113 protein-coding genes, 2 tRNA genes and 1 pseudogene (2 of these 116 running past the window's edge) are annotated in these 112,002 nt (G+C 70.4%); 65 read left to right on the top strand and 51 right to left on the bottom strand.

What is annotated here, in order from left to right; genetic code table 11:
• Positions 1–1,209: the 5' portion of a sensor histidine kinase gene (locus tag ACQPZQ_RS04890; RefSeq protein WP_433292453.1), read on the bottom strand. Its footprint begins 417 nt before the window's first position; 1,209 of the gene's 1,626 nt are visible here — the first part of the coding sequence; the start codon lies at positions 1,207–1,209; the stop codon falls past the left edge of the window.
• On the bottom strand, positions 1,196–1,528 hold the full coding sequence (locus ACQPZQ_RS04885; RefSeq protein WP_433292451.1) for a hypothetical protein: 333 nt from the start codon (positions 1,526–1,528) through the stop codon (positions 1,196–1,198). Before ACQPZQ_RS04885 ends, ACQPZQ_RS04890 begins: the two co-directional genes overlap by 14 nt.
• A gap of 112 nt (positions 1,529–1,640) precedes the next feature.
• On the opposite strand from ACQPZQ_RS04885, the gene ACQPZQ_RS04880 reads away from it, so the two are divergent.
• The 4 genes from ACQPZQ_RS04880 to ACQPZQ_RS04865 all read left to right on the top strand — a co-directional run bounded on the left by ACQPZQ_RS04880 (position 1,641) and on the right by ACQPZQ_RS04865 (position 6,001).
• Positions 1,641–3,200 carry a DNA-3-methyladenine glycosylase 2 family protein gene (locus tag ACQPZQ_RS04880; RefSeq protein WP_433292449.1) on the top strand — a complete coding sequence of 520 codons (1,560 nt, stop codon included), beginning with the start codon at positions 1,641–1,643 and terminating at the stop codon, positions 3,198–3,200.
• Positions 3,197–3,694, top strand: coding sequence for a methylated-DNA--[protein]-cysteine S-methyltransferase (locus ACQPZQ_RS04875; RefSeq protein WP_433292447.1), 498 nt, complete (start codon positions 3,197–3,199; stop codon positions 3,692–3,694). Before ACQPZQ_RS04880 ends, ACQPZQ_RS04875 begins: the two co-directional genes overlap by 4 nt.
• 214 nt (positions 3,695–3,908) lie before the next feature.
• Complete coding sequence (rmuC, locus tag ACQPZQ_RS04870) at positions 3,909–5,435, top strand: DNA recombination protein RmuC (protein WP_433292445.1); 1,527 nt, start codon at positions 3,909–3,911, stop codon at positions 5,433–5,435.
• Between the two features lie 38 nt (positions 5,436–5,473).
• Positions 5,474–6,001: a DUF6542 domain-containing protein gene (locus ACQPZQ_RS04865; protein ID WP_433292443.1), complete on the top strand. Its 528-nt coding sequence runs from the start codon at positions 5,474–5,476 to the stop codon at positions 5,999–6,001.
• Here the strand turns inward: ACQPZQ_RS04865 and ACQPZQ_RS04860 are convergent.
• The gene (locus tag ACQPZQ_RS04860; RefSeq protein WP_433292441.1) at positions 5,913–6,887 is read right to left on the bottom strand and encodes a 4-hydroxy-3-methylbut-2-enyl diphosphate reductase; all 975 of its coding nucleotides are present in this window, start codon (positions 6,885–6,887) and stop codon (positions 5,913–5,915) included. The genes ACQPZQ_RS04865 and ACQPZQ_RS04860 overlap by 89 nt on opposite strands.
• A 100-nt stretch (positions 6,888–6,987) precedes the next feature.
• Here ACQPZQ_RS04860 and ACQPZQ_RS04855 point away from each other — a divergent pair, with 100 nt between their 5' ends.
• From ACQPZQ_RS04855 to ACQPZQ_RS04845, 3 genes are read left to right on the top strand one after another with little or no spacing between them, the layout of a single operon-like run.
• Positions 6,988–7,608 carry a lipid droplet-associated protein gene (locus ACQPZQ_RS04855; RefSeq protein ID WP_433292439.1) on the top strand — a complete coding sequence of 207 codons (621 nt, stop codon included), beginning with the start codon at positions 6,988–6,990 and terminating at the stop codon, positions 7,606–7,608.
• Entirely contained in the window at positions 7,605–8,933 is a 1,329-nt protein-coding gene (gene xseA, locus ACQPZQ_RS04850; RefSeq protein ID WP_433292437.1) for an exodeoxyribonuclease VII large subunit, read from the top strand. Before ACQPZQ_RS04855 ends, xseA begins: the two co-directional genes overlap by 4 nt.
• Positions 8,930–9,145, top strand: a complete 216-nt coding sequence (locus ACQPZQ_RS04845; protein ID WP_241038761.1) for an exodeoxyribonuclease VII small subunit — start codon at positions 8,930–8,932, stop codon at positions 9,143–9,145. Before xseA ends, ACQPZQ_RS04845 begins: the two co-directional genes overlap by 4 nt.
• Before the next feature lie 12 nt (positions 9,146–9,157).
• Here ACQPZQ_RS04845 and ACQPZQ_RS04840 read toward each other — a convergent pair whose 3' ends face one another.
• Complete coding sequence (locus ACQPZQ_RS04840; protein WP_433292435.1) at positions 9,158–9,814, bottom strand: DUF4245 domain-containing protein; 657 nt, start codon at positions 9,812–9,814, stop codon at positions 9,158–9,160.
• A 171-nt stretch (positions 9,815–9,985) separates the two neighbouring features.
• Between ACQPZQ_RS04840 and glpX the strand changes: the two genes are divergently transcribed.
• The 8 genes from glpX (at position 9,986) to ACQPZQ_RS04800 (ending at position 18,616) form a co-directional block, all read left to right on the top strand.
• Positions 9,986–11,062, top strand: coding sequence for a class II fructose-bisphosphatase (gene glpX / locus ACQPZQ_RS04835; protein ID WP_241038759.1), 1,077 nt, complete (start codon positions 9,986–9,988; stop codon positions 11,060–11,062).
• A gap of 154 nt (positions 11,063–11,216) precedes the next feature.
• Entirely contained in the window at positions 11,217–11,774 is a 558-nt protein-coding gene (locus ACQPZQ_RS04830) for a L,D-transpeptidase (protein WP_433292433.1), read from the top strand.
• Positions 11,775–11,855: 81 nt separating this feature from the next.
• Positions 11,856–13,268 carry a class II fumarate hydratase gene (locus ACQPZQ_RS04825; RefSeq protein WP_433292431.1) on the top strand — a complete coding sequence of 471 codons (1,413 nt, stop codon included), beginning with the start codon at positions 11,856–11,858 and terminating at the stop codon, positions 13,266–13,268.
• A gap of 128 nt (positions 13,269–13,396) precedes the next feature.
• Entirely contained in the window at positions 13,397–14,599 is a 1,203-nt protein-coding gene (locus ACQPZQ_RS04820; protein WP_433292429.1) for an EAL domain-containing protein, read from the top strand.
• A 182-nt stretch (positions 14,600–14,781) separates the two neighbouring features.
• Positions 14,782–15,918: an ABC transporter substrate-binding protein gene (locus ACQPZQ_RS04815; RefSeq protein WP_433292427.1), complete on the top strand. Its 1,137-nt coding sequence runs from the start codon at positions 14,782–14,784 to the stop codon at positions 15,916–15,918.
• A gap of 9 nt (positions 15,919–15,927) precedes the next feature.
• Entirely contained in the window at positions 15,928–16,830 is a 903-nt protein-coding gene (locus tag ACQPZQ_RS04810; RefSeq protein WP_433292425.1) for an ABC transporter permease, read from the top strand.
• Positions 16,827–17,618 (top strand): ABC transporter permease, encoded by a 792-nt coding sequence (locus ACQPZQ_RS04805; protein ID WP_433292423.1) that lies wholly within the window; start codon positions 16,827–16,829, stop codon positions 17,616–17,618. Before ACQPZQ_RS04810 ends, ACQPZQ_RS04805 begins: the two co-directional genes overlap by 4 nt.
• Positions 17,615–18,616, top strand: coding sequence for an ABC transporter ATP-binding protein (locus ACQPZQ_RS04800; protein ID WP_433292421.1), 1,002 nt, complete (start codon positions 17,615–17,617; stop codon positions 18,614–18,616). The genes ACQPZQ_RS04805 and ACQPZQ_RS04800 overlap by 4 nt, the downstream gene beginning before the upstream one ends.
• A 54-nt stretch (positions 18,617–18,670) precedes the next feature.
• Here ACQPZQ_RS04800 and ACQPZQ_RS04795 read toward each other — a convergent pair whose 3' ends face one another.
• Positions 18,671–19,618, bottom strand: a complete 948-nt coding sequence (locus ACQPZQ_RS04795; protein ID WP_433292419.1) for a phosphate/phosphite/phosphonate ABC transporter substrate-binding protein — start codon at positions 19,616–19,618, stop codon at positions 18,671–18,673.
• 238 nt (positions 19,619–19,856) lie between these two features.
• Here ACQPZQ_RS04795 and ACQPZQ_RS04790 point away from each other — a divergent pair, with 238 nt between their 5' ends.
• From ACQPZQ_RS04790 to ACQPZQ_RS04770, 5 genes are all read left to right on the top strand, one after another.
• On the top strand, positions 19,857–20,063 hold the full coding sequence (locus tag ACQPZQ_RS04790) for a ribbon-helix-helix protein, CopG family (RefSeq protein WP_433292417.1): 207 nt from the start codon (positions 19,857–19,859) through the stop codon (positions 20,061–20,063).
• Positions 20,060–20,455 (top strand): type II toxin-antitoxin system death-on-curing family toxin, encoded by a 396-nt coding sequence (locus ACQPZQ_RS04785; RefSeq protein WP_433292415.1) that lies wholly within the window; start codon positions 20,060–20,062, stop codon positions 20,453–20,455. The genes ACQPZQ_RS04790 and ACQPZQ_RS04785 overlap by 4 nt, the downstream gene beginning before the upstream one ends.
• A 49-nt stretch (positions 20,456–20,504) precedes the next feature.
• Positions 20,505–22,013, top strand: a complete 1,509-nt coding sequence (locus ACQPZQ_RS04780; RefSeq protein WP_433299024.1) for an ATP-dependent DNA ligase — start codon at positions 20,505–20,507, stop codon at positions 22,011–22,013.
• A gap of 146 nt (positions 22,014–22,159) precedes the next feature.
• Positions 22,160–22,999, top strand: a complete 840-nt coding sequence (locus tag ACQPZQ_RS04775) for an SAM-dependent methyltransferase (protein WP_433292413.1) — start codon at positions 22,160–22,162, stop codon at positions 22,997–22,999.
• 109 nt (positions 23,000–23,108) lie between these two features.
• Entirely contained in the window at positions 23,109–24,548 is a 1,440-nt protein-coding gene (locus tag ACQPZQ_RS04770; protein WP_433292411.1) for a GuaB1 family IMP dehydrogenase-related protein, read from the top strand.
• Positions 24,549–24,585: 37 nt separating this feature from the next.
• On the opposite strand, the gene ACQPZQ_RS04765 is transcribed toward ACQPZQ_RS04770, so the two are convergent.
• Positions 24,586–25,179, bottom strand: coding sequence for a TetR/AcrR family transcriptional regulator (locus ACQPZQ_RS04765; protein ID WP_433292409.1), 594 nt, complete (start codon positions 25,177–25,179; stop codon positions 24,586–24,588).
• An 85-nt stretch (positions 25,180–25,264) separates the two neighbouring features.
• Between ACQPZQ_RS04765 and ACQPZQ_RS04760 the strand changes: the two genes are divergently transcribed.
• Positions 25,265–26,230 carry a quinone oxidoreductase family protein gene (locus ACQPZQ_RS04760; RefSeq protein WP_433292407.1) on the top strand — a complete coding sequence of 322 codons (966 nt, stop codon included), beginning with the start codon at positions 25,265–25,267 and terminating at the stop codon, positions 26,228–26,230.
• A gap of 59 nt (positions 26,231–26,289) precedes the next feature.
• On the opposite strand, the gene ACQPZQ_RS04755 is transcribed toward ACQPZQ_RS04760, so the two are convergent.
• A complete protein-coding gene (locus ACQPZQ_RS04755; RefSeq protein ID WP_433299022.1) occupies positions 26,290–27,540 on the bottom strand; it encodes a PhoH family protein in 1,251 nt (416 codons plus the stop codon).
• 1,281 nt (positions 27,541–28,821) lie between these two features.
• On the opposite strand from ACQPZQ_RS04755, the gene ACQPZQ_RS04750 reads away from it, so the two are divergent.
• From ACQPZQ_RS04750 to ACQPZQ_RS04740, 3 genes are all read left to right on the top strand, one after another.
• Positions 28,822–29,211, top strand: a complete 390-nt coding sequence (locus ACQPZQ_RS04750) for a hypothetical protein (protein WP_433292405.1) — start codon at positions 28,822–28,824, stop codon at positions 29,209–29,211.
• A 583-nt stretch (positions 29,212–29,794) separates the two neighbouring features.
• Positions 29,795–30,184, top strand: a complete 390-nt coding sequence (locus ACQPZQ_RS04745) for a hypothetical protein (protein WP_433292403.1) — start codon at positions 29,795–29,797, stop codon at positions 30,182–30,184.
• Between the two features lie 489 nt (positions 30,185–30,673).
• On the top strand, positions 30,674–31,099 hold the full coding sequence (locus tag ACQPZQ_RS04740) for a hypothetical protein (RefSeq protein WP_433292401.1): 426 nt from the start codon (positions 30,674–30,676) through the stop codon (positions 31,097–31,099).
• A gap of 171 nt (positions 31,100–31,270) precedes the next feature.
• Here the strand turns inward: ACQPZQ_RS04740 and ACQPZQ_RS04735 are convergent, their stop codons facing one another.
• Positions 31,271–32,026: an isoprenyl transferase gene (locus tag ACQPZQ_RS04735; RefSeq protein WP_433299020.1), complete on the bottom strand. Its 756-nt coding sequence runs from the start codon at positions 32,024–32,026 to the stop codon at positions 31,271–31,273.
• A gap of 140 nt (positions 32,027–32,166) precedes the next feature.
• On the opposite strand from ACQPZQ_RS04735, the gene trhA reads away from it, so the two are divergent.
• Positions 32,167–32,838, top strand: coding sequence for a PAQR family membrane homeostasis protein TrhA (gene trhA, locus ACQPZQ_RS04730; RefSeq protein ID WP_433299018.1), 672 nt, complete (start codon positions 32,167–32,169; stop codon positions 32,836–32,838).
• A 67-nt stretch (positions 32,839–32,905) separates the two neighbouring features.
• On the opposite strand, the gene ACQPZQ_RS04725 is transcribed toward trhA, so the two are convergent.
• The 4 genes from ACQPZQ_RS04725 to mca all read right to left on the bottom strand — a co-directional run bounded on the left by ACQPZQ_RS04725 (position 32,906) and on the right by mca (position 37,112).
• A complete protein-coding gene (locus ACQPZQ_RS04725; RefSeq protein ID WP_433299016.1) occupies positions 32,906–33,514 on the bottom strand; it encodes a hypothetical protein in 609 nt (202 codons plus the stop codon).
• Between the two features lie 207 nt (positions 33,515–33,721).
• A complete protein-coding gene (locus ACQPZQ_RS04720; RefSeq protein WP_433292399.1) occupies positions 33,722–35,740 on the bottom strand; it encodes a thioredoxin domain-containing protein in 2,019 nt (672 codons plus the stop codon).
• 13 nt (positions 35,741–35,753) lie between these two features.
• Positions 35,754–36,179 (bottom strand): hypothetical protein, encoded by a 426-nt coding sequence (locus tag ACQPZQ_RS04715; RefSeq protein ID WP_433292397.1) that lies wholly within the window; start codon positions 36,177–36,179, stop codon positions 35,754–35,756.
• Between the two features lie 21 nt (positions 36,180–36,200).
• A complete protein-coding gene (gene mca, locus ACQPZQ_RS04710; protein ID WP_433292395.1) occupies positions 36,201–37,112 on the bottom strand; it encodes a mycothiol conjugate amidase Mca in 912 nt (303 codons plus the stop codon).
• 590 nt (positions 37,113–37,702) lie between these two features.
• Here mca and greA point away from each other — a divergent pair.
• Positions 37,703–38,188, top strand: a complete 486-nt coding sequence (gene greA / locus ACQPZQ_RS04705) for a transcription elongation factor GreA (protein WP_241038737.1) — start codon at positions 37,703–37,705, stop codon at positions 38,186–38,188.
• A gap of 42 nt (positions 38,189–38,230) precedes the next feature.
• On the opposite strand, the gene ilvA is transcribed toward greA, so the two are convergent.
• Complete coding sequence (gene ilvA, locus ACQPZQ_RS04700; protein ID WP_433292393.1) at positions 38,231–39,481, bottom strand: threonine ammonia-lyase; 1,251 nt, start codon at positions 39,479–39,481, stop codon at positions 38,231–38,233.
• A 92-nt stretch (positions 39,482–39,573) separates the two neighbouring features.
• On the opposite strand from ilvA, the gene ACQPZQ_RS04695 reads away from it, so the two are divergent.
• A complete protein-coding gene (locus ACQPZQ_RS04695) occupies positions 39,574–39,801 on the top strand; it encodes a hypothetical protein (RefSeq protein WP_433292391.1) in 228 nt (75 codons plus the stop codon).
• Between the two features lie 26 nt (positions 39,802–39,827).
• Here ACQPZQ_RS04695 and ACQPZQ_RS04690 read toward each other — a convergent pair whose 3' ends face one another.
• Positions 39,828–40,976, bottom strand: coding sequence for a cystathionine gamma-synthase (locus ACQPZQ_RS04690; RefSeq protein ID WP_433292389.1), 1,149 nt, complete (start codon positions 40,974–40,976; stop codon positions 39,828–39,830).
• Between the two features lie 108 nt (positions 40,977–41,084).
• Positions 41,085–42,449, bottom strand: a complete 1,365-nt coding sequence (locus tag ACQPZQ_RS04685) for a cystathionine beta-synthase (protein ID WP_433292387.1) — start codon at positions 42,447–42,449, stop codon at positions 41,085–41,087.
• 281 nt (positions 42,450–42,730) lie between these two features.
• Between ACQPZQ_RS04685 and shbA the strand changes: the two genes are divergently transcribed.
• The gene (shbA, locus tag ACQPZQ_RS04680; RefSeq protein ID WP_433292385.1) at positions 42,731–43,357 is read left to right on the top strand and encodes an RNA polymerase sigma factor ShbA; all 627 of its coding nucleotides are present in this window, start codon (positions 42,731–42,733) and stop codon (positions 43,355–43,357) included.
• Here the strand turns inward: shbA and ACQPZQ_RS04675 are convergent.
• The 4 genes from ACQPZQ_RS04675 to ACQPZQ_RS04660 form a co-directional block, all read right to left on the bottom strand.
• Positions 43,354–44,571, bottom strand: a complete 1,218-nt coding sequence (locus tag ACQPZQ_RS04675; RefSeq protein WP_433292383.1) for an RNA polymerase sigma factor — start codon at positions 44,569–44,571, stop codon at positions 43,354–43,356. The genes shbA and ACQPZQ_RS04675 overlap by 4 nt on opposite strands.
• A 41-nt stretch (positions 44,572–44,612) precedes the next feature.
• On the bottom strand, positions 44,613–44,963 hold the full coding sequence (locus ACQPZQ_RS04670) for a YciI family protein (protein WP_433299014.1): 351 nt from the start codon (positions 44,961–44,963) through the stop codon (positions 44,613–44,615).
• 147 nt (positions 44,964–45,110) lie between these two features.
• Positions 45,111–45,566 (bottom strand): pyridoxamine 5'-phosphate oxidase family protein, encoded by a 456-nt coding sequence (locus ACQPZQ_RS04665; protein ID WP_433292381.1) that lies wholly within the window; start codon positions 45,564–45,566, stop codon positions 45,111–45,113.
• A gap of 46 nt (positions 45,567–45,612) precedes the next feature.
• Complete coding sequence (locus ACQPZQ_RS04660) at positions 45,613–46,512, bottom strand: hypothetical protein (RefSeq protein ID WP_433292379.1); 900 nt, start codon at positions 46,510–46,512, stop codon at positions 45,613–45,615.
• Positions 46,513–46,870: 358 nt separating this feature from the next.
• Here ACQPZQ_RS04660 and ACQPZQ_RS04655 point away from each other — a divergent pair, with 358 nt between their 5' ends.
• The gene (locus ACQPZQ_RS04655; protein WP_433292377.1) at positions 46,871–48,091 is read left to right on the top strand and encodes an acetyl-CoA C-acetyltransferase; all 1,221 of its coding nucleotides are present in this window, start codon (positions 46,871–46,873) and stop codon (positions 48,089–48,091) included.
• A gap of 84 nt (positions 48,092–48,175) precedes the next feature.
• Here the strand turns inward: ACQPZQ_RS04655 and ACQPZQ_RS04650 are convergent, their stop codons facing one another.
• Positions 48,176–48,994: a Bax inhibitor-1/YccA family protein gene (locus ACQPZQ_RS04650; protein WP_433292375.1), complete on the bottom strand. Its 819-nt coding sequence runs from the start codon at positions 48,992–48,994 to the stop codon at positions 48,176–48,178.
• Positions 48,995–49,093: 99 nt separating this feature from the next.
• Positions 49,094–49,516: a hypothetical protein gene (locus ACQPZQ_RS04645; RefSeq protein WP_433292373.1), complete on the bottom strand. Its 423-nt coding sequence runs from the start codon at positions 49,514–49,516 to the stop codon at positions 49,094–49,096.
• 277 nt (positions 49,517–49,793) lie between these two features.
• Here ACQPZQ_RS04645 and ACQPZQ_RS04640 point away from each other — a divergent pair, with 277 nt between their 5' ends.
• From ACQPZQ_RS04640 to ACQPZQ_RS04585, 12 genes are all read left to right on the top strand, one after another.
• The gene (locus tag ACQPZQ_RS04640) at positions 49,794–52,067 is read left to right on the top strand and encodes a molybdopterin cofactor-binding domain-containing protein (RefSeq protein WP_433292371.1); all 2,274 of its coding nucleotides are present in this window, start codon (positions 49,794–49,796) and stop codon (positions 52,065–52,067) included.
• Positions 52,068–52,078: 11 nt separating this feature from the next.
• Entirely contained in the window at positions 52,079–52,534 is a 456-nt protein-coding gene (locus ACQPZQ_RS04635) for a (2Fe-2S)-binding protein (RefSeq protein ID WP_241038725.1), read from the top strand.
• A gap of 91 nt (positions 52,535–52,625) precedes the next feature.
• On the top strand, positions 52,626–52,868 hold the full coding sequence (locus ACQPZQ_RS04630) for a hypothetical protein (protein WP_433292369.1): 243 nt from the start codon (positions 52,626–52,628) through the stop codon (positions 52,866–52,868).
• Positions 52,869–52,872: 4 nt separating this feature from the next.
• Positions 52,873–53,565 (top strand): alpha/beta fold hydrolase, encoded by a 693-nt coding sequence (locus ACQPZQ_RS04625; RefSeq protein ID WP_433292367.1) that lies wholly within the window; start codon positions 52,873–52,875, stop codon positions 53,563–53,565.
• Between the two features lie 18 nt (positions 53,566–53,583).
• On the top strand, positions 53,584–54,060 hold the full coding sequence (locus ACQPZQ_RS04620) for an OsmC family protein (protein ID WP_433292365.1): 477 nt from the start codon (positions 53,584–53,586) through the stop codon (positions 54,058–54,060).
• Positions 54,060–54,461, top strand: a complete 402-nt coding sequence (locus ACQPZQ_RS04615; protein WP_433292363.1) for a hypothetical protein — start codon at positions 54,060–54,062, stop codon at positions 54,459–54,461. Before ACQPZQ_RS04620 ends, ACQPZQ_RS04615 begins: the two co-directional genes overlap by 1 nt.
• 55 nt (positions 54,462–54,516) lie before the next feature.
• Positions 54,517–54,918: a DUF4180 domain-containing protein gene (locus ACQPZQ_RS04610; RefSeq protein WP_433292361.1), complete on the top strand. Its 402-nt coding sequence runs from the start codon at positions 54,517–54,519 to the stop codon at positions 54,916–54,918.
• A 554-nt stretch (positions 54,919–55,472) separates the two neighbouring features.
• On the top strand, positions 55,473–56,516 hold the full coding sequence (locus tag ACQPZQ_RS04605; RefSeq protein ID WP_433292359.1) for an ABC transporter substrate-binding protein: 1,044 nt from the start codon (positions 55,473–55,475) through the stop codon (positions 56,514–56,516).
• 8 nt (positions 56,517–56,524) lie between these two features.
• A complete protein-coding gene (locus ACQPZQ_RS04600; RefSeq protein WP_433292357.1) occupies positions 56,525–57,265 on the top strand; it encodes an ABC transporter ATP-binding protein in 741 nt (246 codons plus the stop codon).
• 73 nt (positions 57,266–57,338) lie between these two features.
• Positions 57,339–58,205 carry an ABC transporter permease gene (locus tag ACQPZQ_RS04595; RefSeq protein WP_433292355.1) on the top strand — a complete coding sequence of 289 codons (867 nt, stop codon included), beginning with the start codon at positions 57,339–57,341 and terminating at the stop codon, positions 58,203–58,205.
• A gap of 14 nt (positions 58,206–58,219) precedes the next feature.
• Positions 58,220–59,425 (top strand): amidase, encoded by a 1,206-nt coding sequence (locus tag ACQPZQ_RS04590; RefSeq protein WP_433292353.1) that lies wholly within the window; start codon positions 58,220–58,222, stop codon positions 59,423–59,425.
• 31 nt (positions 59,426–59,456) lie between these two features.
• Positions 59,457–60,455: an acetamidase/formamidase family protein gene (locus ACQPZQ_RS04585; RefSeq protein ID WP_433292351.1), complete on the top strand. Its 999-nt coding sequence runs from the start codon at positions 59,457–59,459 to the stop codon at positions 60,453–60,455.
• A 9-nt stretch (positions 60,456–60,464) separates the two neighbouring features.
• Here ACQPZQ_RS04585 and ACQPZQ_RS04580 read toward each other — a convergent pair whose 3' ends face one another.
• Complete coding sequence (locus ACQPZQ_RS04580; protein WP_433292349.1) at positions 60,465–61,262, bottom strand: putative protein N(5)-glutamine methyltransferase; 798 nt, start codon at positions 61,260–61,262, stop codon at positions 60,465–60,467.
• 220 nt (positions 61,263–61,482) lie between these two features.
• Between ACQPZQ_RS04580 and ACQPZQ_RS04575 the strand changes: the two genes are divergently transcribed.
• The gene (locus ACQPZQ_RS04575) at positions 61,483–61,965 is read left to right on the top strand and encodes a nuclear transport factor 2 family protein (RefSeq protein WP_433299012.1); all 483 of its coding nucleotides are present in this window, start codon (positions 61,483–61,485) and stop codon (positions 61,963–61,965) included.
• Positions 61,966–61,985: 20 nt separating this feature from the next.
• Here ACQPZQ_RS04575 and ACQPZQ_RS04570 read toward each other — a convergent pair whose 3' ends face one another.
• Entirely contained in the window at positions 61,986–62,687 is a 702-nt protein-coding gene (locus ACQPZQ_RS04570) for an alpha/beta hydrolase (protein ID WP_433292347.1), read from the bottom strand.
• A gap of 78 nt (positions 62,688–62,765) precedes the next feature.
• Here ACQPZQ_RS04570 and ACQPZQ_RS04565 point away from each other — a divergent pair, with 78 nt between their 5' ends.
• The gene (locus tag ACQPZQ_RS04565) at positions 62,766–63,404 is read left to right on the top strand and encodes a TetR/AcrR family transcriptional regulator (protein WP_433292345.1); all 639 of its coding nucleotides are present in this window, start codon (positions 62,766–62,768) and stop codon (positions 63,402–63,404) included.
• Here the strand turns inward: ACQPZQ_RS04565 and ACQPZQ_RS04560 are convergent, their stop codons facing one another.
• Positions 63,405–64,919 (bottom strand): FAD-binding protein, encoded by a 1,515-nt coding sequence (locus tag ACQPZQ_RS04560; protein WP_433292343.1) that lies wholly within the window; start codon positions 64,917–64,919, stop codon positions 63,405–63,407.
• Between the two features lie 100 nt (positions 64,920–65,019).
• On the opposite strand from ACQPZQ_RS04560, the gene ACQPZQ_RS04555 reads away from it, so the two are divergent.
• Both ACQPZQ_RS04555 and ACQPZQ_RS04550 read left to right on the top strand, forming a co-directional pair.
• Positions 65,020–66,981, top strand: a complete 1,962-nt coding sequence (locus tag ACQPZQ_RS04555; RefSeq protein WP_433292341.1) for a S9 family peptidase — start codon at positions 65,020–65,022, stop codon at positions 66,979–66,981.
• A 108-nt stretch (positions 66,982–67,089) separates the two neighbouring features.
• On the top strand, positions 67,090–68,598 hold the full coding sequence (locus ACQPZQ_RS04550) for a GMC family oxidoreductase (RefSeq protein ID WP_433292339.1): 1,509 nt from the start codon (positions 67,090–67,092) through the stop codon (positions 68,596–68,598).
• 90 nt (positions 68,599–68,688) lie between these two features.
• Here the strand turns inward: ACQPZQ_RS04550 and ACQPZQ_RS04545 are convergent, their stop codons facing one another.
• The 6 genes from ACQPZQ_RS04545 to ACQPZQ_RS04520 all read right to left on the bottom strand — a co-directional run bounded on the left by ACQPZQ_RS04545 (position 68,689) and on the right by ACQPZQ_RS04520 (position 72,922).
• Positions 68,689–69,471 (bottom strand): MerR family transcriptional regulator, encoded by a 783-nt coding sequence (locus tag ACQPZQ_RS04545; protein WP_433292337.1) that lies wholly within the window; start codon positions 69,469–69,471, stop codon positions 68,689–68,691.
• Between the two features lie 48 nt (positions 69,472–69,519).
• Positions 69,520–69,762, bottom strand: a complete 243-nt coding sequence (locus ACQPZQ_RS04540) for a helix-turn-helix domain-containing protein (RefSeq protein WP_433292335.1) — start codon at positions 69,760–69,762, stop codon at positions 69,520–69,522.
• Positions 69,707–70,297: a class I SAM-dependent methyltransferase gene (locus ACQPZQ_RS04535; protein ID WP_433292333.1), complete on the bottom strand. Its 591-nt coding sequence runs from the start codon at positions 70,295–70,297 to the stop codon at positions 69,707–69,709. The genes ACQPZQ_RS04540 and ACQPZQ_RS04535 overlap by 56 nt, the downstream gene beginning before the upstream one ends.
• A 62-nt stretch (positions 70,298–70,359) precedes the next feature.
• The gene (locus ACQPZQ_RS04530) at positions 70,360–70,995 is read right to left on the bottom strand and encodes an SAM-dependent methyltransferase (RefSeq protein ID WP_433292331.1); all 636 of its coding nucleotides are present in this window, start codon (positions 70,993–70,995) and stop codon (positions 70,360–70,362) included.
• Positions 70,996–71,123: 128 nt separating this feature from the next.
• Entirely contained in the window at positions 71,124–71,639 is a 516-nt protein-coding gene (locus ACQPZQ_RS04525; protein ID WP_433299010.1) for a GNAT family N-acetyltransferase, read from the bottom strand.
• A gap of 41 nt (positions 71,640–71,680) precedes the next feature.
• Positions 71,681–72,922, bottom strand: coding sequence for an MFS transporter (locus ACQPZQ_RS04520; protein WP_433292329.1), 1,242 nt, complete (start codon positions 72,920–72,922; stop codon positions 71,681–71,683).
• Between the two features lie 131 nt (positions 72,923–73,053).
• Here ACQPZQ_RS04520 and ACQPZQ_RS04515 point away from each other — a divergent pair, with 131 nt between their 5' ends.
• The 4 genes from ACQPZQ_RS04515 (at position 73,054) to ACQPZQ_RS04500 (ending at position 77,030) form a co-directional block, all read left to right on the top strand.
• A complete protein-coding gene (locus ACQPZQ_RS04515; protein WP_433292327.1) occupies positions 73,054–73,458 on the top strand; it encodes a GNAT family N-acetyltransferase in 405 nt (134 codons plus the stop codon).
• Between the two features lie 87 nt (positions 73,459–73,545).
• Positions 73,546–74,331 (top strand): GNAT family N-acetyltransferase, encoded by a 786-nt coding sequence (locus ACQPZQ_RS04510; protein ID WP_433292325.1) that lies wholly within the window; start codon positions 73,546–73,548, stop codon positions 74,329–74,331.
• Positions 74,332–74,628: 297 nt separating this feature from the next.
• Positions 74,629–75,498, top strand: coding sequence for an MIP/aquaporin family protein (locus tag ACQPZQ_RS04505; protein WP_433292323.1), 870 nt, complete (start codon positions 74,629–74,631; stop codon positions 75,496–75,498).
• Positions 75,499–75,578: 80 nt separating this feature from the next.
• Positions 75,579–77,030, top strand: a complete 1,452-nt coding sequence (locus tag ACQPZQ_RS04500; protein ID WP_433299008.1) for a DUF2252 domain-containing protein — start codon at positions 75,579–75,581, stop codon at positions 77,028–77,030.
• Positions 77,031–77,102: 72 nt separating this feature from the next.
• Here ACQPZQ_RS04500 and ACQPZQ_RS04495 read toward each other — a convergent pair whose 3' ends face one another.
• On the bottom strand, positions 77,103–77,462 hold the full coding sequence (locus ACQPZQ_RS04495; protein ID WP_433292321.1) for an MmcQ/YjbR family DNA-binding protein: 360 nt from the start codon (positions 77,460–77,462) through the stop codon (positions 77,103–77,105).
• A gap of 312 nt (positions 77,463–77,774) precedes the next feature.
• Here ACQPZQ_RS04495 and ACQPZQ_RS04490 point away from each other — a divergent pair, with 312 nt between their 5' ends.
• Positions 77,775–78,245, top strand: coding sequence for a VOC family protein (locus ACQPZQ_RS04490; protein WP_433292319.1), 471 nt, complete (start codon positions 77,775–77,777; stop codon positions 78,243–78,245).
• A 17-nt stretch (positions 78,246–78,262) separates the two neighbouring features.
• On the opposite strand, the gene ACQPZQ_RS04485 is transcribed toward ACQPZQ_RS04490, so the two are convergent.
• On the bottom strand, positions 78,263–78,694 hold the full coding sequence (locus ACQPZQ_RS04485) for a GNAT family N-acetyltransferase (RefSeq protein ID WP_433292317.1): 432 nt from the start codon (positions 78,692–78,694) through the stop codon (positions 78,263–78,265).
• Between the two features lie 461 nt (positions 78,695–79,155).
• Between ACQPZQ_RS04485 and ACQPZQ_RS04480 the strand changes: the two genes are divergently transcribed.
• From ACQPZQ_RS04480 to ACQPZQ_RS04465, 4 genes and pseudogenes are all read left to right on the top strand, one after another.
• Entirely contained in the window at positions 79,156–79,749 is a 594-nt protein-coding gene (locus ACQPZQ_RS04480) for a nucleotidyltransferase family protein (RefSeq protein WP_433292315.1), read from the top strand.
• A gap of 103 nt (positions 79,750–79,852) precedes the next feature.
• Entirely contained in the window at positions 79,853–80,791 is a 939-nt protein-coding gene (locus ACQPZQ_RS04475) for an alpha/beta fold hydrolase (RefSeq protein ID WP_433292313.1), read from the top strand.
• 89 nt (positions 80,792–80,880) lie between these two features.
• A pseudogene (locus tag ACQPZQ_RS04470) lies at positions 80,881–81,108 on the top strand (undecaprenyl diphosphate synthase family protein); the annotation flags it as partial.
• A 24-nt stretch (positions 81,109–81,132) separates the two neighbouring features.
• Complete coding sequence (locus tag ACQPZQ_RS04465; protein ID WP_433292311.1) at positions 81,133–81,711, top strand: hypothetical protein; 579 nt, start codon at positions 81,133–81,135, stop codon at positions 81,709–81,711.
• Positions 81,712–81,784: 73 nt separating this feature from the next.
• On the opposite strand, the gene ACQPZQ_RS04460 is transcribed toward ACQPZQ_RS04465, so the two are convergent.
• Both ACQPZQ_RS04460 and ACQPZQ_RS04455 read right to left on the bottom strand, forming a co-directional pair.
• Positions 81,785–81,846 (bottom strand) — tRNA-Leu (locus ACQPZQ_RS04460).
• A gap of 81 nt (positions 81,847–81,927) precedes the next feature.
• Complete coding sequence (locus tag ACQPZQ_RS04455) at positions 81,928–82,710, bottom strand: methylenetetrahydrofolate reductase (RefSeq protein WP_433292309.1); 783 nt, start codon at positions 82,708–82,710, stop codon at positions 81,928–81,930.
• A gap of 292 nt (positions 82,711–83,002) precedes the next feature.
• Between ACQPZQ_RS04455 and ACQPZQ_RS04450 the strand changes: the two genes are divergently transcribed.
• From ACQPZQ_RS04450 to ACQPZQ_RS04435, 4 genes are all read left to right on the top strand, one after another.
• Positions 83,003–83,356 carry a VOC family protein gene (locus ACQPZQ_RS04450; RefSeq protein ID WP_433292307.1) on the top strand — a complete coding sequence of 118 codons (354 nt, stop codon included), beginning with the start codon at positions 83,003–83,005 and terminating at the stop codon, positions 83,354–83,356.
• Between the two features lie 453 nt (positions 83,357–83,809).
• Complete coding sequence (locus ACQPZQ_RS04445; RefSeq protein ID WP_433292305.1) at positions 83,810–84,373, top strand: GNAT family N-acetyltransferase; 564 nt, start codon at positions 83,810–83,812, stop codon at positions 84,371–84,373.
• 170 nt (positions 84,374–84,543) lie between these two features.
• Complete coding sequence (locus tag ACQPZQ_RS04440; protein ID WP_433292303.1) at positions 84,544–84,885, top strand: hypothetical protein; 342 nt, start codon at positions 84,544–84,546, stop codon at positions 84,883–84,885.
• An 85-nt stretch (positions 84,886–84,970) separates the two neighbouring features.
• Positions 84,971–85,420 (top strand): hypothetical protein, encoded by a 450-nt coding sequence (locus ACQPZQ_RS04435; RefSeq protein ID WP_433292301.1) that lies wholly within the window; start codon positions 84,971–84,973, stop codon positions 85,418–85,420.
• Positions 85,421–85,550: 130 nt separating this feature from the next.
• Here the strand turns inward: ACQPZQ_RS04435 and ACQPZQ_RS04430 are convergent.
• The 5 genes from ACQPZQ_RS04430 to ACQPZQ_RS04410 form a co-directional block, all read right to left on the bottom strand.
• Positions 85,551–85,624: transfer RNA gene (locus ACQPZQ_RS04430), tRNA-Leu, on the bottom strand.
• A gap of 11 nt (positions 85,625–85,635) precedes the next feature.
• Positions 85,636–86,943, bottom strand: a complete 1,308-nt coding sequence (locus ACQPZQ_RS04425) for an FAD-dependent oxidoreductase (RefSeq protein WP_433292299.1) — start codon at positions 86,941–86,943, stop codon at positions 85,636–85,638.
• Positions 86,944–87,013: 70 nt separating this feature from the next.
• Positions 87,014–87,598: a TetR/AcrR family transcriptional regulator gene (locus ACQPZQ_RS04420; protein ID WP_433292297.1), complete on the bottom strand. Its 585-nt coding sequence runs from the start codon at positions 87,596–87,598 to the stop codon at positions 87,014–87,016.
• A gap of 100 nt (positions 87,599–87,698) precedes the next feature.
• The gene (locus tag ACQPZQ_RS04415) at positions 87,699–89,120 is read right to left on the bottom strand and encodes an NAD(P)/FAD-dependent oxidoreductase (protein ID WP_433292295.1); all 1,422 of its coding nucleotides are present in this window, start codon (positions 89,118–89,120) and stop codon (positions 87,699–87,701) included.
• A gap of 56 nt (positions 89,121–89,176) precedes the next feature.
• Positions 89,177–89,848, bottom strand: coding sequence for a uracil-DNA glycosylase (locus ACQPZQ_RS04410; protein WP_433299006.1), 672 nt, complete (start codon positions 89,846–89,848; stop codon positions 89,177–89,179).
• Between the two features lie 31 nt (positions 89,849–89,879).
• Here ACQPZQ_RS04410 and ACQPZQ_RS04405 point away from each other — a divergent pair, with 31 nt between their 5' ends.
• Positions 89,880–91,337 (top strand): S10 family peptidase, encoded by a 1,458-nt coding sequence (locus ACQPZQ_RS04405; RefSeq protein WP_433292293.1) that lies wholly within the window; start codon positions 89,880–89,882, stop codon positions 91,335–91,337.
• A 45-nt stretch (positions 91,338–91,382) separates the two neighbouring features.
• Here ACQPZQ_RS04405 and ACQPZQ_RS04400 read toward each other — a convergent pair whose 3' ends face one another.
• The gene (locus ACQPZQ_RS04400) at positions 91,383–92,336 is read right to left on the bottom strand and encodes an exopolyphosphatase (RefSeq protein ID WP_433292291.1); all 954 of its coding nucleotides are present in this window, start codon (positions 92,334–92,336) and stop codon (positions 91,383–91,385) included.
• Between the two features lie 150 nt (positions 92,337–92,486).
• Between ACQPZQ_RS04400 and ACQPZQ_RS04395 the strand changes: the two genes are divergently transcribed.
• Positions 92,487–94,127, top strand: coding sequence for an acyl-CoA dehydrogenase family protein (locus tag ACQPZQ_RS04395; protein WP_433299004.1), 1,641 nt, complete (start codon positions 92,487–92,489; stop codon positions 94,125–94,127).
• A 52-nt stretch (positions 94,128–94,179) separates the two neighbouring features.
• Here ACQPZQ_RS04395 and ACQPZQ_RS04390 read toward each other — a convergent pair whose 3' ends face one another.
• From ACQPZQ_RS04390 to eno, 3 genes are all read right to left on the bottom strand, one after another.
• Entirely contained in the window at positions 94,180–94,704 is a 525-nt protein-coding gene (locus ACQPZQ_RS04390) for a DUF501 domain-containing protein (RefSeq protein ID WP_433292289.1), read from the bottom strand.
• Positions 94,701–95,105 carry a septum formation initiator family protein gene (locus ACQPZQ_RS04385; protein WP_433292287.1) on the bottom strand — a complete coding sequence of 135 codons (405 nt, stop codon included), beginning with the start codon at positions 95,103–95,105 and terminating at the stop codon, positions 94,701–94,703. Before ACQPZQ_RS04385 ends, ACQPZQ_RS04390 begins: the two co-directional genes overlap by 4 nt.
• A 178-nt stretch (positions 95,106–95,283) precedes the next feature.
• The gene (eno, locus tag ACQPZQ_RS04380; RefSeq protein ID WP_433292285.1) at positions 95,284–96,579 is read right to left on the bottom strand and encodes a phosphopyruvate hydratase; all 1,296 of its coding nucleotides are present in this window, start codon (positions 96,577–96,579) and stop codon (positions 95,284–95,286) included.
• 204 nt (positions 96,580–96,783) lie between these two features.
• On the opposite strand from eno, the gene ACQPZQ_RS04375 reads away from it, so the two are divergent.
• Positions 96,784–97,182 carry a tetratricopeptide repeat protein gene (locus ACQPZQ_RS04375; RefSeq protein WP_241038686.1) on the top strand — a complete coding sequence of 133 codons (399 nt, stop codon included), beginning with the start codon at positions 96,784–96,786 and terminating at the stop codon, positions 97,180–97,182.
• 10 nt (positions 97,183–97,192) lie between these two features.
• Here the strand turns inward: ACQPZQ_RS04375 and efeB (ACQPZQ_RS04370) are convergent, their stop codons facing one another.
• The 3 genes from efeB (ACQPZQ_RS04370) to efeU (ACQPZQ_RS04360) all read right to left on the bottom strand — a co-directional run bounded on the left by efeB (ACQPZQ_RS04370) (position 97,193) and on the right by efeU (ACQPZQ_RS04360) (position 100,496).
• Entirely contained in the window at positions 97,193–98,428 is a 1,236-nt protein-coding gene (gene efeB / locus ACQPZQ_RS04370; RefSeq protein ID WP_433292282.1) for an iron uptake transporter deferrochelatase/peroxidase subunit, read from the bottom strand.
• A 7-nt stretch (positions 98,429–98,435) separates the two neighbouring features.
• A complete protein-coding gene (efeO, locus tag ACQPZQ_RS04365; RefSeq protein WP_433292280.1) occupies positions 98,436–99,578 on the bottom strand; it encodes an iron uptake system protein EfeO in 1,143 nt (380 codons plus the stop codon).
• 66 nt (positions 99,579–99,644) lie between these two features.
• Entirely contained in the window at positions 99,645–100,496 is an 852-nt protein-coding gene (gene efeU / locus ACQPZQ_RS04360; RefSeq protein ID WP_433292278.1) for an iron uptake transporter permease EfeU, read from the bottom strand.
• 446 nt (positions 100,497–100,942) lie between these two features.
• On the opposite strand from efeU (ACQPZQ_RS04360), the gene efeU (ACQPZQ_RS04355) reads away from it, so the two are divergent.
• From efeU (ACQPZQ_RS04355) to ACQPZQ_RS04340, 4 genes are all read left to right on the top strand, one after another.
• Positions 100,943–101,794, top strand: coding sequence for an iron uptake transporter permease EfeU (gene efeU, locus ACQPZQ_RS04355; RefSeq protein ID WP_433292276.1), 852 nt, complete (start codon positions 100,943–100,945; stop codon positions 101,792–101,794).
• A 43-nt stretch (positions 101,795–101,837) separates the two neighbouring features.
• Positions 101,838–102,986, top strand: a complete 1,149-nt coding sequence (efeO, locus tag ACQPZQ_RS04350) for an iron uptake system protein EfeO (RefSeq protein ID WP_433299002.1) — start codon at positions 101,838–101,840, stop codon at positions 102,984–102,986.
• On the top strand, positions 102,983–104,245 hold the full coding sequence (gene efeB / locus ACQPZQ_RS04345) for an iron uptake transporter deferrochelatase/peroxidase subunit (RefSeq protein ID WP_433292274.1): 1,263 nt from the start codon (positions 102,983–102,985) through the stop codon (positions 104,243–104,245). Before efeO (ACQPZQ_RS04350) ends, efeB (ACQPZQ_RS04345) begins: the two co-directional genes overlap by 4 nt.
• Positions 104,246–104,393: 148 nt before the next feature.
• Positions 104,394–105,887 (top strand): alkaline phosphatase family protein, encoded by a 1,494-nt coding sequence (locus ACQPZQ_RS04340; RefSeq protein ID WP_433292272.1) that lies wholly within the window; start codon positions 104,394–104,396, stop codon positions 105,885–105,887.
• 84 nt (positions 105,888–105,971) lie between these two features.
• On the opposite strand, the gene ACQPZQ_RS04335 is transcribed toward ACQPZQ_RS04340, so the two are convergent.
• From ACQPZQ_RS04335 to mfd, 5 genes are all read right to left on the bottom strand, one after another.
• Complete coding sequence (locus ACQPZQ_RS04335) at positions 105,972–106,751, bottom strand: lytic murein transglycosylase (RefSeq protein ID WP_433292270.1); 780 nt, start codon at positions 106,749–106,751, stop codon at positions 105,972–105,974.
• 60 nt (positions 106,752–106,811) lie between these two features.
• Positions 106,812–107,765 (bottom strand): MazG family protein, encoded by a 954-nt coding sequence (locus ACQPZQ_RS04330; RefSeq protein ID WP_433292268.1) that lies wholly within the window; start codon positions 107,763–107,765, stop codon positions 106,812–106,814.
• A gap of 3 nt (positions 107,766–107,768) precedes the next feature.
• On the bottom strand, positions 107,769–108,704 hold the full coding sequence (locus ACQPZQ_RS04325) for a hypothetical protein (RefSeq protein ID WP_433292266.1): 936 nt from the start codon (positions 108,702–108,704) through the stop codon (positions 107,769–107,771).
• Positions 108,705–108,787: 83 nt separating this feature from the next.
• Positions 108,788–109,252, bottom strand: a complete 465-nt coding sequence (locus ACQPZQ_RS04320; RefSeq protein WP_433292264.1) for an RDD family protein — start codon at positions 109,250–109,252, stop codon at positions 108,788–108,790.
• 143 nt (positions 109,253–109,395) lie between these two features.
• Positions 109,396–112,002, bottom strand: partial view of a transcription-repair coupling factor gene (gene mfd, locus ACQPZQ_RS04315; RefSeq protein ID WP_433299000.1) — the 3' portion only. The gene runs 966 nt beyond the window's last position; 2,607 of the gene's 3,573 nt are visible here — the last part of the coding sequence; its start codon lies beyond the right edge, outside the window; the stop codon is at positions 109,396–109,398.

Raw genomic sequence — 112,002 nt, 5'->3', positions numbered from 1 at the left:
CTCGAATGCGTCCTCGGTGAGCTCCCCGACGGCCACCCGTTCGAGCTGCAGGAACGCCGGCTGCTCCGAGCGCGCGAGCAGCAACAGGTCCGACACCATCCGGTTCATCCGGCCCAGCTCGTCGTCGACCAGCGCGATCGTCGAGGCGACGTCGGAAGGATCGGCGGGATCCAGCACCTCGAGGTGACCGCGCACGATCGTGATCGGCGTGCGCAGCTCGTGCCCGGCGTCGTCGACGAACCGGCGTTGCGCCGCCACTCCCATCTCGACGCGGTCGAGCATGGCGTTGACCGTGCGCACCAGGTCACCGAGCTCGTCACGCTCGCCGGCGTCGGGGATGCGCCCGGACAGGTCGGTGTCGGTGATCGTGCGAGCGGTCGCGGCGACGTCACGCAGCGGGCGAAGGATGCGTCCGGCGACCAGCCAGGCTCCTGCCGCCGCGCCGAGGAGCGTGATGCTTCCGACCAGCAGCATGAGCCGGGCGGCGCTGTCGGCACCCGCGCGTTCGGCGTCGGCGAGGTAGGCGGCCACGATCACCCCGCGCGACGGGTCGCCCTCGAGCGAGACCGGGATCGCGAGGTAGCGCACCTCCCCCGCCACCGGGCTCTCGTAGCGCCCGTCCCGCGGCTCCGGCACGGCGGCCACCAGGCTCGCGAACTCCGGGTCCCGCGCGAGCACCTCCGGTGTGCCCGGCTCCTGGCGGCTCTGCGAGCGGTACACGCCGTCGACGTAACCGAGGAACTTCTCGTTGGGCCGCGCGATGTTGTACGCGATCGCCTCCCCGATCACGTCGCCGACGGTCGCGAACGGCAAGCCGGTGCGCGGGTTGATCCCGGTGGCCGTCAGCTCGGCGAACTCGTCCACTTCGGACCGCAGCGCGTCCTCCATCCGCTCGTCGGTCGCCTGGATCAGCAGCCGCCACGTCACGAACGTGACGACGGCCAGTGCGCCGAGCACGAGCAGCAGAACCCAGCCGATGATCCGGGTCCGCGCGGTCCACAGCACCGCGCGCAACCGCGGGGGAACGACTTTGCGCACCGCGACGGTGTCCCCGTCGGCCCGCGGGTCGGAGCGGTCGAGCATCGCGGGCATCGGCGTCCTCGTCGTGGCCTCCGGGGCGCCGGCCCGATCGGTGGGGCGCCGGTGCGGTCCATCGTCGCCGAGATCGGGTCGGGGGCCCAGCTCGGCGGGACGATCAGTCGTCGTCATCGCGCCCGTCGTCGCCGGGCCCGTCGTCGCGCCCATCGTCATCGCCCGGTCCGTCGTCGCCAGGCCCGTCGTCACCGCGGCCGTCGTCGTCCCCGGCGCGTACGGGGGGCGGCGGGGCGACGTAGCCCTGAGGGTCCGCGGGTGGCTGCCCGGGTGGGCGCACGCCCGGATCGGGGGCGGCGGGGGCCTGGACGGTGATTGGGTCCAGGGGCTCGCCATCACCCGTCCGTGCCGAACCCAGCGCTGCCATGCCGACCACGACACCGACGACGAGCAGCACGGTGGTCACGATCGTCAGGGGGAGGCGCACAACGACCATGCTGGGCAGCACAGGTGACCACGACGTGAGACGGAGATGAGAGGACTCTCATCTGCTGTTCGCGTCCGATTCCCGCCAGTGCGAGGACGTTTGCGGTGGCAGAGTCGTCGCCGTGCTACTCGATGAGGAACGTTGCTACCGCGCCGTCGCCGCTCGCGACGCCCGCTTCGACGGGCAGTTCATCACCGCGGTACGCACGACCCGTATCTACTGCCGGCCGTCGTGCCCGGCGATGACGCCGAAGCGGGCCAACGTCGAGTTCCTGCCCACCGCGGGCGCCGCGCAGCAACGCGGATACCGCGCCTGCCGCCGCTGCCAGCCCGACGCCGTGCCCGGCTCGCCGGACTGGAACATCCGCGCCGACCTCGCCGCGAGGGCCATGCGGCTGATCGCCGACGGCGTGGTCGAGCGCGAGGGGGTCGTGGGGCTCGCCACCCGGCTCGGCTACTCCGAGCGTCATCTCAACCGGGTTCTCACGGCCGAGTTGGGAGCCGGGCCGCTCGCGCTGGCCAGGGCGCACCGGGCGCACACCGCACGGCTGCTGATCGAGACCACGCCGCTCGCGATGGCCGACATCGCGTTCGCGGCAGGCTTCGCCAGCGTCCGGCAGTTCAACGACACCGTGCGCGAGGTCTACGGGGTTCCGCCGACCACATTGCGCACGGAGGCCGGCCGCCGCCGGGGAGCGATACCTGCCGCGGCCGGGACGCTCGTGCTGCGGCTGCCGTACCGCCCGCCGTTCGACGGCAACGGCCTGCTGTCGTTCTTCTCCGCGCGCGCCCTGACCGGCGTCGAGTCCGTCGTGGACGGGACGTACCGGCGGACGCTGCGACTGCCGCACGCTGCCGCGACCGTGGCGCTGGACCTGCGACCCACCGCGCCCGGCAACGGCAGTCGACGTGCCGCCGGTGCCGAGCACGTCGTCGCGACCGTTCGCCTGGGCGATCCGCGTGACCTCGGCCCCGCGGTGGCCCGGCTCCGCCGCCTGCTCGATCTCGACGCCGACCCGCTCGCCGTCGACGCCCTGCTCGGCGCCGACCCCGCGCTCGCGCCGTCCGTGGCCACCACGCCCGGGATCCGGCTCCCGGGCAGCGTCGACAACGTGGAGACGGCCCTCCGCGCGGTGCTCGGACAGCAGGTGTCGGTGGCGGCAGCCCGGACTGCTGCGGTCCGGTTGGCCGCGGCGCTGGGCGAGCGGCTGCCCGCCCAGCTCATCGGCGCGACCGACGATCCGTCCGCCGGCACCGCGGACCTGCTGTTCCCGACGGCCGCCACGATCGCCGAACGCGGCGCCGAAGTGCTAACCGGGCCGGCCACGCGCATCGCGACCGTGCTCGGGCTGGCCGAGGCGATGGCGGACGGGTCCCTCGTACTCGACGCCGGGCGCGACCCGGCCGAACTGCGGGCGGCGCTCGTCGCCCTGCCCGGCATCGGGCCGTGGACCGCGGGCTACCTCGCGATCCGCGTGCTCGGCGATCCCGACGAACTTCTCGCCACCGACCTCGCGGTGCGCCGCGGCGCCGGTGCGCTCGGTCTGCCGTCCGACGCCGGACGGCTCGTGGCCCACGGCGAGAACTGGAAGCCGTGGCGGTCCTACGCCGCGATGCACCTGACGCGCGCCTCGGCCCTCACCCCCACAGCCACCACTCGGAAACTCCGGAGGACTTCATGAACGCCACCTGGTCCACCTTGGACACCCCCATCGGACCCTTCACGGCCATCGTCGACGAGGACGGGGCCGTCATCGCGTCCGGCTGGACGGCATCGCTGGACGAGCTGGTCCCGCAGATCCACCCGACACTGCGGCCCACCGAGCTGACAGAAGGCGATCTGGGCGCCGTCGGCGACGCCATCGTCCGCTACCACGACGGCGATGTGTCCGCTGTGGACGACGTGCCGGTGAAGCAGCGGTCGGGCGAGTTCCTCGAGCACGCCTGGGACGTACTGCGCAAGATCCCGGCAGGCGCCCCCGTCACGTACACGGAGTACGCGGCGAAGTCCGGCCGCCCCGCCGCCGTGCGGGCCGCGGCGTCGGCGTGCGCGCGCAACGCAGCGGCGCTGTTCGTGCCGTGCCACCGCGTGCTGCGCACCGACGGCACCCTCGGCGGCTTCCGCTGGGGCCTGGAGGCAAAGCGCTGGCTTCTGAACCACGAGAGCCCCCGCTGACCCTGCACGAGGAGAGCGTTGTGGAGCCGTAGTGCTGTTGGGGCGCGGGGCCTGACGGCACTACGGCTCCATACTGCCCCTGTCGTTCGCTTGATTGGGTGAGCCCTAGCTCGACCATCTGTTCGACCGTTCACCGATTCGTGTCGCCCGCTGGACCCGAGGGTTCGGCGAGTCTGCCCGGTTTCCGTCGGACGCCCGGTGCACGCTGATCGCCGTGGACACCGCCGCCGTCTCCGTGCTGCTCATCGGCCTGATCGTCGGCGCCGTGCTCGGCGCGGGCGTCGTCTGGTTCCTCGTCACGTCCCGGTCCCGGGTCGCGACGGCCGAGGCCGGGCGGGCGGCGGCTGACGCCTCCGCGATGGCGCGGGCGGATGCGGCCGGGCTACGCGCCGAACGCGCCGGGCTGCTGGAGCGGCTCGACGACCTCATCGAGCAGCACGAACGCGCCACCGAGCGGCTGCGCCGTGCGGAGTCCGAGGCGGCGGCGGCCCTGGCGGCGTTGCAGAGCGAGCGCGAGGCGGGGGCGCAGCGCGAGCAACTGCTCACCAGGCGCGACGCCGAGCTCCGGCAGGCCTTCCAGGCGCTCTCGGCCGACGCGCTCGCCCGCAACAACGAGCAGTTCGTGGCCCTCGCCGAAGGGCGGATCAAGGAGGCCACGGCTGCTCTGGCCGCCAAGGCCGAGGGCGACGCCACGACCCGCGCCCAGGCCATCGCGCAGCTGCTCGACCCTGTGGCGTCCACGCTGCAACGCGTCGAGGGCCAGCTGCGCACGGTCGAGAAGGAGCGCGAGTCGGCGTACGCGGGGCTCCGCGAGCAGGTCAGCGCCATGCGCCTCAGCTCGGAGCAGCTGCAGCACGAGACGAAAGCGCTGGTCAACGCTTTGCGCGCGCCCCAGGTGCGCGGCCGCTGGGGTGAGCTGCAGCTGGAGCGGATCGTGCAGCTGGCCGGCATGGTCGAGCACTGCGACTTCTCCACCCAGGTCACGGGGCAGGGCGAGGAGGGCGGCGTCCGGCCGGACATGGTCGTGCACCTGGCCGGTGGCAAGCAGATCGTGGTCGACGCGAAGGTGCCGTTCGCGGCCTACCTCGAGGCCGTCGAGAGCCGCGATCCCGACGTGCACCGCGAGCGTCTCGCCGCCCATGCCCGGCAGCTACGCCAGCACGTCGACGCGCTGTCGGCCAAGAGCTACTGGGCGGCGTTCGAGCCGTCGCCGGAGTTCGTCGTGCTGTTCGTGCCGGGCGATCCGTTTCTCGAGGCCGCGCTGCAGTCCGATCCGGCGCTGCTCGAGCACGCCTTCTCGCACAACGTCGTGGTCGCCACACCCACCACCCTCATCGCCCTGCTGCGCACCGTCGCCTACAGCTGGCGGCAGGAGGCGCTGGCGCGCAACGCCGCGCAGGTCCACCAGCTCGGTAAGGAGCTCCACAGCCGACTCGCCACGATGGGCACCCACGTTGCCAAGCTCGGCCGCAGCCTCGACTCGGCCGTCGCCAGCTACAACCAGACGGTGTCCTCGCTCGAGGCGCGCGTGCTGGTCACCGCGCGCAGGTTCACCGACCTCGAGGTCAGTGACGACGAGATCGCGGCACCGGCCCAGGTCGAGCGGGCTCCGCGCACCGTGGCCGCGCCGGAGCTGGTGGCCTCGGCCGACGACTCGCTGGTCGCCCTGCACGAGCTCGCCCGCGGAGAACGACCCGCAGGCGACGGCCGTCCGGAGGGCAGAGCTACCGTGACGAGGTGACCAATCGCGGTGAACGGGGCGCGGGCGGCAGGTGGCCGATGAGTGACCGGTCGGTGGTCCCCACTGTGCTCGGGATCCCACCCGTCGCGGCGGTCGGCGTCGGCGCTGCGCTCACCGCCATCGGCGTGATCGGCGACCTCGTCCGCATCGGAAGCCTCGGCATGGTCTTCGCCGTCTGCTACATCGCCGGGTGCGTCCTCGCGATCGCGTGGGTGCGTCGCGACGGGATGTTCGGGCCGATGGTCCAGCCGCCGCTCCTGGTGGCCGTGGCCGTGCCGGTCGTCGTGCTGCTCGCGGGCTCGCCCAAGCCGGGCGCCGGGGTGGCCGAGCGGCTGCTCGTCGTGGGCGCGCCGCTGGTCAACGCATTCCCGACCATGGCGTCGACCACCGGCATCGTGCTGGTCATCGGCGTGGTCCGGCTCATCGTGCAACGCCCGCTCGACGCCCCGGCCGCCACCGCGCCCGAGGAACCGCCCGTCAGCCCGCGGCGGAGTTCTGCTGCGGGCCGCGGGCGGGGCGCAGCTCGCGGGGCAGCGAGAACGTCAGGGTCTCCTCGGCGGTCGTGACCTCGTCCACGGAGGTCCAGCCGCGCTCGGCGAGGTGGTCGAGCACGCCCCGCACCAGCACCTCGGGCACCGAGGCGCCGCTGGTGAGCCCGATCGTCCCCACGCCCTCGAGCCAGCGCTCGTCGATCTCCCGGGCGTAGTCGACGAGGTAGGCGGCGCCTGCGCCTGCCTGCAGCGCCACCTCCACCAGCCGCACCGAGTTGGACGAGTTGCGCGACCCGACCACCAGCATGAGGTCGCACTGGGGGGCCATCGCCTTCACGGCGACCTGGCGGTTCTGCGTGGCGTAGCAGATGTCGTCGCTCGGCGGGTTCTGCAACGAGGGGAAGCGCTCGCGCAGCGCGCGCACCGTGTCCATCGTCTCGTCGACCGACAGCGTGGTCTGCGACAGCCACACCACCCGCTCCGGATCCCGCACGGTGACGCCCGCCACGTCAGCTGCCGTCTCGACGAGCTGGATGTTCGCCGGCGCCTCACCCGAGGTGCCCTCGACCTCCTCGTGGCCGTGGTGGCCGACGAGCAGGATGTCGAAGTCCTCGCGGGCGAAGCGCTTGGCTTCCTGGTGGACCTTGGTGACCAGCGGACAGGTGGCGTCGATCGTGCGCAGTTGCCGCTCGCGTGCCTGGTCGCGGACCGCGGGCGACACACCGTGGGCCGAGAACACCACGAGCGCACCTTCGGGCACCTCGTCGGCGTCATCCACGAAGATCGCGCCACGCTCGGTGAGCGTCTCGACGACGTGCACGTTGTGGACGATCTGCTTCCGTACGTAGACCGGCGGGCCGTACTGTTCGAGCGCCTGCTCCACGGCCTCGACGGCCCGGTCGACGCCTGCGCAGTATCCGCGCGGCTTGGCCAGCAGGACGCGCTTGTTCGCTCCGGACATGGGCCCCAGCCTACGGGCCCCTCTTGTTCTCGCAGACGTCACACATCCGCCCGAAACCCCCAGCCTGCTCCCTGCGGCCGGGCAGAGGAGACTGGGGGTCATGAGCCCGCTGCCGCTGCCGGTGCGGCTTGCCGCCGGCCTTGTCGCCACAGCCGTCGAACAGGCCCGTGACCTGCCCCGCCTTGTTGTCGAGTTCCCCGTCACCGCCGTGAGCCAGGCCCTGCAGGCGTCGATGCGCGTGCAGCAGAAAGTCACCGAGCTGGCCATCAAGGGCGATCGCGCTCTGGGGACGCTACGTCCCGTCGAGGAGCGGCCGGCATGGGCCGTCTTCGACGACGAGGAGCCGATGGAGCGCAACGGCGCGAGCACGGTGAGCAAGCTGCACCACCGGTCCGTGCGCGACGCCGTCGTCACGCTCGCAGCCGAGCCGGCCCAGCCCGAGGCACCCGTGCAGACGGCCTCCGAGGTCGCAGCGGAGACCACCGCAGACGCGGCGGCACACGCGGCGCCGGAGCAGCGCACACCGGCGGACGACACCGCGACGGGCCCGAACGTCCTGCCCGGCTACCGGGACCTGACGATCCCGCAGCTGCGCGGCCGGTTGCGCCACCTCACAGTGGAGGACCTGCAGGCGCTCCTGGACTGGGAGACGGCCCACGACAACCGGCCGCCGTTCGTCACGATGCTCTCCAACCGGATCACCACGGTCAAAGAGGGGTGACCCACCCGAACTCGGCCGACCAGCCGTGGCCGGTCCGCACGGTCGCCAGGAAGATCGCCGAGTGGGTCGACCGGCTCGGAGCGGTGTGGGTGGAGGGCCAGCTCGCCCAGGTCACCGCACGTGCCGGCACCGGCACCGCCTTCCTGGTGCTGCGCGATCCCGCCGCTGACGTGTCGCTCCAGCTCACGGCACCGATCGGGCTCGTCCGGGACGGCGGGCCCGCGGTGGCCGAGGGCAACCGGGTCGTCGTCCACGGGAAGCCGTCGTTCTTCCTGGGCCGCGGCACGCTCAACCTGCGAGTCGACGAGATCCGCGCCGTCGGCATCGGGGAGCTGCTCGCCCGGATCGAGCGGTTGCGCAAGCTGCTCGCCGCCGAGGGCCTCTTCGACCCTGCACGTAAGCGGCGACCACCGTTCCTGCCCGGCTGCATCGGCCTCGTCACGGGCCGGGCGTCGGCGGCGGAGCACGACGTCGTGTCGAACGCGACGGCGCGTTGGCCGTCCGTCCGGTTCCGGATCGAGCACACGGCCACGCAGGGCGCGCTGGCGGTCCCGCAGATCGTCGACGCGCTCGGTGCGCTGGACCGCGACCCCGAGGTCGACGTCATCGTGCTGGCCAGGGGCGGCGGCAGCGTGGAGGACCTGCTCCCGTTCTCCGACGAGACGCTGTGCCGCGCGGTGGCGGCCTGCCGCACGCCCGTCGTGTCGGCGATCGGGCACGAGCCCGACACCCCCCTCGTCGACCACGTCGCCGACGTCCGCTGCTCCACGCCCACCGAGGCCGGGCGGCGGCTCGTGCCGGACCTGGCGGAGGAGACGACCCGCATCGCGGGGCTGCGCGACCGGGCGCGGCGCGCGCTGGCGGGATGGGTGGATCGCGAGGAACGGCTGCTCACAGCCCTGCGCGGACGACCCGTGCTGGCCGACCCACTGCAGGCCATCGACGCGCGTGCCGCCGAGGTGGAGCGGCTGCGCGAGGCCGCCCGGGCATGCCTGCTGCGCGGCCTGGACCGCAGGAGCGCCGATCTGGAGCACGTCCGGGCGCGGTTGACCACACTCGGGCCGGCCGCCACGCTGGCGCGCGGTTACGCGGTGGTGCAGCGGTTGTCCGACGGCGCCGATCCGGGGACGGTGCTGCCCGTGCTGCGGTCGGTCACCGAGGTCGGTCCCGGCGACCGGCTGCGGATCCGGGTGGCCGACGGGGCGGTCACCGCCGCCGTCGGGGACGACACGCACGCAGGGGGCGCTGAGATCGAGGCCGTGGACGGTGGCACGGCGAAGCCGCCGAGCGCCCGCCCACGCAGGAGGAAGGCGAGCACGACATGACCGAACAGCCTGGCGTCGACGGGCTGGGCTACGAGCAGGCCCGCGACGAGCTCGCCGAGGTGGTGCGCACGCTGGAGACCGGCGGTCTCGGCCTGGACGAGTCGGTGGCGTTGTGGGAGCGCGGCGAGGCGCTCGCCCGGCGCTGTGAGCAGCAGCTGGCCGGAGCGCGCGAACGCGTCCAGAAGGTGCTGGACCCACCCGCTTCCGACTGACGCAGCCGCAGGTCAGCGCGGGAGCGGGGTCGCACCGGCGGCCGCGGCGGCCAGGGCGCGGAACTCCTCCTCGTTGCCGCTGCCCGTGAGCAGCATGCGCACCGGGTTGCCGCCCGGCGCGGTGACCTCCGTGATCCAGACGGGCTCGGCACGTGCCGCCGCGCTGCCCTGCCCGCCGTAGACGACCCATTGCTGCCCGTCGACGTCGACGGGGCCGCGTCCCGGGACCGGCGCCTGCCCCGCCGCAGTGGTGAGCAATGCCGCCTCCGAAGCGTCGCTCTGCAGTAGCTGCAGGTAGCGGCCGCCTTGCGTGACGTACCCGGAGCGGACGGCCTGGCCACCCCCGGTGACGGGGTCCTGGTCCACCGAGTTCATCCGCCAGCCCGCCGGCACCGCAGGGTCCCGGACGGGGAACGGCATGAGCGGCGCGAGCCTGCCCAGCTCGGCCGGCGCGTCGACGACCGGGACGGCGCCGGGGTCGATGGACGGCCCGGTGGGCGCGAACGACCACGACCCGGACAGGGCACCGAACCCGATCACGATGAGCACGAGAACGCCCAGCGCCACGAGCATGTCCCGCATGGTCATCGCCGACCGCGGCGGCTTGGACGGCGGACCCGCGGCGGGGCGGGCGGACGGCCGCGGCGTCGGATCCGGCTGGGAGGTCACGCGTCCCATCCTCCCAGCACGTGCGCATCGTCTCAGCCGCAATGGTTTCGGACTGTTGGACAACCGTTGATGCGACCGATCTGCCAGGATCAGAAGCAACCCCGAACGGCCCCCCGCGAGCACCGCGCGTGCTCGCCACGGGGGGAAGCCACGGGGAGAAGGAGGCCGTAGATGAGTTCGGCGGAGGACGCCAGCACCCCCCGCGAGCGGCGCCGCGAAGCGCCCGACCGCAACCTGGCCATGGAGCTCGTACGCGTCACGGAAGCCGGCGCGATGGCCGCCGGGCGCTGGGTCGGGCGCGGCGACAAGAACGGCGGTGACGGCGCGGCCGTCGACGCCATGCGCCAGCTCATCGGCACTGTGTCGATGCGCGGGGTCGTCGTGATCGGTGAGGGCGAGAAGGACGAGGCGCCCATGCTCTACAACGGCGAGGAGGTGGGCAACGGCGAAGGCCCGTGGTGCGACGTGGCGGTCGACCCGATCGACGGCACCACCCTGATGGCCAAGGGCATGCCCAACTCGGTGGCCGTCCTCGCTGTGGCCGAGCGTGGAGCGATGTTCGATCCGTCCGCGGTCTTCTACATGGAGAAGCTCGCCGTGGGGCCGGAGGCGGCCGATGTCATCGACATCACGATGCCGGTGGCGGAGAACATCCGCAGGGTGGCGGCGGCGAAGCAGACCGACATCACGGACGTCACGGTGTGCGTACTCGACCGGCCGCGCCACGAGTCGCTGGTGAAGGAGATCCGCCGCACGGGCGCGCGCATCCACTTCATCTCCGACGGCGACGTGGCCGGAGCGATCTCGGCGGCCCGCCCCAACACGGGTGTCGACCTGCTCTACGGGATCGGCGGCACGCCCGAGGGGATCATCACCGCGGCGGCGATGAAGTGCATGGGCGGCGCGATGCAGGGCAGGCTCTGGCCCAAGGACGACGAGGAGCGCGCCAAGGCCGTCGACGCAGGTCACGACTTGGATCGGGTGCTCACCACCGACGACCTCGTCCGCGGCGACAACGTGTTCTTCTGCGCCACCGGCATCACCGACGGCGACCTGTTGCGCGGTGTGCACTACCGGGCGGGCGGGTGCACAACGCAGTCCATCGTCATGCGTTCGAAGTCGGGTACCGTCCGGATGATCGACGGCTACCACCGGTTGACCAAGCTGCGCGAGTACTCCTCAGTGGACTTCGATCTGTCCGATGAGCAGCTGGCCGCAGTGGAGCACTCCGCCCCACCACTCCCGTAGCCTAATTTCGAAACGCACCATTCCGTAATGGAATCGTCAGGGCGTGGGACCGCCATCACGGTTGATCCGCGCGAAGCCGACACGGAATGCTTCGTATAGCTACAGAAGCGGGGGTTGAGCGACCCGCCCGAGGGTCGTCGATTGGGGTTCGTCCATGCGTGCACTGAAGCTCCTCGGTCTCGCCGGGGCCACGGCCGCTGCAGTTTTCCTGGGGAGCGCTGCGGTCGGAGCGGTTCCCGCCGAGGCCTCGATCAACCCGCCCAGCCCGGCGGTACCCGCTCCTGTGCACGCACCGCCGCCGGGCGCTCCGGGAGGGAACGCACCCGACCCGGGCAGCGGCAACCTGGCGCCGACCGCGGCCGGCACGCCCTGCTCGTCGAGCGCCAGGGCATGCATCGACCTGTCCGCCAACCGCGCCTGGCTGCTGCAGGGCGGCAAGGTCCAGTACGGACCGGTGCCGATCACCCACGGACGCAAGGGCTTCCTCACCCCGCCCGGCACCTTCCGGGTGTCGTTCAAGGACATGAACCACAAGAGCTCGCTGTACAACAGCGCGCCGATGCCGTACTCGGTGTTCTTCAACGGCGGGGTCGCCTTCCACCAGGGCAGCCTCCGGCAGCTCTCCCACGGGTGCGTCCACCTCTCCCGCCCCGCCGCCCAGAACTTCTTCAACACGCTCCAGACTGGCGACGTCGTGCAGGTCGTCCCGTAGCTGCCCCACCGCGGACGGTCGCACCGTGCCGTCGAGCACTCCTCGATGCGCGCGGCCCGACCGGCGAGAACACTGGGCCACATGAGCGACGACGCCGAGGCCGGGTTCCGCATCGAGCACGACACGATGGGCGAGGTGAGGGTGCCCGTCGACGCCCTGTGGCGGGCTCAGACGCAACGTGCCGTGGAGAACTTCCCGATCTCCGGCCGAGGTCTCGAGCGGGCTCAGATCCGCGCGCTGGGGCTGGTCAAGGGCGCTGCTGCCCGCGTCAACGGCCGGATCGGGGTGCTCTCTCCCGAGCTCGCCGAGGCGATCTCCGCGGCCGCTGACGAGGTGGCCGCCGGCAAGCACGACGCCCATTTCCCCGTCGACGTGTTCCAGACCGGGTCGGGCACGAGCTCCAACATGAACGCGAACGAGGTGATCGCCTCCGTCGCCGCCCGTGCCGGCGTCGACGTGCACCCGAACGATCACGTGAACGCGTCGCAGTCGTCGAACGACGTGTTCCCCACCACGATCCATCTCGCCGCCACCGAGGCGATCGGCGCGGACGTGATCCCCGCGCTGGAGCACCTGGCAGCCACCTTGCGCAGGCGTTCCGCCGAGTGGGCCGACGTCGTCAAGGCCGGGCGCACCCACCTGATGGACGCCGTGCCGATCACGCTGGGCCAGGAGGCGGGCGGCTGGGCGACGCAGGCCGAGTACGGGGCCGCCCGGCTGCACGACACGCTCACCAGGCTCGGGCAGCTCCCGATCGGCGGCACCGCGGTGGGCACCGGCCTCAACGCACCGGACGGGTTCGGCGCGGCCGTCGTCGAGGAGCTCCGGTCGGCCACCGGGCTGGAGGTGCTGTCCGAGGCGCCCGACCACATCGAGGCCCAGGGCGCGCGCGACGGTCTGGTGGAGGCCTCCGGAGCGCTCCGCACCGTGGCCGTTTCTCTGTTCAAGATCGCCAACGACATCCGCTGGCTCGGCTCGGGCCCCCGCACCGGGCTCGCCGAGCTGCACCTGCCGGACCTGCAGCCGGGCAGCTCGATCATGCCGGGCAAGGTCAACCCGGTGATCTGTGAGGCCACGATGATGGTGGCCGCCCAGGTGATCGGCAACGACGCCACGGTCGCGTTCTCCGGCAGCCAGGGCAACCTCGAGCTGAACGTCATGATGCCGGTGATGGCACGCAACGTGCTGGAGTCCGCGCGGCTGCTCGCCGCCGTGGCCCGCCTGCTGGCGGACAAGGTGGTGGCCCGGGCCGAGGCGGACGTCGAGCGGGCGCGGGAGTTCGCGGAGTCCTCGCCATCCGTGGTCACGCCGCTCAACCGGTACCTCGGCTACGAGGAGGCGGCGTCGATCGCGAAGCAGTCGCTGAAGGAGCGCAAGACGATCCGCGAGGTCGTGCTCGAGCGCGGGCACGTTGACGCAGGCAAGCTCACGGCCGACCAGCTCGACGCCGCACTGGACGTCCTGACGATGGCGCGCGGAAGCAAGACATCTTGACCGATCGGGCGCGAAATATCACCCGAAGGGTTCGAAGCCTGTAGCCCTCGGTGATGATTCATCCGATGTTCACCCTTCGCGCTACGCCACGTGATTGAGTTCCCTCACGCGCAGCGGAAGGGGGCCTGATGAGCGATCACGGCAGGTTCACGTTCGAGCCGCTGCTCAATCTCGTGAACGGCCGGCCCGTTGGCATGGAGGTGCGTCGCGCCCAGGCGCGCGACCAGGTCCAGGTCGTCGCGCGCCAGTCGGTGTGGGGCACCCGGCAGCTCGCCGAGTTCGACTCCGGCATCGCGATCGCGTCGGTGCTGGCAGGCACCGGCTACGACGCCACGGTGCCGCTGCACGTGGACGTACTGGCGGACACGGTGGTGACGGCCCGCCGCCGCGTCACCCAGGTGCGCTCGTCACTGCAGAAGCGCGAGCCCAGTGGGTTCACGCCGCCGATCCTGCTGGAGATCAACCCGGCGCTCTCGGCGGCACCGCCGGACGCGCTCGCCGAGGGAGTGGCGGAGCTGCGGGCCGACGGTTTCGGCATCGGCTTCGACGCGGTGAGCCGGGGCTTCGGGCTCGACCTCGTCGCCGAACTCGAACCCGATCTCGTCAAGATCGACCCCGGGCTGGTGGCACGGCTGCCGCACACGCCTCGGGCGCGCACCGTCGTGCAGGCGCTGGTCGAGGTCTGTCACGCCGTCGGCGTACGCGTGTGCGCCACCGGCATCAGCACCCCGGACCAGCTCGCCGCGGTGCGCGACCACGGCGTGCCCTGGGCGCAGGGCCCGCTGCTCGCCGAACCCCGCAGGCGCCCGTCGACGAGCGGGATCCTGCTGCCGGTGGAGCTGATGCCGCAGGCCCACGCGGCACGGCAGCCGTCGCAGCACGCCCCCGTCACCGTCGGACAGCAGCAACCCCAGCAGGTCCGCCACACCCTGGCCGACCTCGCACAGGCCGCGGTGGCCCTGCCCGAGACGGCCACCGCCGAGAAGGTCCGCCAGGCGCTGGCCGACCATCCGCAGGCCGGCAGTGTGGTCCTGCTCGACGCGAACGGGCGCCCCAGCGGCTTTCTCGACCGCAACCGCTTCATGCTGGCGATCTCGGGTCCGTTCGGCCGCGCGCTGTACGCGAACAGGCCTGCGATGGCGCTCGCCGAGCAGCCGCGCACCATTCCGACCACCGTGGACGCCCGCGGCGCTCTCCAGTTCTGCCTTTCCGGTGACCGCAGTCGCAGCTACGACGACCTGGTGCTGCTCGACGGCAACCGCGTCTGCATCGGCATCGTGCGGGTGACCGACCTCGTGCAGGAAGCAGCGGGGAGCCCGTCGGCCGCCTGAGCCGCTCTTCGTCCCAGCCCTCGTGGCAGCGCTGCCGGCAGGCCGCGACCTTTCCGTGACGGTCTCGCAATGCGTCGGTATCCGCTGATACATGCCCCGGATGGATGATCTCCACAAACCGGAAACGTCAACAGCGCAGGCTGCGGCGTCCCCATCGGGTGATCAGGGAAAAGGAGCTCCCCATGACCGCACGCCGCGTACTGGTGGCCGCGATCGGCGCCGCGCTGGCATTGAGCGCGGCCGGATGCGTGAGCTCAGGTGGCTCGGACAGTCCGGCTGCCGCAGGCGGCACCGGCTGGGCCACTGCCGCCTCGGCGCAGGCAGGCGGAGGGTTCGACGCCCTCGTCGCCGCCGCCAAGGCCGAGGGCCAGCTCAACGTCATCGCGCTGCCGCCCGACTGGGCCAACTACGGCGCGATCATCAAGACCTTCGGCGACAAGTACGGCATCAAGGTCAACTCGGCGAACCCCGAGGGAAGCAGCCAGGACGAGATCAACGCCGTCCAGCAGCTCGGCACGCAGGACCGGGCCCCCGACGTGCTCGACCTCGGGCAGTCCTTCGCCACCGGCAACACTCCCCTGTTCGCGCCGTACCAGGTGCAGACGTGGGACTCGATCCCGGACGGCAACAAGGACGCCGGTGGCGCCTGGGTCAACGACTACGGCGGCTTCATGTCCATCGGCTGCAACGCGAAGCTGGTGCCGACGTGCCCCACCACCTTCGCCGACCTGGCCAAGCCGGAGTACGCGGGCAAGGTGGCGCTCAACGGCGACCCCACGCAGGCAGCCGCCGCGTTCGCGGGCGTCTGGGCGGGAGCGCTCGCCAACGGTGGGTCGCTCGACGACATCGCCCCCGGCGTCGAGTTCTGGGGCAAGCTCGCGAAGAACGGCAACCTCCTCAAGGTCGACCCGACTCCTGCCACCATCGAGAGCGGCCAGACGCCGATCGTGCTCGACTGGGACTACCTGAACGTCGCACAGGCCGACAAGGTGAAGGCGTCGTTCGAGTGGAAGGTCGCCGTGCCGTCCGACGGCCTGTTCGCGCAGTACTACACGCAGGCGATCAACAAGAACGCCCCGCACCCGGCCGCTGCGCGCCTCTGGCAGGAGTTCCTCTACTCCGACGAGGGCCAGAACCTCTGGCTGGCGGGTAAGGCCCGCCCGGTGCGTCTCGACGCGATGACCCAGGCCGGCACCGTCGACAAGGGTCTCGCCGCGGCGCTTCCCCCGGTGAGCGGCCAGCCGGAGTTCCCGACCCAGGCCCAGACCGACGCGGCTCAGAAGGTTGTCGCCGAGGGCTGGTCCGGTGCAACCGCGTAAGGAGCAGTGATGACAGCACTGCTCGAGGCCCCCGCCGCGCCCCCGGAACGGGTGCGCGCCACCCGGTCCTGGGCCGCGGCGCTGGGGCTGGTGCCGTTCCTGGGCTACATGCTGGTGTTCCTCGGCGGCCCACTGTTCTTCGTCATCAACGGCGCATTCGCCGACGCGGACGGGCGGCCCACGCTGGCCAACCTGGTGGCGTCGGTGAGCGAGCCGCAGTACCGCGCGGCGTTCCTGTCGAGCCTGCTCATCTCGGCCGTCACGGCCGTGATCGGCGCGGTGTTCGGCTCGTTCCTCGCCCAGGCCGTGCTCACCGGGCGCCCCGACAGCCCGTTGCGCCGGATCGTGGCCACCGCGTCCGGTGTGCTCGCCTACTTCGGCGGCGTGCCGCTCGCCTTCGCCTTCATCGCCGCACTCGGCCAGACGGGGCTCGCCACCGTCTTCCTCCGCGGCATCGGCATCGACCTGTACGCGGGTGGGTTCCGGATCGACTCTCTCACCGGTCTGGGCCTCACCTACGTCTACTTCCAGGTGCCGCTGATGGTCATCCTGATCACCCCGGCCCTGGAGGGGCTGCTGCCGCAGTGGCGTGAGGCGGCGGAGAACCTCGGCGCGTCCGCGTGGACGTACTGGCGGTACGTCGCGCTGCCGGTGCTCGCGCCCGCGCTGGGCGGTGCCACGCTCGTGCTGTTCGGCAACGCCTTCGCGGCCTACGCCACGGCGCTTGCCCTTACCAGCGGCTCGATCCCGTTGCTGCCCACGGCGATCGCGTCGGCCCTCTCGGGCAACGTGCTCGCCAACCAGCAGAACGTCGGGCTCGCGCTCGGCGTCGACATGGTGGTCGTGATCGCGCTCGTGATGGTCGGGTACCTGCTGCTGCAGCGCCGGGCCGCCCGTTGGAGCGCGCGATGAGGCGGCGGCGCTGGCGCGTCGTCGTCCTCACGATCGCGGCGATCTACTTCCTGGTGCCGCTGCTGTCCGCAGCCGAGTTCAGCCTGCGGATTCCCGGCGGTGGCTACGGCGTGGGCAACTACCTGGCGATCGCCAGTGACGACGTGCTGCTCACCGCGCTGTTCACGTCGTTGCAGATCGCGGTGCTCACCGCGGTGGTCGTGCTCGTGCTCGTCGTACCCACAGCGGTGTGGGTGCGGCTGCGCTTCCCCTCGGTGGCAGGGCTGCTGGAGAGCGCCACGATCCTGCCGATCGTCGTGCCGCCCGTCGTGATGGCGGCCGGCATCGCGTTCGTCCAGGCCAATCTCGGCGGCCCGGTGTTCCGCACTCTGTTCGCCTCCTCCACCACCGCGCTCACCCCGTTCTACGTGGTGCTCGCACTTCCGTTCGCCTACCGGGCGGTCGACAACGGGCTCGCGGCGATCCCGCTGCGCACGCTCGTGGAGGCAGCTCGCAACCTGGGCGCCGGGATGACGTCGGCGCTGGTGCGCGTGGTCCTGCCGGCGATCCGCACCGCCGTGCTCGGCGCCGCGTTCCTGACGCTGGCGCTCGTGCTCGGCGAGATCGTCATCGCCCGCATCCTGCTCTACACCGACACCTTCCCCATCGCTGTCGTCGAGGTGGGGCGCAGCGCCGCAGGCGTTTCGGTGGCGTTGTCGCTGGCCAGCCTGCTGCTCACGTGGCTGCTGCTGCTGGCGGTGTCGTTCGCCGGTGGCGGCCGCACCCGTTCGAGGAGGACCTCCGCATGACCGACGTCATCACTGCTCCGACGGCGACGGATCGCGGCACCGCCGTGGAGTTCCGCGCCCTGCGGCGCAGCTACGGCACCACCCACGCCCTCGACGGGCTCGACCTGGCGTTGAAGCCCGGCGAGCTGCTCGCCCTGCTGGGCCCGTCGGGGTGCGGGAAGACCACCGCGCTGCGGCTGCTGGCCGGCTTCGACACCCCGACGTCCGGTCAGGTGCTGATCGGCGGCAAGGACGTCACCGGCATGCCGGCGTCGAAGCGCGACACCGGCATGGTGTTCCAGGCCTACAGCCTCTTCCCCACGATGACGGCCGCCGAGAACGTCGGGTTCGGGTTGCGCATGCGGCGCGTGGGCGCGGCGGAGCGGGCTCGGCGCGCTGCCGAGCTGCTCGAGGTCGTCGGGCTGGGTGACCGGGGCGGCTCGTATCCGCACGAGATGTCCGGTGGCCAGCAGCAGCGCGTTGCGCTGGCCCGTGCGCTCGCGGTCTCCCCGTCGGTGCTGCTGCTCGACGAGCCGCTCTCGGCGCTCGACGCGCGGGTGCGCGTGCAGTTGCGCGACGAGATCCGCCGCGTGCAGCTCGCGGAGGGCATCACCACGCTGTTCGTCACCCACGACCAGGCAGAGGCCCTGGCCGTGGCCGACCGGGTGGCGGTGCTCAACAAGGGCAGGCTCGAGCAGGTGGACACCCCGCAGGAGGTGTACACCCGGCCGGCCACGGAGTTCGTCGCCGAGTTCGTCGGGGTCACCAACCACGTCCCCGTCGAGGACGGCGACCGGGCGCTGATCCGGCCCGGTGCGCCGACGCGTCAGGTGCGGCCGGAAGGGCTCGCCGTCGGAGATCCCGACGGTTTCCCGGGCACCGTGCTGACGAGCACGTTCCTCGGTGCGGTCACGCGGCTGGTGGTCACCAGTGAGGTCGGCGAGCTGATCGTCGACGTCACGAGCCGACCGGGCCTCCCCGGCGTCGGTGAGCCGACCACGGTGACGCTCGCCCCCTGACCCACGCGGCCGCCGCCACCCGATCTGCATCCGGGTGGCGGCGGCCGTCCGGGGTCAGGATCCGGTTGTGCAGTTCTTGTTCTTGGTGATCGCGCAGACCTGGCGGATCGGGTTGTAGAACGCGTCGTTCACCGGCGCGTACCCCCAGGTGCCGCTGGCCCCGAACGCGCAGTCCTGCCCGCAGAAGCCGTTGGCCTTCAGGTAGTCGATGTTCGCCTTGTTCTGGAAGGCGTCGGTCAGCTCGGTCTTGAGCTGAGGTGAGAGCGAGTTGCTGATCGCCACCGGCGAGCCCGGGATGATGTCGGAGCGCCAGAGGATGGTCAGCTGCCCGGGCTTGAGCTGACCCGACTGCGGTAGGACCGTGTCGACCATCGAGTCGTCGGCGAACCCGGCGTCGCACCGTCCGGACAGCACCTCGAGCGCGGACGCGTCGTGGCCGCCGGCGAAGATCGGCTGCACACCCGTCATCGGGTTGATCCCGTTCCGTAGCAGCTCCGCGGACGGGTAGAGGAAGCCGGACGTGGAGTCCGGGTCGACGTAACAGACCTTCTTCCCGGCGTAGTCCTTGATCGACGTGATCGGGGAACCCGCCTTCGTGATCCCGTAGGAGTGGTAGCCGGGCGCCTCGCCCTTGTGGTCGATCGAGGCGCCGACAGCCGTGATGTCGGCGCCCTGCTCCTTGGCGAGCACGTACGACAGCGGGCCGTACTCGGCGATTTGGACCTGCCCGGCGAGCTGCGCCTCGATCACGGCGGCGTAGTTCGTGGCCTGGTGGAACTCGATCTTCTTCCCGGTGACCTTCGAGAGCATGTCGAGGACGGGCGCGTACCGCTGCTGGATCCGCGTCGTCTGCTCACCGGGGACCGCGGAGAACACGAGGGTGTCCGGGTCGGAACCTCCCGCTCCACTCTGGGCGGTGGAGGCGCTCGCGCCACAGCCGGCCAGGAGTGCGAGGAGCACAGCGGCCACGGCCGGCAACGCACGGCGGAGGGTGCGGTTCATCGCGGCGGGTGACCTCCCTGCTCGCAGGGAGTCGAGGTGGGCGGAGGAAGGACATTCTGATCAGGGGTCGCCTGGACTTCCGGCATGGGCCGAGCGTCCGAGCCGGTGATGCTGGCGCGCGGTCCGGTGGGTTGCGCGGAGCGGAACGAGGACCGACGCTTCCGAACCCATGCCCGCTCAATTTCGGCGTACCCGCAGAGCGTTCTGCTCGTCGGTATCATAGTGGTATCATCCGTCCATGGCCATGACACTTCGGCTCACGGAGGACGAGTCCGAGGCCCTGCGCATGCAGGCCGAGATCGAGCACCGCTCCATGCAGGACGTCGCCCGCGAAGCCGTGCGGGAGTACATAGCCCGCCATGCGCACCTCTCCCGGGTCCACGGCGCGCTCGAAGTTCTCACGCCGCGCTACGAGGAGCTGCTCGACCGGCTCGGCAAGGCGTGACGGAATTCCTCACGCTCGAGTCGCTGATGCAGATCGCGCGGCACGCTGTCCCGGGAAGACCCGAGGTGAGTGACTACGGGCTGCTGGAGTCCGTGCTGGCACGCCCTCAGGCGACCGTCTTCGGGAAGGACGCCTATCCGAGCCTGCACGGCAAGGCGGCCGCGCTGCTCCAGTCGCTGGTGAGCAATCACGGCTTGGTCGACGGGAACAAGCGGTTGGGGTGGCTTGCCACCGCCACCTTCTTGTGGATCAACGGCTATGACGTGGTGGCGACCGACGACGAGATCTTCCGGCTGGTCGTCGGGATCGCCGCGAGGGATGCGCCGCTCGACGACGTCGACCACATCAGGCACGAGCTCGTCCGCTCCACCCAGCTCAGGCCGTCCTCGTAGCGGGCGCAACCTGCACGGAATGTCGGTGTGCGCTGTCAGGATGGGCCACGTGTTGCTCGCCGACGTCGTCGCCGCATCAGCGGAGGTGGGGGCCACGCGCTCCCGCACCGCGAAGGCGGCCACCCTCGCCGCCCTCCTGCGCCGGGCCGAGGGCCACGAGGTCGAGCCGGCCACGGCATGGCTGGCGGGTGAGCCACGGCAGAACCGTCTCGGCACCGGCTGGCGCACCCTCGTCGCGATCGATGCAGCGCCCGCGGCCGAGCCTCGGCTGGAGGTCGCCGGAGTCGACGCCACCCTCGACGCGCTGGCAGCCACCACCGGCGCCGGCTCCACGGCCCGCCGAGCCGCGCTGCTCGCCGAGCTGTTCGGCGCCGCCACCGCCGACGAGCAGTCGTTCCTGCGCCGGCTGCTCACCGGCGAGCTGCGCCAGGGCGCCCTGGAGGGCGTGATGCTGGAGGCCATTGCCGCGGCGGCCGAGGTGCCCGCCGCCGCGGTCCGTCGAGCGTTCATGCTCTCCGGTCAGCTCCCCGCCACCGCGCGGCTGGCGCTCACCGAAGGTGTCGCGGGTCTCGACGCCGTCGCGCTGCAGGTCGGGCGGCCGGTGCGGCCCATGCTCGCCTCGCCCGCCGACACTCTCGATGCCGCACTCGCCGAGATCGGCCCGCGAGCGAGCGTCGAGTACAAGCTCGACGGCGCTCGCATCCAGGTGCACCGCGAGGGCGACGACGTACGGGTCTGGACTCGTACGCTGCGCGAGATCACCTCCAGCGTCCCGGAGCTCGTCGAGCTGGTGCGATCGCTGCCGTGCCGTTCGGTCGTGCTCGACGGGGAGACCCTCGCGTTGCGCGACGACGGCCGCCCCCGCCCGTTCCAGGAGACGATGAGCCGGTTCGGTGCGGCTGCGGGCGAACAGCTGCTCCAACCGTTCTTCTTCGACTGCCTGCACCTCGACGGCACCGACCTGCTCGACGCACCGCTCGCGCAGCGGCTCGACGCCCTCGACACCGCCGTCGGCAGCCACCGCATGCCCGGTGTGATCGCCCCCACCGGGGAGGAGGCCGCCGCGCTCCTCGACCAGGCCATAGCGGCAGGCCACGAAGGTGTGATGGTCAAGTCGCTCGACGCGCCCTACGCCGCCGGGCGCCGCGGCCGGGCGTGGCAGAAGGTCAAGCCGGTCCACACGCTCGACCTCGTCGTGCTCGGTGCGGAGTGGGGCCATGGCCGTCGCTCCAACCAGCTCTCGAACATCCACCTGGGTGCCCGTGATCCCGATGGCGGCGAACCGATCATGGTCGGCAAGACGTTCAAGGGCATGACCGACGAGCTGCTGGCCTGGCAGACCAGCACGTTCCCGGACCTCGCCCGGGAGCAGTCCGCCCACGTGGTGCTGCTGAGGCCCGAGCTCGTCGTCGAGATCGAGCTCGACGGCGCCCAGCGCAGCCCTCGCTATCCGGGTGGTGTGGCGCTGCGGTTCGCCAGGGTGCTGCGTTACCGCCCGGACAAGACACCCGCGGAGGCCGACACGATCGACACGGTGCGCGCGCTCCTGCGCGACTGACGCTCGGCGGCGGCGACGTTCTACTGAACATATCCGCTCCAGCGCGTGCGCCGAGGTATGTCGGCAGTGCATGATCGGCATCGAGCGGGCATCCGCTTCGGCGCCGGGGCTGGGCGCCGGCTCGATCTGTCAGCCGGAGGAGAAGCATGAAGTACGACCGGGCATCCGGTACCGAGAACCGCGGGCTGGACGGCACGGTGCCACCCCCGGAGATCGACCTGAACATTCCCTCCGTCGCCCGCGCATACGACTTCATCCTCGGCGGCAAGGACCACTTCGAGGTCGACCGACGCGCTTCCGACGCGCTCTACGCCGCAGTCCCCGAGACAGGCGATCTCGCGAGGTCCGGCCGGGATCTCATCCGCCGCACGGTGACCCACCTCGTCGCCGATGTCGGCATCCGCCAGATCATCGACATCGGCTCGGGGCTGCCCACCGTGGGCAACGTGCACGAGATCGCCCATCGCGTCGACCCCAGCGTCCACGTGGTCTACGTCGACAAGGACCCGATCGTGCTCGCGCACGGCCGCGCGCTGCTCGCCGACGAGGAGCGCACCACCGTGATCACCGCCGACATCCGTGACCCTGACGCCATCTTCGACAACCCCACCACCCGGGATTTCATCGACTACGACAAGCCGTACGCGGTGCTGGCCGTGAGCATCCTGCATCACCTGCACGACGAGGACGCCCTGGTCACGGCGGAGGCGCTCAAGGCGCGCCTGGATCCCGGCGCCTACCTGCTGCTCGCCAACTTCGTCGACGACGACGAGCCGCGAGCCAAGGAGCTCGAGAGGGCGTTCCTCGAGGGCGGACTCGGCACGGGTCGCTTCCGCACCTGGGCAGAGCTACGCCGGTTCAACGAGGGGCTCGATCTGGTCGAGCCCGGCCTGGTCTACGCCAACGACTGGCACCCTGACGACGAGACGCCCGTCGACAGCGCGGTGCACACGCTCTTCGCCGCTGCGATGGGCCGCAAGCGCTGAGATCAGGCGCCGTCGCCACCACTGTGACATGCGGCGACGGCACCGCAGCGGTCGATACGGCGCACGACGGGAAGCGCAATGCGCCGTACACGCGTAGCCTTGCCGTTTCGTGCGATTCCTCGAGGGCAAAGAGCCCCACCACGACCTGACCTACGACGACGTGTTCCTCGTTCCTGGCAGGTCATCCGTGGCGTCGCGGTTCGACGTCGACCTCACCACCGCCGACCGCTCGGGCGCCACGGTTCCGGTCATCGCGGCCAACATGACGTCTGTCGCCGGCAGGCGGATGGCCGAGACGCTCGCCCGCCGGGGCGCACTCACCGTGCTGCCGCAGGACGTGGCGTCCGACGCGGTCGCCGAGATCGTCGCCTGGATCAAGGCCCGGCACCCGGTCTGGGACACGCCGCTCGTGCTCACGCCCGCCGACGCCGTGGCCGACGCGCTCAACCTGCTGTCCAAGCGGGCTCACGGCGCGATCGTCGTGGTCGACGAGGACGGGCGTCCGGTCGGCACGGTCGACGAGGCCGCGTGCACCGGGGTCGACCGCTTCACGCGGCTCGGAGACGTGCTGGACGCCTCGCCGCTGACGCTGCCGCTCGACACTGCGCCCCGTGATGTGTTCGACGCCCTCGGCACGCGGCGGGTGGCCCTCGGCCTCGACGCCGACGGCCGCCTCGCCGGCTTGCTGACCGGGCTCGGGGCGCTGCGCGCGGCGATCTACTCCCCCACGCTCGACGCGCGGGGGCGGCTGCGCACCGCGGCGGCGGTCGGCATCAACGGTGACGTCGCCATCAAGACGGAGGCGCTGCTGGAGGCGGGGGTGGACGTGGTCGTCGTCGACACCGCCCACGGCCACCAGGACAAGATGCTCGACGCTCTGCGGGCCGTCCGGAAGGTCGTCGCAGGCGCCGGGTCGGCGGTCCCGATCGCGGCGGGCAACGTCGTCACGGCTGCGGGCGTGCGCGACCTCGCGGAGGCGGGCGCCGACATCATCAAGGTCGGCGTCGGCCCGGGTGCGATGTGCACCACGCGGATGATGACGGGCGTCGGGCGGCCGCAGTTCTCCGCGGTGCTCGAATGCGCCGAGGCCGGGCGCGACCACGGCGTACGGGTGTGGGCCGACGGCGGAGTGCGCCATCCTCGTGACGTCGCCCTCGCCCTCGCCGCCGGCGCGTCCGCTGTGATGATCGGCTCCTGGCTGGCGGGCACCTACGAGTCACCGGGCGACCTGCTGCGCGACGAGAACGGGCAGCCCTACAAGGAGTCGTTCGGGATGGCGTCCAAGCGCGCGGTCGGCGCTCGCACCCGCGACGAGGGCAGCTTCGAGCGGGCCCGCAAGGCCCTGTTCGAAGAGGGCATCTCGAGCTCGAAGCAGCTCCTCGACCCGGTCCGTCCCGGCGTGGAGGACGTTCTCGACGGCATCTGCTCCGGCGTCCGCTCGGCGTGCACCTATGCGGGCGCCCGCACTCTCGACGACTTCCACGAGCGAGCGGTGGTGGGCGTGCAGACGATGGCGGGCTTCATCGAAGGCACACCGCACGGGTTGTGACGGGCGGCGGCTGAGGCACCCGTAGCCGCTCCGAGGGTCACGCGCCGTCGGCCGGGGCGTCCAGCAGCGCTGTTGCCGTGGTGCGCAGCGCCGCGGCAAGGCGTGCGGTCTCGCCCGACGTCACGAGCTGCACCACGACATCGCTGCGCAGCCCGCCCAGCAGGATGTGGGCGAGCAGCTCGGAGTCGAGGTCGGGGCGAGACTCCGCGAACAGCCCGGCGATGTGCCCGTGCCAGAAGACGTGCAGTGGATGCGGACCGTCCTGCTCATCCTCCGTCCGGTGCGTGACGGTCGCGTGGTCGAGCGCCGCCATCAGACCGATGTTGCGCGAGACCAGCTCGACGAGCGCGTCGAGGAAGGCCAGTAGCCGCTCGCGGGTCGGGGCGCCCGGCCCGAGCGGCGGTGGCCCGGAGAGCACCGCCTCGTGCATCGCGAACGCCCGCTGCTCGGCGAGCGCGAGCATCAGCCCCCTGCGGCTGCCGAACCGGTGGAAGACAGTGCCCTTCCCGACGCCGGCGGCGGCGGCGACCTGCTCCACCGAGACCTGATCCGGACGGTGGACGGCGAGCAGCTCCTCGGCCGCCGCGAGGATCAGGCGCCGGTTCCGGGCAGCATCGGCACGTTCGCGCACGTAGGACCTCCTAGAAAAGTGGACCGCGGGTCCAGTACGCTCGATCTTGACCGCCGGTCCAGTTAGTCCACGAGCAGGGGAACAGATGCGCGCCATTGTCATGCACGAGCACGGAGGGCCTGAGGTCCTGAGGCTGGAAGACGTCCCCGAGCCCGTCCCGGGGGCCGGCCAGGTGCTCCTCCGCGTCGAGGCCGCCGGAGTCAGCTACCACGAGACAGCCATGCGTGCGGGAGTCCTACCGATGATCGTGCCACTCCCCGCGGTCTTCGGCTTCGAGGCGGCGGGCACGGTCATGGCGGTGGGCGAGGGCACCGACCCCGGACTGATCGGGCAGCGCGTCGTCGCCCTCGACACCTCTCACGGCGGCATGTACGCCGAGCGGGTCGCCGTGCCGGCCTCGGCGATCACGACGATCCCCGAGGCGCTGAGCAGCGCCGACGCTGTCGCATTCGCAGTGCAGGGATCAGTGGCACTGGCACTGTGTGTGGTGGGGCAGGGCCAGCACGAGGAGACCGTGCTCGTGGAGGTCGCGAGCGGGCTCATCGGCGGATACGTCACCCAGCTCATGCGGGCACACGGCGTGCGGCGGATCGTCGCGACCGCGGGCGGCGCCGCCAAACGCGACCTCGCACTGAAGGCGGGCGCGGACGTCGTGCTCGACCACACCGATCCGGACTGGCCCGACCAGGTCGCCGAGGCAGCGGGCGGGACGGTCGACCTGGCCTTCACCTCGATCGGGGGCGCGACGACAGCGCGCTACCTCGACGCGATGACACCCGGCACCGGCCGGATCCTGCTCTACGGGTTGCTCGCGGGCCTACCGGACATCGCGCCGATCGACCTGATGACCCGCGGGCTGACCCTGACGGGTTGCGCCGGCACAGGCTGGATGGAGCGTGTGACGACCGGACGCAGCCGGGCGCTCGCGCTGGCGGTCGACGGGATGCTCACGCCCTCGCTCGACCGCACGTTCGCCCTCGAGGACGCCGCAGAAGCCCATCGGCACATCGAGTCCCGAGCGGGGCGCGGCAAGCTCGTTCTCGTCCCCTGAACACCAGCGCCCTCCCACCGCCGGCAACGGCGGGAGGGCGCTTCTCCGTCAGGACCGCATCAGGCGGCCGGACCCTCCAGCATCTCGGTCACGAGCGCGGCGATCGGGCTGCGCTCGCTGCGGGTGAGCGTCACGTGCGCGAAGAGCGGGTGGCCCTTCAGCTTCTCGATCACCGCCGCCACGCCGTCGTGCCGCCCGACACGGAGGTTGTCGCGCTGCGCGACGTCGTGGGTCAGCACCACGCGGGACGCCGTGCCCAGCCGCGACAACACCGTGAGCAGCACGTTGCGCTCCAGCGACTGCGCCTCGTCGACGATCACGAAGCTGTCGTGCAGCGAGCGACCGCGGATGTGCGTGAGCGGCAGCACCTCCAACATGCCGCGGGCGATGACCTCCTCCAGCACGTTCTGGCTGACCAGCGCACCGAGCGTGTCGAAGACGGCCTGCGCCCAGGGCGCCATCTTCTCGCTCTCGCTGCCCGGCAGGTAGCCGAGCTCCTGCCCACCCACGGCGTAGAGCGGACGGAAGACCACCACCTTGCGGTGCTGCTGGCGCTCCATCACGGCTTCCAGGCCGGCACAGAGCGCAAGCGCCGACTTTCCGGTACCGGCCCGGCCGCCCAGGGAGACGATCCCGACCTCGGGGTCGAGGAGCAGGTCCAGGGCGACCCGCTGCTCGGCCGAGCGTCCGTGGAGCCCGAACGCCTCGCGATCGCCGCGGATCAGTCGCACCCGCTTGTCCGCTGTGACGCGGCCGAGCGCCGCCGAACCGCCACCCGTGAGCCGCAGACCGGTGTTGCACGGCAGGTCGCGAGCAACGTCGTGGTCGATGACCCCATCCCGGAACAGGGCATCCACGTCAGCAGACGTCACGTCGAGGTCCGTCATGCCGGTCCACCCGGACGGCACCACGTCGAGGGCGTGGTACTCGTCGGCCTGGAGCCCGACGGCAGCGGCCTTCACCCGCAGCGGCATGTCCTTGCTGACCAGCACCACCTCTCCCCGGCCTTCGAGCTTGCGCTCAGCGGCCAGGTTCAGCGCGCAGGCGAGGATGCGGCTGTCGTTCGAGTCGGTGCGGAATCCGGCCGGCAACACCTCCGGGTCGGTGTGGTTCAGCTCGACGTGCAGCGTGCCCCCTCCGGCGCCGATCGGCACCGGTGCGTCCAGACGGCCGTGCTCGATACGCAGCTCGTCGAGCATGCGCAGTGCCGTGCGGGCGAACCATCCGAGCTCTGGGTGGTGCCTTTTCCCCTCCAGTTCGGAGATGACCACGAGTGGCAGCACCACCTCGTGCTCATCGAACCGGGTCATCGACCACGGGTCGGCGAGCAGCACAGAGGTGTCAAGGACGTAGCAGCGGGTGGTGTGCGAAGCGGGGGCAGTACGACGGTCTGTCACGAAGGCTCCTCGCTAGCGCTCGTCGCAGCCGAACCCCGAGTCGTCTGAGGCGACTCGGGATGAGCGGCCGACGATTGCTCCCTGGTGGGCGCGGCACCGCGCCCACGTCACCGGTGGGCCGGCCGGCCCTGGCCCGGGCATTTCCGGCGGCCTGACGTTCGCCGCCGTCCACGCCCGCGAGGGCCGGGTGCCGGCCCCCTCGGGTGCAAGTGACACCACGACCAGGGCCTCCCGAGCGGTCCGCATGGGGTACGGCCCGCTGATGAGAACGCTACCGGCGGTCACCCCGGTCCGGTCAACAGCAAGACCGTGTCGAGTCGTCCGCTAACGGCAAGATCTCCCGTAACGGCCTACCGTTTACCGATGGGGGACCACCGCCTGTCGTGATCTTAGGCACTTTAATCCGATTGGCGAAGTTCCCGTGCTAGATGGCTGGTCGAGCCGCGCGACGCCGGCCCAGGGCCGGGCCAGCCGAATGGAGCAACTGGCGCAGACCTCACCCGCCGAGTGGGGATCACAGGCCCGGAGGTTGCCGGGACCGGATGAGCGGGGCCGTGCCTAGTGGACGAGGGGCCTGATCGTTCGGCCGCCTGGCGCGGCGGGATCCGCGAGGGCTGCGCACTCCAGGCGCCCGAGCGCATGCCGAGTTGACCCTTCGCCTCTCCGAGACACGAGCCGTCGGGGCGCGCCCGGTTCGGCCTGCGCTCCCGCCGAAGGCCAGGACGACGACGTGGATGCATCCGGGGCCACCGGTGCGCCGGGACCGGGCCCTGCGGGTCCAGGACTGGCGCCCTGTCCAGCAGCCGGCGATCCTCTCGGTTCGCGCCGGCCGTGGTCGGTCGGCGCAGCGCGAGCAATCGATGGCTACAACAGCGTCCCGGGGCGCCCAGCGGCGCGGCCGACCACATAGCAAACGCTTCCGACGCTCGAAGGATACGGACATTTCAGGCGATCTTTGATCACACATTGTGGCCCGGACCGCCACTTCGGCCGGGAAACGCACTTCTGCTACACCCCGAAAGAAGGCGTAACGAAACTCAACGTCACCGATTCACACGATAGTCGTAACGAAATTGTTGCGGTCCTGGTGCAGCCGCTAGTTTTCCGCTCGATCGGCGATGGCTCCCCGTCATGTCGCTGATTCTGAATGGGATCGGCTCCGGTCGGCTCCGATGACACAACAGGAGATGAACTGTGCTGAAGAAGGCTGGAATCGTCGTGGCTGCCGCCACAGCCGGTCTGCTCGCCGTGGCCCCCTTGGCCTTCGCGGCGGACAGGGGAGACTCCAACGACCGCGGTGACCGCGGGAGCTCCAGCGAGTCGGTCGGATACGTCGGCATCGACTCCGAGTACGACGGCGCCACGTGTGACTACGGGAACTACGCGGAGGCCGCCAACCAGAACGCTGGCACCTCGAACGTCCTCGCGCTGCTCGGCGCGGCGACGGGCGCCCTGACTCAGACGTTCACCCCGGCCTTTGCGCCGGTTGAGACGCTGGCCCCGGTCGGGGCCTGCAACAACCTCACCTTCGAGGACAACCGCACGGACAACGACACCGCCGTCGAGGGATCGTTCAACGAGTGACCCTCGCCTGAAGGTAACTCGCTGAAGGGGCCCGGACCGTGTCGGTCCGGGCCCCTTTCATGCCTGACGCTTGCCCTACGAGAAGACCGCTCGTGACAGGACGGGGCAGCCGTGCGGCCGACACGGCGCCGGCCGGCCAGATCGATCGGGCGCACCACGATCATCAGCCGGATGCCATCGGCCCGACTCAGCACCCCAGCGCTCGGCCGGCCGCGAACCACCGCCCGAGCGCCTCGCGACGGCACGGGTAGCACGAACTCTGGGACTCATTTGCCGCGGCATGCCCTGGGGGACGAACACGCTGCGTGTGCAGGCAAAAGGATACGCGCCCATGCGGGTGATGAGCGATCACACATCGTGCAGCGGAACAGTCGGTCCACAGAGCCGGCGACCGCGGAACACCCCTGAAAGAAGGCGTATCCAAAACGCAGGGTAATTGACTCACACGATCGTGTCAGGAATTTGTTCCACCCCGCCCAGGCCGCTACATTTTCGGCGGTCAGCGAGGGCTCCCCCCATCACACCGCTGGCTCTGAATGGGATCGGCTCCGGTCGGCTCCGATGACTCAACAGGAGATGAACTGTGCTGAAGAAGGCTGGAATTGTCGTGGCTACGGCCACTGCTGGTCTGCTCGCCGTGGCCCCACTGGCCTTCGCGGGAGACAAGGGAGATTCCGACCGCGGCTCGGACCGCGGGAACGACAACGCGTCGGTCCGGGTCGTCGACGTCGACTCCGAGTACGACGGGGCCGCGTGCTACATGGGTAACGACGCGGCGGTCGCCAACGACAATGCGGGCACCTCGAACTCCTTCGCACTGCTCGGTGCGGCGACGAACGTCCTGTCTCAGGTGGTCGCCCCGGTCACCGCGCCGATTCAGGCCATCGCCCCGATCGCAAGCTGCAACAACATCACCTTCGAGGACAACCGCACGGACAACGACAGCTCTATTCAGGACTCGCTCAACGGGTGATCCTCGCCTGATCTCGAGCCGCAGAAGCGGGCCCGGACCGTGTCGGTCCGGGCCCGCTTCTTGCACGCCGCCATCTGCAACGACACTGGGGCCCGACTGCTTTTCGATGGCCGATCGGCCAGGCCGGCACGCCGGAACATCTGCGCCGCTCAGACCGACCCGCAACGTCTCCCCGACGGGTGTGGCCCCGCGGGCGCAGTCATCCTGCGCGCGCTGCGAAAAAGGATACGGGCTCTGGCGAGTGAATCTTGGTGACACACCGTGAATCAATGCCGCTCTCCGCTCGATAAACCGCCGCGGAAACGTGTCCCAAAGAAGGCGTAACCAAACACAGAGTGATCGCATCACACGATCGAAGTACGAGATTTGTTCCAACCACGCCCAAATTGCTACATTTTCCTTGGTCAGCGAGGGCTCCCCCAGTCATGCCGCTGACTCTGATGAGGATCGACCCCTGGTCGGCTCCGATGAATCAACAGGAGATGAACTGTGCTGAAGAAGGCTGGAATTGTCGTGGCTGCGGCCACCGCCGGTCTGCTCGCCGTGGCTCCGCTGGCTTTCGCGGCGGACAGGGGCGACTCGGACAACGGTCCCCGCGGGGGCGACAGCTCGACGAGCTCGACGGTTGGGTTCTTCGACATCGACTCCGAGTACGACGGAGCCGACTGTGCCTACGACAACACCGCGGAGACCGCCAACACGAACGACGGCACCGGGACCGTCCTCGCGATCCTCGGTGTGGCGACGAACGCGCTGACCCAGGGATTCGCCCCGGTCACGGCGCCGGTTCAGGCGGGGGCCCCGGTCGGGAGCTGCAACAACCTCACCTTCGAGGACAACCGCCAGGACGACGACTCCACCGTCACCGACTCCTTCAACCAGTCGGCCCCTGTGACGGCCCCCCTCGGCGGCTGATCGAGGCCTGACGCCGGCTGGAGATAGACCGGCGACATCGGGTCGCACCACGTGAATGCCCTTCTGACTCGGTGACGGACTTGCCAAGGGTCCGTCACCGGTCGGAAGGGCATTCGCCTTGTGCGGAACTACAACGCGCCGACCGTTCTCGCGATGGGGATGGCTGCCGGATCAGGAACCGAAACGACGGTGGCGTGCTGCGTAGTCACGCAAGGCACGCAGGAAGTCCACCCGCCGGAAGGCGGGCCAGTAGGCCTCGCAGAAGTAGAACTCCGAGTGCACGGACTGCCACATCAGGAAGCCCGAGAGCCGTTGCTCGCCGGAGGTGCGGATCACCAGGTCGGGATCCGGCTGGCCCGACGTGTACAGGTGGGCCGCGATGTGGTCGACGTCGAGCACCTCGGCGAGCTCCTCGATGGAGGTGCCCGACTCGGCGTGCTGGAGCAGGAGCTTGCGCACAGCGTCGGCGATCTCCTGGCGTCCGCCGTAGCCGACGGCGATGTTCAGCTCGAGCCCCGTACGTCCGACGGTGCGGGCCGCCGCGGCGGAGAGCTGGTGCGCCATCTCCGACGGCAGCAGCTCGAGCGCTCCCACGATCCGCAGGCGCCAGCGGGTGGCCGGCCCGGTCAGGTCGTCAACGACGCCGGTGATGATCTCGAGGAGCGGTTCGAGCTCCTCCGCCGGGCGGTTGAGGTTGTCGGTCGAGAGCAGCCAGAGCGTCACGACCTCGACGCCGGCCTCTTCGCACCACTCCAGCAGATCGGCGATCTTGGCGGCACCGGCACGGTGGCCGTCGTTGACGTCGGCGTATCCCTCGCCGCGCGCCCATCGGCGGTTGCCGTCGAGCATCAGGGCGACGTGCCGCGGTCGTTCTGCCGACCCTCTGCCCAGCTCGAGGCGGAGCTTGCGTTCGTACAGCGAGTACAGCACGTCACGGACGCCCACGGGCGGTCAGCGTACGCCCGCGACCGTCACCCCCTTCGACGCGCGGTCCACCTGGCATCCTGCGGTTCACCGCCGGTACACGAAGGCGTCGACGGAAGTGCCGTAGCCTCGATCAGGTGAGCATGCGGACCGTCCCCGTGCCACCCGGCGCGCCGCTGGTCAAGCCACGTATGCGCGGGTGGCTCCACTTCTGGTCGTTCACCGTGTCGATCGCGGCCTGCGCCACGCTGATCGCCGTCTCGGCCGCGCTGGTGGGGTCGTGGGCCGCCCTCGCCACCTCGGTCTACAGCGTCACGATCCTCGGCCTGTTCGGCACGAGCGCTCTCTACCACCGCCGCACCTGGCGCACATCGCGCAGCCGGGCCGTGATGCGCAGGCTCGACCACTCGATGATCTTCCTGTTCATCGCGGGCACGTACACGCCGGTGGCGGCGCTCGCGATGGACCCAGGCACCGCACGATGGGTGCTCATCCTGGTCTGGGCGGGCGCGTTCGCCGGCGTCGTGCTGAAGACGGTGTGGCCGCACGCCCCGGCATGGGTCGGCGTGCCTATCTACGTCGCGCTCGGATGGGTGGCCGTCTTCGTGCTGCCGGCGATTCTCACCGGCGGTGGCGTCGCGGCGCTCGTGCTCATCCTCACCGGTGGCCTGCTCTACACCGTGGGTGCGGTGATGTACGCGACCCGCAAGCCGAACCCGTGGCCCGCCACGTTCGGCTACCATGAGTTCTTCCACGCGGCCACCGTGCTCGCCGCGATCTGCCACTACATTGCGATCTGGCTGATCCTCTTCTGAACCCGGCCACGGCCCGCGAACCGCGAGCCGCCTCGTCCGGTCGTCCGGCCGCCCGTCGAGGCGTCGGTCATGCGCCGTCGTTGCCGGTCGGGCCCTTCGCACGCAGCTCGTCGACCTTCGCCATCGCCTCGCGCAGCTCGTTCAGCCACTCGTCGGCGTGCTGCCCGACCAGCCGCACCGCCCAGGCCAGGGCGTCCGAACGAGAGCGGGCCACGCCCGAGTCGACCAGCGTGTCGAGCACGATGCGCTCCGGCTGGCGCAGCCTCGTCATCACCGGCACCGAGGCGACGGTGAACAGCTCGACGGTGCTTCCGAGGCGGGCGCCCCATGCCACCTTGCGCTGATAGCGGTGCTCCGCCTGGCGAGCGATCTCGATGCGCTCCTCGCGCGTGGACTCGCGGAAGCGTGAAATGCGCCCCGCGACCGCCGCGGCCCGATCCGCCCGGCCCGCCTCCGTGTCGGGGAACTCGGTGTCGATCGCGGGAAGCTCCCCCACGATCAGGATCTCCTCACGGTCCACCGTCACGTCCGGGGCGTCGACGAACCACGCGTCGGGCAACCGCCCCTGCAACCACGCCGCGGCGTCGTCCGCACCAGGAAGGTCCGCCTGCTGCCAGCCACCCCGGCCAGGCCCGCGACCGCCTCGGCCACCGGGCCCGTGCCACCCGCGATGCATCCGTCCGGACATCTGCTCCACCTCCACTGCCGTGTTCGATTACGAGATTACACAGCAACACGAGGGGGTCGCAGAGTTTCACGGTGGGCGAACCGAACCGCCCACCCGATCGGGGGAATCAGAGGAGAAACAGACAAACAGCCCGCAGCTCACGGGGTCCGCTGGAATCGGGCGGCTCGCCTGTGGCTGGACTCGCGAGGAGTGGGGTCAGGGGCGTAGGCCGAGGCTCGCTGTGAGCTCCTCTGTCGCCGTCACGGGGCGGTCGCAGACGAAGCCCCGGCAGACGTACGCGGCGGCCGCGCCGTCGACGAGGGGACGGTCGGCGAGCAGCGGGACCCCGGCCGCACCCGGCTCACCGGGCACGATGACGGTGCCGCCTGCGGCGATGTGCCGGGCGTGGGCGAGAAGTGCGTCCCGGCTCGCGTCACCGTCGGGTCCGACGACCGCCACCTGCAGCGGCCCGCGCACCATCGCCTCGGCGGCGGTGAGCCAGTGGCCGGCGAACCGCGGGTGGTGCTCGGCCAGCGTGCCCGCCCCGCGTAGGCCCTCCTCGGCGGCGTCCCGGTATCGGGTCGGGTCGGCCACCAGCACCGATGCCGTCAGCAGGGCCGACACCGTGGCCGAGCTCCCGCAGGGCGTGGCGTTGTCGGTGAACTCGCGCGGCCGGTGCAGGAGCGTCTCGGCGTCGTCAGCCGTGTCGTAGAAGGAGCCGGGGCGCTCAGGGTCGGCGAAGTGCCCGAGCGCGACGTCGAGCAGTTCGGTGGCCGCGGCGAGCCAGCGGGGCGAGCCGGTGGCCTGGTGCAGCGCGAGCAGCCCCTCGGCGAACGAGCCGTAGTCCTCCAGAACCCCGGCAGCGCTGCCGACCGCCCCGTCCCGCGACGAGCGGCGCAGCCGCCCGTCCACCACGTGCAGCCGCAGCAGCAGATCAGCGGCCTCGGCCGCGGCGTCCACCCAGTCGGGACGGTCGAGCGCCGCGCCGCCCTCGGCGAGCGCGAGGATCGCCATCCCGTTCCACGCTGTGATCACCTTGTCGTCCCTGGCCGGCTGCGGGCGCGTCTTGCGTGACGCGAGCAGTGCGGCGCGGACGCGTTCCCAGCGCTCGGGGTCGTCGGGGTCGGCCAGCAGTTGCAGCGTGGAGGAGCCGTGCTCGAACGTGCCGCGCTCGGTGACGGTGAGCAGGGTCGCGGCCCAGTCCCCGTCGTCGTCGCCGAGCACGTCGCGCAGTTGCTGTGGCGTCCACGAGTAGGTCAGTCCCTCGACGCCGTCGGTGTCGGCATCGAGCGCGGAGGCGAAGCCGCCCTCCGCGGTGCGCAGGTCGCCGAGCAGGAACGCCGCCGTCTCCTCGGCGATCCGGCGCGGGAACGGCTCGCCCGTGATCCGCGCGAGGTGCGCGTAGACCCGGAGCAGCAGCGCGTTGTCGTAGAGCATCTTCTCGAAGTGCGGCACGATCCACTGGGCGTCGACGCTGTAGCGGGCGAAGCCGCCTGCGAGCTGGTCGTACATGCCACCGCGGGCCATCCGCTCGCAGGTGAGCGCGGCGGGGCGCAGCACGTGCTCGGCTCCGGTGCGCTCGTAGTGGCGCAGCAGGAACTCCAGTGCCATCGACGGCGGGAACTTCGGTGCCCCGCCGAATCCGCCGAACCGCCCGTCGAACATCTCGATGAGGGTGTCGGCGGCCCGCTCCAGGGAATCCGCACCGACCGGCGACGGAGGCAGCGCCGCAGCCGCGTTGTCGGCCAGCCGGGCGGCGATCTCCCCTGCCGAGCGACGCACACGCTCGCCGTCGTCGCGCCACGCCCTGGTGACGGCGTCGAGGAGCTGGCGGAACCCCGGCATGCCGGCGCGGGAGGTGGGCGGGTAGTAGGTGCCGCAGTGGAACGGCTCACCGGCAGGGGTGAGGAAGCACGTCATCGGCCATCCGCCCTGGCCGGTCATGGCCTGGGTGGCCGCCATGTAGACGGCGTCGATGTCCGGGCGCTCCTCCCGGTCGACCTTCACCGCGACGAAATCGGCGTTGAGCTGCTTGGCGGTGGCCTCGTCCTCGAACGACTCGTGAGCCATGACGTGGCACCAGTGGCAGGCCGCGTACCCCACGGACAGCACCACGGGGACGTCCCGGCGGGCCGCCTCGGCGAAGGCCTCGTCGGACCACTCCCACCAGTCGACGGGGTTGTCGGCGTGCTGGAGCAGATACGGACTGGTGGCTGTGGCGAGCCGGTTCGGCATGCCGTCAACCCTGTCAGGCCCGGCTGCCCCCGGCATCCTCTGGGCGGCGTTCGGCCTCGCCAGCCCCGCGCTCGGTCCCGCTCTTCTCGCCGTTGGCCGCGAGCGTGGCCTTGTCGTCGTCCTTGCCGGCCTCGGCCTCGTCGTCCGCCGGCGCTCCGGGCTCGTCGCCTGCCTTGTCCGGCTCGTCCTCGGCGGGCCCGAAGCTGGGCGGCAGGCGCTTGAGCCGCTTGGTCATCGACCGGATCAGGAAGATCGTGACGATCGCCAGCAACACGATGACGACGAGCGCGACGGGCGAGGCCTCGCCGAACTCCGGGCCCTTCCCCGGCGGGGGCGCAGGGTCCTGCGCCGGCACCGCCATCACCACGGGCACGACCGGAGCCGAGCCACTCCCCTGGATCAGGAAGGGCTCAGCCACAAGCGGCTCGACGGGACTCACCCGAAGAACGGTACGCGCCGGTCAGACGGCCGGGCGCACCGCCACCCCGGCGTCGACACCGGCGAACAGATCATCCTCCGGAGTGGGTGAATCGACGAAGCTGCGGACGAGTTCGTAATCCTCCGTGGGCCAGACCTCCCGCTGGATCTCCAGCGGTACGAAGAACCAGCGGCTCGTGGGGTCGATCTGCGTCTCGTGGGCGAGCAGAGCCCTGTCGCGCACGTCGAACCAGTCGCCGCACTGCACCCGGGTGGTGACGCGCTCCAACGCGTCGGGGCGGTCGGCCCAGTTCTGCAGCCACTCGTGGTACGGCGACTCGAGACCGCGGGCGAGCAGCGCCTCGTGGAACAGCACCATGCGCTTCTTGGAGAAGCCGTGGGAGTAGTAGAGCTTGAGCGGCTGCCACGGCTCGCCGGTGCCGGGGTACAGGTCGGGGTCGCCTGCAGCGTCGAATGCCGCCACCGAGATCTCGTGGCAGCGGATGTGGTCGGGGTGCGGGTAGCCGCCGGTCTCGTCGTAGGTGATCACGACGTGCGGGCGGAACTCGCGCATCAGGGCCACCAGCGGCCTCGTGGCGACCTCGAGGTCCTGCACCGCGAAGCAGCCCTCCGGCAGCGGCGGTTTCGGGTCGCCCTCGGGGAGCCCGGAGTCGACGAAGCCGAGCCAGCGATGCTGCACGCCGAGGATCTCGGCGGCGCGGGCCATCTCGGCACGCCGGACCGCCGGGAGGTCGTCGAGCACGCCGGGCCGGTCCATCGCCGGGTTGAGGATGCTTCCGGCCTCGCCACCCGTGCAGGTGACGACCATGACCTCGTGGCCTTCCTCGACGTAACGCGCCATGGTGGCGGCGCCCTTGCTGGACTCGTCGTCGGGGTGCGCGTGCACAGCCATGAGCCGCAGAGGTCCCGAGTTGTGCAGTGCTAGTGAGGACATGGCGGTCGCTGCGGTCCTTCCGGTCGAACGTGCATCGGATAGATCATTGGGACAGATCATCTACCGGAACGATGGTGTCAGATCAGCCCGACAACCTGTTCCTTCCTGGTCAACACCGATGGCCCCCACGTGCTTCCCCTCCGGTTCGCGATCCCCTCGTGGTGGCTCCCTGTGACCACCTCCGCGCCCGCTTCGTGACGCTGTGCAACCGAGCGAACGGGCGTCATGAGCTCGGCGCGCCCGGGATGCCGAACTGCGGCGAAGAGACGCCCGGCACCGCTACCCTGAGCGGTCACCCCGACCCCCATCCGGCCGCAGCCATCGGTCGGCCTCGATGTCGCAGGGTCACTGACCTGCGGCGATGACGTCGCCGGGAACTTCCCGAACGCCCCAACCGTTCGTCGAATAGCTGCGACGAGCGGCTGCCACCGTGTTACCGTGAGCCGACACGGCCCGCAGGCGGGTCGTGTTTTTCCTTACTCGGGGCTAGTGCCGCCTTCGAGAACGGGGCCGCGCACCGGCGGTGCCCGACCCCGCGGGCGAACGGTCCGTGGCTGCATGGACCGCGACAGGCTGGAGGAGTGATGACCGTGACGGAAACCCAGGTGACCTGGCTGACCCAGGATGCCTACGATCGGCTCAAGCAGGAACTCGATGAGCTGATCGCGAACCGCCCCGTCATCGCTGCTGAGATCAACGCCCGCCGAGAAGAGGGCGACCTCAAGGAGAACGGCGGCTACCACGCCGCGCGCGAGGAGCAGGGCCAGCAGGAAGCGCGCATCCGCCAGCTTCAGGAGCTGCTCCGCACCGCGCACGTCGGCACGCCGCCCACGTCGTCCGATGTCGCCGCTCCCGGCATGGTGCTGAAGATCCGCTACGACGACGAGGACACCGAGACCGTGCTGCTGGGCTCCCGTGAGGAGGGCAGCCACGGTGACCTGCAGGTGATCTCCCCGAACTCGCCGCTCGGAGCCGCGCTGCTCGGTGCGCGGGTCGGCGAGTCGCGCGAGTACCAGCTGCCCGACGGCGGCAACATGAAGGTTGCGCTCGTGTCAGCGGAGCCGTTCCGAGGCTGATCCAGCACTCGACACCCCCGACCACATCGCACGGCTCGCGGTTCAACGCGGCCCGGCCACCTCGACCACGTTCTGGCCGGTGCCGCGCAGCGCTTCCACCAGCTCCGCGCAATGGTCGGGGCCACGAGTTTCGAGCGCCAACGCCACTTCCACCTCTCCCAGTGGGAGCGTGCCCGAGATACGTGAATGCTCGACGTCCAGCACGTTGGCGCCGAGTGAACCCACGTGTGCCAAAAGCTCGGCCAGCGCGCCGGGCCGGTCTCCGACGCGTACCCGCAACGACAGGTAGCGGGCGGCGGAGGCCATGCCGTGCTGGATCACGTGCAGCAGCACGAGGGGATCCACGTTCCCGCCGGACAGCACGGCCACGGCAGGTGTGGCGAACCGGCGCGGGTGCTGCAACAGTGCGGCCACCGCTGCCGCTCCGGCCGGCTCCACCAGCAGCTTCGCGCGCTCCAAGCAGTGCAACAGGGCTTGGGAGAGGGCGTCGTCGTCGACCGTCATGATCTCGTCGACGAGGCTCGCCACCTGCGGGAACGTCACCTTCCCCGGCTGCCCGACGGCGATGCCGTCGGCGATCGTGCGCATGGACTCCAACGCCAAGGGCTCGCCTGCGGCGAGGGACGGAGGCCAGGCGGCGGCGCCGGCGGCCTGCACCCCCACCACCGCGACGTCGGGGCGCTGCTCCTTGACCGCGGCTGCGATGCCGCCGAGCAGGCCGCCTCCACCGGTGCAGACGAGCACGGTGCGCACGTCCGGCACCTGTTCGAGCAGCTCCAGCCCGACCGTCCCCTGGCCGGCGATGATGTCGCGGTGGTCGAACGGGTGCACGAACACGGCCCCGGTGCGCTCGGCGAACTCGGTGGCCGCGGCGATGCTGCCGTCGATCGTCTGGCCGACGAGATGCACTTGTGCGCCGTAGCCACGAGTGGCGCCGACCTTCGGGATAGCCGCCTGTTCGGGCATGAAAACCGTGGCCTCGATCCCGAGCATCTGGGCGGCGAGGGCCACGCCCTGTGCATGGTTGCCCGCGCTGGCCGCCACCACCCCATGGGATCGCTGCTCGTCATCCAGACGGGCGAGCCGCGTGTACGCGCCACGGATCTTGAACGACCCGGTGCGCTGCAGGTTCTCGCACTTCAGCCACACCGGACCACCGCACATCTCCGACAGCGCACGGGACCCGGCCATCGGCGTGGGAGAGACCACCCCCCGCAGCAGCTCAGCGGCGCTACGAACGTCCGCGAGCCCGACGGGCGGCGCTACGGATCCGACGGTGACCATGTCACCCATCCTCGCACCGTGGAGGCGAGGGCCCACGCCCCCCGGTAATCTGTGAACCAGTGGGTAGCGGCATCCGACGGAGCCGCTGGCGGGGAGGTCGGATGACTCGGCTGCGGGCGATGGCACCGTTGTTCGTGGCCGCCGTGCTGGCGGCGGTGGCCGTTGCCACCGTTGAAGGTGCCGGTTGCGACGATCCGGGCCGCTACGAGCTGAACGCCGACGGTTACGAGCTGGTGGGCGGCTGCATCGCTCCCGGCGACCTCGTGGTGCCCGAGCCCGCCCAGCAGCCACCTACCCCCGCCGACCTGGACACCCCGGCGAAGAGCTGATCCGCCGGGGCGCCGCCGCCCACGGCTCAGCGGGTGGCGGTGTCCAGCGCTTCCCGGAGGTCCTCCGCGAGGTCCTCGACGTCCTCGATGCCCACCGAGAGCCGCACCAGGTTGGCCGGTACCTCCAGCGCCGAACCCGCGACTGAAGCGTGGGTCATGGCGCTGGGGTGCTCGATGAGCGACTCGACGCCACCCAGCGACTCGGCCAGCGTGAAGAGGGTGGTGGCGCCGCACACCCGCAGCGCCGCCTCCCGGCCACCCGCCACGGTGAAGGACACCATTCCGCCGAACCGGCGCATCTGCTTCGCCGCGACCTCGTGGCCGGGGTGCTCGGGCAGGCCGGGGTAGAGCACGCGCTCGACGCCGCGGTGCCCGGCGAGCAGCTCGGCGATGCGCTCCGCGTTGTCGCTGTGGCGCTCCATACGCACCGCGAGGGTCTTCACCCCGCGCAGGGTGAGCCACGCGTCGAACGGGCCGGGGACCGACCCCACCGAGTTCTGGGTGAAACGCAGCCGCTCAGCGAGTTCGTCGTCACTCGTGACGAGCGCGCCGCCCACCACGTCGGAATGGCCGCCGACGTACTTGGTGGTGGAGTGCAGCACGACGTCGGCGCCGAGACCGAGTGGGTTCTGGAGGTAGGGCGACGCGAACGTGTTGTCGACGACGAGCCGCGCGTCGGCCGATCGGGCGATGTCGGCGAGGGCTGCGATGTCGGCGATCCCGAGCAGCGGGTTGGTGGGGGTCTCGCACCAGATGGCACGGGTGGTCGGCCGCAGCGCCGCACGCAGCGCGTCGATGTCCGAGAGGTCGGCAGGCGTGTACTCGATCCCCCAGGGCACCAGCACCTTGTCGACGAGCCGGAACGTGCCGCCGTACGCATCGTGCGGGATGACGATGTGGTCACCCGGGCGCAGCAGCACACGCAGCAGGACGTCGGAGGCGCCCATTCCGGAGCCGAACGCGAGCGCGTGACGCCCGCCTTCGAGTGCCGCGAGGCACTCCTGTAGCGCGGTGCGGGTGGGGTTGGCGCTGCGCGAGTACTCGTAACCGCCGCGGAGCCCGCCCACCCCGTCCTGGGCGAAGGTGGACGACTGGTGGATCGGTGTGATCACCGCACCGGTCGTCGGGTCCGGCTCCTGGCCGGCGTGGATGGCGTTGGTGGAGAAGCCGCGCATGTGAGCACGCTACGCGGACCGCGGCCTGCCCTGCCGCGCGGTGGCCCCCGTCGCCGGAAAGCCACGTCCACGCCATCCGATGGCGTGAACGTGGCTGGTGGGCCGGGGTCAGCTGCCGAGGAAGGCCAGCACGTCGGAACGGGTCACGACGCCCGCAGGCTTGCCGTCCATGAGCACGAGCGCGGCGTCGGCGGTGGCGAACGCGCTCATGGCCGTGGCCAGCGCCTCACCGGCACCGATGGTGGGCAGCGACGGCGACATGTGCTTCTCCAGCCGGTCCGACAGCTGCGCCCGGCCGGTGAACAGCGCGTCGAGCAGGTCGCGCTCGACCACGGCGCCCGCCACCTCCGCGGCCATCACGGGCGGCTCCGCCCGGACCACGGGCATCTGCGAGACCCCGAACTCGCGCAGGTACTGCACGGCGTCGGCCACGGTCTCGTTCGGATGGACGTGCACGAGTGCGGGAATCGCACCGTCCTTGCGACGCAGCACGTCGCCGACGGTGGCGCCCTGCGCCGGGGGCAGGAACCCGTAGCTCGCCATCCAGGAGTCGTTGAAGACCTTGCCGAGGTAGCCGCGGCCACCGTCGGGCAGGAGCACGACGACCACCGCGTCGGCCGGGAGGTCGCGCGCGACGACCAGCGACGCCGCCACCGCCATTCCGCAGGACCCGCCGACCAGCAGGGCCTCCTCGCGGGCGAGCCGACGGGTCATGTGGAACGAGTCGGCGTCGGAGACCGCGACGATCCGGTCGCAGATGTCCTTGTCGTACGTCGTCGGCCAGAAGTCCTCGCCGACGCCCTCCACGAGGTACGGACGGCCACCGCCGCCGCTGTACACCGATCCCTCGGGGTCGGCGCCGATCACCTGGACGCGGCCGCCGGACGCCTCCTTCAGGTAGCGGCCCGTGCCGCTGATGGTGCCGCCGGTGCCGATCCCCGCCACGAAATGGGTGATCCGGCCCTCGGTCTGCTCCCAGATCTCCGGGCCGGTGCCGAAGTAGTGGGACTCGGGGTTGTGCTTGTTGGCGTACTGGTTCGGCTTCCAGGCGCCCTCGTTCTCGGCGACCAGCCGGTCGGAGACGCGGTAGTAGGAGTCGGGGTGGTCCGGCTCGACGGCGGTGGGGCACACGACGACCTCCGCGCCGTAGGCGCGCAGCACGTTGCGCTTGTCCTCGCTCACCTTGTCCGGGCACACGAAAACGCACTTGTAACCGCGACGCTGGGCGATCATGGCGAGGCCGACGCCGGTGTTGCCCGACGTGGGCTCGACGATCGTGCCGCCGGGACGCAACTCCCCCGATGCTTCGGCGGCGTCGATCATCCGCAGCGCGATCCGGTCCTTCACGCTGCCGCCCGGGTTGAAGTACTCCACCTTGGCGAGCACGGGCGCGGCGACCCCTTCCGCGACCGTGCCGAGCCGGACGAGCGGGGTGTTCCCGACCAGGTCGGTGACGTGCTCGACGTAGCGCATAACTCAATGGTCGCACCCTGGGCGCCGGGCGCCCCGCCGGTGCCACACGACCTGCGACGTGGGAAGTTGCGCAGAGCCGAATGGTTGCACGTTCAGTCGTCCGGCCGATCGGGAGCACAAAACGTGGCGAACGGACTAGTCTTCCCCAACACGGGACGAACCTCACCGACCGAGCGGGCCGCGGCAGGTTGATCCGACGACTCCCGAGAGTGGCCGGGGCCGTGCGGTCCCGCCGACCCGGCCGTTCCCGGCCAGGACCGATGAGCAGGAGGGGCGCACCGGTGCCATCGGTCGGCGACGACGTCTACGGGGTCGAGGATCGCGACCGGGCCGAGGCCCAGCGCCTTGCCATCCGTGACGCCGAGCTGGACGAGCTCGCGAGGCGCGCCGCCACCGGCCACAAGCGCTCGCTGGAGCAGCTGTTGGACCAGGTCCGCCCGTTGGTCGTGCGGTACTGCCGCGCGCGGATCGGCGTGACGGTCGGCATGGCCACGCCCGACGACGTGGCCCAGGACGTCCTGATCGCGCTCTACAACGCGCTCGAGCGCTGGCGTCCCGGCGAGACGCGGGTGATGGCCTTCGTCTACGGGATCGCGAGCAACAAGGTGGTGGACGCGTTCCGCGCGGCCGGGCGTAACCGTTCCATCCCCACCGACACGCTTCCCGACTCTGCCGACGCCGCTGCCGGCCCCGAGACGATCGCCGTGCTCGGCACCCAGATCGCCGAGCTGCGCCACCTTCTCGACCAGCTCCCTGAGCACCACCGCGAGGTGCTCGTGCTGCGGATCGCGCTGGGCCTGAGCGCCGAGGAGACCGCCCGCACCGTCGACTCCACGGCGGGCGCCGTGCGCGTCACCCAGCACCGGGCGCTCACCAAGCTGCGCCAGCTCGCCGCCGAGCGGCCCTAAGAGCCCGTCACCTCGCGCAACCTGCGTTCCAAGTAGGCCCGCTCCGGTTCGTTGCCCACGAGCTGGAGCGCCCGCCGGTAGTCGAGCGCGGCCTCGCGGTGGCGGCCGAGCCTGCGCAGGAGGTCGGCACGTGCGGCGGGCAGCAGGTGGTAGCCGCGCAGCCGCTCGTCGTCGGCCAGGGCGTCGACGAGCTCGAGCCCGGCTGCCGGACCGTCCCGCATCGCCACTGCCACCGCCCGGTTGAGCCGCACCAGCGGTGACGGCGCAACGTCGCCGAGCACGTCGTAGAGCGCCACGATCTGCGACCAGTCGGCGGTGGCGACGTCCGCTGCCTCGCTGTGCAGCGCCGCGATGGCCGCCTGCAGCGCGTACTGCCCGGGTGCGCGGTGGCGCAACGCCTCGACGACGAGCCTGCGTCCCTCGGTGATGCGGTCCCGGTCCCAGAGCGACCGGTCCTGCTCGTCGAGCAGCACCAGGTCGCCGTCCGGGGTGGTGCGGGCGGCTCGCCGGGCGTCGACCAGCAGGATCAGCGCCAGCAGCCCCGACACCTCCGGCTCGCCGGGGAGCAGGCCGTGCAGGATCCGCGCCAGCCGGATCGACTCGTCGGCGAGATCGGCCCGTAGGAGCTCGGGCCCAGCGCTCGCCGCGTAGGACTCGGTGAAGATCAGGTAGATGACACGCAGCACGCCCGGGAGCCGGCCGGGCAGCTCGCGCGCGTCCGGCACACGGAACGGGATGCGCGCCGCCTGGATCTTGCGCTTGGCGCGCACGATGCGTTGCGCCATCGTGGCGGTCGGCACGAGGAACGCGCGGGCCACCTCGGGCGTACCCAGTCCGGCGAGGCACCGCAGCGTCAGCGCAGTCTGCGCCTCGAGCGGCAGGGCCGGATGGCAACAGGTGAAGAACAGCCGGAGCCGTTCGTCGGGGACGTCGTCGTCGCCCGCTACGTGGACGGCGGCCCCCTCACGCTCGGCTTCTGCCTGCATCACGGCCAGCCGGGCGGCGTAGACCTTGTCCCGGCGCAGCCTGTCGACGGCCTTGCGGCGCGCGGTGGTGAGCAACCATGCGGCGGGCTTCCCGGGAACCCCATCGACCGGCCAGTGTTCGAGCGCGGCGGCAACAGCCTCGGAGACGACCTCCTCGGCCAGGTCGAGATCGCCGAACTGGCGTACGAGAGTGGCGAGCAGTCGGCCCCGCTCCTCACGGCTTGCCACCTTCTCTATGGCGGCTTCGACGGAGCCGGCTGCTCCCGGGGTCACGGTGCGTCGAACTCCAGGATCGGCCGAACCTCCACCTTCCCGCCACGGCGCGAGGCGGGGCAGCGAGCCGCCCACTCGAGCGCCGCGTCGAGATCGGGCGCGTCGATCAGGTAGAACCCCCCGAGGATCTCGCGGGTCTCGGCGAACGGCCCGTCGGTGACCACGCGCTCGCCGTTGTCGCGGACCTGGACGGTGGTGGCGGCCTCCACGCCCTGCAGCGCTTCGCTCACCACCTTCACACCCGCGTCGGTGATGGCCTTCTCGTAGGGCCAGTACTCGTCCATCTCCTGCTGAATGGCCTCCTCGGTGGGGGGTTCGGTGGGGTGGGCACCGTAGAGCAGCAGCATGTACTTCACGGGAAGCTCCCTGTCGTCGTCACGGGGTCGACATGGGTGGCCGGGGTGCCACCACAGCATGACGACGAACGACCCCGGGCGATATCGACACGACCGATACATCTGGTCCTGTGTCGGTCATCGGCCCTGTTCCGGCCGCTATTCCCGTTCGATCCGGCGAAGTCCGCGCGCGGGTGTCCAGGTCTCGATCACCAACATGCTCGCGGCGTCGTTCAGGCCGGTGAGGACGACCTCGTCGATCTCGGCACGGAACAGGTCGCCGGACATGTCGCCGTCCACGTCACCGGCGTGGAACGCCCGGCCGGCGATCTTCGCGTCACCGGACCAGGCCGCCTCATTGCCCTCCACCGGGTCCTCCGAGGCGCTGTGGAGCGCGAACCGCGGATCGCGGCGCAGGTCGGCGCCCTTGCGCGCCCCCGGCATCGACCCGAATGTCAGCTCGCCGTCGGCGAACTGCGCCTCGATCCCGGAGATTCGCGGCGAGCCGTCCGTGCGAAGCGTGGCGATGGTCTTGTGCTTGTGCGCGTCGAAGAGCTTCCGCACCCTGGCGGCGAACTCGGGCTCGGTGTTCTCGAAGTGGTTCCACGTGGCCATGCCCGCAGGATGGCCCGAGAACCTGACGGGTTTCGTCAGGTTCTCGTCAACGCTTCACCTCTTCACCCGGAGTGGTGCGCTGACAACGGCATGGCGGCCTCGTCAAGCGGTGGTAGGAGGCCGAGGCGATCAGCAGTCCGATGCCCCACGCGCTGTAGCCGCCGATCATGAGGACGGCGCCCGGATCGGAGGGAGCCCGGCCGATGATCATCGCGCTGATCCCGCCGGTACCGAAATACGCAACGAGCCCGGTGCCCATGAACACGCCAGGACCGAGAACGACCCAGCGCGGGACACTGCGGCTGGCCCACGGTCTCACCCAGCCCGGCCAGGTCCGTCCCCACCGTTGGACCAGTGCCAGCGGCAGCACGGTCCCGGCAATGATCATGAGGGCAACGAAGAGCTGGAAGCCCACCCCACCCGGACCTGTCACGCCTCGGACGATCATGCGGGGGGCGTCGGGAACCAGGCGGACCAGTAGCCCGGTGATGGCGAGGTATGCCCCTGCGAACCCCCACCACCGCGACGGCGCGGTGCGCCCTGCCGAGGACATCGCGTACACCCGACCGCAGGTATCGCACCCCGGACCGTCCTCCAGGAACGCCGCTCGGGCGGTCCAGAGTGCCAGGCCGCCACCGACGACGCCGCCGGCTCGCAGCACGAGCAGCCCGACGTCGGACGAGGTCATCGGTGACCCGAACGGCACCATCAGGAGCATCGCCAATCCCGTCCACGCCAGCATGCAGTAGGCGATCATGGCGCCGCCGCCGAGCGCGGCGAGGCCGCTGAGCAGCCACCGTGCAGATGGCGACCGTGTTCGGCGTCTCACCACGGCGATACCGTCGAGCAGGCTCGCTGACGCCGCGACCGACGCAGGAACGACCGGCACCCAGCCGCCGGGGAAGAACGACTCACCCCGACCGAGGAAGGTGGGAGCTCCAGCCACCGCCCACCAGACATGGACCACGGCGTAGGCCCCACACCATCCCGCTGCCAGAAACGGGATGCGGCTACGAGACGGGCGCCGCACCCGCGCAGAGGCGGCGGTCCGGCTCGGGGAACCACGGTCCAGCATTGTGTCTCCTCACACTCACCCCGTACCGCACATCGCCGTCCGGTGATCGCAGGGTCGGGCACAGCCACCCTCACCGCGCCGGGACCGTCCGGCCTCCCCGCGGAGGGGGATTGCTGTGCCTCTCCTCCCTCGCGCGAGGGAGGAGAGGTCTGAGGTTCACGTACCTCCCGCCGTGGTTACCCGCGGGTAGTCTGGGTTCGATAGCCACGCCCAGCACGAGGAGAAGACGATGCCCGAAGCCGTGATCGTCGCGGCGGCCCGATCTCCGATCGGCCGCGCCCACAAGGGATCGCTGACCACCATCAGACCCGACGACCTGACCGTCCAGCTCGTGCGCGCCGCGCTCGCCCAGGTGCCACAGCTCGACCCGGCCGAGATCGACGATCTCATCCTCGGCTGCGGCCTGCCCGGTGGTGAGCAGGGCTACAACATGGCACGGGTCGTCGCGGTGCTGCTGGGCTACGACAGCCTGCCGGGCACCACGATCACCCGCTACTGCTCGTCGTCGCTGCAGACCACCCGGATGGCCCTGCACGCGATCCGGGCGGGCGAGGGCGACGTCTTCATCTCCGCCGGCGTGGAGACGGTGTCCCGCTTCGCCAAGGGCAGCTCCGACTCGTGGCCCGACACGCGCAACCCGATCTTCGATGACGCCGCGGACCGCACGAAGCACATCGCCGAGAACGGGGCCGACTCCTGGAGCGACCCGCGGCCCGACGAGCACCTGCCCGACGTCTACATCGCGATGGGCCAGACGGCGGAGAACGTCGCGCTCCTCAAGGGCATCAGCCGCGAGGAGATGGACCACTTCGGCGTCCGCTCGCAGAACCTTGCCGAGAAGGCCATCGCCGACGGGTTCTTCGCCCGGGAGATCACCCCGGTCACCCTGCCCGACGGCACCGTGATCTCCGCCGACGACGGCCCGCGCTCCGGCGTCACCTACGAGGCGGTCAGCCAGCTCAAGCCGGTGTTCCGGCCCGACGGCCGCGTCACCGCCGGCAACTGCTGCCCGCTCAACGACGGCGCGGCGGCGCTCGTGATCATGTCCGACACGAAGGCGGCCGAGCTGGGTGTCACGCCGCTGGCGCGGATCATCTCCACCGGCGTCTCCGCGCTGTCGCCGGAGATCATGGGTCTCGGGCCGATCGAGGCGTCGAAGCAGGCGCTGGGCCGGGCAGGTATGACGATCGACGACGTCGACCTCGTGGAGATCAACGAGGCCTTCGCGGCGCAGGTCATCCCCTCGGCCCGCGAGCTGGGCATCGACGAGGACAAGCTCAACGTCAACGGCGGCGCGATCGCACTGGGCCACCCGTTCGGCATGACCGGCGCACGCATCACCACCACGCTGATCAACAGCCTGCGCACCCACGACAAGCAGATCGGTCTGGAGACGATGTGCGTCGGCGGCGGGCAGGGCATGGCGATGGTGCTGGAGCGCCTCAGCTGACCCGCGAGACGCACAGCGGCCCGGCAACCCTCTCGGGGTGCCGGGCCGCTGTCGTGACGGGGCGGTCCGGGACGGACCCGGACGTCACTCCTGGCGCAGGTAGCTCAGCAGGCGCAGGATCTCGATGTACAGCCAGACCAGCGTGGTCATCAGGCCGAACGCGATGTACCAGGCGAACTTGGCCGGGGCGCCGTCGCGAACGGCGCGGTCGGCCATGTCGAAGTCGAGCAGCAGGCTGAACGCGGCGACACCGATGCAGACGATGCTGAACAGGTAGCCGATCATCGTGGGCTCCCGCACCCCGAGACCGCCGGGGATGAAGAAGCTGAAGATGAGGTTGAACAGCGCCAGCACCGTGACGCCGATCAGGGCGCCCATCAGCCACTTGGTGAACTTCGGCGTGACCCGCACCGCGCCCGTCTTGTAGACGACGAGCATGCCGACGAACACGCCGGCGGTGCCGATCACGGCCTGCAGGCCGATGCCCTGGAACTGCGTGCCTGACAGCTCGAGCGCACCGGTGATGCCACCGAGCGCCACGCCCATGGCGGCCGAGTAGATGAGGACGAGCGCCGGGTTGGTGCTCTGCTTGAAGATGACGATCAGTGAGACGACGAGCCCGATGATGAACGCCGGGAGCACGAGCCCGTAGAGCCCGCTGATCGCAGTGAGCACACCGGCGACGAGTGCGATGCCGGCGTTGAGTGCGGTCTTCGTGACGACGTCATCCATCGTGAGCGGACGCTCACTGACACCGGCACGCCCGTATCCGACCTGCGCGGCCTGGGCGTCGCCATAGGCGGCCGCGCCACCCATCGCGCCGCCCTGGCGGTCGAACGTGGCGTATCCGCCGCCCTGCCCGGTGGGCAGGTTGCGGAACGCCGGGTTGCTACTGGTGCGCACCTGTTCCTCCTCGGAAGCGTCTCGGGCATCCATGCTGTTCAACGCCGAAGCGGGCCACGGCGTTCCCCGTACGTAAAGGCGACTTTACTGTGTTTCGGGTCAAGCTGCGGCAGCCCCGTCCGGCGGTGGGTCGAGAGCGATGCCCGCGTCTTCCAGCGCGGCTTCGGTGAGCAGTCGCGCGAACGCGCGATCAGGACCGGCGGCCGACGCGAGCGGGGCGTCGACGTCCACCAGCCCGCAGGCCTGCAGGAGCGTGTCGTCGTAGGCGGCGAGCACCGCCACCCGACGGACCTGGGTGTTCTGCGTGCGATCGCGCACCTCGCGGCGCAGCCGGCGAAGGTTGGCAACGACGCGCTCGAGGGACGGACCCACGGGGGCGGCAGTGCGGCGGCGGCGAAGCTCGGCCATCCACTCGACCACGGCAGGCACCAGCCTCGCGGCCACCCAGAACAAGATTGTCGGCGCGGCAGCCACGAGCAGGTAGAGAAGCAGTCCCACCAGGACCGGACGGTCGCCCGTCACCTGCCCGAGATTACCTGCCGGGCAGCGGTACCGGATCGTCCGGACGAGCCTGACCTGCAGGGCAATCCCGAAGTTCAGGTTCCTCGCACATTCGACGTTTCCGATCTTCGTCGCCCTCGTTTGGTAGCACGAGGCCTTGATCATCGTGATCCCCGCCACTGTCCGACCGTGCCGCCACCGAGCCCGACCGGTGGCCCTTCAGGCGCCCGACCCCGCACGACCACCGAACTCGACCCCCGACGAGGGGCACACCGTTGTGCCCTCAGGAGGAGCCCGGATGGCCAGTCCCACCACCGACGACCCGATGCGCGGCCGCCACCGCACCGTGCAGCCCAGCCTGCGCGACACCGTCTTCGGACGGCGAAAGTTCCTCGTCTACCTGGCAGCGGGATCGACGCTCACCGTCGCCGCGAAGCTCGGCATCGACACTTTCGCCCCGGGGTCGGCGTCCGCCGTACCGACGCCCAGCCTTCCGCAGCCTGCCGATCTGCAGGACCTCGGTGACGTCCTGATCCTCTCCGGCAAGCCCACCGAGGCGCTGCTGTTCACCGTCGAGATCACCGAGGACGGCCGGGTGCGCGCCGAGCTGCCCCGCATGGAGGTCGGCCAGGGCCTGACGACGGCCGTTGCGATGTTGGTGGCCGAGGAGCTCGACATCCCGTTGGACCAGGTGGACATGCCGCTGGCGCCTGCCCGGCCCGAGCTGTTGTTCAACCAGCTCACCGGGGGATCGAACTCGATCCGGTCGGTCTACGGCCCCGTGCGCGCGGCCGCTGCAGGGGCACGTGCCCGGCTGCAGGCGGCCGCCGCCGACCGGTGGGGCGTGCCCGCGGACGGCCTCCGCACCGAGAACGGCCGGGTCGTCGCCGCCGACGGCCGCAGCGCAGGCTATGGCGAGCTCACCCGCCTCGCCGCGACGCTCCCGATCGGCGAGTTGGTGGCCCGGCCCAAGCCTCCGTCGAAGTTCAAGCTCGTCGGCACGCCGCAGCCGCGGGTGGACGCCCGTGCCATGGTCACCGGCGCCTTCACGTACACGCTCGACCTGGACATCCCGGGTGCCACTCCCGCGATGGTCCGCCGGCCGCCGACGATCAACGGCACGGTCGACGAGGTGCACAACGAGGACGACGTGCGGGCGATGCCCGGCGTCCTCGACATCGCGGTGATCGAGACCGGCGTCGCGGTCGTCGCCGAGACGTTCGGGCAGGCCCTCGACGCGGTGACGGCGCTGGACGTCAGCTGGGGCTCCGGCACGGTCGACGACCTGTCGGACGAGGGCATCAGAGACGCGCTGCGCAAGACGACGCTGCCGCTGATCCCCCCGATCTCGCTGCCGAACCAGATGGACTTCGAGTTCGACTGGGCCCCGATCAGCCACGCACCGATGGAGACCAACTCTGCGGTTGCCGACGTCCGGGGCGGAAAGGCCGAGATCTGGGGCGGCATGAAGTCGCCGATCGTCGCCCAGCAACAGATCGCCAAGGAGCTCGGTCTCCTGCCCGGCAACGTCACCTGCCATGTGGTGCAGTCCGGCGGGTCGTTCGGGCGCAGGCTGTTCTGGGACGGCCCGCTGGAGGCGGCGCGGATCTCGAAGGCCACCGGCCGGGTCATCAAGCTCATGTGGTCGCGCACCGACGACATGCGCCACGGCCGCGCCAGACCGGCCGCCCACCACCGCTTCCGGGCCACCCTCGGACCCGACACGGTGTTGCGGCTCGAACACCACACCGCGTTCGTCGAGACCGACTGGACGCACGGCCTCGGCGAGATCCTCTCCGCGACAGCGGCGGAGCTTCCGGGCGGCAACTTCGGCTTCGCGCAGTCCGTCTTCCTGCTCACCGTGAAGAGCCCCTACAACTTCGGGGCCGTGGAGCAGGTGCTCACCGAGGCACCCATCAAGATGCACACCGGCGCGTGGCGCTCGGTGTACTCGGTGAGCTCGCGGTGCGGCGAGGAGATCGTCGTGGACGCCGTAGCGGAGAGGCTCGGCAAGGACCCTTACGAGTTCCGTCGCGCGTTCCTCAAGAGCGACGCACAGCGGGCGGTGCTCGACAAGGTCGCCGAGGAGGGCGACTGGGGCCGCTCCATGGACGACGGCTTCGCCCAGGGCATCGCGTTCCACGAGGAGTACCGCTCGCGCACCGCGTGCCTGGTGGAGATCGACGGTCGCGACCCGCACGCCCCGCGCGTGACGAAGGCAGTGATCGCAGGCGACTACGGGCTCCCGATCAACCCGCGAGGGCTCAAGGCGCAACTGCTGAGCGGCCTCACGGACGCGATCTCGGTGACGTTGCAGGCAGGCCTGCACATCGACAAGGGACTGCCGCTGGAGGGGAGCTACTCGCAGTTCCACTACGCGCGCCAGGCGAACTCCCCCACCGACGTGCAGATCTTCATCCTGCCCGGCGAGGGCGAACCGGGCGGGGCGGGTGAGCTGGGCGTCCCCGCCGCGGCCGGCGCGATCGCCAACGCCTACGCCCGCGCCACGGGCATCGCCCCGCGCAGCTTTCCGATCAACTTCCCGGTCGACTTCGAGCCGTTCCCCCGCTAGGAGGCCCCGCCATGCCGAGCTACAGCTTCACGGTCAACGGTCGCGAGGTGACCGTCGACGCCCCCGCCGACCTGCCCGCACTCTGGGCCCTGCGTGACAAGCTGGGGATCACCGGGCCGAAGTACGGGTGCGGGATCGACGTCTGCAAGGCCTGCACCTCCCATTTGGACGGGGAGGCGTTCAACCCGTGCGTCACCCCGGTGTCGGACGTCGAGGGCCGCGAGATCACCACGATCGAAGGGCTCGCCGACGGCGATCAGCTGCATCCGGTGCAGGAGGCCTGGCTCGAGCAGGACGTCGCCCAGTGCGGCTACTGCCAGCCGGGGCAGATCATGGCCGCGGTGGCCCTGCTCAACCGCACCAGCGACCCGACGGACGAGGAGATCGACGAGATCGAGAACGTCTGCCGGTGCGGCACCTACTTCCGCATCCGCGAGGCGATCAAGAGCGCCGCAGCGAAGATGTGACCGGCCCGCCCGGCGAATTGATCGTGCGGGATGGAGCGCGCCCGCATAGGCTCCCGGCCGGACAGACCGGCTCAGATCGGAGGTGAGCCCGATGTGGGCGTTCTTCTCGGCGCGATTGCGGATGTGGCTGATCCTGGCGGTCGCGGCACCGCTGCTGGGCTGGCTGCTCGGGCGTATCGGCGACCTCATCGAGGCGCGGCGCGGCCCGAACACCGTGAGCCGGGTGCTGAAGACCGGCCGGGAGTTCCTGGGCCGCCGTTCCCGCGGCCCGCTCGCTCCGCGGCGGGCGGCCGACCCGATCGGCGTTCGTGACGCCGGCGTCCCGAAGCGCTGATCACGTGACCCGATACGTACTGGTACACGGCGCGTGGGGTGGCTCGTACGGCTTCCGGTTCGTCCGGCGGCTGCTCCACGCCGACGGCCACGAGGTCTTCACGCCCTCTCTCACCGGCATCGGCGAGCGGTCGCACCTGACCGGACCGCACGTCGATCTGTCGACGCACGTGCTCGACCTCGTCAACGTGGTGCGCTACGAGGACCTCGACGACATCGTGCTGCTCGGCTACTCCTACGGCGGCATGGTCGTCACGGGGGCGCTCGACCACATCGGCACCAGGGTGCGCGAGCTCGTCTACCTCGACGCGTTCGTGCCCGCCGACGGCGACAGCCTGGCCACGCTGACCGGTGGGGGCTTCGGCAATCCCGCGTCGGACATCGGGGCTCCCTGGCTCGTGCCGCCGCCGAAGCGGGAGTACGACGACCCGGTGGCTGCGGAGTGGTCGAACCTGCGCCGCACCCCACAGCCGGTGGGCACGCTCACCGAACCGGTCCGGCTCTCGACCCCGCTGGAGGACCAGCCGTTCGGCCGCACGTACATCCGGGCGACCGTGGATCCCGGGGCCGTCTTCGAGACGCCGGCACGGCGCGCGAAGGAGAGCCCGGCCTGGCGCTACCACGAGATCGCGACAAACCACATGATCCCCGAGAACCGCCCCGCCGAGCTCGCCGCGCTGCTGCGGGAGCTCGCGTGAGCCGACTACGGTCGGATCATGGCTGAGGACTCCGTGCACCGGTACCAGGCAACGTGCTCGTGGTCCGGCTCCACCGCCGACGGTTACGAGCACTACGGGCGGGCGCATCAGGGCACGGCCCCGCCTGCCGCCCCCGAGCTCACGCTGTCGTCCGACCCGGCGTTCCGCGGCGACCCCACGCACCTCAACCCGGAGCAGCTCGTGGTGCTGGCCGCCGCATCCTGCCAGCTGCTGTCCTTCCTCGCGGTGGCCGCGCGGGCACGGCTGGACGTGCGTGACTACCACGACGAGGCCACGGCCACGATGCCCGAGGCCGACCGCCCGATCCGGCTCGCCGAGATCGTGCTGCGGCCGCGGATCCAGCTCGCCGCGGGTCCGACCGAGGACCGCGTCCGGCACCTCGTGGACGTCGCGCATCGCGAGTGCTTCATCGCCAACAGCCTCGCCACCCCCGTGCGCGTGGAGCCGGTGATCGAGTTCGTGGACGTCGGTTGATGCGCGCTGCAGGGATCACCGTCCTGCTCGCCGCCGCCACGTTCGGGCTGTGGTGGGCGGTGTTCCCGGCCGACTGGAGCGTGGTGCCCACCCGCGACCCGAACACCCTCGCCTCACCGGTGCGCACGGGGCACTGGGTCGCGGCAGGAGCCGGGCTCGCTGTCCTGGCAGGCGCCGCCGGATACGTGCGCGGGGTGCTGGTGGCGCTGGCGGGCATCGCCGTGCCGGCGTTCGTGCTGTTCTGCGTCTACAGCGCGAGCGCCGAGGTCGTCGGCGCCAACCTCTGGGCCGTCGGCGCCCTGTTCCTCGCCCCTCCCCTCGTCGCGGGTGTGGCGGCCGCGGCCGCGCTCGGCGCACTGGTTCGCCGGCGTCGGATCCGCCCGCCTACCACGACGGTCTGACCGAGGCACCGGAAATTCACGAGCCACGGTCCCTCGCATCGCCGAGACTGTGCGCATGAGCGCTGGGCATGTGGCCGACACCGTGACGAACATCCGCGGCACGCACGTACTCGCCTGCGCTCCCGGCGGACCCAAGCTCCGCACCAGCGGCGACGCCGTCGAGGTGATCGGCGAGGCGCTGTACCAGCGGGCCGACCTCGTCGTCGTCCCGGTCGAACGGCTCGACCCCGGGTTCTTCATGCTCTCCACCGGCATCGCGGGCGAGATCGTCCAGAAGTTCGTCAACTACCGGCTGCGCCTCGCGGTGCTCGGAGACCTGTCCGGGTACCTGGCCGGGAGCGCGTCGCTGCGTGCGTTCGTGGTGGAGTGCAACCGCGGGCGTCACCTGTGGTTCGTGGCCGACGACGCCGAGCTGGGCGATCGGCTCACCAGGAAGAGCCCTGCCAAGGCGGAGTGAACGGCGAAAGGCTCCCCGCTGACACAGCTCCCGCGGCGATGACGGAATCGCCCGCGCCGATCACAGCCGACATTCCACCCGGGTTTCGAGAGTTGCGATGGTCACACCGGCCATAGCCGGCCCAGATCCGGCGGCTCGCGCCGGACCGGACCGGAGCGGTGTGGCGCCGGGCCCATATGAAGGCTCGGGGCAAGGCAAAGCGAGAGCGGCAGAGAAATCCCCGGCCGAATCCCCGATGCTCCCGCCGTTCGACCTCCATCGCCCCATGACCGCTGATCCTGAGCGCGATCCGAGCCTCTACCCGTCCGATGAACCGCAGGGACGGGCGATACGAAAAAGATCCGGACCGTCGCGATGGCCACCCTCTCAGCGATTCTCGATTCAATTCTTGGACAAGCCAGAAGTGTCACCATAAGACATCCCCTGAAACTCGGCAGTCACATGAGTTTAACTCGACTTCCGTTGCCGCGTATCAAAGGATCGGATCCGGCGGGCCGTCCGCCGGATCTGGTTCTCGTTTTCTGGCTGGGGGATTCGTGTCCGTTAGGTGGAGAATGCTCGACCATGCGCCCCGCAGCGCTCTCCGCCGACCGTGGCCGGTGGCGCTCGCGCTCGTCTCGGCGCTGGCGCTGGCCGCGTGCGGTTCAGGCGGGACGCCGGCCGCCACCTCGTCGAACGGCACCACCACCGTGAACCTGTCCGAAGCGGTGCACAACCTCGGGTACATCGACCTCTACGTCGCCCAGCACGAGGGCTACTTCACGCAGCAGGGCATCACCCTGAACCTCTCGGCGGCGGGCGGCGACTCACAGGCGTTCGCGGCGGTGCTGGGTGGCTCGGCGCAGTTCGCGCTCGGCGACGCGACGCTCGCGGAGATCTCCCGTGAGAAGGGAGGAGACGGGCTCGTACTCGCCGAACTGGTGTCGCGTGCCCAGTACTTCGCGGTCTCGAAGAAGATCAGCACACCGTTCACGGATCCCAAACAGTTCGCAGGGCTGACCTTCGTGACGTCACCGCCGCCGAACACCAACCACAGCGTGCTCACCAACAGCATCGTGCAGGCGGGGCTGGACCCCACCAAGGACGTGCACATCACCACGGTGTCGCCCGGCACCGAGATCGGACCGGTGCTGGCCGGCCAGGCGGACGTGGCGGTCGCCTACGAGCCCAACGTCGACATGGCCGTCGTGCAGGACGGCGCCCACGTCCTCTACAGCTGGGCCGACGCGATCGGCGAGTTCACCAACACGGGCCTGCAGGCCAGGGAGAGCTACGTGCGGGCCCACCCCGACGTCGCCCAGAAGATCGTCACCGCGCTGGAGATGGGCGCGCAGCACGTCTACCAGGACCCGGACGACGCCAAGGCGGTTGCGCGCACGGAGTTCCCGAACCTGCCGCCCCAGGTGGTGGACGCGGCCATCCAGCGGCAGATCGACAACCACATCCCGGCCGAGAGCACCGTGGTCTCCCAGCAGGGCTGGTCCACGCTGATGAACCTGGGCCGCCAGCTCGGCAACTGCAGCTGCAACGTGCCGTTCGACCAGATCATCGACAACACCTTCGCCCAGCACGCCAGTGCCACCGTGCAGGGGCAGTGAGCGCCACCATGACCACCACCGTGGCGCTGAACGACGTGACCGTCCGGTTCGGTGACTACACCGCGGTCGAGGGCGTCTCCTTCGAGGTGCCCGCGGGCACGTTCGTATCGATCGTCGGGCCGAGCGGGTGCGGAAAATCCACGCTCCTCAACCTGGTCGCGGGCCTGGGCGAGCCCGCGAGCGGCTCCGTCCACAACGCAGTGCTCGCCGAGGGCCGGCGCATCGGATACATGTTCCAACGCGACCTGCTGCTGGACTGGCGCACGGTCACCCAGAACGTGGCACTCGGCCTGGAGGCGCAGGGCGCACCACGGCGTGAGGCCCGCGCGAGGGCAGGCGAGCTGCTGCCGACCTACGGCCTCGCGGGCTTCGAAGCCTTCTACCCGTGTCAGCTCTCCGGCGGGATGCGGCAGCGCGCGGCGTTCGCCCGGACGATGAGCATCGAGCCCGCCCTGCTTCTGCTCGACGAGCCGTTCTCGGCGCTGGACTACCAGACGAAGCTGAAGCTCGAGGCCGAGCTCCTCCTCGGGTTCCGGCGGTCCGGAGGCACGGCGGTCCTCGTCACCCACGACATCGACGAAGCCGTCGCGGTGTCGGACGTCGTGCTCGTCATGTCCGGGCGTCCCGGCCGGGTCGCCGCGGTCCACGAGGTCCCGTTCGCGGCCACGGGTCTCGCACCGGTCGAGGTGCGGGAGATCGACGGGTTCGGCCACCACGTGCGTGCGATCTGGCAGGAGATCGAGTCGTGATGTGCGAACTTACGCGCGAACCGATGTCACAGCGCCTGCGTGACGCGCCGGCCGAGCCCAGCGAGAGCCTGCGATGACCGCTGATCAGGAACTGTCCCGGGCGGCGGCACCCGAGCTCCCGGCGGCGCCGCGGCCGGCGGCCAGGCAGGATGCGGCCGGGCGGCGGCATCGATCGCTCTGGGTGGCGATCGTGCTCGACGTCGTGTTGCTGACGATCGGGTTGGTGTCCTGGCAGTTCGCGGTCGATGCCGGCTCGGTCAGCTCATTGCTGTACGGGAGCCCCGAGCTCATCTGGCAGACCGTCGTGCGCGGCCTCGGGTCGGGGGCGATGCTCCACGACGCCGCCACCACCGCGGTAGAGGCGTTGTGCGGGTTCGTGATCGGCAACGTGATCGGAGCGGCCGTGGGCGTGGGGCTGTGGTGCTCGCGGCTGGTGGAGCAGATGCTGCGGCCCGCCATCGCCCTGCTCGGGGCCACCCCGATCGCTGCGCTGGCGCCGATCGTCATCGTCTGGGCCGGCACCGGCGTGTCGTCGAAGGTGGTGATGTCGGCCGCGTCGGTCGTGGTGACGGCGCTCGTACTCGCCTTCGACGGGGCACGCGGCACCGACCCGCTGCAGATCAGGATGCTGCGGTCGATGCGGGCGCCCACCCGGCGGGTGTTCCGGCTACTGGTTCTGCCCTCGTCGCTCACGAACATCTGTGGCGGCCTGCGGCTGACGGCCGGACTCGCGTTGATCGGGGCGATCATCGGGGAGTTCATCTCCTCCGACTCCGGGCTGGGCCACGCGATCCTCATCGCCGGGAGCCTCTATGACGTGCCCACCGTGCTGGCGAACCTGATCGTCGTGGGGCTTCTCTCACTGGTGCTCCTGGCCGCGGTCGGGAGACTCGAGCGCGTGATCCTGCGCTGGCGCTTCCTCGCGATGGCAGGACGGTGAGGAGAGAGATGACGGTGAGCGATCAGCTCGAGCGGGTGCGCGACCTGGACCGGACGCTGCGCGCCTTCACGTGTGTCGGCACGTCCGCGGGCCCGTCGGACGAGCGGCCGGACGCCATCGTGCTGGGCGTCAAGGACCTGTTCGACGTGGCGGGCCTCCCGACCGGGCTCGGGACGACCGCCGTGCCCGCCCGGCAGGCCACGAGCACCGCCGCAGCGGTCACGGCACTGCAGAACTGGCGTGCTGTGGTGGTCGGCAAGACCGTGACCAGCGAGTTCGCGTACTTCGGCGCGAACGCCACGCGCAACCCGTGGAACACCGATTTCAGCCCGGGCGGTTCCTCCAGCGGGTCGGCCGCAGCGGTCGGAGCAGGACTCGTGCCCCTGGCGATCGGTACGCAGACCAACGGTTCGGTCGTCCGCCCCGCCGCGTACTGCGGCGTGGTCGGGTTCAAGCCCACCTACGGCGCGATCCCCACCGACGGGCTGTGGCTCTACGCCCCCAGTATCGACACGGTGGGGGTCTTCGCCCGCACGGTCGGGCTGGCGGGCACCGCAGCGGACGTCATGTCCGGGGGCGACCTGGGGTTCGCGACGGCCACGGCCCCGGAACCGTCGGAGCTGCGGATCGGCGTGGTCCACACGCAGGACTGGTCCGCGACCAGTACCGAGATGCGCGCGGTGCTGGAGGGGACGGCTCGGCAGCTGGCGGACGCCGGCGCTCGCGTCACCGAGTCGACCACCCCGCTCTGCGGCGACGAAGGGTTGTCGCTGCACCGCACGATCTCGGAGTTCGAGGGCGCGGCCGCAATCGGGCAACTCGGGATCGAACGAGTCGACCTCGTCGGCGAGAAGGTCCGCGAGATGCTCGACCATGCCGCCACGATCAGTGCCGACGCGTATCAGCAGGCGCAGGAGCGGCGCGCCGAGCTCGTCACCGAGATGGACGAGGCACTGTCCACCGTGGACTTCCTGCTCACCGTTCCTGCTTCCGGCACCGCCCCGTCCGCGGGCGACAACGGCGACCCGCGCTACTGCACCAGGTGGAGCCTCGCCGGCACGCCGGCGATCTGCCTGCCCGCGGCGCTGGGAGAGCACGGTCTGCCGCTGGGGGTTCAGCTCGTCGGCCGACGGGGCTCCGATGCCCGTCTGCTGAATTGCGCGCAGTCGGTGGAGGAGCTGCTGGCCTTCGCGCCGAACTACAAGCGCCTCGACCGCTAGTCGGCTCACGTCACGAACAGCACGGAGGACCATGGACGTCATCGAGTTCACACCGACCCCCGAGCAGTACGGCTGGAGCTTCGGCGGAACGGCCCCGATCCGGCGGGTCCGGCCCGGGTCGGTGCTGCAGCTGTGGTCCGATGACGCCTTCGCCGGCCGGCTGCGCGACACGAAGGACCGGGCGAGCGCGCTCCTGGACACCCGCTACACCAACCCGCAGACCGGCCCGTTCTTCGTCGAGGGCGCTGAGCCCGGCGACACCCTCGCGCTGCACTTCGTGTCGATCGAACCCGCCAGGGACTGGGGCGTGTCGACCACCCTCCCCCTGTTCGGAGGCCTGACCGGCACCACTCGCACCGCCACGCTGCAGGATCCGCTCCCTGAGCTGACGTGGGTGTACGAGATCGACTCCACCGCCCGCACCGTCACCTTCAACGCCAACGAGTCCGACCACCGGATCCCGCTCCCGCTGGAACCGATGCTGGGCACCGTCGGCGTGGCGCCGGAACGGGGCGAGGTGCGCTCCACGGCCGTGCCTGACACCTTCGGCGGCAACATGGACACCCCCGAGATGCGGGCCGGAGCCACCTGCTATCTCGGCGTGAACGTCGAGGGGGCGCTGTTCTCGATCGGCGACGGGCACGCCCGGCAGGGTGAGGGCGAGAGCTGCGGGGTCGCCGTGGAGACGGCGATGAACGTCACTATGATCGTCGACCTGATGAAGGGCGGAGCCCCGGCCTGGCCACGCATCGAGGACGACCGTCACCTCATGACGGTCGGCTCGGGACGGCCGCTGGACGACGCCTGGCGCGCCGCCCAGGTCGACATGATCGGCTGGTTGGGCGGCCTGCTCGGGATGAGCAAGATGGACGCCTACCAGCTGCTGACGCAGATCAGCGAGTCGCCGATCGCGAACATGGTCGACCCGAACTTCTCGGCCGTGGTCAAGGTCGCCAAGGATCTGCTGCCCTCGATGCGGGCCTACGGCGGGATGCACCAGCGCCTGCGGGAGCTCGCCGCCGGGCTCTGACCAGCGCCGTCAGTCGGGCAGCGTCCCGATCACCACGGTGGCGCTCAGCTCGTCCGAGGAGGCCACCCGCGCTCGGAGCCCGTGCCGGACGAACGCGTCGGCGGTGTGCGGCGCCTGCTGCTCGCTCGTCTCGATCAGCAGGTGGCCGCCCGGCGCCAGCCACCGCGGAGCCACGGCGACCACCCGGCGCTGCACGTCGAGGCCGTCCGGCCCGCCGTCGAGCGCCACCCTCGGCTCGTGGAGACGGGCCTCCGGCGGCATCAAGCCGATCGCGTCGGTGGGCACGTAGGGCGCGTTGGCCACCAGGACGTCGACGCGCCCGCGCAGCACCACGGGCAGCGGCTCGTCGAGATCGCCCTCGTAGACCAGACCGCCGACGGGGCCGAGGTTGCGGCGCGCGCACCGCACGGCCGCCGGGTCGACGTCGGCAGCGTGCACCTCGACGGGGATCGGTGCCGCAGCTATCGCGGCGCCCACCGCACCGGTGCCGCAGCACAGGTCGACGACCACGGCCCCGGGCCTCAGGAGAGCGACCGCCTCGTGGACGAGGAACTCCGTGCGGCGGCGGGGGACGAAGACCCCGGGATCCACGGCCACCCGCAGACCGCAGAACTCCGCCCAGCCGAGCACCTGCTCGAGCGGCAGGCCCGCGATACGCCGGTCCAGCATGACTGCGAGGTCGGACGGGGTGCGGGCCGCGGCGAGGAGCAAGCGCGCCTCGTCCTCGGCGAACACACACCCGGCAGCGCGGAGCCGGGTGACGATGTCGGACGCAGGTTCGGGGAGAGAAGGGGGTGAGATCGACATGGGAGCCTTTCGCGATACCCGCGGCGCCCCCCTCGGCGACCTCGGACAGGTCAGCCGCAGGGGCGCGAGGCGGGGAGTGCCCAGCCTGGACGAGCGGTGATGGGTCCCACCTCCTTCGGCGGTCATGTCGTGCTTGCTGCGTCAGCCTAAACAGCGGCCCATACCCCGACCAATCGGGTTCGAACCACGGCGTCGCCCACCTAGTGTCGGCACGGTGACCATGCCCTCATCCGGCACACCGGCCGATTCGGCTTCGAGCCACCGGGCCATCGAAAACCTCATCGCCACCTACGCAGAACTCGTCGACGACGGCGACTTCGCGGGTGTCGGCGACCTGTTCGCCGATGCCACCTTCATCGGGCGGAACGTGCCGGTCACCGGCCGGGACGCCATCGAGGCGATGCTCAGAGATTCGGTGATCCTCTACGAGGACAGCACTCCTCGCACCAAGCATCTCGTCACGAACATCATCGTGGAGGTCGACGAGGAGGCGGGCACGGCAGGCGCCCGGTCGTACGTCACCGCGCTGCAGGCGCTGCCCGACCTGCCCATGCAAGCCATCGTCAGCGGCCGCTACCACGACCGCTTCGAGCGTCGCGACGGGAGATGGCGCTTCGTGGAGCGGCGCGTGCACATTGACCTGGTCGGAGACGTGAGCTGCCACCTTCGCCGTACCGCGGCAGAGGCGATCACGCAGCGGTAGGACTCGGCGCGCGGCAGCCGTCAGGCCAGAGCGTTCGCCATCTCCTCGCGCAGGATCGCCGCCATCTCGGCCGGCCGGGACAAGAACGGTGAATGGCCGGCGTCGAGCCGCCATGCGCGATGGGCACGCCCGGCCATGAACTCCTGAGAGCCGACGGGAATGGCCGCGTCCCGCTCGCCGATGACGTAGCTGCTCGGGATCGTGTGCCAGGCGGCCTGCGTGATCGGTTGCACCAACGACGCATACGACTGGAGGAGCAGGGCGCCGTTCGCCCGCTCCGCGCTCTCGGCGTCGACGTCGTTGTAGAAGATCTCCTTGCCACGCACCACGTCGACATAGCCTTCCGTGTCGTGCACCCGCCACCATTCCTGCGGAACTCCGTTGCACGCACCGAGGATCGATTGCCCGATCTCCAACTGGAACGCGTTGATATAGATCAGTCGCCTGACGGCGTCGACGCCGGCCAGCGCCTCCGTGATGACGGCGCCGCCATAGGAAGCGCCTGCCACTATCACCGGACCATCGACGCGCTCCACCGCTGATCGCACGGTTCGGGCATCGGCGTACAGATCGCCGAGTTGCGACACGACGTTTCCACTCGACGACAGCCGGACATTGTGGACATCGATATCCGGCAACTCGCCGATCAGCGTCGTCCAGATGTCCGGGCCGTGCCATGCGCCGTGGACGAGAACGAGCGCAGGACTGTTCGAACGCGTCATCGTCTTCCTCACCGATAGCAGCACGACCGATCGGTCGCTCTAGGTAGAAAGTACGACCGGTCGTGTTATGGTGTCAACGTGCAGGCCTTTGATCCAATTCCGGCTGCGGGGCCGGTGCGGCGCACGCGATCGGACGGCGAACGCAGCCGCCAGGCGATCCTGGGGGCCGCGATGGGGCTGGCCACGATCGAGGGCCTCGACGGCCTGTCGATCGGCGGACTGGCAGCGCACATCGGGATGAGCAAGAGCGGCCTGTACGCACATTTCTCGTCCAAGGAAGAACTGCAGCTGGCCATCATCGCTGCAGCCGAAGAGGTTTTCGCCACCCACGTCGTACTGCCGGCCCGGAAACACCCGGACGCACTGGGCCAGTTGACCGCCCTGTGCGAGCAGTTCCTGTCCTATGTCGGCCAGAAAATCTTTCCTGGAGGCTGTTTCTTCGCCTCCGCCGGCGCCGAGTTCGACACGCATCCCGGCCCGGTCAGAGATGCGCTCGTGCGCTCCCAGTCCGCGTGGAACGACACCGTGACCGAGTTCGTCGAGCGAGCGCAGGAAGACGGCTCGATCAGCCGCGACGAAGACGCTCCTCAACTGGCGTTCGAGCTGAACGCGCTCCTGCACCTGGCGAACGACCTTTTCGTACTGCACCAGAACGATGTGGGCATCGACAGAGCCCGCCGGGCAATCGCGCGCAGGCTTCGAGTGGCGGGTTCGTGACTACCCGAAAGCGGCGTGCGAGGCCTTGAAGAAGTCGGTCGGGTCGTACTCCGCCTTCACCGCGCGCAATCTGGCCAGGCTGGACCCGTAGTAGGAGCTCGCGGAGCGGCCGGCCTCGATGTAGTTGACGTAGCCGCCGGCCGAGGCACCGGCCACGGCGCGATGCCCGGAGGTCAGGAAGTTCTGCGCCGCCCGGAGGGCCGCGGCAGACGGGTGCGCCGCCAGGCCGGAGTACCACTGGATCACGCCGAGCGCGGAGCGCCACGGCCAAGCGGCACCCCCTTGCGGCTGTTTCGCCGCCTGACCGCCCAGCGGGTCCAGGATCGCGGACGCGGGCACCTTCGCCCGCGCGGCAGCCTTCACCGCGGCGAGCAGCCGGGTGACCGTCGCCGCGTCCATGGGACCCCGCAGGACGTCGGAGCCGGCGAGGAATCCGGTTCGCGCGCTGGTGGTCCCGCCGCCCAGGTACGTGACCGCCTGCATGTGGGTCTTGACGGTGATCGAGCGGCTGGTCGCCTTCGACCCGACAAACGACTCCAGTTGCCCGGCCGCGGCCGCAGCCGAACCCGTGGTGGAGACACCGACAGCATGGATCGACAACGTTCCGCTGCTCTGGGCGTCGATGTGGAAGTTCGCCCAGGCCGTCGCCGGAGCCTCGTGGGCGAACCGCTGCCAGCCCCGCAGCGCCGCTGCCGCGGCCTCCTCCGGCCAGGTCAACGTGAAGAATCCGAGCTTGCTCGCGGGGATCGTGGCCAGCCGGAACGACGTGACGATGCCGAGGTTGCCGCCGCCTCCCCCGCGCAACGCCCAGTAGAGATCCGCGTCCTGCGTGGGGTCTGCGGTGTGGACGACCCCATCGGCGGTGACCACCTCCATCGACAGGATCCGATCGCTCGTCAGACCGTAGGTGCGGGTGTGCACTCCCATCCCGCCGCCGAGGGCCAGCCCGGCGACGCCGACGGTGGGACACGTCCCGGTCGGGAGGGATCTGCCGTGCTTGTCCAGCTGCGCGTGGACGTCGTACAGCTTCGCCCCGGCGCCGACGGTCACCACGTCGTCGGAGTAGCCGACGCTGCTCATCGGTCCGACGTCGACGACCAGCCCGTCCGCCACTGTGGAGGCGCCGACGTAGGAGTGCCCACCGCCCTTGGGGACGCAGACCAGTCCGTTCTGCCGGGCGAACAGGATCGACTCGCGCACATCGTCGATGGTTGCGGCCCGGACGACGGCGGCCGGCTGGATCGAGTCGAACTTCGGGTTGAACAGCTGGTGGGCGGCGGGATATCCGCTCTCACCGCGCAGGAAGAGCGTGCCGTCGAGACCGCTCCGCAACCCGTTCCAGTCGGGCGCGGCCGCGGCGGAGAGGGTCGGACGGGCCGAAGCGGGACTCGGTCCGGCTGCGACAGGGCTGGGCGGTACGGCCGTCGCGGATTCGTTGTCGACGCAGCTCGCGAGGGCGGCGAGAGCCAGCACCCCACCGGCTTTGAGAGCGGTGCGACGGTCGATTCTCGTCACGATCGACGGGCTCCTCCCGCATGGCTGCCCTTGGTCGCCGACGTAGCGGACGACCTACTGAGTGGCGATCCTGCTCCTGCGTGCCTGAAAGGATCAGTTGATGTTCGCCACACCGCCCCGAGCGGAACTGAGTGACGAGTTGGTGGTCGATGGCAGCACGCCGTCCACACCGGTGCTGTCCCCGAACGGCCGATGGGTCGCGTTCATTGTCACCCCTGTCGGGCAGGCGGACGAGCTGCCGGTCAGCTCATTGTGGATCGCACCGGCCGATGGGAGCGAGCCCGCGCGGCAGCTCGCCGGGGGCGCCGTGCAGGTCTCCTCGCCGCGATGGGCACCGGATTCACAGTGGATCTTCTTCCTGTCGGACCGGTCGGAACGCGGCACGGCACAACTGCAGCGAATCCGGCCTGCCGGTGGTGATGCCGAAGCCCTCACGGCCTGGAAGAGCGGAATCCACGATCACCGCCCGCTGGCCGAGCCCGACGTGATCGCCGTCATCGCACGCGACGAACCGACCGATGAGGACGAGCGGCGGGCCGAGCAACGCGACGACGCCGAGGTATGGGGTGAACGCGTGCGCTTCTCCCGGCTGCGGTTGCTCGACCTGCGGACCCGTGAGATCAGAACTCCGGAGGCGCTCGGCGACCGGCACGTCGTCGAGGTGGTGCAACGACCCGATGGTGGGCCGCTGGCCGTGCTCACCTGGTCCACGCCTGATCTGGACCCTGGCCTGCTGGAGACTGGACTCCACCTGCTCGCTGTCGACGGTGGGGCGGCCCGGGACCTCGGACCTGCGCAGGTGGAGGCATCGTCTCTTGTCTGGTGGCGCGCCGATGCAGGCTGGCACCTGGCGTACCTGGCGAAGACCCCACCCGGTCTGGTCGGTGGTGCCGCGGTGTTCGACGTCGCCGTGCCCACCAGCGGGAAGGCAAGCGAGCACCGCAACCTGACCGGCGGAATGAGCATCTGCCCGTCGCAGCTCGTCCAGATCGACTCCGGAGCGCCGCTCGCCCTGTTCGCCGACGGACTGGACACCGCGATTCACCGGCTCGACCCGGCCGATCCGCAGTTCGTGGAGATATCCCGCGTCCAGGGTTTCGCGAGGTTCCTGACCGCCAGTGGGCGCGGCGATGTCGTCGCCGCCGTGGTGAGCACGGCGTACGAGCCCCGGGACGTGCATGCCGGGTCGTCGCTGGGACCGCTGGTGCGGATCAGCGATACGAGACCCGAACTTCGGGATGTCCGGTGGGGCGTTCAGGAGCGGCTGTCCTACGCGGCATTCGACGGACTGGTGCTCGACGGCCTCCTGATCCTCCCCTCGGGAAAGTCTCGGCAGGACGGCCCATTTCCCCTCGTCACGCTGATCCACGGCGGCCCTTACGACCGGCACGCGGACCAGCTCCAGCTCGCCTGGGATCCCTCAGGGCAGTGGCTGGCGACGGCGGGGTACGCGGTGTTCCTGCCGAACCCGCGCGGCGGCCACGGACATGGTCATCAGTTCGCCGCATGCGTTGCGGGCGCGGTCGGCGTCGACGAGTGGACCGACGTTCTCACGGGGATCGACATGTTGGTCGCCGACGGCGTCGCCGACCCGGACCGGCTGGGCATCGGGGGCTGGAGCCACGGCGGTTTCATGGCCGCGTGGGCGGTCGGGCAGACCGATCGGTTCAAGGCCGCGTTCATGGGAGCGGGTATCAGCGACTGGGGAATGCTCGCCGCGACCGGCGAGTGGGGGCGGTTCGAGGCCGCGCTCGGCGGCAGCACCGGCTGGGAGGGAACCGGCCCCCACCATCACGACCGGCTGAGCCCGATCTCGTTCGCCTCGAAGATCCGCACACCGGTCTTGATCATGCATGGCAAGAACGACACGAATGTCCCGATCGCACAGGCGGAGTTCTTCCACCGCGCGCTTCGCCGGTTCGGCGTCGAGCACGAGTACGTCGTCTACCCGAGGGAGAACCACTCGATCCGTGAGCGCAACCACCAGCTCGACATACTCCGGCGTTCGCGCGAGTGGTTTGACCGATGGCTGACGAGAGGTCCGGACGTGCCGTCGAGTTGAGCTGACGGCGGACGAATCCGCAGGTGACCGGGTTCACCGAGCGGTCCGAATCCGATCGGCCCGGTGGCACGGTGGATCTCGTTCGGGGGTTCGGCCGGGGGAGGTCGGGTGGCGTTCGACTACATCATCGTGGGCGGCGGTACGGCAGGGTGCGTGCTCGCGTCGCGGTTGTCCGAGGACCGCGCCGCGCGGGTGCTCCTACTCGAGGCAGGTGCTCGTACCGGGCCACCGGCGATGGCTGATCCGGCGATGTGGTCGACGCTGAAGGGCACGGAGGTCGACTGGGCGTACGAGACCGTGCCGCAGCCGCGCCTCGGTGGTGTCGTGCTGCCGTGGCCGCGGGGCAAGGTGCTCGGTGGCTCCAGCGCGATCAACGCGTCGATGCACACGCGGGGCCACCGCGACAGCTACGACGCCTGGGCGACGGCCGGTGCCACCGGCTGGGACTACGCGTCGATGCTGCCGTTCCTCAAGCGGGCCGAGCACGCCGTCGAGGTCGGCGATCCCCGTGACCGCGGAGTGGACGGGCCGATGACGGTTGCCCTGGGCGAGGCCGAGGAGCCGTTGTGGGATGCGATGTTCGAGGCTGCGGTGGAGGCGGGACATCCCGTCTCCGAGGACCTCAACTCCGGTTCGGGCGCTGGAGTCGGCTGGAGCGAGTACACCGTGGTGAACGGCATGCGGCAGAGCGCCGCCGATGCCTACCTGACCCCGGCGCTGGACCGATCGAACCTGGACGTGGTCACGGGCGCGGACGTGCGGCGGCTGGTGTTGCACGGCGACCGGTGCCAGGGCGTCGAGTACATAGTGGACGGTGAGTCGCGTTCGGCCACGGCGGAGCGCGAGGTCGTCCTCGCGGCGGGCACGATCGCATCGCCACAGCTCCTGCTGCTCTCCGGGATCGGGCCCGCGGCGCAACTGCGCGACGCCGGGATCACGGTCGTCGCGGACCGGCCGGGGGTGGGAGAGAACCTGCACGAGCATCCGCAGTGCGGGGTGGCCTACCGCGCGCCGGGGCCCCTCCACGCGGCGCAGTTCGCGCGCCGTCCGCAGGTGCGGTTCCGCAGCGATCCTGCGGGACCCGTGGACCTGCAGATGATCTTCATGAGCTTCCCGGCAGGATCCCGGGGGATGCCGGGACAGGGCGATGGGTTCACGGTGGTGAGCGCGCTGATGACCCCGGTCAGCCGTGGTTCGCTCCGGTTGAACCCCGCGAACCCCGAGGGATCGCCGCTGATCGACCCGAACTACCTCGCCGACGAGCGGGACGTCGAACGCATGGTGGTCGGGCTGCAGCGGGCCCGGGAGGTGGGAGAGGCGAAGGCGCTCTCGGCGTGGCGTGACCACGAGCTGATGCCCGGCACTGCGGCGCAGGACGACGCGGCGCTGCGCGATGCGGTGCGCCAGAACACAGGCACCCTCTTCCACGCGGTCGGGACCTGCCGCATCGGCAACGACAGCGGGGCGGTCGTTGGCCCGGAGCTGCGGGTGCACGGCGTCGAGGGCCTGCGAATCGCCGACGCGTCGGTGATGCCGTCGATCGTCTCGACCAACACCTGCGCCACCGTGCTCGCCATCGCCGAACGAGCCGCCGCGCTGATCACAGGGAAGTGCTGATCCTCCGTCGGCTGGTCGACCGTGCACACCTGATGGCCTCCGTGCACACGTCATGACGTGTGCACGGAGGCTCGGAGGTGTGCGCGGTCGTCAGGAGGGGCAGGTCTCCCCCGCTGCCGACGGGTCCTGGTCGAAGAGCCCGGCGACCAGCGGTTCGGCGCCCCCGGGAGCGTGGGCAACCAGTTCGATGTGCGCGCCGGCGAATGTGAGCCGGAAGGAGAAGAACGGGCAGCATTGCTGCTCAGCCACGATGAGCTGCGCGAGTGCCGCGGCTCGCTCCGCCGGCAAACGCGCCGCGCGCCCTCCGTCGGGCAGCCGCTCGACCTCAGCGCCGTCGAGCAGCCGACGCCATTCCTCGATCCGATCGCCGTACGCACTCCCGTCCAGGGAGCAGGCAATCGGAGGGCGCTCGTGCTGCTCGGCCGTGGCCGGAATGGCGACCATCGCTCGGCGGCGCAGTAGAGGGACGTCGGTCGGGAGCGAACACGCCGGATCGCACGGTCCGTCGTTGGCCGGAAGCTCGCGCAGGTGCGTCAACGCGGCGGCGAGTCGACCACGGAAGGCGCGCAGGTCGTCGATCCTCTCGCCGGCCGCGGCCGACTGCGCAGTGATCAACAGCTGCAGCTCGTCACGGACGCTGCGGCATCTGCCTCCGTCCCACACGGTCAGCAGCTCGCGGATCTGGTCGAGCGGCAGGCCCAGGTGCTTGGCGGCGGTGATGAACTGCACCCGTTCCCGGTCGGAGTCGGTGTACTGCCGGTAGCCGGAAGCAGTCCGTGCTGCGGGCAGCAGTCCTTCCTTCTCGTAGAACCTCAGCGTCGTCGCCGGGACACCAGCGCATTCGGCGAGCTGGGATATCCGGTAAGTGCCCACCTGTCGACGGTAAGCCTTCCACTCGACTCGAAGGTCAAGCTCCATTCACTAGGCGCTGAAGCCGAGTGCCCTCATGTAGATCGCGAACGGCGGCTTGGCCGGGATCACGCGCCCGGCCTCGAAATCGAGGATGTCGTTTGCTGCGACGTCGGTGCGTCGCGCCAGCTCCGCAGCGCTGACGCCCTGCGTTTCCCGCGCTTCACGGAGGACCAGCCCCAGGTCTTCGGCGTCCTGCTCAGGCGTCGGGCCAGGCGCGCCCGCGACTGCACGTGATCCGTCCAGCGATGACATCTGTTCTCCTCCGCGTACCGGCGACAGCGGGCCTCACTGTGCCGTGAATCCCGGAGCCCGTGCGCGAATGAAATAGATGCCGGCGACGGGAGGCGCGCGTCGCGCGGCCGGCAGCTTTCAGCGGCGCGGTCCAGTCATCGCGAAGGTCCGCGGCGACGACACGACGATCACATCTGCTGGGCGTCTCACCGAGAATCTGCTGCTTTCGGGCAAGGACCTCGGCACGGTCGACCTCGAACCAGCGAAGACGGTGCGGAACGTCGAGCCGGAACGGACGCGTGTCCAGCCCCGCTCCGAGCACCACCACTTGGTCGAGGCGCCCCGACGTCGCAGCCAGGACGGCGTCGTCGAAAAAACGGACTCGTACCGGGATGTAGGAGTTCTCCTGCCCGGTCGCATCCTCACTGCGGGCCATCATGGTGAACCCGAGGTCACCGGCGAGGTCCGCCGCGAAGGGGTCGACGAACAGCGCATCCTCGCGCCGGGACTCCCGCGCCCGCGCCGCGGCGATCCAGTGAGCACTCGCCGCAACCACGATCGCGACAGTACTGCTGTCGATGCCTCGTGGAGGCGGGCCTCCGGTTCGGTCAGGCAGGCTCAGCCGGTTCGGCGGATCAGAAGGACGTGGTCGACGACCTCAGCGGTTTGTCCCCCGGGTCCGGTGGCCATCCGGCGGGGCGCGTCCGCGCGCTCGACGGTCCACTGTCCGGGGTCGAGGTCGAGGGCCTCCGCGATCTCCAGCGGGGACGGGAAGTGGGTGTCCGGGTCCTGGTTCCACGACCAAGGTGCGATCGAGCCGTGGTCGACGACCAGCAGCCGCCCGTCCGGGGACAGCGCATGTGCGGCGGTCCGCAGGACGCGCGTGCGGGGCAGTTCGAACGAGGTGTGCAGGTAGTGCGCCGACACGAGGTCGAACCGGCCGGAGGGAAAGCTCTCCGCCAGGTCGTGCCGCTCCGCGGTGATTCGCTCGGCGAGCCCGAGCGAATGCGCACGATCGGCCAGCCGGTCGATCGCGACGGCAGAGATGTCGACTGCCGTTACCCGCCAACCCCGGCGAGCGAGCCACAGCGTGTCACCGCCGGGACCGCAGCCCAGGTCGAGCGCCTCGCCCGGGGGCAGGTCAGCGGCGATCTCCGCCAGCCGGGCGTTCACCCCGGGTTCGACGGTCGGCACGTTTCCCTGGTAGTGCTCGTCCCAGAAGCGGGTGGGTTCGTCAGTGGCGGACGTGGACACGGGTGCTCCTCCTGTTGCGCTGGTAGAAGCAGCTTTCCCGCAGCCGCCCGAACTGGCACGAAACTTTCCAGGTTCAGCAAATCGCGGGCAGACGGTCGGATCCCTCTGCGGGCTCTTCGCCGCCTGCGTCAGCGGCGTTGTGGCGGCACCGTCGGTGGACCGAGCGCGACCCAGTACCGCCGGGCAGGCCCCAACTCGGTGTTGCGTATGCCCTCCAGAACTCCACCGTGGCGCTCGATGACCCGTGCCGACGCGGTGTTGCCGTCGGCGCAGACGATCAGGACCCGGTCGAGCCCGATCGCCCGGGCCGTCGCCAGTATCTGTCCCAGCGCCCAGGTCGCCAGCCCACGCCCCCTGGCCGATGGACGGATGCCGTAGCCGACCTGCCCCACGTCGAGCCCGCCATCATCCAGCCGGTGCCGCAGCGCGATGGCGCCGAGGAGGTCGTCACCCTCGACGATCCACCGGTACGTCGAGTCCCGCCTCCCCTGCAGGCGCCGCACCCAGCTCTCGAACCCGTCCGGCGTCTCGACTGTGTCCGAAGCGAGCAAGCCGAATCCGTCTTCGTGGGTTCCGGGGCCCCAGTCGTCGCGAGCTGCCCGCCATGCGTTGTACAGATGCGTCGTCGGCTCGACCAGTTCCATCACGCGACGACCGTAGTGATCGTCGAACGTGACCCTGGATCTCATGCTTCGTCGCCGACCGGGACCGGTTGCCGCCACCGTCGTAGCGCAGGGTGCGTCCCAGCGATCACTGCCACCGCCAGCACGCACGCCAGTCCGCCGCTGACCGCCGATGCCGAGGCCGACACCAAGCCGGCGACGAGCCCGGCCCGCGCATCCCCGAGTCCCGGCCCGCCTGCACCCACCGCGTACTCAACCGAGCTGATCCGGCCGCGGAAGCCATCGGGCGTCTCGAGCTGCACGAGAGTGCCCCGGGAGATCACCGACACGGTGTCGGCAGCGCCCGCGACGGCCAGGCACGTCAGCGTGGCGGCGAGGGCGTCGACCAGGCCGAACCCGGCCAGCGCCAGCCCCCAGACTCCGACAGAGCCCAACATCACCGCACCAGGCCGCGCAGCGCTGGTGACCGCACCGGACAGCAGCCCGGACGCCGTCCCTCCGACCGCGAGTGCGCTGAGGAACAGCCCGAGCGTGTGTGGATCGCCGCCGAAACGCTCCTGGTTGATCACCGGGAACAGCGCGATCGGGATCGCAAGGACGGTGGCGGCCAGGTCGCTCGCCAGCACCCCGCGCAGCGCCGGGCGCCGCCACAGGAACGCGAGCCCCTCGCCGGCCGCACGCAGCCCTGCCCGCGCCGCGCCGCCCTCGGGGCGCATCGACGGCAGCCGGGCCACCCCGTAGAGCGAGAACAGGATTGCGATGGCGTCGATGGTGTAGGCCCAGCTCAGGCCCCACCGGGCAAGCACCACCCCGGCCACCGCCGGGCCGGCCAGCATCGCCACCTGGAACGCGACGTGGTCGAGAGCCACCCCCGCGGCGACCTGGGACGGCGGCAGCAGCCGGGGTAGGAACGCCCGCCGCGACGCCGTGCCGAGCGCGGTGCACGACGTCTGCACCGCGACCAGGACGAGGACCAGCGCCGCCGACCCGATCCCGGCCACCGCCTGCACTGCTAACAACCCCGCCGAAACGACCGCGCCGAGGCTGGTCAGCAGCACGATGCGGCGGCGATCGAACGTGTCGGCGATCGTCCCTCCGAGGAGGCCCAGCACGATCGTCGGGACCGCCGTCGCAACGCCGATCGCGCCGGTCCACAGCGGACTGCGGGTCAGCTCCCACACCTGGTAGAGCACCGCAACCACAGCCATCTGCCCGCTGAACCGGATGGCCGACGTCCCGATCCAGAGCCGCCGAAACGCCGGCGACGTCTGCAGCGGGCGGACGTCCAGAAGCCCCTTGCGCACTACGTCTCCCGCCCCTGCCATTCCAATGATCACCGGCGCGACCAGTGTGCAAGCGACCACCGACAGAAACGGTCCGGTCTTCGAAGCGACGCCCGGCGATGGCGGAGCCGGCTTGGTTCGATCATGGGCAGGTGTTCACGACGGTCGCTCATCCGCCCCTGCCTGATGACTACGTCCGCCTGCGCGCATCGGTGGGCTGGCCGAGCCCCGATCTCGAACGATGCGCGCAGGCGTTGGAGGCATCGGCTTTCGGCGTCACCGCCTATGACGAGGCAGGCCGCGCCGTCGGGATGGGGCGGGCTGTGGGCGACGGCCTGTACTACTTCCTGGTCGACGTCGTCGTTGAGCCGGCAGCGCAGGGGCGAGGACTCGGCGCGCGGATCATGGACGAGTTGAGCGGGTGGGCAAGTGCATCAGGCGCTGCGCACGTTGCGTTGGCGGCTGATGCCGACGTGGCGCCCTTCTACGGACGTTGGGGCTTCGTGCAGGGGCCGACCGCGTACCTACGTCTACGAGGCCACGACCGTTCGGCGTGAGAACCGGCAACCCCGGTCCCGCACGGGCGGAGCGAGCCATTTTGCGTGGTACGACGGAACGGAGATCGAAACTGGGGGATGCCGGTGATGGAGCTGACGGCCGATGAGGCGGCCGATCTCGTCGAGCAGTTCTGGTCGCTGGGCGGCGAGAGTGTCGATCTCGGGCGAGGTCGGCTGGTGAGGTCACCGGCCGCTCCGGGCCATCCGCTCGGGAACTTCCTCACCTCGCTCAGAGTCGGCTCCGACGATCAGCTCGTCTCGCTCCTGGCAGACGTCGAAGCGATCACGGGCGCACCATGCCGACGGGTCCTGATCTCGCCGCGGACTCCACCGACCGTCGAAGCACTACTCGTGCTCAACGACTGGTCGCTCGACACACAACTTCAGCTCGTGCTCCCGGCGTCGGTCACCGTCGGCCGAGCGGCCTTGATGTTGGAACCCACCCGAGACGACGAGGATTGGCGGGCCATCGAGGAACTGTTCAGGATCGACCACATCGAGGAAGACCGCCGAGCCCGGCGCGCGGAACGACCCGTCTCGGAGACCCACGCGGCGGTACTCCTCCGACGGAGTCTCGTACCGGCCACCTACTTCGTCGCGCATCGGGATTCCCGGCCGGTCGGGTGCATCGGAGTGTGGACTCGCTCTGATGGCGCAGCCATGATCGAGGACGTCTTCGTGCACCCCGAGGCGCGTGGCGAGGGCATCGCGACCGAGATGCTGCGCTTTGTGATCGGAACCGCTCGCGAACGGGGCTCAGGGCCGATCCTGATCGGTGCCGAGGTGGACGACACCCCGAAGCGCCTCTACGCACGATTCGGGTTCCGGCCCACCGCTGTCACGCGCAGCTACTCGACAATCCGGGCCGGGTAGCCCGCCCGAGCCGCCGCCGGAGGCCGGTCCGCACCATGCTTCTTGATTATCAAGAGACCCTTCGTGAGTTATCCACTGCGGACGGTGTCGACGACGAGCGCTGCTATACGGCGTCAGCCGCGAACCAACAGCTGAATTTGTATCCAGTGACTATCCGAGCGTAGCCCGCTCCGTCTCGGGGGACCATAATGCAGTACTCCTAGGCAGTTCGGTGATTTTGCTCCAAGCACTACCTGCACACCAGCACGGGCACGCCTTCAGGTGTCCACATCAAGCGAAGCAGGCAAGGGATATGAGATGACCAGCCAACCAGACGAGCTAGCCCGGCAATCTGCGCCCGACCAGAAGGATCTCGGCCACGTCGACGTCGCCCTGCGATCGTTCGGGCAGCCGAACTCCGTGGCCAGCCAGTTCGACTTCTGGAACGACAGCTACGAGGGACGGCGCCTGTTCTCCGAGCTGCTGGGCACTTTCTTCTTGGTCCTCGTCGCCGTCGGCGGCGGAATGGTCAACGCCCGTTTCGGTGGCGATGCGGTTCCGTTCGGTGCGCTCGTGGTGGCACCGGCGCTGATGGTGGCGGCCGTCATCCTGTTCATGGGCACGGTTTCCGGCGCGCACCTCAACCCAGCAGTGAGCGTTGCCTTCGCGCTGCGCGGCGACTTCCCGTGGAAGCGCGTGCCCGCGTACATCGTGGCCCAGTTCATCGGCGCCATACTCGCGACGATGCTGCTGTGGGCGCTGATCGGCAAGCAAGGCGACGCGGGCCTGACCCTGCCCGGTGCCGGAATTTCGACGACCACCGCAATGCTGTGGGAACTTGTCCTGACCACCGGCCTGGTGAGCGTGATCCTGGGCACCGCGTCGGGGGCCCAGCAGATCGGGCCGCTGGCCGCCATCGGCGTGGGCAGCTACATAGCGCTGGCCGGGCTGTGGGGAGCGCCGGTCAGCGGTGCGTCGATGAACCCTGCGCGCTCGATCGGTCCCGCCCTGGTGCTCGGCGACTGGACGTCGTGGTGGGCGTATGTGGCCGGGCCAGTGGCGGGCGCGGTAGTCGCCGTAGGTTTCGCCTACATCCTGCGGGGCCGCGGCGGCGGCCGAAGCGGGGTGGGGGCAGCGCAGGGCACGCTCGGCGTGAGCTGGCGCATCGGCCCCGAGCCGCGCCCCTGAGCCGATCGCAGGTAGGGGTTTCCGATGCCGTGCCGGGTCACCCCTCCTCCCATCAGAACGAGCGACGGAAAGAGGTGGCCATGGTCGTAACGAGTGCAGGTGACGTTCGAGCGTCCCGCAAGGGCCAGGCGCAGGCTCGGAACGCGAAGCAGTTGACTCGCGCGGATCGGGCGGCCCGGGGAAAGGATGCTCGGGCCTCGGCCCCGCTGGAGGCGCACGCGGAGTTCACTCCGGATGGATCACGGGATCCGGTTGGCCTCCTGCTGGAGCAGGCAAAAAGCCGGGTACCGGAGTTGGTACCGGTCCGCCACGGGCGGATGCTGGTGTCGCCGTTCGCGTACTTCCGTGGAGCGGCACTTCCGATGGCGGTCGATCTGGCGGGAACACCGACATCAGGGCTTCGAGTGCAGTTGTGCGGTGACGCGCACATGTCCAATTTCGGAGGATTCGCGTCGCCGGAGCGGCGGCTCGTCTTCGATGTCAATGACTTCGACGAGACGTTGCCCGGTCCGTTCGAGTGGGACGTCAAACGGCTGGCGGCAAGCCTGGCCGTGGCGGGCCGCGACAACGAGTTCAGCAGGAAGGACCGCCGCACGATTGTCCTCTCGGCGGTCGAGGCATACCGGACTGCGATGCGGGCGTTCGCTGAGCAGCCCTTCCTGGACGTGTGGTACGCGCACCTGGATGCAGAAGCCACCTTCGACGAGGTGAGGTCGAAGCTGAAGCGGAAACAGGTCAAGCGCACAGAGAAGACGCTGACCAAGGCACATACCCGCGACAGCATGCAGGCTCAGAGCAAACTCACGACCGTGGTCGACGGGCAGCGGCGGATCATCAGCATGCCTCCGCTGATCGAGCCGATCGAGGAGATCTTCGCCGATGTTCAGGTCGCCAAGATCTATGAGGTCGTACGCTCGGTGCTGGGCAAGTATCGGCGCACTCTGGAGTCCGACCGCAAGCACCTGCTCGAGTACTTCACGCTGGCGCAGGTGGCCCGCAAGGTGGTCGGAGTCGGCAGCGTCGGCACCCGCGCCTGGGTCTTGCTCATGGATGCCGAAGACGGCACCGAACCGTTGTTCTTGCAGGCCAAGGAGGCCCAGCCGTCGGTGCTGGCGGCCTACTGCGGGCGCAGCCAGTACAGCAACCAGGGCGAGCGGGTGGTCGCAGGGCAGCGACTGATGCAGGCCGAGAGCGACATTTTCCTCGGCTGGACCCATGTGGTCGACCCGGACGGGACAGATCGCGACTATTACGTTCGCCAGCTGAAGGACTGGAAAGTCTCCGTGCCGATCGAATCGATGATTCCATCTGGCATGAAGGTCTACGCCCATATGTGCGGGTGGACCCTTGCCCGCGCGCACGCCCGATCCGGCGACCGCTTCGCCCTGGCCGCCTACCTGGGCCGCTCCGCCAAGTTCGACAACGCGATCGCCGACTTCGCCGAAACCTACGCCGACCAGAATGAACGCGACTACGCCGCACTCCAAGCCGCCGTGAAGGACGGCAGGGCCGAGGCGACCACCACGATCTGAGCCTCCTGCTCAACTCCGCCGGCGCCGGGCCGGCGGCGCTGGCATCGCACCGCTGATGGCGGAGTCCGGGGTTCAGCCCGGGCCGTCGGGATGGGTGAGGTCGTACGCGTGGGAGAGCTTCTTGGGGACGACCATGCGCCAAGCGTCGACCACGAGCTCGCGAGCTTCGGCCGAGTCCAATGCTGCGAGGTCGGCGTGGACCCAGTTGAAGCGCATATCCGCCGCCGACGGCATGTGGAACTTGTGCGGCCCGCTCGCGACGAGCGCCTCCCGCTCCTCCTTGGGGAACGCGAAGCCCATCACGCTCTCGTCCAGGGAGAACGCCACGTAGACGATCTGCTTGACGCGGAACTTCAACCTGCCGCGTACATACACCTGGTACGAGCGCTCCAACTCGGTGCCCAGCTGCCGAACGTCCTCGATCACCGCCATGCTCAGAACCCATCCTTCGGGACGCGGGGCACGCCCCGTGTCCGCACGCCGTCCAGATCTCCCAGCTCGCTCTGCCTGGTCCAGGCCATCGGAATCCGCTCCTCGTGCATCGCGTACACAAGGATGACCGCGACGGCGGACCGGAGTCATCGGCCGCGGCGTTCGTCGGTTGGTCGATGCCCGGATTCGGCACGCATTCGGCACGGCCGATCCATCGACGCGCGCGCCGACATCACGCCCTGCTCTTGACCTCAACTCGGCTTCAGGGTCGATCGTGCTGGTAACAGGCCGACTGACGTGATGGAGAAGCAGATGCCAGTCCCGACGATGGGCGTGACCGAACTCGTGATCGAAGTGCGTGATCTTGCGGCGTCTGAGCAGTTCTACACCGGCGTACTCGGCTTGCCAGTCATAGGACGCTGGGAAGGAGAGGCGTTCCGAGGGCGGGAAGCCGTCTGGCTGCAGTCGGGAAGCCAGACCCGCATCGGTCTGTGGAAGCCCCAGATCGGCATCGCCGGCTCGCGGGGCGGCGCGCATGTTCACTTCGCGATGACCGTCGCGGAGGGCGACTACGACGCGGTTGTCGCCCAGATCCGTTCCCATGGAGTGCACGTTGACGAGGTCTACTTCGGCGACGATCCAACAGCGCCGGGACAGCGGTCGGCCTACGTCACGGATCCCAACGGGCACGTCGTCGAGTTCTGGACGCGTGACGTCGCGACGCAAACGGCGGCAGGCCCCCCGCGCGCCAAGGGCCCGGACGTACAAGGTGTCAATGGGTAACCCCCGGACCCACAAAGCTACAAAAGCTTCCGGAAGTAGGTCGCGCTCTCTTCGTAGCCGATGGCCAGGTAGAAGTCGGCTGCTCGACGTGTCGCGAGCGCAACCAGCCTCGCGCCTGCGTCGACGGCTCGGCGCTCGAACTCCTCCATGAGCAACGCTCCGACCCGCTGCCGCCGCTGCTCCGCGTGGACCGCTATCTCCTCGACCCACGCGACCCTGCCGTTGGCGTAGAAGGCAGGGTGAGTGAAGCCGAGGACGTAGCCGCTGACCTTGCCATCAGTCTCCGCGACGAGCAGCAGCGCGTTGTCGGCGGCCAGCAACTCGCCGAGGCTGCGCCGGAAGCTCTCTCGCTCGACGACGAAGGAGGTGGCCATCTCCGCGGCCAGCGAGTAGACCGTTGGCTCGTCCGTGAGCGTGGCCGCCCTGATGATGGTCCGTCGTGCCGTCACGGCGTGACGCTAACGCCTCAGGAGATCAACGGTCGCCCCCGAACCGAAGGGCCGGGCACGCCAGCACGCTTTGAGGCAACCAGGCCACGTCCGCGCATCACAAAAGACAATGCCGCCACGCCGTGGCCGGCCGATTTACAGAGCGCTGTCATATCGCCTCTGACCGGTGGTGGAACGATGCTGCACCTGCCCGCGTCCGTGCATAGTCCGCGCGGGTCGTTCTTGCCCCATCACGCCGGGTCCTGGTGGTGATTCCTCGCGGCGCAGGCTCATCCCTGCTGGGCCGAGGGGTGGGGGCAAGGTACTCAGTCCAACCTCGCGCTCCACCCCTCGGCCTAGCTGCCGTCTCGGCGTGCTGAGAGGAGGTCACCATCCCGTCCCACTCCCCTGGTCTCCGACGCGGCGACGGGTGCGGGCGGAGCCCGCGGTGCTCGTCGGTCCGCTGCGCCAGACTGCTGACTGTGGATCAGCGTGCCCGTTTCCTCGACCTCGTCCAGCGGAACCCGATCAATGCGGCGATCCTCGACCGCGGGCCGACCCTCGGTGTCCTGGACTGGTGGCTGACCGCCGGGGCGGTGTTCCAGACCGTGTGGAACGTCCTCGACGGCAGAGACCCCGGCGCCGGGATCGCCGACTACGACTTGTTCTACTACGACGCCTCGGACCTGTCCTACGAGGCCGAGGACGCGGTGATCCGGAAGGCCGCCGCCCTGTTCGCTGATCTCGGCGTGACGGTGGAGGTCCGCAACGAAGCGCGCGTGCACCTCTGGTACGAGTCGCGCTTCGGTGTCCCGGGAGTGCGGTTCACCAGCTCAGCGGATGCCATCGACCACTTCGCGTCGACCACCTGCTGCTTCGGCGTGTCTCGGACGCCCGGAGGTGAGCTGGTCGACTATGCGCCTCGCGGGTACGCGGACCTGTTCGCGATGCGGGTACGTCCGAATCCGCTGTTGGCACCGCGGGCGGTCTATGAGACGAAGGCTCGGCGGTGGCAGCAGGAGTGGCCGGGTCTGGTCGTGGAGCCCTGGCCCGACTCCGTGGAAGTGGCCGGGTAACCGCGCCGGTGAGCGCAGGTATCCACCGCGCTGTAGCAGAACCCCGGGCGAGTTCGCGGTGACCGCCGAGGTCCACCATGGCGACGATGAGGGGAGTTTGACCATGGAGAACCCCAACGAGGAACGCGCCGCAGTCGCCCCGCCGCTGGGGTCTCGCTGGGACGTCTCGGACGGTGCGATGTGGCTGCATAAGTCCGAGGGAGAGGGTGTGCCTGTTGTGTGGCTGGCCGGTGGTGGAATGTTCGGCCTCTACTACTGGAACGTGCATCAGCTCGCTGCGGAGTTCACAACCAGCGTGATTTATGACCGGCTCGGGACAGGCTGGAGCGACGCCGTCGATCTTCCGCGCAGCAGCACGCAGGTGACCGACGATCTGCGCGAGCTGCTCAACGCGGCAGGTGTGACGGACCCGTGTGTGCTGGTCGGCCATTCACTGGGCGGACTATATGCGCGGCATTTCGCCAAGCGGTTCCCCGGTGACGTCGCAGGTCTGGTGCTGGCTGACCCGACCCATGAAGATGTCGTGCCTTATCTACCTGAGCAAGCTGCGCAACGAATGACGGCCTGGACCAGTGACATCGTGCTGCCATTCGAACAGGTCGAGGCGATGCGCTCAACGTATGAGGCGGTGTTCGGCAAAGCGTTGGCGAGCTGGCCGGATCGGATTCGGAACCCACTGTTGGCGCAGGCGTTCAGCAGCGAGGTTTATGCACGTTCATTGCGGGAGCCTATGGATCTGCTGGCGCTGTTCGACGAGGTCCGCGCTTCGGGACCCGACCCTGACATCCCGGTTGTTGTGCTCTCGGCCATGGGATCCGACGCGTTCACCGGCGAGCTGCTGCCCCCCGAGGCAAGGGCGTCCGCTCGACAGTCAGCGCAAGCCAAGCACCGCTGCTTCAATGATTTCGTGGCCTCGATACCTCGGGCTCAGCTGCGCCGTATCGACGACGCTGGACATTCCGGACTCATCTGGGAACGCTCCGATGCTGTCCTCGACGCGATCCGCGGCGTCCTGGCCTCCGAAGCGCTTCAACACCCGTAGGCGCCACTGCTGCGATCGTTGGCAAGTAGCTCGCGGCGGGTGCCGGTTCGGTGGCCTTCCTGGACAATGCGAGGAATTTGGCGCAGTCAGTGCCAACGGACGAGTCCATCGCCGCCCACCTGCACACCGCCGGCAGGCCCGACCTGGATCTGATCATCCGGACCAGCGGGGAACGGCGCCTGTCCGGCTTCCTTCTGTGGCAGTCGGCTGATTCGGAGCTGTACTTCTGCGACGCCTACTGGCCCGGCTTCCGCCGCATCGACTTCCTACGGGCCGTCCGCGACTTCACCGGCCGCAAGCGCCGTTTCGGGAGGTAGCAGGTCGTCAGTCCCGTTATCGGGATGCAGGCGGGAGGGTACGGCGGCGAGGATTGGCTCGTGCACATCGAGTTCGCGAGGCGCAAAGGCGGGGGTTCTCTGGCCACGATCGACCGCCCGGATGGGGTCCGGCTCCTGCTGACCTCGTACGACCGCGCGAACACCGTTCCGCACGATCTCGCTCACTTCGTCGCCGAACGCGACCTCGGCCTGCGGCGGGGGTTGTGGGGCAGCATCGCCTCTGGGGCACTGTTCGACAGCCTGCAGCTCATCTCCGGGAAGCGGCGGCACAATGACGCAGCCCGATCACAGGCGATCCGCCGGGCCAACGCCGACGAGCTGGCTCTCGCCGAGGTCCTGGTCGGAGCGGTGCACCGCAGCCTGCAGCTGAGTGACACCGCCGCGACACGCGAGATCGAGCGCGCGTGGTCGAGCGTCCGCGACTCGCCGTGCCCGTTTCTGCCCGACCGCAGCATCATCGCTGTCACCGAGCTGCGACGGCTCGGACGCCTCTTCGGTGAGCTGGACGCCTCCCGCACCCTGCCGCTCGACTGGCCCTCTGCTTCGCCCCGCAAGACCGGCGGGAAACGACGGGGTCGTTGACTCCCGTTCGCCGACCTTCTTGATCGACGTACCGCCTGGTCAGACGGCGATTCTGCTGGTTGTGGCAGGGTGCCCCCGGTGGGACTCGAACCCACACTGGAACCCTTTTAAGGGGACCGCGCTCCCGTTGCTGCTAGCGCCTTGACCTGCGGATTATCGGCGTGCGGGCTGAACCACTGCCTGACTTTGGCACGTATTCGGCGTCGAGCGATGGAGTTACAGCGCGAGTTCGAGCCGAGCCGCAACCTCTCGGAAGCGGCTGACCGGGACGAGGTGAACACCTGCGAAAGCCTCGGTGTCCCGCAGTGCCAGGATCTGCTCGCACGCTGCATCCACGCCCGCCGTCGGCCTGCTCGCCACCCGGTTCACGATTTCGTCGGGGATTTCGATGTCGGGGATCGACGCCCGCAGGCGCGTAGCCATGGCCGGGCTCGCCAGGACCATGACCCCCGCGTACACCGGCTTGTCCGTAGGGTTGGCTTCGCGCCATCGCAGGAACGCGTCCACGGAGTAACCGACCTGGACGAAGATGAAGTCTGCCGACTGTTTCCATGAGGCCATCCGACGGCGATGGCCTGCCGTGACGCCGAGCCGGAAGGGATCGACACCGGCGAACGACGGCTGATCGGTGGCGGCGCGTGCTTCCTCGATCATGGTCCGAACGGTCAGTTCGCTGGTCCGGTCGCCAGCCGAGGGCTTATCGCCGTGGACAAAGAGAAATTGGTCGACTCCATAGGCTGCGGCCGTCAGCAGGTCGCGTCGGAAGCCGAGCAGATTCCGGTCCCGCGAGTTCACGCAGGCGATACTGCGTCCACCCATGGCCTGGACCTCGTTGGCCACCGCGATGCTGGAGACCGTGGCGCGGCCGATGTGGTTGTCGGGGATCAGGAACGAGTCCGCCACCGGGGTGAGCACACCAATCTGGTGGCGGGCGTGTTTCAGATCCGGACGAGTCGGCGGCTCGATCTCACAGATCAGGCGGAACCCACGGTCGCTCATACGCAGACGATAGATCCTGTCCAGCGGAGCCCGACGAGGGCGGATTTACAGAGCGCTGTCATATCGGCCCTGACCTGCGGTGGAACGCTGCTCCAGCTGTTTGCGTCTGTGCATAGTCCGCGCGGGTCGTTCTTGCCCCTCGCACGCCGGGTCCTGGTGAGGAGATCACCACCCCGCCGCACTCCCCCGATCTCCGAGCGGTGCCGGGTGCGGGCGGAGCCCGTGTTCCCTTCCGCCGCTGCGACGTGCGAACCGAAGGATCCAGACCGATCAGCCCCTCTAGAGTTCCGCCATGAGTCTCGTGTGGGAGGCCGTGGTCATCGACGCTGAGGATCCCGCGTCACTTGGCCGCTGGTGGGCAGCTGCTCTCAGGTGGGAGGTCGCTGCCGACGAGAGCTTCGGCGTGGAGATCAGGCCGCGCCGAGAGGCTGGCTCGCGTCCGGCGCTGGTGTTCGTTCCAGGCTCGGCGAAGGCAGGAAAGAACCGCCTGCACCTCGACTTTCACGCGTCCGATCAACAAGCCGAGGTGGGCCGTCTCCTTGAGCTCGGCGCGCAGCGTGCAGACATAGGTCAAGGCCAGGTGCCATGGGTGGTCATGCGCGACCCGGAAGGCAACGAGTTCTGTGTGCTCGAACCACGCGGCTGAACTGCCCGCGATGGCCCTACGGGGGCGCTGCGGCGCAGAGTAGGGGTGGGCCGGGTAGCGGACCCGGCGGCCGCGAACGGGCCGGAGGTGTAGTGAGCGAGCCGGCGGGGCCGGCCCCGCGCCGCCGAAGGCGGCGCGCTGATCCTCTAGAGGCCAATTCGGCAGCGCGCACCTGAACCTGTGCCATATCGGTCGGTGCTCGGGTAAGTCCGCCGGCTGGCGGTCCAGGTTCCGACGACGTCCTCACGCGCCAGAGTTCGGCTCGCACGGCGTGCTCCACGTTCGGTGGGGCAAAGCAGGCAAGGGCAGCAGCCCGAAGCGGCGCAGCGTGCTCACGGTCTTCCCCTGGTCGGTCCGTGTGATTGCTCAGTGGATCTAACAATGTCGCGAGCTGCTGCACCCGTTGACACGCACCATGCGCGGCATGTCCGGACGGTCTGCCAAACTTGAAGAGTGATTCTGCGCCCAGATCTACCCATCTACACCGCACGCCTCATCCTCCGGGCGCTCGACCCGACGGATGTCCAGGCACTTCTCTCGTACCACGGTCTTACTGAAGTTCACCGGTTCCTCCCGACACCTGCCATGAACGAAGCTGGGGTATCGAGCAGGCTGGAGCACGGACGCTGGTCTCGCTCGACTATCGAAAAGGAGGGCGATGGCATATTTCTGGGCGTCCAGCTGCGTGATCAGCCCGGACTGATCGGGGACGTAATGTTCCACTGGCGAAGTGAACGGCACCAAACGGCGGAGATCGGGTATGTTTTTCACCCAAAGTACTGCGGGCACGGTTACGCGACCGAAGCTGGCCGAGCAGCGTTGACTCTCGCGTTCGCCGGTCTTAACGCCCATCGTGTCGTCGCGTATATCGATCCCCGCAATGGTGGCTCCATCAGGGTGGCCGAACGGTTGGGGATGAGTCCGGACGGTCTTATGAGAGAGAACAAGCTCATCGAAGGCGAGCGACGGAGTGAGCTTGTCTACGCCGTCCTTCGCCATGAGTGGAACGACGGCTGATGGGCGAAAGGCTTTGCCCTTCGGATCGTGGGCGGCCGTCGGATGCAGATCTCCGGAAGGCGTTGACTGCATGGGCCTTCAACATGCGTCCGAACCGCGATGACGCTCCGCCGGACGCCATCGCATCGGCACTTGGATGGCTGTCTCGGAACACCCGCGATGTGAGCGACTTGGGACAGCCCGCTGTGGTGCGAATGGTGTTGGACGCCCTCACCCGGACGATCGATGGTTCCCCTGCCGCGCCAGGGACTGTTCAGAGGCAGCGGGGCGTCGTGGTCAACATCGCCGAGTACGCCGTCGAGCGGAAGCTGCTCGGCCGGAACCCGATCACGGTTCTGGCTTGGAAGGCGCCTAAGACGGTCAAGAGCGTCGACAAGCGGGCAGTGGTGAACCCGGATCAGGCACGCGCTCTCCTGGCTGCCGTGGCTGATCAGAAGCCGAGTGGCCCGTCCCTGGTGGCCTACTTCCGAGCGATGTACTACGCCGCGCGTTGCGGCCAGGTGAGGCAGTGACGCTGCGCAGGTCCAATCTCGTTCTGCCGTCCAAGGGCTGGGGCGAGTTGCTGTTGGAGTTCTCGACGCCGGAGTCCGGTGCCTCGTGGACGGACGTGGCCGGCGCCGGGAGGAGCGGCAGCTCAAACACCGCGCCAGGGGCGAGACGCGCATCGTGCCCTGTGCACCGGAGCTGACATCTTTTCTGCACGCGCACCTCTCAGAGTTCGGGACAGGCCCCGACGGGCTGCTGTTCCGTGGCATTCGGGGCAGCCAGCTGGCCGAGAGCCCGTACTGCCGGGTGTGGAGGAAGGCCCGAGAGGCGGTGCTCTCGCCCGACGACGTCCGGTCACCGTTGGCGGCCCGACCGTACGACCTGCGGCACGCGGCCGTGTCGACCTGGCTCAACGCGGGCGTCCCCTCGACGCAGGTCGCCGAGTGGGCCGGGCACAGCGTCGGGGTGCTCCACCAAATCTACGCGAAGGTCATCGTCGGCCAGGAGGACGCGGCCCGGAAGCGGATCGCCGCGGCGCTGGCGGTGCAGTCCGATGCATAGAACTTGGGCACGTATTGGGCACAGGTACCCGGCAGACGCCGGTGTCGGCCGGACACGGCCGGACAGCACAAGATCGCCCTCCGACCGTGTTTCTGCTGGTCAGCGAGCGATTCTGCTGGTTGTCGCAGGGTGCCCCCGGTGGGACTCGAACCCACACTGGAACCCTTTTAAGGGGCCTGCCTCTGCCGATTGGGCTACGGGGGCGCGCCTACAGCCTACGGAGCGGGCACGGGCGGTCCCGCTGTGGCACGCGCGCGTTCCCATGCCCTCGGAGCCGCGGGATCGGTGGGGCCGGGGGCGAACGTACGCCTGCGCAGGGCGGGCACAGCCGCGCAGATCCTGAACCAGCTGCGTGCGGCCGTCGTCGCCACGGCGCCATGGGACAAGGCCAGGTCCTTCTGCGTCAGAGCGAAGCGGACGGCAGCAGCGCCGTAGTCGCGCATGTCGGACTCATATTCGCTGATCGCCGCCAGCGTGTCGCGCTCGCCACGGGCCGCCGCACCCAGCTCGCGGCTGAGCAGGTGGGCGTCGCGCAGCGCCGTGTTGCCGCCGAGCCCGCCGATCGGGGGCATGAGATGGATCGCATCGCCGATGACGGTGACCTGTGTGCTCGGCCACGCCGGGCCCGGCTCCGTGTAGCGGAAGGCGACCGCGCCGCGGCTCTCCGGGTCCGACCCGGCCAGCGCCAGCCGCAGCTGTGGGTGCCAGCCCGCGGCGAGAACGTCGACCACGGCACGCAGCGCGTCGTCGTCGAGTTCGGTGACGTCGGGCGGGAGCAGGTCGGGGCGCGTGACGAGGGCGCACAGCACGTACGGCCGCGCGGCCGTTCCGGGAGGCGGATCGAAGACCGAGGTGAACAGGAAGCAGGGCGCGTCGACGTGGACGATGTTCATGCCCGTGCAGAGGCGTGGCGGCAGTGCGCGGCGTACCTCGTCGGTGAGCCAGATCTTGTGTGCGATCCCGACCGCGCCCGCCGGGTGGGTGTGCAGCTGCGGCAGGTACTGCCTGCGGACCCGGGACCCGGCGCCGTCAGCCCCGACGAGCACATCGCCCACCGCGGTGCGCCCGTCGGCGAAACGCGCCAGCACCGTGCCGTCGTCGCGCTGCTCGTAGCCCACGAACTCGGCGCCGAACTGCACGGCGTCCTCCAGGCCGGTCAGCAGCAGCCGGCGCAGCGTGGGGCGGTCGGCGGCGTAGTGGCTCTCCGCCGGGTCCTCGGCGCCGGGGTACATGATCGCCTCCTCGACCACCAGCAGCTCTCGCAGCTGCTCGGTGAGCCAGCCGAAGTCGCCCGCGCGCCCCGCCGTCGCGAGGAACTCGTGCCACACCGCGTCGGGCAGGCAGGCGTGCAGTGCTCTCGCGCCCACCGGGTTGATGTGGATCCGGTAGCCCTCCCACCGGCTCCCGACGGCTGCGTCCCGCTCGTGGACGGCGACGTCCACCCCTGCCCGGCGCAAGCCCTGCGCGAGGCACAGGCCACCGATGCCGCCCCCGATGACGATCACTCTTCCCGGCCCGCTCATCGCACGCCCTCGCTGCACTCGGCCGACGCTTCGCGGAGGCGCTGTGTCGATGATTCACTCGCAAGCTCGCTCATGGCCGCTCCCCCTTCGCGTGATCCTGCGCCCCGTCGATGAGAAGCGCCTCGAGCTGCCCGAAAACCTGACCCGCCACCTCCGGCACGAGCCGTGCACCCTTCACCGCCGCGATCACGAGCTCCGCGCCGGCAGCAACGTCGACGGGGACCGACCACGAACCGTGCGCCATGCCCTCGGCCAGCACCGTCGTCAGCACCTCGCGCCAGCCGGCCTCGTGCCGAGCCATCGCTGCGGCGACCGCCGGGTCGCGGCGAGCCCGCAGGTCGAGCTCGACCGTGACGGCGAACAGGTCCGGCCGGTCCTCGATCAACCGGCGCAAGGCCTGCAGGTGCTCGCGCAGCGCGACGGCAGGGTCCGGCCCCTGCGGCGCGGTCGTCCAGAACTGGCGTGTCGTGTACTCGGCCACGGCGTCGACGAGGTCCTGCTTCGTGGCGAAGTGGTGGTGCAGCGTCGAGTGGTCGATGCCGACGTCCTCGGCGACCTGCCGCAGCCGCAGGCCCTCGAAACCCGCCTCCGCCACTCGCCGGTACGCGGCGACGACCAGCTGCTCGCGACGGTCACTCCGTACTCCACCAACCACTTGGTTGAGTCTAGGGCAGGGTCGGAGCGATTCGGAACCCCGCAGAACGAAAAGGCCCGTTCCGGAGAACCGGAACGGGCCTTTCGGGGCTTCGGAAAGGTCAGGCGCCTCGCCGTAGTCCTGGCGTGACGGCCTCTTCGCCTTGGCCTGCGCCGGCGGGGGCACCCGCCTGTTCCGGTCCAGGCTGCTGTTGTGCAGGTGGGGCCGGTGGCGACGACGGGTTCGCGACGCGGTGGAACTCGGCCCTCGGGTCGTTGATCTGCCCCAGCGCCACGACCTCCCGGCCCAGGAACAGAGCACCCGTCCAGTCGACGAGGATGCGGACCCGGCGGTTCCAGGTGGGCATGCGGCTCACGTGATAGGTGCGGTGCATGAACCACGCGATGATCCCGCGCAGCTTGATCCCGTAGATCTCCGCGACGCCCTTGTACAGCCCGAGGCTCGCCACCGATCCGGCGTAGCTGTGCCTGTACTTGGTGAGCTGCCGGCGCCGCAGGTGCGCCACGATGTTGTCGGCGAGCACCTTGGCCTGGCGCACCGCGTGCTGCGCCGACGGGCTGGTCTTGGCGTCCGGGTCGTCCTTCGACAGGTCGGGCACCGAGGCGCAGTCGCCGGCGCTGAAGACGTCGGGCATGCCGACGACCTGCAGTTCGGCGGTGCACTCGATCCGGCCCCGGGCGTCCCGCGGCAGGTCGGTGTGGTCCAGCATCGGGTTGGGCTTGACGCCCGCGGTCCAGACGATCGTGTCGGCGTCGAACTCGTTGCCGTCGTCGAGGACGACGTGGCCGCCCACCATCGACTTCACGCGGGTGTCGAGGTTGACCTCGATGCCGGCGTCGAGCAGCCGCTCGACGGTGTAGCGGCCCATCTTCGGGCCCACCTCGGGCATGATCCGGTTGGCGGCCTCGACGAGCACCCACCGCAGGTCGTCGGGAGTGATGTTCTCGTAGTAGCGGGTGGCGTAACGGGCCATGTCCTGCAGTTCGGCGAGCGCCTCGATGCCGGCGTAGCCGCCTCCCACCACGAGGAACGTGAGGAAGCGCTTGCGCAGTGCCGGGTCGATGGTGGTGGACGCGGCGTCGAGCCGCGACAACACGTGGTTGCGCAGGTAGATGGCCTCACCGACGGTCTTGAACGCGATGCCGACCTCGGCCAGGCCGGGGACCGGGAGCGTGCGTGCCACCGAGCCCGGCGCCACGACGAGGACGTCGTAGCCGACGGTCGTCAAGTTGCCGGCGGCGAGCTCGGCAGTGACTTCACGGGTGGCGTGGTTGATGCGGGTGACCCGGCCGGTGAGGTGGTGGCACTTTCTGAGCACCTTGCGCAGCGGGACGACGACGTGCCTCGGCTCAATCGATCCGGCGGAAGCCTCCGGCAGGAACGGCTGATAGGTCATGTGCGACTGAGGGTCGATGACGGTCACCTCGGCTTCCCCACGTCGCAGCTTCTTCTGCAGCCGCAGGGCCGTGTACATGCCGACGTATCCGCCGCCTACCACGACGATCCTGGTGTTGCGCGCCATGCCTCCAGGGTCCCACCCTCACGGCGGCTTTACTCCTCCGAAGCACGTGATAACGGCTACCTCTGCTCAGGTATCTCCGCTGCTCGGGCCGCCTGACGGAGGACGTCCTCCAGCATCGCGGGGGTGAGTTTGCCGGTAAAGGTGTTCTGCTGGCTGACGTGGTAGGAGCCGAAGAGGTGCAGGGGCCCTCGTTTTCCGGCCAGCTCGACGTGAACCCCGTGCCCGAACCGGGGACGGGGACGCGGAACGACCCATCCGGCGTCCGCGAGCACGGGCAGCAGAGCCTGCCAGCCGTAGGCGCCCAGCACCACCGCCGCACGCGGGCGCAGCAACGCCAGTTCGGCACGCAGCCAGGCGCTGCAGGTGTCCCGCTCACCCGTTGTCGGCTTGTTGTCAGGCGGCGCGCAGTGGACCGGGGCAGTGATCCGGGTGTGGAGGAGCTCGAGGCCGTCGCCACGGTGCACCGCGGTCGGCTGGTTCGCCAGGCCCGCCGCGTGCAGAGCCGCGAACAACACGTCGCCCGACCGGTCGCCGGTGAACATCCGGCCGGTCCGGTTCCCGCCGTGAGCGGCCGGCGCGAGCCCCACGATCAGCAACGGCGCGTCAGCCGGACCCAACCCCGGCACGGGACGTCCCCAGTAATCCTGGTCACGGAACGCGGCACGCTTCTCCCGTGCCACCAGCTCGCGCCAGGCCACGAGCCGAGGACATTCCCGACAGTCGACCAGTGCCGCATCGAGATCACCTAGGGTCTGGTACGTGAGCGAGGAGAGCGCACCGGAAACGCCCGCACCGCCCGCCGACGACCTCGTGACCACGTCCCACACGTTACGCACGCCCACGGGCGACCTGGCGTACACGGCGACCGCGGGCCGGGTCGTGCTGCGCCACGAGAAGCACACCGACGGCACGTTCGACGGGTACGAGCCGCGGGCCGAGGTCTTCCTCGTCGCCTACACCCTCGACGGCGCCGACCCCGCCACCAGGCCCGTCACGATCGCCTTCAACGGCGGGCCCGGCTCGTCGAGCGTGTGGCTGCACCTCGGGCTCTTCGGGCCGCGCCGCGTCGTGATGGGCGACGCAGGAGCCCTCACCCCGCCGCCGTGGGGGCTCACCGACAACCACGAGTCGCTGCTCGCGCACTCCGACCTCGTGTTCGTCGACCCCGTGTCCACTGGCTACTCGCGCGCCATCACCGGCGGGAAGCCCGCCGACTTCCACGGCTACACCTCCGACGTCGAGACGATCGGCGAGGTGATCCGGCTCTGGGTCACGCGCAACGAGCGGTGGCTCTCGCCGAAGTTCCTGGCCGGGGAGTCCTACGGCACGCTGCGCGCCGCTGCGCTCGCCGAGCACCTGCAGGACCGGCACGGCATGTACCTCAACGGCCTCATGCTGATCTCCAGCGTGCTGGACATGGGATCGATCCGCTTCACCGAGGGCAACGACCGCCCCTACCCGCTCTTCCTGCCCACGTACGCGGCGATCGCGCACTACCACGGGCTGCACCCGGGACGGGAGCTGCACGAGGTGCTCGCTGACGCGGAGGAGTTCGCAGCAGGCGACTACCCGTGGGCGCTCGCCCGCGGATCCCGGCTCGCCGCCGCCGATCTCGACCGGGTCGCCGGGCGCCTGGCCTCCCTGAGCGGGCTCGACGAAGGCTATGTGCGCCGGGTGCGCCTGCGGATCGAGCACCACCGGTTCTTCCGCGAGTTGCTGCGTGCCCCCGGCCGCACCGTCGGCCGCATCGACGGCCGTTTCACCGGCTGGGAGGACGACGGTGGCGGTGAGAAGCCCAGCTACGACCCGTCCATCGCGGCGATCACGGGGCCGTACACCGCAGCGTTCAACTCGCACGTCCGCAGCAGCCTCGGCTACGTCAGCGACCTGCCCTACGAGGTGCTGAGCGGGCGCGTGCAGCCGTGGTCGTACAAGGAGTTCGAGGGCCGGGCGGTGTCGGTCGTCTCGAAGCTCTCGGCGGCGATGCGCCACAACCCGCACCTGCGCGTGCACGTGGCGTGCGGCTACCACGACGGGGCCACGCCGTACTTCGCGGCCGAGCAGGTGTTCGCCCAGCTCCCGATCCCGGACGAGCTGCGCGACCGCATCGAGGTCCGCCACTACGAGGCCGGGCACATGATGTACGTGCACGAGCCCTCGCGGCTGGCGCAGTCGGAACACCTGGCGGCGTTCGTCACGGCGGCGCCGGAGTCGTGATCGCGGGGTCGGGCCGGTGATCCGCGCCCGACCCCGCTGCGTGTGTCAGGCGATCGAGCGCGCGATCCCGTCGAGGATGTCGTGCTCGCTGACCACCATCCCGGTGACGCCGGCGCGCTCGTTCAGCTCGCGGGACAGCACGTCGACGATGAGGGCACCGGCGCCGATCACGTCGATCCGGCCGGGGTGGATGGCACCGTGGCTCTTACGCTCCTCGCGGGACATGCCCAGCAGTTCGTCCGCCACCCGGTGCAGGTCCTGGTTCTCCAGCCGCGAGTGGTGCACCGCTGCGGCGTCGTACTCCTCCAGGCCGAGCGCCACGGCCGAGAGCGTGGTGATCGTGCCCGCGACGCCGACCCAGGTGCGCACGCCCTCCACCGGCACCGCGTCGAACGCCTCGTCGAGGATGCCGGTGGCCACCCGGCGGGCCTCCGCCACCTCGTCAGCCGACGGGGGGTCACCCGCCAGGCAGCGCTCGGTGAGGCGGACGCTCCCCACGTCCACCGATCGGGCGGCCTGCACGGTGGCCTTCCCACCCTTCAGGGCGCCCACGACGAGTTCGGTGGAGCCACCGCCCACGTCGACGATCACGAACGGGCCGTCGTCGGGATCGAGGTCGCCCACCGCTCCGACGAACGACAGGTTCGCCTCCTCGTCCCCGGAGATCACCTCGGCGTCGATGCCGAGCGTGTCCTGGACCATGCCGAAGAAGTCCTCACGGTTGCGGGCGTCGCGGGTGGCGCTGGTGGCGACCATCCGCACCCGCTCGGCGCCCTCCCTGCGGATCACCTCCGCGTAGTCGACCAGCGCCGCGCGCGTCCGATCCAACGCCTCCGGTGCGAGCTCGCCTGACGCGTCGACACCCTGACCGAGCCGGACGATCCGCATCTCACGATGCACGTCGCGCTGCTCGGTGGTGCCGCCGTCGCCGGTCGTGATGTCGGCGACGAGCAGACGGATCGAGTTGGTTCCGCAGTCGATGGCGGCCACGCGCGACATGCACTCTCCTTGGTCCGGCTCACACGGCGACAGCGGTCACCGTACGCGGGAAGCCGGATCGCGGACGGCACACGACGCGGGGTGCGCGACTACCCTCGCAGCGTGGTCGACCAGCGCAGCTCCACCGCCCTGTCCGTCCCCGCGGACCTCGTGACCGTCACCGAGCCGGGGCCGACGGACCGCGGCACGCATCGCGTCGAGAACCAGCCGCCACCGCTCTCCGGGCACGACCCGCTGGCCTGCGACCCGGCGTTGACGGATGCGGTCGGCCGAGAGGGCGCGCAGGCGGCGCTGCCGGATCTCAGCCGTCTGGGTGCGCTGATCACGTCCCCCGAGGCGCAGGAACACGCGCGGCTGGCCAACGTGCACGAACCCGTCCTGCGTACCCACGACCGGTACGGCCATCGCATCGACGAGGTCGAGTTCCATCCGTCGTGGCACTGGCTGGTGGGCACCGCGGTCGAGTGGGGGCTGCACGCCGCACCGTGGGTGGACGAGCCCGGCACCGGGGCGCACGTCCGGCGAGCCGCGGGCTTCTACCTGATGAGCCAGCTCGAAGCGGGGCACGGCTGCCCGATCTCGATGACCTATGCTGCCGTCCCCGCGCTGCGCCACGACCCCGTGCTGGCAGCGGCCTACGAACCGGGTCTCGTGTCCACGTCCTACGAGTTCGGGCTCGCCGACCCGGCGACTAAGGCCGGGCTCCTGGCCGGCATGTCGATGACCGAGAAGCAGGGCGGCTCCGACGTCCGCGCCGGCACCACGGTCGCCACCCCGTCGGCGGACGGGACGTACCAGCTGGTCGGGCACAAGTGGTTCACCTCGGCCCCGATGAACGACCTGTTCCTCACCCTCGCCCAGGCTCCCGGTGGGCTCACCTGCTTCGTGCTGCCCCGCGTCCTGCCCGACGGCACTCGCAACGCCATCCGGCTGCAACGGCTCAAGGACAAGCTCGGCAACCGGTCGAACGCCTCCGCCGAGATCGAGTACACCGGTGCCACGGGTTGGCGGCTCGGTGACGAGGGCCGGGGCGTCGCCACGATCATCGAGATGGTGTCGATGACGCGGCTGGACTGCGTGCTGGGCTCCGCAGCGCTCGTCCGCGCCGCGCTGAGCGAGGCGGCGCATCACGTGGCGCATCGCAGCGCCTTCGGTTCGCGGCTGGCCGACACGCCCCTGATGCAGGCCGTGGTCGCGGACCTGGCGCTGGAGTCCGAGGCCGCCACCACACTCGCGCTGCGGCTCGCGGGTGCCGTGGACCGCGGCGAGCGCTCGCTGCTGCGGCTCGCGCTCCCGGCGTCGAAGTACCTGGTGTGCAAGCGGGCGCCCGCGGTGGTGGCCGAGGCACTCGAGTGCCTCGGCGGCAACGGGTACGTCGAGGAGTCGGCGCTCCCGCGGCTCTACCGCGAGGCCCCGCTCAACTCGATCTGGGAGGGCTCGGGCAACGTCACGGCGCTCGACGTGCTGCGCGCCGTGAGCCGCAATCCCGACTCGGTGGATGCAGTGCTGGCGGAGGTGGACGTCGCAGGCGGCGTGGACAGCAGGTTCGACCGCGCCGTCCGCGCGCTGCGCGCCGAGCTGGACGGGCGTGAGGCACGGCGGGCGCGGCGGCTCGCCGAGCTGCTCGCTCTGTGCCTGCAGGGATCGCTGCTCGTGCGGCACGCGCCGGAGGAGGTCTCGTCGGCGTTCCTGGCTGCGCGCTTCGACGCCGACGGCCCGTGGCGCACCGCGGGCACCCTCCCCGAGGGCACGCCCGCGGCCGCGTTGCTGGAGCGGGTCACGCCTGGTTGAGCCGACCCAGCCGGACATCGGCCCGGTGTGCCGTCCGTTCGGACGGATTCCGTTATGCAGGCGGGCGCGCGCACGCGCTCGCCTGCCACCACTCCCCCAGCTCGGCGAGCGCCTCGTCGCCGAACGGGTTCACGCCAGGGCCTGCCGCCAGCGCGTGCGCGACGCACACGTGCAGGCACTTGACGCGGCTCGGCATGCCTCCAGCGCTGACGTCGGTGCCCAACGGCTCGATCGCGTTGCGTTCGGCGAGGTAGGACTCGTGCGCCCGCTGGTAGGCCGCGGCGAGCTCGGGGTCCTCGGCCAGCCGCTCGGTCATCTCGCGCATCCGGCCCTCGGCCTCCAGGCGGCTGACCCAGGAGTTCAGCCGAGAGCAGGTCAGGTAGTACAGCGTCGGGAACGGGGTGCCGTCCTCCAGCCGCGGAGCGGTCTGCACCACCGCGGGGTGCCCGCACGGGCAGCGGTAGGCGACCGCGCGGACGGCACGCGGAACCCGTCCCAGCTGGGCGGCGACGGCCGCGAGGTCCTCCTCGCTGATGCCGGGAGCGGAAGCAGGCCCGCGCGGCGTCGACGGGCTCATCGCGAACCCTCCGCGACCTCGCGCCACAGCTGGCGGTACCACGGCATGCCTGCCCCGGCCTCGCCCGCGCCGGTCAGGTCCGGGCCGGACGGCAGCTGTACGACGTAGGGAACCTCCCCGGGCAGGACGTAGCCGAGCCGCGTCCTGGCCTGGGCGGCGACCTCAGCAGGATCCGACAGCCGGGCGCGCTCCTTCGACAGCTCCTCCACCTCGGCGGCGAGCGCCTGCTGCTGCTTGGTCACGGCGGCGAGCTCCTGACGCTGGGCGACGAAGTTGCGCAGCGGGACCGCAACAGTGAGTGCCAGCGCGCAGACCACGAGGGCCAGCACCGCTGCTCGGCGTGTGGTGGACAGCCCGAGCATCCCCGTGGTCGCAGCAACCACACCACGGGTGCGTGCCACGCGGTTCAGCTTGGGTTCCCTGTTCCGCCGCCGCGTCGCTCCCGTGCCGGCGCCGCGGCGCGGCGGCGTGCGGGGAGTCCGTTCGCCCCGAACCCGGGTTCGTTCCTCGACCATCGCGCCGCCTCAGGCCTGCTTCACGGGCGACTCGCGCACGGGAACGGGGCGACTCGCGTGCACGTCAGGCTCCCGCCTCCGCCACCGTGAAGCGCGGGAAGGCGAGGTCGCCCGCGTACCGGGCGGCGTCGCCGAGAGCTTCCTCGATGCGCAGGAGCTGGTTGTACTTCGCCACGCGCTCCGACCGTGCCGGAGCGCCCGCCTTGATCTGCCCGCAACCGGTGGCGACGGCCAGATCGGCGATCGTGGTGTCCTCGGTCTCTCCGGAGCGGTGGCTCATCATGCAGCGGTAGCCCGACGAGTGCGCGAGCGTGACGGCATCGAGGGTCTCCGACAGCGTGCCGATCTGGTTGACCTTCACCAGCAGCGCGTTGGCGGCACCCCGGCTGATGCCCTCGTCGAGCCGCTCGGGGTTGGTGACGAACAGGTCGTCGCCGACGAGCTGCACGCGGTCGCCGAGCGCCTCGGTGATCGCGACCCAGCCGTCCCAGTCGTCCTCCGCCAGTGGGTCCTCGATCGAGACGAGGGGATAACCGGAAACCAGCTCGGAGTAGATGGCGATGAGCTCCTGCGAGGAGAGCTTCTTGCCCTCGTAGGCGTAGACGCCGTCCGAGTAGAACTCGGTGGCCGCCACGTCGAGCGCGAGCGCGATGTCCCGGCCGAGCTTGTACCCGGTCTTCTCCACGGCCTCGGCGATGAGGTCGAGCGCCGCGCGCGTGCCGGGCAGGTCGGGCGCGAAGCCGCCCTCGTCGCCGAGCCCGGTGGCGAGGCCCTTGCTCTTCAGCACCGACTTGAGCGCCTGGTAGACCTCGGCGCCCCAGCGCAGGGCCTCGCGGAAGGAGTCGGCCCCGACCGGCGCGATCATGAACTCCTGCACGTCGACGGAGCTGTCGGCGTGGGCGCCGCCGTTGATGATGTTCATCATCGGCACGGGCAGCACGTGGGCGTTCGGGCCGCCGACGTAGCGGAACAGCTCGAGCCCGGCCGACTCGGCGGCCGCCTTGGCCACGGCGAGCGAGACACCGAGCAGCGCGTTGGCGCCGAGGCGCGACTTGTCGGGCGTGCCGTCCAGGTCGACGAGCCGCTGGTCGACGAGCCGCTGGTCGACCGCCTCCATGCCGGTGAGCTCGGGGCCGATCTCGTCGAGCACCGCGGCCACGGCCTTCTCGACGCCCTTGCCGCCGAACCGGAGCGGGTCGCCGTCGCGCAGCTCGACCGCTTCGTGCTCACCTGTCGACGCTCCCGACGGGACGGCCGCGCGGGCCAGGGTCCCGTCGTCGAGCGCAACTTCGACCTCCACCGTCGGGTTGCCCCGCGAGTCGAGGATCTCGCGTGCGCCGACCTGCTCGATGACCGCCACCAGTGCTCCCGTCCGGGCTCGTTACGACGCCTGTGCGCGCTCAGCCAGGGCTGGGCGCGGTGTCCGGTGGCTCAGCGTAGTCGTGGAGGGTTCCCGATCGGCGCAGGAACTCGCCACTGGGCTCATGGTCCGCCGTAGTTCGCCCCTGCGTCCCATGTCAACCCCTCGCAGATCGCGTCCCGTACACCTAACGTAGGGACGACCATGACGAGCCAGCCCGCGTCCGACGGCCTGTTCGAATCTTTCCGCCGGGCAGAGATGTTGATCGCCCGGAGCCGTCCGCTGGACGCGCTGCAGGCGCTCGGCCCCGTGCTCGAGAGCCAACCCAACGACGCCTCCGTGCATCTGCTCGCCGGTCGCGCCTACCTCAACTCGGCCCAGCTGCACCGCGCCGAGGAGGCCTTCGCCCGCGTTCTCGACCTCGACCCGTCCGACCACTACGCCCGCTTCGCGCTCGGCAAGGCGTTGCAGCGGCAGGGGCGTCTCGCCGAGGCGCAGGCGCAGCTGAAGATGGCGGCCGCCATGGACCCTCGCCCGGAGTACCAGGAGGCGCTGGGAGAGGTGCTGGCCCGCATCGCCGTGGAGGGCGCGGAACCGGCCTGACCGAGGCGGTTCACGCTTCGAACAGCCCGCTGCCCCAGTAGTCCCCGTCCCGGGTCACGCCGGGCGGGCACGCGAACAGGCCCGACGCGACGTGCTGGATGTACTCGTTGAGCGCATCGTTCGCACCCAGCTTGCGCTGCAGCGTGACGAACGCGGCCGGGTCCGACTGGAAGCTGATGAAGAACAGTCCGGCTTCGAGTCCACCGGTACTCGGATCGATCCCGTCGTTGAAGGAGTAGCCGCGGCGCAGGATCCGCAGGCCGTTGTTGTTCTCGAAGGCGGCCAGCCGGATGTGGGCGTCGTCCGGGATCACGTGTGTGCCGTCCGGGCCGGTCGCGGCGAAGTCGGGCGTGTCGAACTCCTTGGTGCCTGTGAGCGGGGCGCCGACCGACTTCGTCCGTCCGAAGACCGCCTGCTGGTCGGACAGGAAGTCGCGGTCCCAGTTCTCGACGAACATGCGGATCCGCCTGGCCACGAGATAGGTGCCGCCGCGCATCCACGCCTGGTCCGCGCCGTCGCCGATCCAGACGTGCTGGTCGAGTGCGCTCGTGTCGTCGCCCCGGATGTTGCGGGTGCCGTCCTTGAATCCCATGAGGTTGCGCGGCGTGGACTGGCCCGCGCCCGTCGCGGAGGTACGGCCGAAGCCGAGCTGGGTCCAGCGGTTGACGACCGTGCCACGGCCGATCCTGGCCAGGTTGCGGATCGCGTGGAACGCCACCTGCGGGTCGTCGGCGCAGGCCTGCACGGCGATGTCCCCGTTGCTGCGGGTGTCGTCGAGGAGCTCGCCCGGCAGCGCAGGCAACGGCTGCAACACCGCCGGACGCCGGGCGGCCAGCCCGAACCGGTTGTCGAACAGCGACGGCCCGAACCCGATCGTCATGGTCAGGCGGGACGCTGTCAGCCCGTCGGCCTCCCCCGTGTCGGCGGGGGGAACGTCGGACGTGGCCGAGTCACCCGGCACGGGCGCGCCCCGGGTCATCGCCTCGGCCGCGGTCGTCCAGCTCTGCAGCATCGAGACCAGGTCGGCACGCTCGGTGCTGGTGACGTCGAACGCCGCGAAGGCGAGCTGGTTCTGCACGTCCGTGCTGATCCCGGCCTGGTTGGCGCCGCGGAACGCCACGGTGTCGGCGGCGGCGGACGCGGATGCCGCCGCCGAGATCGAGGTGCCCGCGATCGCGAGACCGGCGCCGGCCACGCCCGCACCGGCGAGGCTGCCGAGGAACCGGCGCCGCGAGAGTTCCGCCATGAGCTCCTCAGACCACCTTCCCCGCCACCTGGGACAGCGGCTCGGCCAGCGCGTTGACCGCATCCGCGAGCTGACGCCGCTGGTCCTGCGGGACGGTGCTGTAGTCGACGTAGGCGTTGCCTTGCTGGTACTTCGCCAGGCCGGACGTGACGTCGGTGAAGCGCGCCTCGAGTTGCTGCGCGAGCTGGGGATCCTTCGCCGCGAGCGCGGGCTGGAGCAGCTCGAAGGCCTTGCGGGCGCCGGCGATGTTGGCGGCGAAGTCCCAGAGGTCGGTGTGCGAGTAGCGGTCCTCCTCGCCGGTCACCTTCGATGTCGACACCTCGTCGAGCAGGTCACTGGCACCGTTGGCGAGCTGGGCAGGCTGGTAGTCGGTGGTCGCGACGTTCTTCTGCAGGGTGGCGACGTCGGCGTCGAGCTTGTCGGCCATCGGCGTCATCCCGGCGAGCGACTTGTCCTCCCAGAGCGCCTTCTCGATGCGGTGGAACCCGGTCCACTGGGCGGGGTCGTCGACGTCGTTGACCCGCGCGTCGATGTCGGGGTCGAGGTCGCCGAAGCTCTCGGCCACCGGCTCGATGCTCTCGTAGTGCGTGCGGGCCGGCGCGAACAGCGACTCCGCCTTGGGGATGTCGCCCGCCCGGACCGCGTCGTCGAACGCCTTCGTGGCCGGCACCAGCGCGGCGACCTCGGAGACGACGTAGTCGTGGTAGTCCTGCGTCGCCTTGGCGAGCGAGGTGTCGGCAGGCGATGCCGGTGCGGCGCCCCCGCCCGTCACGGTGAACGTCGAGGTGTCCTGCGCGGCGCCGGGGCAGTACATCGTGTAGGTGCCCGGGTCCAGCCGGAGGGCGAAGTCCCCGTTGAGGCCCTCGGTGATGTTCTCCTTCTCCCCGAGGATCCTGCCGTTGCTCTGCAGCTCGGCCTCCGTCACCTTCGCCGTACCGGCGTTCGTGACCGTGAACGTCACCGGGCCGGCCGCCACCGAGGCGGGCGCAGGCGCACAGCCCTGGTCGGACAGCGCGACCTTCACCTCGGTCTGCTGCTCTCCGCCCGGCGCGCCGCCCGAGTTGCCACCGCCTCCGCAGGCGGCGGCCAGCAGGCCGACCGAGAGCGCGGCCGCGACGGTGCCCAGCGCGCGCGGGCGAAACGATCTCATGAACATGCCATCCTTCGGCGACGAAAAGAGAGGGACGGGTGGATCGAGGCGACCACCCGCAGGGGTTCACCCGCGGGTCGGCTCCGGCTCGGGGGTGGGCGCGGGCTCCGACGCCTGGCGCCGCGAGGCCGGTCCGCGCTGCGGCCAGAGCACGTGGACGAGCATCGGCACCGCGTAGACCAGCCAGATCACCGTCTCCACGATCGTGGGGAACGGCTGGATGCCGAGCACACCGGTGAGCAGCGACGAGATCGGCGTGCCGGGCTGCACGAGCCACGAGAGGTCGGCTGCCTGCTGCTGACCGAAGTTGATCCAGCCCGCCTCGTGAGCGGTGTGTGCAGCGGTCATGAGCAAGCCTGCGGCGACGATGACGAGCACCGCACCCGTGATCCGGAAGAAGCGGGCCATGTTCAGCCGGACGCCACCGCGGTAGATGCCGTAGCCGAGGACGACCGCGATGATCACGCCGAGCAGCGCGCCACCGCCCGCTTCCAACGGGGATGTACTGGCCTGGAACGCAGCCAGCAGGAACACCACGGTCTCGAAGCCCTCCCGGAGCACCGCGAGGAAGGCCATCCCGACCAGCGCACCCGCCGAGCCGCGGGCCAGCGCGGCGGTGGCCGACGACTCGAGCTCCGCGCGCATGTGACGGGCGTGGCGCCGCATCCAGAGGATCATGTAAGTGACCATGGCGACGGCGAAGAGCCCGATGAGCGTCTCGAGTCCCTCCTGCGCCGCCTGCGGCAGGTCGGCGGTGAGGAGTTCGAGCGCGACCCCGACGGCCAGGCAGATGAGCACGGCGATCCCGACGCCCACCCACACCTGACGCAGCGCGTCCCGACGACCCTGGTTGGCCAGGAAACCGGCGATGATCCCGACGATCAGTGCCGCCTCGAGACCTTCCCGAAGGCCAATCACAAAGGTCGCCAGCACAGCATCAACCCACTTTCGAAAGGGCGGGCAGGGGAACGATCGCAGGCTTGCCTATCCGGCGTTCAAGTTAGGTTGGCCTGAGCTGCCGTGTCAAACAGCGCGGCTTTCCGAGCAATTCGCTCAATTGAATTGAATCGCCGAAAAAGGATCATCGGGATCGATCGCTCGGAGCGAGCCATCGCAGAGCGCAGCCCGCGATGCAGCGCCGGCGCGGCAGCATGCCGCACACCGGCCCGGCGAACCGAGGCCGGCCTGTCGATCTCGGTCGATCGCAACGATCGAGCATCGCGCCGTCCCCGAATCGCCATAAAAAGGACTATTCGGGCTGGTCAGACCGACCGACGCGGATCACACTCCCCCACCCCTTTCCTCCCAGCTGTACTAAGGCTACCCTCGGCCCGATTGAGGCCAAGCTGGCCTAATAAGGCCGTATGGAGAAGAGGATCCCATTGCTCGGGAACGCCCTGATCGGCCTCCGGGAAGGCCTCGAAGCCGCCCTGGTGGTGAGCATTCTCATCGCGTTCCTGGTGCGTACCGGGCGCCGGTCCGTACTTCCGAAGGTGTGGCTCGGCGTCGCTATCGCGGTGGCCATCAGCGTCGGCCTCACACTCGCATTGACCCTCACCCAGCAAGCTCTCACATTTCAGGCGCAGGAGGCGTTCGGGGGTGGCCTCTCGATCATCGCCGTCGGTTTCGTCACCTGGATGATCTTCTGGATGCGGCGGGCCGCCCGCTCCATCTCCGCTGAGCTCCGCGGGCGGCTGGAGAGCGCCATCCAGATGGGGTCCACCGCCGTCGTCGTCATGGCCGCGCTCGCGGTCGGCCGGGAAGGGCTCGAGACGGCGGTGTTCTTCTTCGCCGCGGCTCAGGCCGCCGGCGAGACCACCGAGCCGCTCATCGGGTTCCTGCTCGGCATCGCCGTGTCGATCCTGCTCGCGTACCTCATCTACCGCGGCGCCGTCACGTTGAACATGGGCAAGTTCTTCACCGTCACCGGCGTGCTGCTGGTCTTCGTGGCGGCGGGGATCCTCGCGTACGGCATGCATGACCTGCAGGAGGCCGCCATCCTCCCCGGGCTCGACACACTGGCGTTCGACGTCAGCGCGGCCGTTCCGCCGGACTCCTGGTACGGCACCTTGCTCAAGGGGATCTTCAACTTCTCGCCGCAGACCACCGTGCTCGAGGCGATCGTCTGGGTCGCCTACGTGGCCGTCGTCCTCACCCTGTTCGTGCTGCCGCAGCGCAGCGCCCGGCCTGTCGCGTCAGCCCCCACCACGTCGTGACCGTTCTTCGTGATCGTCCCCCACCCGATCGTCTAGGAGCATGATGTCCCGCAGAGCTCGCGCCGGGCTCCCCGTGGCCGCCCTCGCGGTGGCCGCCCTCGCCGGCTGCACCAGCACGGCACCGGCCCCCACCACCGGCGGCGCGGCTGCCGGCGGCCCCATCCCCGTCCGGGCCGCGGACGACTCTTGCGACGTCGGCGGCGCCGAGGCACCCGCGGGCACCATCACGTTCGCCGTGAACAACACGGGGAGCAAGGTCACCGAGTTCTACCTGTACGGCACGGGCGACCGGATCATGGGCGAGGTCGAGAACATCGGTCCGGGCCTCACCAGGCAGCTCATCGTCGAGGTGCCCGACGGCGGCACGTACACCACGGCGTGCAAGCCGGGCATGGTCGGCGACGGCATCCGGGCACCCTTCACCGTCACCGGCACGGCCGCGCGCTCCGTGGACGAGAACACGAAGCTCGCCGAGGCCACCGCCGGCTACAAGCGCTACGTCACCTCGCAGATCGACGCGCTGGTGCCGAAGACGCAGGAGTTCGCCGACGCCGTCAAGCGGCAGGACGTCGAGGGCGCCAAGGCGCTGTTCCCGGTGTCGCGCACCTACTGGGAACGCATCGAGCCCGTGGCGGAGTCCTTCGGAGACATCGACCCGAAGATCGACGGCCGCGAGGACGACGAGCGCGACCCCGGCGTCGCGTTCACCGGCTACCACCGCCTGGAGAAGGACCTCTGGGTCGACGGCCTGCAGCCCGACTCCCCGGCGATCGCCGACCAGCTGATGGCCGACATCAAGGACCTGCAGAGCCGCGTGACCACCGTCGAGCTCACACCGGTGCAGCTCGCCAACGGCGCGAAGGAACTGCTCGACGAGGTCGCCACCGGCAAGATCACCGGCGAGGAGGACCGCTACTCGCACACCGACCTGTGGGACTTCAAGGCCAACGTCGAGGGTTCGCAAGGGGCCGTCGCCGCACTGCGCCCGGTGCTCGACGACAAGGACCCGACCCTCGGCCCGACGCTCGACGAACGCTTCGCCGCGGTCGACACCCTGCTCGAGGGATACCGCGCGGGCGACGGGTTCGTGCTCTACACGCAGCTCACGCCGGACGACACGCGCAAGATGTCCGATGCCGTCGACGCGCTGGGTGAGCCGGTGAGCCAGGTCGCCGGGGTCGTCACGTCGTGAGCCCGATCTCGCGACGCCGGCTGCTCGGCTGGACGGGCGCCGGGGCCGCTCTGGCCGGGGTCGGCGCGGCCACCGGCTTCGCCGTCGGCTCGGCAGGCGGCGGGACCGACGCCCCCGCGAACCCCGGTGTGGTGCCGTTCCGCGGCGATCACCAGGCAGGGATCATCACGCCCGCGCAGGACCGGCTGCACTTCGTCGCGCTCGACGTCACCGCCGACAACCGTGACCGGCTGAAGGCGCTGCTCCAGAAGTGGACCACCGCGGCGGAGCGGATGACGGCGGGCGCCGAGGCCGCGCCGGGCGGCGCGGTCAACCTGAACCCGCAGGCCCCACCGTCCGACACCGGCGAGGCGCTCGGGCTGCCCGCCTCGTCGCTGACGCTGACGTTCGGGGTGGGCGCGTCGCTGTTCGAGAAGGACGGCGTCGACCGCTTCGGGCTGGCAGCGCAGCGTCCCCCGGGCCTCGCGGAGCTGCCGAGCTTCACCGGAGACCAGATCGACCCCGCCCTCTCCGGCGGCGACCTGTGCATCCAGGCGTGTTCCGACGATCCGCAGGTGGCGGTGCACGCGGTGCGCAACCTCGTCCGGATGGGCTTCGGCACCACCTCGGTGCGCTGGTCGCAGCTGGGGTTCGGGCGCACCTCGTCCACGTCCACAGAGCAGGCCACCCCCCGCAACCTCTTCGGCTTCAAGGACGGCACCCGCAACCTCAAGGCCGAGGACTCTGCCGCACTCGACCAGCAGCTGTGGGTACAACCCGGCGACGGGCCTGCGTGGCTCGAGGGCGGCTCCTACCTGGTGTCCCGCCGGATCCGCATGCACATCGAGATCTGGGACCGCACGTCGCTCGCCGAGCAGGAGGAGATCATCGGCCGGACGAAGGGCGAGGGCGCCCCACTCGGGGCGGCCGCGGAGTTCGACCCGATCGACTTCAGCGCCATCGGGCCCGACGGCCGGCCGCGCATCCCGGTGGACGCACACATCCGCCTCGCCTCCGCGGAGTCGCTGGGGGGCGCGAAGATCCTGCGGCGGGGCTACAACTTCGTCGACGGCAGCGACGGGCAGGGGCACCTCAACGCCGGCCTGTTCTTCCTCGCGTTCATGCGCGACCCGCAGGCCCAGTTCGTGCCGATGCAGCGGGCGCTCGCCAAGTCGGACGTGATGATGGAGTACATCGAGCACACGAGCTCGGCCGTGTTCGCGTGCCCGGCCGGGCTGGGCGAGGGTGACTACTGGGGGCGCAGCCTGCTGGAGCCCTGACCCCCGCAACGAACGTTCGAACGGCCGGCATCCCGCTTCAACTGGAGTTCAGCTCGCGTCATCACCGTATGAGCGCCGACGTCGATCATCGCGACGATGGTCCCGTGCATGGTTTTGAAGCGACACGCACCGTCCCGAAATTACGGCAATGAGTGAGATCCCGGACTCCTCCGGCGCGCCCACCCGAATGACCCGCCGTCGGCTGCTCGGCTCGGCAGCGGCGGCCGGTGGGCTCGCGGCCGCCGGACTCGTTCTGCCCCCGAACGTCCAGCGGGCGCTCGCCGCGCCGCCGCCCACGAACCGACGACTCGACGACATTCGCCACGTCGTGATGCTCATGCAGGAGAACCGCAGCTTCGACCACTACTTCGGGATGCTCGCGGGAGTCCGCGGGTTCAGCGACCCGAACGCGATGAAGATCGCAGGTGGTCGCTCGGTCTTCGAGCAGCCCGACCCGGGCAACACCGACGGCTACCTGATGCCCTACCGGCTCGACACACGTACCACGGCCGCGCAGGCGATCCCTTCGATGAGCCACGAGTGGACCGTCCAGCACCAGGCGCTGAACGGCGGCAAGAACGACAACTGGTTGCCGGCGCACCGGGCCTCCGACGGGGACACCACGGGCGCGTTCACCATGGGCTACTACACCCGCGAGGACATTCCCTTCCAGTACGCCCTGGCCGAGGCGTTCACCGTTCTCGACGGGTACCACTGCTCCGTGCTGGGACCCACAGGACCGAACCGGCACATGTGGATGGCGGGCACCATCGACCCGAACGGCAAGGCCGGGGGGCCGTCCCTCACGACCTCCGCCCCCAACGCGGCGTACTCGTTCACGACCTACCCCGAGCGGCTCACCAAGGCCGGGGTGTCGTGGCGGATCTATCACGATCCCGGCTCGACCACGGGTCTGCCGTCGATCCAGCACATCAAGCAGTACTACGAGGCCAAGAAGGGCTCCGACCTCTACGAGCACGCGATGGCCCCTACCCCGGTCGGCCAGTTCGAGTACGACGCGATGCACGACAAGCTGCCCACCGTGAGCTGGATCCTGCCGCCGTCGGACTTCGACGAGCACCCGGCACACCTGCCCGCGGCCGGCGCCACCTTCGTGGCCGCCAAGATCGATGCGATCGCGGCCAATCCCGAGGTGTGGGCGAAGACCGTGTTCATCCTGTCCTACGACGAGAACGACGGGATGTTCGATCACGTCGTGCCGCCCACCCCGCCTCACGGCACGCCGGACGAGTACGTGACCAAGACGTCGGTGACGGGCGTGGACGGCGGCAACCTTCCGGTCGGGCTCGGTTTCCGGGTACCCGCGGTGGTCGTCTCCCCGTGGACCGTGGGTGGCTGGGTCAGCTCGGAGACGTTCGACCACACCTCGCAGCTGCTGCTGCTCGAACGGCTCACCGGAGTCGTCGAGACGAACATCAGCGTGTGGCGGCGCAAGACGGTCGGCGACCTGACATCCGTCTTCCGGTTCGACAGCACGGAGAAGCCGCCGACGCTCCCCAGCACCACCGGTCGGTACAACCTGGCCCGCTATGAGGCGAAGCGGTTGTCCATGCCCGCCCCGCCGATCGGCAGGCAGCGCATGCCCGACCAGGAACGAGGGGACCGCCGGCAGGTGCCGTAGGCCGCGACGCATTCACCGGGTGGACGAGCGGCGCGCGCACAGACCTGGCGGACCGACGTGCCGTTCGTGCAGGTCAGGCAGTGCTCAAGGCGCGACCGCTCCCGCGTACCGGTCGGCCGCGGCCCACACCAGCCGCGCGTAGGAGACCGACCGGTTGTAGGTCATCACCCCGGCCCACCAGCCCGCGCCGCTCGCGGTGTCGCGCCCGCCGGCGCAGAGGTAGGCGGCTGCGCCCGCGGCGGCGTCGTCGATCTGGAAGGGGTCGCGCACGCCGTCGCCGTTGCCGTCGGCGCCGTAGCGGTCCCAGGTGGTGGGCAGGAACTGCATCGGGCCGACCGCGCGGTCGTAGGTGGTGTCACCGTCGAGACGGCCGCCGTCGGTGTCGCGGATCTCCCGCACACCCTGGGATCCGTCGAGCGGCACCCCGACGATCGCGGGCGTGGACATGCCGTCGGGGTCGAGGTTGGCGCGGCCGAGCTGGCCGTGGTCGGACTCCACACGACCGATCGCCGCGAGCGTGGTCCAGGAGAGCCGGCAGGCCGGCGTCTTGGCCCGCTGCTCCATCTCGGCCGCCGCGTAAGCGCGCAGCGCACGGGCGGGGACACCGCTACGCGCCGCCGTGTGCGCCGACCAGGCCACGAGGTCGAGACCGGCCGCGAGGGCCGGGGGCTGCGGCACCGGCGTGCCCTGGCCGACGTCTGCAGGCCGGAGTCCGTCGCCACGCCGGGCGGCCTGCCCGTCGTCGTCGATCGCCGCGATCCCGCTCAGTACCACCGCGACGAGCCCGACACCGGCCAGAACGAACGCGATGACGACCGCGGCGCTGCGCCGACGGGGAGCACGGGGAGCTTTCCGCACGGCCACTCGATCAGGTTAGCCACACGGAGCACTCGCTGATCATGACGATTCTCGGCGAATCCGCGATCAGCTTCCCTGACGCGGCCAGTGGCGCCGCCACGCCGCCGCGTCGAGGGCGTGCGGATCTTCGCCGTCGGCCGCCGCGTTGCGCTCGGCGGTGCGGACGTGATCGACGAACCGCCGGGCCGCCGCACGCAGCTCGGCCTCGGGATCGATGCCGGCGAGCTTCGCCGAGGCAGCGGCCGCGAACAGCTGCTCCCCCACACCCCGGCCGGCGGGCAGCAGCTCGGGGGGCAGCCCGGCACGGGCGGTGCGGCTGGTCAGCTTCGCCGCGAGCGCGGCAGCGGGCTGCCCGAGGGGCACTCCGTCCACACTGGACTCCCGCTGCTTCTCCGCGCGCTTGAGCTCCTCCCAGCGGTGCTCCTGGCGCTGGGCCGAGTCGATCTGCTCGGTGCCGGCGAACACGTGCGGATGCCGCCCGACGAGCTTCGCCACGAGGTCGGTGGCCACGTCGTCGATGTCGAACGGCGCGCCCACCTCGGTGGGGTCGGACTCGGCGGCGATCCGGGCGTGGAACAGCACCTGCAGGAGGACGTCGCCGAGCTCCTCGCGCATCGCGTCGCGGTCGTGGTCCTCGATCGCCTCGTAGAGCTCGTAGCACTCCTCGACGAGGTACTGCAGCAGGGAGGCGTGGGTCTGTTCGGCGTCCCACGGGCAGCCGCCGGGCGAGCGCAGCCGATCCATCACGGCCACGGCGTCGAGCAGCGCGGCACCGGGCGGTTCCGGTGCCCTGACCACGGTGTCGGCCGACGGGATCGTGGGGTGCTCCTGATCGGTGGTGAGCAGGACCCCACCGTCCGGGACGTCCTCGCCGCGGGACGCTCCTGCGGCGGCGACCACCTCGTCCGGGACCGTCCGATCAGCGACGACGAGCGCTGCGTCGCGCAGTGCGGGCAACGCGGCTGCGGGCACGGCGTGCGGCGCGCGAATGGAGAGGACGACGACGGTGCGCGACGCCACCGCTCAGCCCACTGTGGCGGTGCCGGGAGCGGGGGCGGGCGCGGCCACCGGTGGCAGCACCATGCCCGTCTGCTGCCCCTCGGCGACGACACGGAGCTGGATCGGGTCCCAGACCCCGTACCGCGGGTTCACGCGGACGCCCAGCTTCTCGGCGTCCGGCTGGAGCAGCCGCTCGCCGATGGTGGTGAGCTGCGCCTGGCTCATGTTGTTGACCGCGGCAGGGTCGGACGGGGCGTTGGTGCTCCGGTCGGTGACCTTGAACACGATCCAGGTGCTTTCCTGCGGGCTGGGCTGGAAGGCGACCACCCCGCCCACGGGGACGCCGAACAGCACGCTGCCCGCCTCGTTCGGGTTGGTGGCGGCCTGCACGGTGGTGCCCCGCTCGGCAACCCGGGGATCGGCGAACAGCGCGTCGGCCGCGGGGCCTCCGTGCTGCAACGTCTGCGCCTTCGCCTCGGCGTCGGCGCGGGACGTGGCCGCCACCAGGTCGACCGTGACCGCGAGCCCGGCCACCGAGCGCTTCGCGAGCTCCGCTGCGATGAGGTCGTCGCGCACCCGCTGGCGGAGTGTCGCGTGGTCGTAGAGCGAGCCGTCGACGATCGCGTCGACTCCACCGCTGCCGGCGAGCTCGGCGTCGATCTGGGCGTCGGTGACGACGATCCTGTCCGCGGCGGCCCGCCGCTGGAGCAGGTCGTGCATCACCTCGCGGGTGACGATGCTGCGGGACAGGTCGGCGGTGGTGCCGCCCTGGGCCGTGATCCGGGCGATCTGGTCGGTCTTGCTCAGCGCCACGTCGAGCTGCGACTGGACGCGCGTGAGTGGCACCGCGTCGGCGCCGATGATCACCGCCGATCCCGCCTGATCAGGACCGCCGCACCCACCGATCACCGCGCCCAGGACCGCTACGGCCGCTGCGACGCGCCCTACCTGCATGCGCACCGCCACACTCTTTCACGGCCGTCTCACCCGTCCACCGGCGCCCGTGCGTTACGCGGGGGACGTCGCCGACAGGTACGTCACGGTCAGAGGTCGGCCTGCACCACGAGCGTGCGGCACATCTTGTCGGCGAAGGTCTGCTTCTGCTCGTCCCACAGCGGCCACGCGTACCCGAGCAGGAAGGGGATCGCGTCGAACAGGTGGGCGATCTGGCGACCGACGGCACGCCGGAACCCGACGGGCTTCCCGGTCGCCGCGCCGACGAGCCGCACCCCGAGCGCACGCTTGCCGAGGCTCTGCCCCGTGCGGCCCTGGCAGTACCCGCTGTTCCACAGCACGAAGACGACCGCCACCACCGCCGAGATCGCGTAGACGACCAGCGCCAGGGTGCGGTCGCGGGGGATCAGCGCGGCGATCAGCACGGTGAAGAGCAGACCCATCGGAATGCCGACGTCGATGAGGAAACCACCGACCCGCTGCCCGTAGGTGGCGGGCACGGGCACGTACGGCGCCCGCTGTGACGGCTGGGTCGCGAGGTGGGGAACGGACAACGCAACGCTCCGGGGGTCAGGCCCGCCCCAGGCCGATCCCGGGTGAGCTTCTGCTGGAACCTCTCCCTGGACCCGGACAGTGTTACGAATCCGGCCCGACTCGTACCCGACCGTGCAACACCCGGTCAGGTACGAGTCCCGGCTCAGACCGGCGCGGGCACTCTGGTCGGGGCCAGCACATCGCGCAGCAGAGTGGTGCACCAGTCCAGCAGCTCGGCGTCGCGCAGCGGGGTACCGCCGATCCGGCCGCTCTCCATCGGCCGCGGCACGACCACGGCCCGCGTGGCAGCCCGGTACGTGGCCTTCGGGTGCAGTCGCTTGAGCCGCAGCTGGGCCGAGTCGGGAAGGTCGACGGGGCCGATCCGGATGCCGTTGCCCCCCACCGCCACCTCGGCGACGCCGAGCGTGCGGCAGGTCTGGCGGAACGCGGCGACGGCGAGCAGGTTGCGCACCGGCACGGGCGGCTCGCCGTAGCGGTCGGTGAGCTCGTCGACGATGGCCTCCAGAGCGGCGGCGTCGCCCGCTTCGGCGATCTTGCGGTAGACCTCCAGCCGCAGCCGCTCCCCCGTGACGTAGTCGTGGGGGACGTGCGCGTCGATCGGGAGGTCGACCCGCACCTCCGCGAGCTGCTCCTCCTCCTCGCCGTCGCCCGCGCCTGCTGCCTGCCGGAAGGCGGCCACGGCCTCGCCGACGAGCCGGATGTAGAGATCGAACCCGACACCCGCGATGTGGCCGCTCTGCTCCGCGCCCAGGATGTTGCCCGCGCCGCGGATCTCGAGGTCCTTCATCGCCACGGCAGCGCCCGCGCCGAGCTCCGAGTGCTGGGCGATCGTCGCGAGCCGGTCGTGGGCGGTCTCGGTGAGCGGGTGCTCGGGCGGGAACAGGAAATACGCGTACCCGCGTTCGCGCCCGCGGCCCACCCGGCCACGCAGCTGGTGCAGCTGCGAGAGACCCAGCGTGTCGGACCGCTCGACGATCAGCGTGTTGGCGTTGGAGATGTCCAGGCCGTTCTCCACGATCGTCGTGCAGACGAGAACGTCGAACTCGTTGTGCCAGAACCCGTTGACCGTGCGTTCCAGCAGGTCCTCGTTCATCTGGCCGTGCGCGATCGCCACCCGCGCCTCAGGCACGAGCTCGCGGATCCTCCGCGCCGCGCGGTCGATCGTCGACACGCGGTTGTGCACGTAGAACACCTGGCCGTCGCGCAGCAGCTCACGCCGGACCGAGGCCGCGACCTGCTTCTCGTCGTAGGCGCCGACGTAGGTGAGCGTGGGGTGACGGTCCTCGGGCGGCGTGGCGATCGTGGACATCTCGCGGATGCCCGCGAGGCTCATCTCCAGCGTCCGGGGGATCGGCGTCGCGCTCAGCGTGAGGACGTCGACGTGCGTGCGGAGCGCGGTGATGTGCTCCTTGTGCTCCACGCCGAAGCGCTGCTCCTCGTCGACGATCACGAGGCCGAGGTCCTTCCACCGGACGCCGGTCTGCAGCAGCCGGTGGGTGCCGACCACGATGTCGACGGTGCCCTCGGCGAGGCCCTCCACGGTCTGCTTGGCCTCGGCGGCGTCGGTGAAGCGGGAGAGTCCCTTCACGGTGACGGGGAAGGCGCGCATCCGGTCGGAGAACGTCTGCAGGTGCTGGGTGGCAAGCAGCGTGGTGGGCACGAGCACCGCCACCTGCTTGCCGTCCTGCACGGCCTTGAACGCCGCGCGCACCGCGATCTCGGTCTTGCCGAAGCCCACGTCACCGGAGATCACACGGTCCATCGGGACCGGGCGCTCCATGTCCTGCTTGACCTCCTCGATCGCGGCGAGCTGGTCGGGCGTCTCGGTGAACGGGAAGGCGTCCTCGAGCTCGCGCTGCCACGGGGTGTCCTTGGCGAACGCGTGGCCGGGCGAGGACTGGCGCGCGGCGTAGAGCTGCACCAGCTGTGCGGCGATCTGACGGACGGCCTTACGGGCGCGGCCCTTCGTCTTGGCCCAGTCGCCACCGCCGAGCTTGTTGAGCGTGGGCACTTCACCACCGACGTAGCGGCTGATCTCGTCGAGCGCGTCGGTGGGGACGAAGAGCCGGTCGGCGGGCTGACCCCGCTTGGACGACGCGTACTCCAGCACCAGGTACTCGCGGGTGGCCCCGCTGACCGTGCGCTCGCGCATCTCGACGAACTTGCCGATGCCGTGCTGTGAGTGCACGACGTAGTCGCCGGGCTGCAGCGTCACCAGGTCGACGGCGTTGCGGCGCTTCGACGCGAGCTTGCGCGGCTCGGTGCCCGCCGCCCGGTTACCCGTGAGGTCGGCCTCGGTCAGCACGACGAGCGCGCTGGCGGTGGCCGTGAAGCCCTCCGTCAGCCGCCCGCAGGTGACCGTGACCAGGCCCTTCTCGGGCGGCTCCGTCAGCCGGTCCACGAGCGTGGCAGGCACGTCCGCCTCGCGCAGCTGCTCCAGCGAACGCTGCGCGGTGCCCTGGCCACCGACGACGAGCACAGCGGTGCCACCGGCGGTGACGTGCGCGCGCAGGTCGACCAGCGCCCGGTCCGTGTCGCCGCGGTAGGACTCCACCTCGTGCACGGCCGGGGCGAGGGCGTCCTCGCGCCCGCTCAGCAGCGGGCTCAGCGTGAGCACCGGCCGTCCGGTGGCAGCGGCGTGGTCGAGCACGTCGTCCAGGTCGCGGTAGGCAGACGCTCCGACGTCGATCGGCGCGGCTCCGCCCGTGCCAGCCGCGAACCAGCTCGCCTCGAGGAACTCCTGCCCTGT

Origin of the sequence: Pseudonocardia sp. CA-142604, assembly GCF_050948475.1 — a bacterium.
In the GTDB taxonomy this organism is placed as follows: domain Bacteria; phylum Actinomycetota; class Actinomycetes; order Mycobacteriales; family Pseudonocardiaceae; genus Pseudonocardia; species Pseudonocardia alaniniphila.
Note: the sequence above shows the minus strand (reverse complement) of the source record. Positions and strands in the feature narration are given on the sequence as shown.

Bases quoted from the DNA above. Each gene is read 5' to 3' on its own strand.
- ACQPZQ_RS04670 (WP_433299014.1), bottom strand. From the start codon at position 44,963: ATGCTGCTGCTCTACGGTGCCCACCCCACCGAACCCCCCACCGAGGAG.
- ACQPZQ_RS04825 (WP_433292431.1), top strand. From the start codon at position 11,856: ATGAGCGACGACGCCGAGGCCGGGTTCCGCATCGAGCACGACACGATG.
- ACQPZQ_RS04600 (WP_433292357.1), top strand. From the start codon at position 56,525: ATGACCACCACCGTGGCGCTGAACGACGTGACCGTCCGGTTCGGTGAC.
- ACQPZQ_RS04795 (WP_433292419.1), bottom strand. From the start codon at position 19,618: ATGAACCGCACCCTCCGCCGTGCGTTGCCGGCCGTGGCCGCTGTGCTC.
- ACQPZQ_RS04855 (WP_433292439.1), top strand. From the start codon at position 6,988: ATGAGCCCGCTGCCGCTGCCGGTGCGGCTTGCCGCCGGCCTTGTCGCC.
- ACQPZQ_RS04755 (WP_433299022.1), bottom strand. From the start codon at position 27,540: ATGACCCGGTTCGATGAGCACGAGGTGGTGCTGCCACTCGTGGTCATC.
- ACQPZQ_RS04400 (WP_433292291.1), bottom strand. From the start codon at position 92,336: ATGTCGCGCGTGGCCGCCATCGACTGCGGAACCAACTCGATCCGTCTG.
- ACQPZQ_RS04595 (WP_433292355.1), top strand. From the start codon at position 57,339: ATGACCGCTGATCAGGAACTGTCCCGGGCGGCGGCACCCGAGCTCCCG.
- ACQPZQ_RS04575 (WP_433299012.1), top strand. From the start codon at position 61,483: ATGCCCTCATCCGGCACACCGGCCGATTCGGCTTCGAGCCACCGGGCC.
- ACQPZQ_RS04775 (WP_433292413.1), top strand. From the start codon at position 22,160: ATGAAGTACGACCGGGCATCCGGTACCGAGAACCGCGGGCTGGACGGC.
- ACQPZQ_RS04640 (WP_433292371.1), top strand. From the start codon at position 49,794: ATGGCCAGTCCCACCACCGACGACCCGATGCGCGGCCGCCACCGCACC.
- ACQPZQ_RS04630 (WP_433292369.1), top strand. From the start codon at position 52,626: ATGTGGGCGTTCTTCTCGGCGCGATTGCGGATGTGGCTGATCCTGGCG.
- ACQPZQ_RS04720 (WP_433292399.1), bottom strand. From the start codon at position 35,740: ATGCCGAACCGGCTCGCCACAGCCACCAGTCCGTATCTGCTCCAGCAC.
- ACQPZQ_RS04425 (WP_433292299.1), bottom strand. From the start codon at position 86,943: ATGAGCGGGCCGGGAAGAGTGATCGTCATCGGGGGCGGCATCGGTGGC.
- ACQPZQ_RS04635 (WP_241038725.1), top strand. From the start codon at position 52,079: ATGCCGAGCTACAGCTTCACGGTCAACGGTCGCGAGGTGACCGTCGAC.
- ilvA (WP_433292393.1), bottom strand. From the start codon at position 39,481: ATGGGTGACATGGTCACCGTCGGATCCGTAGCGCCGCCCGTCGGGCTC.
- ACQPZQ_RS04620 (WP_433292365.1), top strand. From the start codon at position 53,584: ATGGCTGAGGACTCCGTGCACCGGTACCAGGCAACGTGCTCGTGGTCC.
- ACQPZQ_RS04725 (WP_433299016.1), bottom strand. From the start codon at position 33,514: ATGCATCGCGGGTGGCACGGGCCCGGTGGCCGAGGCGGTCGCGGGCCT.
- ACQPZQ_RS04810 (WP_433292425.1), top strand. From the start codon at position 15,928: ATGACAGCACTGCTCGAGGCCCCCGCCGCGCCCCCGGAACGGGTGCGC.
- ACQPZQ_RS04495 (WP_433292321.1), bottom strand. From the start codon at position 77,462: ATGGCGGTGATCGAGGACGTTCGGCAGCTGGGCACCGAGTTGGAGCGC.
- ACQPZQ_RS04340 (WP_433292272.1), top strand. From the start codon at position 104,394: ATGAGTGAGATCCCGGACTCCTCCGGCGCGCCCACCCGAATGACCCGC.
- ACQPZQ_RS04490 (WP_433292319.1), top strand. From the start codon at position 77,775: ATGCCAGTCCCGACGATGGGCGTGACCGAACTCGTGATCGAAGTGCGT.
- ACQPZQ_RS04375 (WP_241038686.1), top strand. From the start codon at position 96,784: ATGACGAGCCAGCCCGCGTCCGACGGCCTGTTCGAATCTTTCCGCCGG.
- ACQPZQ_RS04805 (WP_433292423.1), top strand. From the start codon at position 16,827: ATGAGGCGGCGGCGCTGGCGCGTCGTCGTCCTCACGATCGCGGCGATC.
- trhA (WP_433299018.1), top strand. From the start codon at position 32,167: ATGCGGACCGTCCCCGTGCCACCCGGCGCGCCGCTGGTCAAGCCACGT.
- ACQPZQ_RS04605 (WP_433292359.1), top strand. From the start codon at position 55,473: ATGCTCGACCATGCGCCCCGCAGCGCTCTCCGCCGACCGTGGCCGGTG.
- ACQPZQ_RS04540 (WP_433292335.1), bottom strand. From the start codon at position 69,762: ATGTCATCGCTGGACGGATCACGTGCAGTCGCGGGCGCGCCTGGCCCG.
- ACQPZQ_RS04665 (WP_433292381.1), bottom strand. From the start codon at position 45,566: ATGGCCACGTGGAACCACTTCGAGAACACCGAGCCCGAGTTCGCCGCC.
- ACQPZQ_RS04830 (WP_433292433.1), top strand. From the start codon at position 11,217: ATGCGTGCACTGAAGCTCCTCGGTCTCGCCGGGGCCACGGCCGCTGCA.
- mca (WP_433292395.1), bottom strand. From the start codon at position 37,112: ATGTCCTCACTAGCACTGCACAACTCGGGACCTCTGCGGCTCATGGCT.
- ACQPZQ_RS04695 (WP_433292391.1), top strand. From the start codon at position 39,574: ATGACTCGGCTGCGGGCGATGGCACCGTTGTTCGTGGCCGCCGTGCTG.
- ACQPZQ_RS04690 (WP_433292389.1), bottom strand. From the start codon at position 40,976: ATGCGCGGCTTCTCCACCAACGCCATCCACGCCGGCCAGGAGCCGGAC.
- ACQPZQ_RS04685 (WP_433292387.1), bottom strand. From the start codon at position 42,449: ATGCGCTACGTCGAGCACGTCACCGACCTGGTCGGGAACACCCCGCTC.
- efeO (WP_433292280.1), bottom strand. From the start codon at position 99,578: ATGAGATCGTTTCGCCCGCGCGCGCTGGGCACCGTCGCGGCCGCGCTC.
- ACQPZQ_RS04760 (WP_433292407.1), top strand. From the start codon at position 25,265: ATGCGCGCCATTGTCATGCACGAGCACGGAGGGCCTGAGGTCCTGAGG.
- ACQPZQ_RS04510 (WP_433292325.1), top strand. From the start codon at position 73,546: ATGGAGCTGACGGCCGATGAGGCGGCCGATCTCGTCGAGCAGTTCTGG.
- ACQPZQ_RS04655 (WP_433292377.1), top strand. From the start codon at position 46,871: ATGCCCGAAGCCGTGATCGTCGCGGCGGCCCGATCTCCGATCGGCCGC.
- ACQPZQ_RS04415 (WP_433292295.1), bottom strand. From the start codon at position 89,120: ATGGCGCGCAACACCAGGATCGTCGTGGTAGGCGGCGGATACGTCGGC.
- ACQPZQ_RS04885 (WP_433292451.1), bottom strand. From the start codon at position 1,528: ATGGTCGTTGTGCGCCTCCCCCTGACGATCGTGACCACCGTGCTGCTC.
- efeU (WP_433292276.1), top strand. From the start codon at position 100,943: ATGGAGAAGAGGATCCCATTGCTCGGGAACGCCCTGATCGGCCTCCGG.
- ACQPZQ_RS04875 (WP_433292447.1), top strand. From the start codon at position 3,197: ATGAACGCCACCTGGTCCACCTTGGACACCCCCATCGGACCCTTCACG.
- ACQPZQ_RS04505 (WP_433292323.1), top strand. From the start codon at position 74,629: ATGACCAGCCAACCAGACGAGCTAGCCCGGCAATCTGCGCCCGACCAG.
- ACQPZQ_RS04570 (WP_433292347.1), bottom strand. From the start codon at position 62,687: ATGACGCGTTCGAACAGTCCTGCGCTCGTTCTCGTCCACGGCGCATGG.
- ACQPZQ_RS04475 (WP_433292313.1), top strand. From the start codon at position 79,853: ATGGAGAACCCCAACGAGGAACGCGCCGCAGTCGCCCCGCCGCTGGGG.
- ACQPZQ_RS04585 (WP_433292351.1), top strand. From the start codon at position 59,457: ATGGACGTCATCGAGTTCACACCGACCCCCGAGCAGTACGGCTGGAGC.
- ACQPZQ_RS04815 (WP_433292427.1), top strand. From the start codon at position 14,782: ATGACCGCACGCCGCGTACTGGTGGCCGCGATCGGCGCCGCGCTGGCA.
- efeB (WP_433292282.1), bottom strand. From the start codon at position 98,428: ATGGCGGAACTCTCGCGGCGCCGGTTCCTCGGCAGCCTCGCCGGTGCG.
- ACQPZQ_RS04450 (WP_433292307.1), top strand. From the start codon at position 83,003: ATGAGTCTCGTGTGGGAGGCCGTGGTCATCGACGCTGAGGATCCCGCG.
- ACQPZQ_RS04820 (WP_433292429.1), top strand. From the start codon at position 13,397: ATGAGCGATCACGGCAGGTTCACGTTCGAGCCGCTGCTCAATCTCGTG.
- efeO (WP_433299002.1), top strand. From the start codon at position 101,838: ATGTCCCGCAGAGCTCGCGCCGGGCTCCCCGTGGCCGCCCTCGCGGTG.
- ACQPZQ_RS04390 (WP_433292289.1), bottom strand. From the start codon at position 94,704: ATGAGCCCGTCGACGCCGCGCGGGCCTGCTTCCGCTCCCGGCATCAGC.
- ACQPZQ_RS04615 (WP_433292363.1), top strand. From the start codon at position 54,060: ATGCGCGCTGCAGGGATCACCGTCCTGCTCGCCGCCGCCACGTTCGGG.
- ACQPZQ_RS04555 (WP_433292341.1), top strand. From the start codon at position 65,020: ATGTTCGCCACACCGCCCCGAGCGGAACTGAGTGACGAGTTGGTGGTC.
- ACQPZQ_RS04525 (WP_433299010.1), bottom strand. From the start codon at position 71,639: ATGGAACTGGTCGAGCCGACGACGCATCTGTACAACGCATGGCGGGCA.
- ACQPZQ_RS04845 (WP_241038761.1), top strand. From the start codon at position 8,930: ATGACCGAACAGCCTGGCGTCGACGGGCTGGGCTACGAGCAGGCCCGC.
- ACQPZQ_RS04580 (WP_433292349.1), bottom strand. From the start codon at position 61,262: ATGTCGATCTCACCCCCTTCTCTCCCCGAACCTGCGTCCGACATCGTC.
- ACQPZQ_RS04610 (WP_433292361.1), top strand. From the start codon at position 54,517: ATGAGCGCTGGGCATGTGGCCGACACCGTGACGAACATCCGCGGCACG.
- ACQPZQ_RS04465 (WP_433292311.1), top strand. From the start codon at position 81,133: ATGCAGGCGGGAGGGTACGGCGGCGAGGATTGGCTCGTGCACATCGAG.
- ACQPZQ_RS04790 (WP_433292417.1), top strand. From the start codon at position 19,857: ATGGCCATGACACTTCGGCTCACGGAGGACGAGTCCGAGGCCCTGCGC.
- ACQPZQ_RS04500 (WP_433299008.1), top strand. From the start codon at position 75,579: ATGGTCGTAACGAGTGCAGGTGACGTTCGAGCGTCCCGCAAGGGCCAG.
- glpX (WP_241038759.1), top strand. From the start codon at position 9,986: ATGAGTTCGGCGGAGGACGCCAGCACCCCCCGCGAGCGGCGCCGCGAA.
- ACQPZQ_RS04865 (WP_433292443.1), top strand. From the start codon at position 5,474: ATGAGTGACCGGTCGGTGGTCCCCACTGTGCTCGGGATCCCACCCGTC.
- ACQPZQ_RS04860 (WP_433292441.1), bottom strand. From the start codon at position 6,887: ATGTCCGGAGCGAACAAGCGCGTCCTGCTGGCCAAGCCGCGCGGATAC.
- ACQPZQ_RS04800 (WP_433292421.1), top strand. From the start codon at position 17,615: ATGACCGACGTCATCACTGCTCCGACGGCGACGGATCGCGGCACCGCC.
- ACQPZQ_RS04455 (WP_433292309.1), bottom strand. From the start codon at position 82,710: ATGAGCGACCGTGGGTTCCGCCTGATCTGTGAGATCGAGCCGCCGACT.